General features: G+C 64.2%; 118 protein-coding genes and 4 pseudogenes (2 of these 122 running past the window's edge). 34 read left to right on the plus strand and 88 right to left on the minus strand.

Annotated features, from left to right (window positions below):
- On the plus strand, window positions 1–171 hold the end of the coding sequence (locus tag B4400_RS03555) for a 1,4-dihydroxy-2-naphthoyl-CoA synthase (protein ID WP_078308324.1). Its footprint begins 750 nt before the window's first position; the window shows 171 of its 921 coding nt (coding positions 751–921); the start codon falls outside the window, past its left edge; its stop codon occupies window positions 169–171.
- 68 nt (window positions 172–239) lie between these two features.
- On the opposite strand, the gene B4400_RS03560 is transcribed toward B4400_RS03555, so the two are convergent.
- Complete coding sequence (locus B4400_RS03560; RefSeq protein ID WP_078308321.1) at window positions 240–1,076, minus strand: SDR family oxidoreductase; 837 nt, start codon at window positions 1,074–1,076, stop codon at window positions 240–242.
- A 132-nt stretch (window positions 1,077–1,208) separates the two neighbouring features.
- On the opposite strand from B4400_RS03560, the gene B4400_RS03565 reads away from it, so the two are divergent.
- Together B4400_RS03565 and B4400_RS03570 are read left to right on the plus strand one after the other, a co-directional pair.
- On the plus strand, window positions 1,209–2,093 hold the full coding sequence (locus tag B4400_RS03565) for an SDR family oxidoreductase (protein ID WP_078308318.1): 885 nt from the start codon (window positions 1,209–1,211) through the stop codon (window positions 2,091–2,093).
- 28 nt (window positions 2,094–2,121) lie between these two features.
- Window positions 2,122–2,508 (plus strand): VOC family protein, encoded by a 387-nt coding sequence (locus tag B4400_RS03570; protein WP_078308316.1) that lies wholly within the window; start codon window positions 2,122–2,124, stop codon window positions 2,506–2,508.
- 34 nt (window positions 2,509–2,542) lie between these two features.
- On the opposite strand, the gene B4400_RS03575 is transcribed toward B4400_RS03570, so the two are convergent.
- From B4400_RS03575 to B4400_RS25125, 3 genes and pseudogenes are all read right to left on the minus strand, one after another.
- Window positions 2,543–2,821 (minus strand): hypothetical protein, encoded by a 279-nt coding sequence (locus tag B4400_RS03575; RefSeq protein WP_078308313.1) that lies wholly within the window; start codon window positions 2,819–2,821, stop codon window positions 2,543–2,545.
- A 30-nt stretch (window positions 2,822–2,851) separates the two neighbouring features.
- Entirely contained in the window at window positions 2,852–4,135 is a 1,284-nt protein-coding gene (locus B4400_RS03580; protein WP_078308310.1) for an inorganic phosphate transporter, read from the minus strand.
- Window positions 4,120–4,334, minus strand: a pseudogene (locus tag B4400_RS25125) (hypothetical protein). Before B4400_RS25125 ends, B4400_RS03580 begins: the two are co-directional and overlap by 16 nt.
- A gap of 61 nt (window positions 4,335–4,395) precedes the next feature.
- Between B4400_RS25125 and B4400_RS03590 the strand changes: the two are divergent.
- The 3 genes from B4400_RS03590 to B4400_RS03600 are packed head-to-tail and all read left to right on the plus strand — an operon-like array spanning window position 4,396 to window position 6,435.
- Window positions 4,396–4,737: a DUF3349 domain-containing protein gene (locus B4400_RS03590; protein ID WP_078308307.1), complete on the plus strand. Its 342-nt coding sequence runs from the start codon at window positions 4,396–4,398 to the stop codon at window positions 4,735–4,737.
- Window positions 4,734–5,882 carry an o-succinylbenzoate--CoA ligase gene (gene menE, locus B4400_RS03595; RefSeq protein ID WP_078308304.1) on the plus strand — a complete coding sequence of 383 codons (1,149 nt, stop codon included), beginning with the start codon at window positions 4,734–4,736 and terminating at the stop codon, window positions 5,880–5,882. The genes B4400_RS03590 and menE overlap by 4 nt, the downstream gene beginning before the upstream one ends.
- A 34-nt stretch (window positions 5,883–5,916) precedes the next feature.
- The gene (locus B4400_RS03600) at window positions 5,917–6,435 is read left to right on the plus strand and encodes a cupin domain-containing protein (protein WP_078308301.1); all 519 of its coding nucleotides are present in this window, start codon (window positions 5,917–5,919) and stop codon (window positions 6,433–6,435) included.
- Here B4400_RS03600 and B4400_RS03605 read toward each other — a convergent pair whose 3' ends face one another.
- Window positions 6,436–6,894, minus strand: coding sequence for an SRPBCC family protein (locus tag B4400_RS03605; RefSeq protein ID WP_078308543.1), 459 nt, complete (start codon window positions 6,892–6,894; stop codon window positions 6,436–6,438). It lies immediately after the preceding gene.
- Between the two features lie 52 nt (window positions 6,895–6,946).
- On the opposite strand from B4400_RS03605, the gene B4400_RS03610 reads away from it, so the two are divergent.
- Entirely contained in the window at window positions 6,947–7,444 is a 498-nt protein-coding gene (locus B4400_RS03610) for a pyridoxamine 5'-phosphate oxidase family protein (protein ID WP_078308298.1), read from the plus strand.
- Here the strand turns inward: B4400_RS03610 and B4400_RS03615 are convergent.
- Entirely contained in the window at window positions 7,441–8,214 is a 774-nt protein-coding gene (locus B4400_RS03615) for an S-methyl-5'-thioadenosine phosphorylase (protein ID WP_070952047.1), read from the minus strand. The genes B4400_RS03610 and B4400_RS03615 overlap by 4 nt on opposite strands.
- Window positions 8,215–8,648: 434 nt before the next feature.
- On the opposite strand from B4400_RS03615, the gene B4400_RS03620 reads away from it, so the two are divergent.
- Both B4400_RS03620 and B4400_RS03625 read left to right on the plus strand, forming a co-directional pair.
- Window positions 8,649–9,266: a superoxide dismutase gene (locus B4400_RS03620; RefSeq protein WP_286151069.1), complete on the plus strand. Its 618-nt coding sequence runs from the start codon at window positions 8,649–8,651 to the stop codon at window positions 9,264–9,266.
- Window positions 9,267–9,302: 36 nt separating this feature from the next.
- Window positions 9,303–10,175 (plus strand): 1,4-dihydroxy-2-naphthoate polyprenyltransferase, encoded by an 873-nt coding sequence (locus B4400_RS03625; RefSeq protein ID WP_078308542.1) that lies wholly within the window; start codon window positions 9,303–9,305, stop codon window positions 10,173–10,175.
- Between the two features lie 22 nt (window positions 10,176–10,197).
- Here the strand turns inward: B4400_RS03625 and B4400_RS03630 are convergent, their stop codons facing one another.
- The 4 genes from B4400_RS03630 to B4400_RS03645 all read right to left on the minus strand — a co-directional run bounded on the left by B4400_RS03630 (window position 10,198) and on the right by B4400_RS03645 (window position 12,219).
- Window positions 10,198–10,533 (minus strand): hypothetical protein, encoded by a 336-nt coding sequence (locus tag B4400_RS03630; protein WP_078308289.1) that lies wholly within the window; start codon window positions 10,531–10,533, stop codon window positions 10,198–10,200.
- Window positions 10,534–10,966: 433 nt separating this feature from the next.
- Window positions 10,967–11,548 carry a Clp protease N-terminal domain-containing protein gene (locus tag B4400_RS03635; RefSeq protein WP_078308282.1) on the minus strand — a complete coding sequence of 194 codons (582 nt, stop codon included), beginning with the start codon at window positions 11,546–11,548 and terminating at the stop codon, window positions 10,967–10,969.
- Between the two features lie 6 nt (window positions 11,549–11,554).
- Entirely contained in the window at window positions 11,555–11,776 is a 222-nt protein-coding gene (locus B4400_RS03640; protein WP_078308277.1) for a sigma-70 RNA polymerase sigma factor region 4 domain-containing protein, read from the minus strand.
- A 134-nt stretch (window positions 11,777–11,910) separates the two neighbouring features.
- Complete coding sequence (locus tag B4400_RS03645; RefSeq protein WP_078308269.1) at window positions 11,911–12,219, minus strand: DUF4229 domain-containing protein; 309 nt, start codon at window positions 12,217–12,219, stop codon at window positions 11,911–11,913.
- A gap of 76 nt (window positions 12,220–12,295) precedes the next feature.
- Here B4400_RS03645 and B4400_RS24270 point away from each other — a divergent pair, with 76 nt between their 5' ends.
- The gene (locus B4400_RS24270; protein WP_139361239.1) at window positions 12,296–12,457 is read left to right on the plus strand and encodes a hypothetical protein; all 162 of its coding nucleotides are present in this window, start codon (window positions 12,296–12,298) and stop codon (window positions 12,455–12,457) included.
- A gap of 33 nt (window positions 12,458–12,490) precedes the next feature.
- Here B4400_RS24270 and B4400_RS03650 read toward each other — a convergent pair whose 3' ends face one another.
- From B4400_RS03650 to B4400_RS03685, 8 genes are all read right to left on the minus strand, one after another.
- On the minus strand, window positions 12,491–13,900 hold the full coding sequence (locus B4400_RS03650; RefSeq protein WP_078308541.1) for a MinD/ParA family ATP-binding protein: 1,410 nt from the start codon (window positions 13,898–13,900) through the stop codon (window positions 12,491–12,493).
- A gap of 251 nt (window positions 13,901–14,151) precedes the next feature.
- The gene (ccsB, locus tag B4400_RS03655; protein WP_070952043.1) at window positions 14,152–15,126 is read right to left on the minus strand and encodes a c-type cytochrome biogenesis protein CcsB; all 975 of its coding nucleotides are present in this window, start codon (window positions 15,124–15,126) and stop codon (window positions 14,152–14,154) included.
- Entirely contained in the window at window positions 15,123–16,718 is a 1,596-nt protein-coding gene (resB, locus tag B4400_RS03660) for a cytochrome c biogenesis protein ResB (RefSeq protein ID WP_502688373.1), read from the minus strand. The genes ccsB and resB overlap by 4 nt, the downstream gene beginning before the upstream one ends.
- Window positions 16,719–16,720: 2 nt before the next feature.
- Window positions 16,721–17,512: a cytochrome c biogenesis CcdA family protein gene (locus B4400_RS03665; RefSeq protein ID WP_078308268.1), complete on the minus strand. Its 792-nt coding sequence runs from the start codon at window positions 17,510–17,512 to the stop codon at window positions 16,721–16,723.
- Entirely contained in the window at window positions 17,509–18,120 is a 612-nt protein-coding gene (locus tag B4400_RS03670; RefSeq protein WP_078308266.1) for a TlpA disulfide reductase family protein, read from the minus strand. Before B4400_RS03670 ends, B4400_RS03665 begins: the two co-directional genes overlap by 4 nt.
- Window positions 18,121–18,123: 3 nt before the next feature.
- Complete coding sequence (locus tag B4400_RS03675; protein WP_078308264.1) at window positions 18,124–18,726, minus strand: histidine phosphatase family protein; 603 nt, start codon at window positions 18,724–18,726, stop codon at window positions 18,124–18,126.
- 8 nt (window positions 18,727–18,734) lie between these two features.
- Window positions 18,735–20,039: a glutamate-1-semialdehyde 2,1-aminomutase gene (gene hemL / locus B4400_RS03680; protein WP_078308539.1), complete on the minus strand. Its 1,305-nt coding sequence runs from the start codon at window positions 20,037–20,039 to the stop codon at window positions 18,735–18,737.
- 52 nt (window positions 20,040–20,091) lie between these two features.
- On the minus strand, window positions 20,092–20,481 hold the full coding sequence (locus B4400_RS03685) for a nitroreductase family deazaflavin-dependent oxidoreductase (RefSeq protein WP_070952038.1): 390 nt from the start codon (window positions 20,479–20,481) through the stop codon (window positions 20,092–20,094).
- A gap of 21 nt (window positions 20,482–20,502) precedes the next feature.
- Here B4400_RS03685 and B4400_RS03690 point away from each other — a divergent pair, with 21 nt between their 5' ends.
- Entirely contained in the window at window positions 20,503–20,874 is a 372-nt protein-coding gene (locus B4400_RS03690) for a nitroreductase family deazaflavin-dependent oxidoreductase (protein ID WP_078308262.1), read from the plus strand.
- Here B4400_RS03690 and B4400_RS03695 read toward each other — a convergent pair.
- Window positions 20,865–22,112, minus strand: coding sequence for an oxygenase MpaB family protein (locus tag B4400_RS03695; protein WP_078308259.1), 1,248 nt, complete (start codon window positions 22,110–22,112; stop codon window positions 20,865–20,867). The two genes, B4400_RS03690 and B4400_RS03695, sit on opposite strands and share 10 nt — an antisense overlap.
- A 135-nt stretch (window positions 22,113–22,247) precedes the next feature.
- Here B4400_RS03695 and B4400_RS03700 point away from each other — a divergent pair, with 135 nt between their 5' ends.
- Window positions 22,248–22,841, plus strand: a complete 594-nt coding sequence (locus tag B4400_RS03700) for a TetR/AcrR family transcriptional regulator (protein ID WP_286141946.1) — start codon at window positions 22,248–22,250, stop codon at window positions 22,839–22,841.
- 8 nt (window positions 22,842–22,849) lie between these two features.
- Here the strand turns inward: B4400_RS03700 and B4400_RS03705 are convergent, their stop codons facing one another.
- Window positions 22,850–24,934 (minus strand): M13 family metallopeptidase, encoded by a 2,085-nt coding sequence (locus B4400_RS03705; protein WP_078308538.1) that lies wholly within the window; start codon window positions 24,932–24,934, stop codon window positions 22,850–22,852.
- A 98-nt stretch (window positions 24,935–25,032) separates the two neighbouring features.
- Here B4400_RS03705 and B4400_RS03710 point away from each other — a divergent pair, with 98 nt between their 5' ends.
- Window positions 25,033–25,812: a sulfite exporter TauE/SafE family protein gene (locus tag B4400_RS03710; protein ID WP_139361242.1), complete on the plus strand. Its 780-nt coding sequence runs from the start codon at window positions 25,033–25,035 to the stop codon at window positions 25,810–25,812.
- A gap of 19 nt (window positions 25,813–25,831) precedes the next feature.
- Here the strand turns inward: B4400_RS03710 and B4400_RS03715 are convergent, their stop codons facing one another.
- From B4400_RS03715 to B4400_RS03765, 11 genes and pseudogenes are all read right to left on the minus strand, one after another.
- Window positions 25,832–28,009: a heavy metal translocating P-type ATPase gene (locus tag B4400_RS03715; protein ID WP_078308254.1), complete on the minus strand. Its 2,178-nt coding sequence runs from the start codon at window positions 28,007–28,009 to the stop codon at window positions 25,832–25,834.
- Window positions 28,010–28,056: 47 nt separating this feature from the next.
- Window positions 28,057–28,816: pseudogene (locus B4400_RS03720) on the minus strand (class I SAM-dependent methyltransferase).
- 41 nt (window positions 28,817–28,857) lie between these two features.
- On the minus strand, window positions 28,858–29,100 hold the full coding sequence (locus tag B4400_RS03725; protein WP_078308536.1) for a hypothetical protein: 243 nt from the start codon (window positions 29,098–29,100) through the stop codon (window positions 28,858–28,860).
- A 20-nt stretch (window positions 29,101–29,120) separates the two neighbouring features.
- Window positions 29,121–29,639 (minus strand): transport-regulating membrane protein Mce1N, encoded by a 519-nt coding sequence (gene mce1N / locus B4400_RS03730; protein ID WP_078308251.1) that lies wholly within the window; start codon window positions 29,637–29,639, stop codon window positions 29,121–29,123.
- Complete coding sequence (locus B4400_RS03735) at window positions 29,632–30,069, minus strand: hypothetical protein (RefSeq protein WP_070952031.1); 438 nt, start codon at window positions 30,067–30,069, stop codon at window positions 29,632–29,634. Before B4400_RS03735 ends, mce1N begins: the two co-directional genes overlap by 8 nt.
- 50 nt (window positions 30,070–30,119) lie before the next feature.
- On the minus strand, window positions 30,120–30,596 hold the full coding sequence (locus B4400_RS03740) for a hypothetical protein (protein ID WP_070952030.1): 477 nt from the start codon (window positions 30,594–30,596) through the stop codon (window positions 30,120–30,122).
- 34 nt (window positions 30,597–30,630) lie between these two features.
- Window positions 30,631–31,611, minus strand: coding sequence for a porphobilinogen synthase (hemB, locus tag B4400_RS03745; RefSeq protein WP_078308249.1), 981 nt, complete (start codon window positions 31,609–31,611; stop codon window positions 30,631–30,633).
- A gap of 27 nt (window positions 31,612–31,638) precedes the next feature.
- A complete protein-coding gene (locus tag B4400_RS03750) occupies window positions 31,639–33,288 on the minus strand; it encodes a bifunctional uroporphyrinogen-III C-methyltransferase/uroporphyrinogen-III synthase (RefSeq protein WP_078308247.1) in 1,650 nt (549 codons plus the stop codon).
- A 31-nt stretch (window positions 33,289–33,319) separates the two neighbouring features.
- A complete protein-coding gene (gene hemC, locus B4400_RS03755) occupies window positions 33,320–34,243 on the minus strand; it encodes a hydroxymethylbilane synthase (RefSeq protein WP_078308245.1) in 924 nt (307 codons plus the stop codon).
- A 90-nt stretch (window positions 34,244–34,333) separates the two neighbouring features.
- Complete coding sequence (locus B4400_RS03760) at window positions 34,334–35,677, minus strand: glutamyl-tRNA reductase (RefSeq protein ID WP_078308242.1); 1,344 nt, start codon at window positions 35,675–35,677, stop codon at window positions 34,334–34,336.
- Between the two features lie 111 nt (window positions 35,678–35,788).
- Window positions 35,789–36,043: a glutaredoxin family protein gene (locus tag B4400_RS03765; protein ID WP_078308240.1), complete on the minus strand. Its 255-nt coding sequence runs from the start codon at window positions 36,041–36,043 to the stop codon at window positions 35,789–35,791.
- 98 nt (window positions 36,044–36,141) lie between these two features.
- Here B4400_RS03765 and B4400_RS03770 point away from each other — a divergent pair, with 98 nt between their 5' ends.
- On the plus strand, window positions 36,142–37,062 hold the full coding sequence (locus tag B4400_RS03770; RefSeq protein ID WP_078308238.1) for an HAD family hydrolase: 921 nt from the start codon (window positions 36,142–36,144) through the stop codon (window positions 37,060–37,062).
- Window positions 37,063–37,147: 85 nt separating this feature from the next.
- Window positions 37,148–37,615, plus strand: a complete 468-nt coding sequence (locus tag B4400_RS03775) for an FAS1-like dehydratase domain-containing protein (RefSeq protein WP_078308236.1) — start codon at window positions 37,148–37,150, stop codon at window positions 37,613–37,615.
- On the opposite strand, the gene B4400_RS03780 is transcribed toward B4400_RS03775, so the two are convergent.
- Complete coding sequence (locus B4400_RS03780; protein ID WP_078308233.1) at window positions 37,612–38,616, minus strand: AraC family transcriptional regulator; 1,005 nt, start codon at window positions 38,614–38,616, stop codon at window positions 37,612–37,614. The two genes, B4400_RS03775 and B4400_RS03780, sit on opposite strands and share 4 nt — an antisense overlap.
- A 109-nt stretch (window positions 38,617–38,725) precedes the next feature.
- Between B4400_RS03780 and B4400_RS03785 the strand changes: the two genes are divergently transcribed.
- Genes B4400_RS03785 through B4400_RS03795 form a run of 3 tightly spaced genes read left to right on the plus strand, consistent with a single transcriptional unit; the run spans window position 38,726 to window position 40,792 of the window.
- Window positions 38,726–40,159, plus strand: coding sequence for a DUF1254 domain-containing protein (locus tag B4400_RS03785; RefSeq protein WP_286151057.1), 1,434 nt, complete (start codon window positions 38,726–38,728; stop codon window positions 40,157–40,159).
- 10 nt (window positions 40,160–40,169) lie between these two features.
- Window positions 40,170–40,514: a heme-binding protein gene (locus B4400_RS03790; RefSeq protein ID WP_078308231.1), complete on the plus strand. Its 345-nt coding sequence runs from the start codon at window positions 40,170–40,172 to the stop codon at window positions 40,512–40,514.
- Window positions 40,511–40,792: a hypothetical protein gene (locus tag B4400_RS03795; protein ID WP_078308229.1), complete on the plus strand. Its 282-nt coding sequence runs from the start codon at window positions 40,511–40,513 to the stop codon at window positions 40,790–40,792. The genes B4400_RS03790 and B4400_RS03795 overlap by 4 nt, the downstream gene beginning before the upstream one ends.
- Before the next feature lie 16 nt (window positions 40,793–40,808).
- On the opposite strand, the gene B4400_RS03800 is transcribed toward B4400_RS03795, so the two are convergent.
- From B4400_RS03800 to proC, 8 genes are all read right to left on the minus strand, one after another.
- Window positions 40,809–41,048: a hypothetical protein gene (locus B4400_RS03800; RefSeq protein ID WP_286151056.1), complete on the minus strand. Its 240-nt coding sequence runs from the start codon at window positions 41,046–41,048 to the stop codon at window positions 40,809–40,811.
- A 75-nt stretch (window positions 41,049–41,123) separates the two neighbouring features.
- A complete protein-coding gene (locus B4400_RS03805) occupies window positions 41,124–41,726 on the minus strand; it encodes a DUF4352 domain-containing protein (protein WP_078308227.1) in 603 nt (200 codons plus the stop codon).
- A 343-nt stretch (window positions 41,727–42,069) separates the two neighbouring features.
- Complete coding sequence (locus B4400_RS03810) at window positions 42,070–42,999, minus strand: NAD(P)H-dependent flavin oxidoreductase (RefSeq protein ID WP_078308225.1); 930 nt, start codon at window positions 42,997–42,999, stop codon at window positions 42,070–42,072.
- 217 nt (window positions 43,000–43,216) lie between these two features.
- The gene (locus B4400_RS03815; protein WP_078308223.1) at window positions 43,217–44,290 is read right to left on the minus strand and encodes a lysophospholipid acyltransferase family protein; all 1,074 of its coding nucleotides are present in this window, start codon (window positions 44,288–44,290) and stop codon (window positions 43,217–43,219) included.
- A 22-nt stretch (window positions 44,291–44,312) separates the two neighbouring features.
- Window positions 44,313–45,377, minus strand: a complete 1,065-nt coding sequence (locus tag B4400_RS03820) for an SDR family oxidoreductase (RefSeq protein WP_078308220.1) — start codon at window positions 45,375–45,377, stop codon at window positions 44,313–44,315.
- Window positions 45,378–45,440: 63 nt separating this feature from the next.
- Window positions 45,441–45,542 (minus strand): 30S ribosomal protein bS22, encoded by a 102-nt coding sequence (locus B4400_RS03825; RefSeq protein ID WP_003402602.1) that lies wholly within the window; start codon window positions 45,540–45,542, stop codon window positions 45,441–45,443.
- Window positions 45,543–45,745: 203 nt separating this feature from the next.
- Complete coding sequence (locus tag B4400_RS03830) at window positions 45,746–46,006, minus strand: helix-turn-helix domain-containing protein (protein WP_078294123.1); 261 nt, start codon at window positions 46,004–46,006, stop codon at window positions 45,746–45,748.
- A 142-nt stretch (window positions 46,007–46,148) separates the two neighbouring features.
- Window positions 46,149–47,036, minus strand: a complete 888-nt coding sequence (gene proC, locus B4400_RS03835) for a pyrroline-5-carboxylate reductase (protein WP_176112808.1) — start codon at window positions 47,034–47,036, stop codon at window positions 46,149–46,151.
- Window positions 47,037–47,210: 174 nt separating this feature from the next.
- On the opposite strand from proC, the gene B4400_RS03840 reads away from it, so the two are divergent.
- Window positions 47,211–48,455 carry a serine hydrolase domain-containing protein gene (locus tag B4400_RS03840; RefSeq protein ID WP_078308217.1) on the plus strand — a complete coding sequence of 415 codons (1,245 nt, stop codon included), beginning with the start codon at window positions 47,211–47,213 and terminating at the stop codon, window positions 48,453–48,455.
- Here the strand turns inward: B4400_RS03840 and B4400_RS03845 are convergent.
- The 9 genes from B4400_RS03845 to B4400_RS03885 form a co-directional block, all read right to left on the minus strand.
- The gene (locus B4400_RS03845) at window positions 48,452–49,393 is read right to left on the minus strand and encodes a R2-like ligand-binding oxidase (protein ID WP_078308214.1); all 942 of its coding nucleotides are present in this window, start codon (window positions 49,391–49,393) and stop codon (window positions 48,452–48,454) included. The genes B4400_RS03840 and B4400_RS03845 overlap by 4 nt on opposite strands.
- 203 nt (window positions 49,394–49,596) lie before the next feature.
- Window positions 49,597–50,103 carry a MarR family winged helix-turn-helix transcriptional regulator gene (locus B4400_RS03850; protein WP_502688374.1) on the minus strand — a complete coding sequence of 169 codons (507 nt, stop codon included), beginning with the start codon at window positions 50,101–50,103 and terminating at the stop codon, window positions 49,597–49,599.
- Window positions 50,100–50,720, minus strand: coding sequence for a DJ-1/PfpI family protein (locus B4400_RS03855; RefSeq protein ID WP_078308212.1), 621 nt, complete (start codon window positions 50,718–50,720; stop codon window positions 50,100–50,102). Before B4400_RS03855 ends, B4400_RS03850 begins: the two co-directional genes overlap by 4 nt.
- A 96-nt stretch (window positions 50,721–50,816) precedes the next feature.
- Complete coding sequence (locus B4400_RS03860; RefSeq protein WP_078308208.1) at window positions 50,817–51,260, minus strand: nitroreductase/quinone reductase family protein; 444 nt, start codon at window positions 51,258–51,260, stop codon at window positions 50,817–50,819.
- 10 nt (window positions 51,261–51,270) lie between these two features.
- Window positions 51,271–51,726, minus strand: coding sequence for a nitroreductase/quinone reductase family protein (locus B4400_RS03865; RefSeq protein ID WP_078308204.1), 456 nt, complete (start codon window positions 51,724–51,726; stop codon window positions 51,271–51,273).
- Window positions 51,727–51,755: 29 nt separating this feature from the next.
- On the minus strand, window positions 51,756–52,595 hold the full coding sequence (locus tag B4400_RS03870; protein WP_078308202.1) for a thioesterase family protein: 840 nt from the start codon (window positions 52,593–52,595) through the stop codon (window positions 51,756–51,758).
- Window positions 52,596–52,600: 5 nt separating this feature from the next.
- On the minus strand, window positions 52,601–53,446 hold the full coding sequence (locus B4400_RS03875) for a sugar phosphate isomerase/epimerase family protein (protein ID WP_078308200.1): 846 nt from the start codon (window positions 53,444–53,446) through the stop codon (window positions 52,601–52,603).
- 16 nt (window positions 53,447–53,462) lie between these two features.
- Window positions 53,463–54,716 (minus strand): Rv0497 family membrane protein, encoded by a 1,254-nt coding sequence (locus B4400_RS03880; RefSeq protein ID WP_078308197.1) that lies wholly within the window; start codon window positions 54,714–54,716, stop codon window positions 53,463–53,465.
- A gap of 66 nt (window positions 54,717–54,782) precedes the next feature.
- Window positions 54,783–55,730: a Ppx/GppA family phosphatase gene (locus tag B4400_RS03885; protein ID WP_078308194.1), complete on the minus strand. Its 948-nt coding sequence runs from the start codon at window positions 55,728–55,730 to the stop codon at window positions 54,783–54,785.
- Between the two features lie 34 nt (window positions 55,731–55,764).
- Between B4400_RS03885 and B4400_RS03890 the strand changes: the two genes are divergently transcribed.
- Entirely contained in the window at window positions 55,765–56,580 is an 816-nt protein-coding gene (locus tag B4400_RS03890) for a DUF3109 family protein (protein WP_078308532.1), read from the plus strand.
- 3 nt (window positions 56,581–56,583) lie between these two features.
- On the opposite strand, the gene mca is transcribed toward B4400_RS03890, so the two are convergent.
- Genes mca through B4400_RS03905 form a run of 3 tightly spaced genes read right to left on the minus strand, consistent with a single transcriptional unit; the run spans window position 56,584 to window position 59,604 of the window.
- Window positions 56,584–57,453: a mycothiol conjugate amidase Mca gene (gene mca, locus B4400_RS03895; RefSeq protein WP_078308191.1), complete on the minus strand. Its 870-nt coding sequence runs from the start codon at window positions 57,451–57,453 to the stop codon at window positions 56,584–56,586.
- 47 nt (window positions 57,454–57,500) lie between these two features.
- Window positions 57,501–58,046, minus strand: coding sequence for an SRPBCC family protein (locus B4400_RS03900; protein ID WP_078308188.1), 546 nt, complete (start codon window positions 58,044–58,046; stop codon window positions 57,501–57,503).
- Window positions 58,036–59,604: a flavin-containing monooxygenase gene (locus B4400_RS03905; protein WP_078308531.1), complete on the minus strand. Its 1,569-nt coding sequence runs from the start codon at window positions 59,602–59,604 to the stop codon at window positions 58,036–58,038. The genes B4400_RS03900 and B4400_RS03905 overlap by 11 nt, the downstream gene beginning before the upstream one ends.
- A 244-nt stretch (window positions 59,605–59,848) precedes the next feature.
- Between B4400_RS03905 and B4400_RS03910 the strand changes: the two genes are divergently transcribed.
- Window positions 59,849–60,643 (plus strand): class I SAM-dependent methyltransferase, encoded by a 795-nt coding sequence (locus B4400_RS03910; protein WP_078308185.1) that lies wholly within the window; start codon window positions 59,849–59,851, stop codon window positions 60,641–60,643.
- Window positions 60,644–60,658: 15 nt separating this feature from the next.
- Here the strand turns inward: B4400_RS03910 and B4400_RS03915 are convergent, their stop codons facing one another.
- The 8 genes from B4400_RS03915 to B4400_RS03950 form a co-directional block, all read right to left on the minus strand.
- Window positions 60,659–62,482, minus strand: coding sequence for an SDR family oxidoreductase (locus tag B4400_RS03915; protein ID WP_078308183.1), 1,824 nt, complete (start codon window positions 62,480–62,482; stop codon window positions 60,659–60,661).
- 15 nt (window positions 62,483–62,497) lie between these two features.
- Window positions 62,498–63,568: a PDR/VanB family oxidoreductase gene (locus B4400_RS03920; protein ID WP_078308180.1), complete on the minus strand. Its 1,071-nt coding sequence runs from the start codon at window positions 63,566–63,568 to the stop codon at window positions 62,498–62,500.
- Window positions 63,569–63,621: 53 nt separating this feature from the next.
- Window positions 63,622–64,506: a metal-dependent hydrolase gene (locus B4400_RS03925; protein ID WP_078308177.1), complete on the minus strand. Its 885-nt coding sequence runs from the start codon at window positions 64,504–64,506 to the stop codon at window positions 63,622–63,624.
- A gap of 4 nt (window positions 64,507–64,510) precedes the next feature.
- Entirely contained in the window at window positions 64,511–65,461 is a 951-nt protein-coding gene (locus tag B4400_RS03930; RefSeq protein ID WP_078308174.1) for an SDR family NAD(P)-dependent oxidoreductase, read from the minus strand.
- A 10-nt stretch (window positions 65,462–65,471) separates the two neighbouring features.
- Entirely contained in the window at window positions 65,472–66,392 is a 921-nt protein-coding gene (locus B4400_RS03935; RefSeq protein ID WP_078308171.1) for an SDR family NAD(P)-dependent oxidoreductase, read from the minus strand.
- On the minus strand, window positions 66,389–67,960 hold the full coding sequence (locus tag B4400_RS03940; protein WP_078308168.1) for a flavin-containing monooxygenase: 1,572 nt from the start codon (window positions 67,958–67,960) through the stop codon (window positions 66,389–66,391). Before B4400_RS03940 ends, B4400_RS03935 begins: the two co-directional genes overlap by 4 nt.
- A 29-nt stretch (window positions 67,961–67,989) precedes the next feature.
- A complete protein-coding gene (locus B4400_RS03945; protein WP_078308164.1) occupies window positions 67,990–68,844 on the minus strand; it encodes a metal-dependent hydrolase in 855 nt (284 codons plus the stop codon).
- Window positions 68,845–69,031: 187 nt separating this feature from the next.
- On the minus strand, window positions 69,032–69,727 hold the full coding sequence (locus B4400_RS03950; protein WP_078308160.1) for a TetR/AcrR family transcriptional regulator: 696 nt from the start codon (window positions 69,725–69,727) through the stop codon (window positions 69,032–69,034).
- A 291-nt stretch (window positions 69,728–70,018) separates the two neighbouring features.
- Here B4400_RS03950 and B4400_RS03955 point away from each other — a divergent pair.
- From B4400_RS03955 to B4400_RS04005, 11 genes and pseudogenes are all read left to right on the plus strand, one after another.
- Window positions 70,019–70,677: pseudogene (locus tag B4400_RS03955) on the plus strand (TetR/AcrR family transcriptional regulator).
- A 349-nt stretch (window positions 70,678–71,026) separates the two neighbouring features.
- The gene (locus B4400_RS03960) at window positions 71,027–71,989 is read left to right on the plus strand and encodes an MlaE family ABC transporter permease (protein WP_078308157.1); all 963 of its coding nucleotides are present in this window, start codon (window positions 71,027–71,029) and stop codon (window positions 71,987–71,989) included.
- 2 nt (window positions 71,990–71,991) lie between these two features.
- Window positions 71,992–72,870 (plus strand): ABC transporter permease, encoded by an 879-nt coding sequence (locus B4400_RS03965; protein WP_078308154.1) that lies wholly within the window; start codon window positions 71,992–71,994, stop codon window positions 72,868–72,870.
- Between the two features lie 3 nt (window positions 72,871–72,873).
- Window positions 72,874–73,968, plus strand: a complete 1,095-nt coding sequence (locus tag B4400_RS03970; protein ID WP_078308150.1) for an MlaD family protein — start codon at window positions 72,874–72,876, stop codon at window positions 73,966–73,968.
- On the plus strand, window positions 73,965–74,978 hold the full coding sequence (locus tag B4400_RS03975) for an MlaD family protein (protein WP_078308147.1): 1,014 nt from the start codon (window positions 73,965–73,967) through the stop codon (window positions 74,976–74,978). Before B4400_RS03970 ends, B4400_RS03975 begins: the two co-directional genes overlap by 4 nt.
- 14 nt (window positions 74,979–74,992) lie before the next feature.
- Complete coding sequence (locus B4400_RS03980; protein WP_078308530.1) at window positions 74,993–75,997, plus strand: MCE family protein; 1,005 nt, start codon at window positions 74,993–74,995, stop codon at window positions 75,995–75,997.
- A gap of 8 nt (window positions 75,998–76,005) precedes the next feature.
- Window positions 76,006–77,253, plus strand: a complete 1,248-nt coding sequence (locus B4400_RS03985) for an MlaD family protein (RefSeq protein ID WP_078308145.1) — start codon at window positions 76,006–76,008, stop codon at window positions 77,251–77,253.
- A complete protein-coding gene (locus B4400_RS03990) occupies window positions 77,250–78,284 on the plus strand; it encodes an MlaD family protein (protein ID WP_078308143.1) in 1,035 nt (344 codons plus the stop codon). The genes B4400_RS03985 and B4400_RS03990 overlap by 4 nt, the downstream gene beginning before the upstream one ends.
- Window positions 78,281–79,357 carry an MlaD family protein gene (locus B4400_RS03995; protein WP_078308142.1) on the plus strand — a complete coding sequence of 359 codons (1,077 nt, stop codon included), beginning with the start codon at window positions 78,281–78,283 and terminating at the stop codon, window positions 79,355–79,357. The genes B4400_RS03990 and B4400_RS03995 overlap by 4 nt, the downstream gene beginning before the upstream one ends.
- The gene (locus tag B4400_RS04000) at window positions 79,354–80,166 is read left to right on the plus strand and encodes a hypothetical protein (protein ID WP_078308140.1); all 813 of its coding nucleotides are present in this window, start codon (window positions 79,354–79,356) and stop codon (window positions 80,164–80,166) included. The genes B4400_RS03995 and B4400_RS04000 overlap by 4 nt, the downstream gene beginning before the upstream one ends.
- A 3-nt stretch (window positions 80,167–80,169) precedes the next feature.
- A complete protein-coding gene (locus B4400_RS04005) occupies window positions 80,170–80,979 on the plus strand; it encodes a hypothetical protein (protein ID WP_078308137.1) in 810 nt (269 codons plus the stop codon).
- A gap of 4 nt (window positions 80,980–80,983) precedes the next feature.
- Here the strand turns inward: B4400_RS04005 and B4400_RS04010 are convergent, their stop codons facing one another.
- The 23 genes and pseudogenes from B4400_RS04010 to B4400_RS04120 form a co-directional block, all read right to left on the minus strand.
- The gene (locus B4400_RS04010; protein ID WP_078308529.1) at window positions 80,984–81,508 is read right to left on the minus strand and encodes an SRPBCC family protein; all 525 of its coding nucleotides are present in this window, start codon (window positions 81,506–81,508) and stop codon (window positions 80,984–80,986) included.
- Between the two features lie 14 nt (window positions 81,509–81,522).
- Window positions 81,523–83,094, minus strand: a complete 1,572-nt coding sequence (locus B4400_RS04015; protein ID WP_078308134.1) for a flavin-containing monooxygenase — start codon at window positions 83,092–83,094, stop codon at window positions 81,523–81,525.
- Complete coding sequence (locus tag B4400_RS04020; protein WP_078308131.1) at window positions 83,091–83,834, minus strand: hypothetical protein; 744 nt, start codon at window positions 83,832–83,834, stop codon at window positions 83,091–83,093. The genes B4400_RS04015 and B4400_RS04020 overlap by 4 nt, the downstream gene beginning before the upstream one ends.
- Window positions 83,835–83,911: 77 nt before the next feature.
- Window positions 83,912–85,462 carry a flavin-containing monooxygenase gene (locus B4400_RS04025; RefSeq protein ID WP_078308129.1) on the minus strand — a complete coding sequence of 517 codons (1,551 nt, stop codon included), beginning with the start codon at window positions 85,460–85,462 and terminating at the stop codon, window positions 83,912–83,914.
- Window positions 85,459–86,316, minus strand: coding sequence for an SDR family NAD(P)-dependent oxidoreductase (locus tag B4400_RS04030; RefSeq protein ID WP_078308127.1), 858 nt, complete (start codon window positions 86,314–86,316; stop codon window positions 85,459–85,461). Before B4400_RS04030 ends, B4400_RS04025 begins: the two co-directional genes overlap by 4 nt.
- Window positions 86,313–87,314 (minus strand): alpha/beta hydrolase, encoded by a 1,002-nt coding sequence (locus B4400_RS04035; RefSeq protein WP_078308125.1) that lies wholly within the window; start codon window positions 87,312–87,314, stop codon window positions 86,313–86,315. Before B4400_RS04035 ends, B4400_RS04030 begins: the two co-directional genes overlap by 4 nt.
- 103 nt (window positions 87,315–87,417) lie before the next feature.
- Window positions 87,418–88,767 carry an ABC1 kinase family protein gene (locus tag B4400_RS04040; protein ID WP_078308123.1) on the minus strand — a complete coding sequence of 450 codons (1,350 nt, stop codon included), beginning with the start codon at window positions 88,765–88,767 and terminating at the stop codon, window positions 87,418–87,420.
- A gap of 74 nt (window positions 88,768–88,841) precedes the next feature.
- Window positions 88,842–90,122 carry a TetR/AcrR family transcriptional regulator gene (locus B4400_RS04045; RefSeq protein WP_078308122.1) on the minus strand — a complete coding sequence of 427 codons (1,281 nt, stop codon included), beginning with the start codon at window positions 90,120–90,122 and terminating at the stop codon, window positions 88,842–88,844.
- Between the two features lie 149 nt (window positions 90,123–90,271).
- Window positions 90,272–90,958, minus strand: coding sequence for a winged helix-turn-helix domain-containing protein (locus B4400_RS04050; protein WP_070909207.1), 687 nt, complete (start codon window positions 90,956–90,958; stop codon window positions 90,272–90,274).
- Window positions 90,955–92,268, minus strand: coding sequence for a sensor histidine kinase (locus B4400_RS04055; RefSeq protein ID WP_078308121.1), 1,314 nt, complete (start codon window positions 92,266–92,268; stop codon window positions 90,955–90,957). The genes B4400_RS04050 and B4400_RS04055 overlap by 4 nt, the downstream gene beginning before the upstream one ends.
- Before the next feature lie 150 nt (window positions 92,269–92,418).
- Window positions 92,419–93,189, minus strand: coding sequence for a phosphoglyceromutase (locus B4400_RS04060; protein WP_078308119.1), 771 nt, complete (start codon window positions 93,187–93,189; stop codon window positions 92,419–92,421).
- A 43-nt stretch (window positions 93,190–93,232) separates the two neighbouring features.
- The gene (locus tag B4400_RS04065) at window positions 93,233–93,772 is read right to left on the minus strand and encodes a hypothetical protein (protein WP_139361249.1); all 540 of its coding nucleotides are present in this window, start codon (window positions 93,770–93,772) and stop codon (window positions 93,233–93,235) included.
- Window positions 93,773–93,791: 19 nt separating this feature from the next.
- Window positions 93,792–95,123, minus strand: coding sequence for a phthiocerol/phthiodiolone dimycocerosyl transferase family protein (locus tag B4400_RS04070; protein WP_139361250.1), 1,332 nt, complete (start codon window positions 95,121–95,123; stop codon window positions 93,792–93,794).
- A 168-nt stretch (window positions 95,124–95,291) separates the two neighbouring features.
- The gene (locus B4400_RS04075) at window positions 95,292–96,830 is read right to left on the minus strand and encodes a flavin-containing monooxygenase (RefSeq protein WP_078308116.1); all 1,539 of its coding nucleotides are present in this window, start codon (window positions 96,828–96,830) and stop codon (window positions 95,292–95,294) included.
- On the minus strand, window positions 96,827–97,768 hold the full coding sequence (locus B4400_RS04080; protein WP_078290360.1) for a reductase: 942 nt from the start codon (window positions 97,766–97,768) through the stop codon (window positions 96,827–96,829). Before B4400_RS04080 ends, B4400_RS04075 begins: the two co-directional genes overlap by 4 nt.
- A gap of 12 nt (window positions 97,769–97,780) precedes the next feature.
- Complete coding sequence (locus tag B4400_RS04085) at window positions 97,781–99,820, minus strand: alpha/beta hydrolase fold domain-containing protein (RefSeq protein ID WP_078308114.1); 2,040 nt, start codon at window positions 99,818–99,820, stop codon at window positions 97,781–97,783.
- Complete coding sequence (locus B4400_RS04090; RefSeq protein WP_078308113.1) at window positions 99,817–100,740, minus strand: SDR family NAD(P)-dependent oxidoreductase; 924 nt, start codon at window positions 100,738–100,740, stop codon at window positions 99,817–99,819. The genes B4400_RS04085 and B4400_RS04090 overlap by 4 nt, the downstream gene beginning before the upstream one ends.
- A 123-nt stretch (window positions 100,741–100,863) precedes the next feature.
- Window positions 100,864–101,418 carry a pyridoxamine 5'-phosphate oxidase family protein gene (locus B4400_RS04095; protein ID WP_078308527.1) on the minus strand — a complete coding sequence of 185 codons (555 nt, stop codon included), beginning with the start codon at window positions 101,416–101,418 and terminating at the stop codon, window positions 100,864–100,866.
- 51 nt (window positions 101,419–101,469) lie between these two features.
- A complete protein-coding gene (locus B4400_RS04100) occupies window positions 101,470–103,044 on the minus strand; it encodes an AMP-binding protein (protein WP_078308110.1) in 1,575 nt (524 codons plus the stop codon).
- A gap of 89 nt (window positions 103,045–103,133) precedes the next feature.
- Window positions 103,134–103,637, minus strand: a complete 504-nt coding sequence (locus B4400_RS04105) for a type III secretion system chaperone family protein (protein ID WP_078308108.1) — start codon at window positions 103,635–103,637, stop codon at window positions 103,134–103,136.
- Window positions 103,634–104,923 (minus strand): D-inositol-3-phosphate glycosyltransferase, encoded by a 1,290-nt coding sequence (mshA, locus tag B4400_RS04110; RefSeq protein ID WP_078355998.1) that lies wholly within the window; start codon window positions 104,921–104,923, stop codon window positions 103,634–103,636. The genes B4400_RS04105 and mshA overlap by 4 nt, the downstream gene beginning before the upstream one ends.
- Window positions 104,924–104,939: 16 nt before the next feature.
- Window positions 104,940–105,389: pseudogene (locus B4400_RS04115) on the minus strand (SRPBCC family protein); the annotation flags it as partial.
- A gap of 136 nt (window positions 105,390–105,525) precedes the next feature.
- Window positions 105,526–106,764, minus strand: a complete 1,239-nt coding sequence (locus B4400_RS04120) for an ROK family transcriptional regulator (protein ID WP_078308100.1) — start codon at window positions 106,762–106,764, stop codon at window positions 105,526–105,528.
- 300 nt (window positions 106,765–107,064) lie between these two features.
- Between B4400_RS04120 and B4400_RS04125 the strand changes: the two genes are divergently transcribed.
- Window positions 107,065–107,814, plus strand: coding sequence for an SDR family oxidoreductase (locus B4400_RS04125; protein ID WP_078308098.1), 750 nt, complete (start codon window positions 107,065–107,067; stop codon window positions 107,812–107,814).
- Between the two features lie 100 nt (window positions 107,815–107,914).
- Here B4400_RS04125 and B4400_RS04130 read toward each other — a convergent pair whose 3' ends face one another.
- Both B4400_RS04130 and B4400_RS04135 read right to left on the minus strand, forming a co-directional pair.
- Window positions 107,915–108,892, minus strand: coding sequence for an oxygenase MpaB family protein (locus B4400_RS04130; RefSeq protein WP_078308095.1), 978 nt, complete (start codon window positions 108,890–108,892; stop codon window positions 107,915–107,917).
- Window positions 108,885–109,529: a TetR/AcrR family transcriptional regulator gene (locus tag B4400_RS04135; RefSeq protein WP_170914922.1), complete on the minus strand. Its 645-nt coding sequence runs from the start codon at window positions 109,527–109,529 to the stop codon at window positions 108,885–108,887. Before B4400_RS04135 ends, B4400_RS04130 begins: the two co-directional genes overlap by 8 nt.
- 587 nt (window positions 109,530–110,116) lie before the next feature.
- Here B4400_RS04135 and B4400_RS04140 point away from each other — a divergent pair.
- Window positions 110,117–111,373, plus strand: a complete 1,257-nt coding sequence (locus B4400_RS04140) for a cytochrome P450 (protein ID WP_170914923.1) — start codon at window positions 110,117–110,119, stop codon at window positions 111,371–111,373.
- 20 nt (window positions 111,374–111,393) lie between these two features.
- Here the strand turns inward: B4400_RS04140 and B4400_RS04145 are convergent, their stop codons facing one another.
- The 3 genes from B4400_RS04145 to B4400_RS04155 form a co-directional block, all read right to left on the minus strand.
- Window positions 111,394–112,758 carry a L,D-transpeptidase gene (locus tag B4400_RS04145; protein ID WP_078308088.1) on the minus strand — a complete coding sequence of 455 codons (1,365 nt, stop codon included), beginning with the start codon at window positions 112,756–112,758 and terminating at the stop codon, window positions 111,394–111,396.
- A 99-nt stretch (window positions 112,759–112,857) separates the two neighbouring features.
- Window positions 112,858–113,301, minus strand: coding sequence for a hypothetical protein (locus B4400_RS04150; protein WP_078308086.1), 444 nt, complete (start codon window positions 113,299–113,301; stop codon window positions 112,858–112,860).
- Window positions 113,302–113,388: 87 nt separating this feature from the next.
- Window positions 113,389–113,808, minus strand: partial view of a winged helix-turn-helix transcriptional regulator gene (locus B4400_RS04155; protein WP_078308084.1) — the 3' portion only. Its footprint extends 15 nt past the window's final position; 420 of the gene's 435 nt are visible here — the last part of the coding sequence; its start codon lies beyond the right edge, outside the window; it ends in the stop codon at window positions 113,389–113,391.

The raw sequence follows: 113,808 nt of genomic DNA on the forward strand, positions 1-113,808 counted from the left end.
CGAATGCTGAAGTACGCCTTCAACCTCGCCGATGACGGACTCGTCGGACAGCAGTTGTTCGCCGGGGAGGCAACACGATTGGCCTATATGACCGATGAGGCCGTCGAAGGCCGTGACTCGTTCCTGGAGAAGCGCAAGCCGGACTGGTCGCCCTACCCCTGGCACTACTAAGACCCAAGGGCCCCGCTCAGCACGGGTTGGGCCTGCAGCGGCCGCCGGCTACTCGATTTTCCGTGCGGCTACCGTGCCGCGCGTTCCATCCAGAAGTCGAGCTCGAGGTCCTCTTCTGCGCATTGGCGATACTTCGAGAAGTCGGTGACACCGGCCTCGGTGAGCACCTCGTCGTCGATGAAGCTGTTTCCGGTGACCTCGCGGCTGGGCTTGATCAGGATCTCGTACGCGGCGTCGGCCATGATCTCGGCGGAGCGACAGCGGGCCACGAGTTCCGCGCCCAGGATGTTGCGGATGGCGGCGGTGTCGATGGTGGTGCGCGGCCACAGCGAGTTCGACGCGATGCCGTACTTGCGTAGTTCGGCGGCTAGTCCGATGGCCACCAGGCTCATGGAGAACTTCGAAATCGTGTACGCGGTGGTGGTCTGATCGAACCACTTGGGTTCCAGCGTGATGGGCGGTGACAGCGTCAGGATGTGCGGGTTCTCCGCCTCCTTGAGCGCGCCGAGCGCCGACGTCGAGAGCGAGAAGGCGCCCCGCGCGTTGATGTCCTGCATCAGGTCGTAGGCCTTCATCGAGATCGACTCCGAGGGAGCGAGATTCAACGCGCTCGCATTGTTGACCACGATGTCTATCCCACCGAACCTCTCCACCGTCTGGGCCACAGCCGAGGCCACGACCTCGTCGTCACGGACGTCACCGAGGATGGGGAGCGCATGACCACCGGCGGCCTCGATCTCCTCGGCAGCGGTGTAGATGGTGCCGGGAAGCTTGGGATGCGGCTCTGCCGTCTTGGCCATGATCGCGACATTCGCACCGTCGCGCGCGGCCCGGAGTGCGATCGCCAGTCCGATGCCGCGGCTGCCTCCCGACATGATGATGGTCTTACCTGCCAGCGATCCCATAGCCACGTCCTTGTCGTCATAGGGAATGAGTGAGGCCAGCGTAGGGCACCGCCGGTAAGGCATACCTTCGAGACCTAAGTCACCCAGGCCCGGCATTTCGCACTCATCGCGGTGGGCTTACAGTTCTTACTCGTGAGTAAGAACTCGGTGAGCAAGCGACTCAACACCGCCTTTGCCCGCGCCCTGATGCAGCCTTTCCCCAGCCCATCGCTCTTTCGGGCGAAGCTCGACGCGAACTACGGCGTCTCGGTCAAGGACAAGCGCGTCCTCATCACCGGCGCTTCGTCAGGTATCGGCGAGGAAGCCGCGTACCAATTCGGCAAGCTCGGCGCCAAGGTCATCGTGGTGGCACGGCGTGAAGACCTGCTGAACGAGGTCGCCGCGCGTATCACCGCCGCCGGCGGCACGGCGGATGCCATCGCATGCGATCTGTCGGACCTCGATGCCATCGACAAGCTGGTGGAGACCGTTAATGAGCGCCATGGCGGCGTCGACATCCTGGTCAACAACGCCGGTCGCTCCATCCGGCGCAAGACCTACGAGTCACTGGATCGCTGGCATGACGCCGAGCGAACCATGCAGCTCAACTACTTCTCCCCGTTGCGGCTGATCCGCGGGTTCGCTCCCGGCATGGTCGAACGCCGCAGTGGCCACATCATCAACGTGGCCACCTGGGGAGTGCTCACAGACGTCGTGCCACAGTTCGCGGTGTACAACGCGTCCAAGGCCGCATTGTCGACGGTCAGCAGGATCGTGGATGCCGAGTACGGCAAGTACAACGTGCACACCACCACGCTCTACTTCCCTTTGGTGCGTACCCCGATGATCGCGCCCACCGAGGCGTACACCAACGCGGCGGCGCTGACCTCCGCCGAGGCCGCGGATTGGATGGTGCTGGCGGCACGTACCCGACCGGTGCGCATCGCCCCGCGAATTTCGGTGATGTCGGCTGCCACCAACGCGCTGGCCCCCAGCCTGGTGACAAAGGTGGCAATGTCCGGGCGCGAAACCCTCTAATATCTCCATCCCCGTGATACACACGGGTATGGAGATATTGTCCAGCCGAATACTGTTGCGTCCTAAGGACTATGACGCGACGCTGGCCTTCTATCGGGACACGCTGGGCCTTGCCGTCGCGCGCGACTACGGAGCCGGCGTGGTGTTCTTCGCCGGGCAATCCCTCATCGAGATCGCCGGACACGGCCGCACGGACGGACCTCCCACCGCATTTCCCGGCGCGCTCTGGCTCCAGGTACGCGACGTCTACGCGGCGCAAACCGACCTGGAAAGCCGCGGCGCGTCGATAAGCCGTGCCGCGCAACAGGAGCCGTGGGGACTGCATGAGATGCATGTCGCCGCCCCCGACGGCGTCACGCTGATCTTCGTGCAGATCCCCCCGGACCACCCACTACGCAAAGACACCCGGCGGTAGCTTCCGCCGGGTGTCTGTGGAGTTGGTCGCGTTACTACTTGACGAACGGGAAGAAGTCGATGCCCGTGTGGTGGATGATCGTGGTCCGGGTAATCCACAACAGCGCCAGCACGATGACCGCTCCGACCAGGGTGAAGAGCGCCAGTCCCAGAAACTTCACGGCCGGGTTGGGCGCGGTGACCGTGCCGTCGTCGTTGGCGCCACCGGCACCCGACGAGTAGGCGACCAGGCCCGCCGCGAACACCGCCGGCAGACCCGCACCGAGGACCAAACCAACAACGAGCACCTTGCCGATGGCTTCCACGTAGTTCATTGAGGCTTCCTTACTATTCGCGGGGTTGGGTTAGACCGAAGCCGTGTCGCTGGCAGAGTCCTGCTTCGAGGCGTCCTTGCTCTCGGCGGACACTTCGGCCTTGACCTCGCGGACATCGGCGGGCACCACAGAGTTGGTGGAGTCGTCCCAATCGGCGTTGACGTTGCTGGAGTCGACCTTCTCCTGCTGAGCACGCCACCACATGTAACCGGAGAGCACCACGAGCAGGCCGAAGATGATGAGGTCGCCGACCATCGGCGTGGTGAGATCGCCGACACCCTTGGAGAGCCAGTAGGACAGCGCGCCGACGATGCCGGCTGCGGGCAAGGTGACCAGCCAGGCCAGCACCATGCGACCCGCCACCGCCCAGCGCACCTCGGCACCGGGCTTACCGACACCGCTGCCCAGGATGGAGCCAGTGGCCACGTGCGTGGTGGACAGAGCCATACCGGCGGCACTGGAGCTCAGGATGATCGCGGCCGAGGACGCTTCGGCGGCCAGACCCTGTGGGGACTCGATCTCGACGAGGCCCTTGCCCAGGGTGCGGATGACGCGCCATCCGCCGAGGTAGGTGCCGAGGCCGATGGCGAGCGCGCAGCTGGCGATGATCCAGAACGGGAGCCCGGTCTCCTTGACGTTTCCGGTCAGGTGGCCGGTGGTGATGAGCGCCAGGGCGATGACACCCATGGTCTTCTGTGCGTCATTGGTTCCGTGCGACAGCGCAACCAAGGACGCGGTGGCGATCTGGCCCCAGCGGAAGCCCTCTTCGCGACGCTTCTTCACCACGTTGCGGGTGATGCGGTAGACCAGCCAGGTACCGGCGGCGGCGACCAGGCCGGCGATCAGTGGCGCGGCCAGCGCGGGGATGATGACCTTCTGCAAGATGCCGTCCCACTTCACGCCCGACAGGCCGATGGCGGCGAGTGCGGCGCCGATGAGGCCACCGAAGAGTGCGTGCGACGAGCTGGACGGAATACCGAAGAGCCAGGTCAGCAAGTTCCACAGGATGCCGCCGATGAGGCCCGCGAAGATGATCGTCAGGCCCATCGACGGGGTGATGTTGGGCAGCAGGTGACCGGTCTTGCTGTCTTGCACCTTGATGACCGAGGTGGTCACGGTGACGGCGACCTCGACGGAGAGGAACGCGCCGACGAGGTTCAGGACGCCTGCCAGCAGAACCGCGGTCTTGGGCTTGAGCGCACCCGTTGCGATGGACGTCGCCATGGCGTTACCGGTGTCATGAAACCCGTTGGTGAAGTCGAAGGCCAGTGCCGTTGCGATCAACAGCACCAGAATGATCATGGTTGCGTCCATGGCGCTAATTCTGGGGTAAAGGCCTTGACTTTGACCAGCTGATGGACGAGCAAGTTCGGGCGCTGACCGGCCAGTTTGATATTTCCCGCAAGGAGTTCACATTCCGTTAACCTTCCGGGTGCTGACTGTTCGGACTGGACGCGGGCTTCCTGGCTCATTGCGGCTAGTTTTGCCTGGCGACAACAGCAGCCAACAGCACTACGATCCCTAGCAGTCGACACGAAGAGGACGGCCGCCCGTCCCTACAGGAGTTTGAGGCCGTGAACGCATTTCTGAGCAAGATCGTCACCTGGCTTCGGGCGGGGTACCCCGAAGGCGTCCCGCCACCTGACTATGTCCCCCTGCTGGCGCTGCTGGGGCGCAGGCTGAGTAACGACGAAGTCAAGACCGTGGCGCGTGAACTGATGGCCCGGGGCGACTTCGACAACATCGACATCGCTGTGCTCATCACCCAGGTAACCGATGAGCTGCCGACCGGAGAAGATATCGAGCGGGTCCGCGAGCGACTGGCGAAAAAGGGCTGGCCCCTGGATGATCCGCGTGAGCCCGCGGATCATCGGGAAGAACCGGGCTCCGGTCAGGCCACCGACCACCCGGCGTGACCCGGCTACTGCGCGCCTTGCCCGTACCCAGCGGGCAGACCATGCTGGGCCTGCTCCCCCGCCTGGCGGAGCTGCTGGACGGCCGTGGCGACGCGGTCTTGCCCGTGCCTGTCGACGATGCCGATCGGGCCCACTTACTCGCCTCTGAACTCGCCGCCGACGAACCGATCGCCGAGGATGTCGCGGTGGTGGTCTCAACATCAGGCACAACGGGAAAACCCAAGGGCGCCATGCTCACCCGCGATGCCCTCGCGGCCAGCGGTTCGGCCACGCATGCCCGCCTGGGCGGTACCGGCCAATGGCTACTGGCACTGCCACCCCATCACATCGCCGGAATGCAGGTGCTGCTGCGCAGCATCCAGGCCGGAACCGAACCCGTCGTTGTTGACGTCTCGGCCGGTTTCTCCCTGTCCAATTTCGTGCGGGCGGCCGCCGAGATGACTGGGAATCGCCGGTACATCTCTTTGGTGGCAACACAATTGGTGAAGGCACTAGACAATCCCGCGGCATCGGAGGCACTCGCCTCCTTTGACGCCGTACTCCTGGGCGGTGGTCCGCTACCCGCCGCCGTCGCCATCAGGGCAGCGCAGGCCCGTGTCCCGGTGGTCCGGACCTACGGCATGAGTGAGACCTGTGGCGGGTGCGTGTACGACGGGGTGGCCCTGGCCGGCGTCCAGGTGCGCATCGGCCCGGAGGGCCGGATCAGCCTCGGTGGCGCCACAGTGGCATCGGGCTATCGGAATATGCCAGACCATAAGGCATTTGCGGATCCCCGATGGTTCCATACCGATGACTTCGGCGAGCTCGACGAGGGCCGATTGCGGGTGCTGGGACGGTTGGACGAGGCCATCGGTACCGGCGGGCTCACCGTGGTTCCGCAGGTGGTGGAGGCCGCCCTTGCCACTCACCCGCTGGTCGCCGAATGCGCCGTGTTCGGCGTTCCCGACGACCGGCTCGGCCAGCGCGTCGCCGTCGCGGTAGTGCCGTCCCCAGCGGGCACCCCCACGCTGGAGGATCTCCGGACGCATGTCATCGCGACACTCGAAGACACCGCCGCCCCACGTGAACTACATCTTCTCGACGAACTACCGCGGCACGGAATCGGGAAACTCGACCGCCGCGCTCTCGTCAAACGCTTCTCTTGACCTCAAGCTGACTTGAGTTCATAGCGTTCACACCATGACACGTGAACAGTTTGCGCCGGGTTCCCCGCCGCTGGTTCGGGACGGCGACCGCGAGATCGTCAGCACCGCGGCCGGGAACGAGACCGGATTGGTGATGGACTCCGACGCGACAGGCGGAGCGGTCAGCGTCCTGAGCATCTACCTACCCGAGGGCGCGAATGGCGCGGCCCCGCATTTCCACACTCGATCCACCGAACTGTTCTATCTGGTGTCGGGGCGGCTGGAAATCCTGGCGGGTGATCGTATCGAGATTCTGGAACAGGGCGACACACTGTTGGTTCCCCAGCTGATGCCGCATGCGTTCGGCGCTACCGGCGATAGCGATGCCAATATTTTCACGGTGCTCTCCCCCGGCGTCCAGCGCTTCGACTACTTCCGGCTGCTGGACCGAATTGTCCACGGGCAGGCCGATATCAGCGAGCTACAGGCCGCGCAGGAAAGCTATGACAACCACTTCATCGAGAGTCCGGTGTGGTCCGAGGGGCGAGGGCTGTCGGCGCTGGACGCCCGCTGATCAGCCAGACTCGGCGACCGCTTTGATCCGGTTGAGGGTCTCACGCATGCCGTTACGGTTGGTGCGACCACGCGACCAGCCGAGCAGTGCCCAGTAGATACGCAGCGGCAATGTCGGTGTCAGCTCAAAGGATTCGGTGACATCGGTGCCACCGCCAACGGGCTCGAACCGATAGCGCCAGGTGTTCACCGTCTTGCCGTTGGGCCAGAGCACCGCGAAACCGAAGGAACGGCCGCGGTCGCAATCGACGATTCGGCACACCGTCCAGTAGACGGGCCCCTTCTGATTGCGCTTCACATGACCGCGGAAGCGCACGCCCACCGCAGGGGCGGTGGCGCCGTCGAGCCATTCGGCCTCGAATGTCTCCGGACTGAACTTCCCGGTGTTGGTGATATCGCTGACCAGTTCCCAAATCTTGTCGGCGGGAGCGGCGATGTGGACGGTGACCGAATCACGCATGGCGTTACGGTACCCGCGATGAATCTCGGTGACGGGCCGGGTCTGTATCACCATGACCCTTACCTCCCATTTCGATCAGCGGTTCAGCGAGCCAGGTGCCACCGCCCCCGCATGGCGCGACGTGTCGGCACTGCTGGTCGCCGCCGAGCTGTACTGGATGACCACCGTCCGCGCCGATGGCAGCCCACACATGACTCCCCTGGTCGGACTGTGGCAGGAGGACTTCTTCGTATTCTGCACCGGCCCTACCGAGCAGAAGGCGCGCAACCTCGACGCGAACGCCGCGGTGGCCGTCGCGACCGGCGTCAATACCTGGAACGACGGACACGACGTCGTCGTCGAAGGAACAGCCGAACGCGTCCTCGAGCCCTCAGCCCTGCACATCCTGGCGGACGCCTACATCCAAAAATACGGCGAAGAATGGAGATTCACGCCGAGCGAGGGCGGATTCGGCGAGGGCGATCAGTTCGCCGCCGTATACAAGGTGGTGCCGTCGAAGGTGCTGTCCTTTACCAAGAATCCGCACGGACAGACGCGATACGCCCCCTAAGGAAGCTCGATCGGCAGTGTGACGCCGTCATGTGCGCGGCAGTGTCCGCAGGTGTCGACGGATTCGGTCGCGGTCACCGCGGTGCGCACCAGCTCCTTGAATCCGCCGATATTCCGCTCGAACTCGGCGAACACGTCAACCGCCCGGACGCCCTGGCCGTGTTCGATTCCGGCATCCAGGTCGGTGACCAAAGCGATTGCGGCGTAGCAGATTTCAAGCTCACGGGCCAGCACCGCCTCGGGGTATCCGGTCATGTTGACCAGAGTGAAACCCTGCGATGCGTACCACCGGCTTTCGGCCCGCGTCGAAAACCGCGGACCCTGCACCACCACCATCGTGCCGCCGTCGACGGTCTCAGGTTGCAGCGATACGGCCCGTAACCCGGGGCAGTACGGGTCGGCGAATTCCACGTGGATACCGCCACTGTCGAAGAATGTCTGCTCGCGCCCGCTGGTGCGATCCACCAGCTGATCGGGTACCACGATGGTTCCGGGGCCCAGATCAGCGGTGAGGCTGCCCACGGCGCACGGCGCGAAGACCCGGCGCACACCCAGCGCACGGAGCGCCCACATGTTGGCGCGATAAGGCACGGTGTGCGGCGAGAACTCGTGGCGACTTCCATGCCGTGGCAGAAACGCCACCTCGCGCTCCCCTACCAGCCCAATCGTGATGGGTGCACTGGGCTGACCGTACGGCGTCGTCGGGGTGACGGTCCGCACCGGTTTGTCGAAGAACGAGTAGAAACCGCTACCACCGATCACCGCGAGCATGCCGATATTGTCGTTCAAGGCTTCGACTTACGACCAGTTGGGGTGTACGGCCGCACCGCACAGATAATTAGTCGCCCGAATGCCTGCAATAGTTCCCAACAAATTTCGGCCGCAATTTTCTCAATTTCATGAAGCAATACACACATAGTTGCCGCAACTGAATAGCGGAGCGGACACTCCCGCTCTGAGCTATCGCACGGCAGGTGCATGAATTGCTGACGGAAATTCATAGTCACCCACAGATAATGCCGCCGGCGCTCCGGCCTTGACGCGCCCCGGGCCGGGGCTACGGTAGAGAGATGAATTCGATTGGGCCTCAACTACATCGAAGACACTTCCTGATAGCCACCGCAGCATCGGCCGGAGCCCTGGCACTCGCGTCATGTGCCGATCGGCCCGGTGAAGAAGCGGCCCTCACGAAGGAGACGACCGGCGTGTACGAATTGCCGAATCTCGACTGGGATTACTCAGCCCTGGAGCCACATATTTCCGGCGAGATCAACCAGCTGCACCACGACAAGCATCATGCCGCATACGTCAAAGGCGCCAACGACGCCGTGGAGCAACTCGCCGAAGCTCGGGCGAAGGGTGACAACGCAACGATCGTGCTGCTGGAAAAGAACCTCGCGTTCAATCTCGGCGGCCACGTGAACCACTCGATCTGGTGGAAGAACCTCTCCCCCCATGGCGGTGACAAACCCCAGGACGACCTGGCTGCCGCGCTCGACGAGCAGTTCGGGAGCTTCGACAAATTCCGCGGGCAGTTTTCCGCGGCAGCCAACGGTGTTCAGGGCTCGGGCTGGGCATGGCTCGGGTACGACACCCTCGGCAAGAAACTGCTGACTTTCCAGATGTACGACCAGCAGTCCAACGTGCCGTTCGGGATCGTGCCGCTCCTCGGCGTGGACGTCTTTGAGCACGCGTACTACCTGCAGTACAAGAACGTGAAGGCCGACTACGTCAAGGCGTTCTGGAACGTGGTGAATTGGCCCGATGTCCAGGCACGTTTTGCCTCGGCACTATCGAAAACGCCTGGCTTGATCTTCCCGTAGCGAATGTTCGGACGTGGTCATGGCAGGATCGGCCACATGGCCAGCATCGCGCAATGGATCGAAGGTTCCCGCCCCCGCACCTGGCCCAACGCCCTCGCCCCGGTGATCGCCGGCACAGGTGCCGCAGCGGCGGCCGGCAGCCCCGTCTGGTGGAAAGCACTTCTAGCACTGGCCGTATCGGTGAGCATGATCATCGGCGTCAACTTCGCCAACGACTATTCGGACGGGATCCGCGGGACCGATGACGACCGAGTGGGACCGCTGCGGCTGGTCGGCTCCCGTCTGGCATCACCCGCGGCGGTCAAGGCCGTCGCCATCGCATTCCTGGCCCTGGGCGCGGCCGCGGGATTGGCACTGGCCATCACCACCGCCTGGTGGCTAGTGGCCGTCGGCGCGGTATGCGTCGCCGGGGCCTGGTTCTATACCGGCGGGTCGAAACCCTACGGATACAGCGGTTTTGGTGAAATCGCCGTCTTCATATTCTTCGGCCTGGTGGCCGTGCTGGGCACTGAATATGTGCAGACCTTGACGGTCAGTCCCATCGGCCTGGCGCTGGCGGTGGCAATCGGCAGCTTCTCCAGCGCGGTGCTGGTCGCCAACAATCTGCGTGATATCCCCACCGATCGAGAGTCCGGCAAAATCACACTGGCCGTGCGGTTGGGCGACGCACGGACCCGAATCCTGTTTCCGGCGCTGTTGACGGTTCCGGTTCTGATCAGCCTCGGACTGGGCTTCGGGCACCCGTGGCGCCTGTTCGGGCTGGTGATGTTGCCGTTGATGGTCAAGGCTGCCCGCCCGGTTGTCACCAAAGCGCAAGGGCCAGCGTTGATCCCGACGCTGCGCGATACCGGACTCGCCATGCTCGGCTGGGCGATTCTCACCGCCTCAGCTCTGGCCTGGTTGAGCTAAATCCCTTGGGGCCGCGACGGGCTCAGGAGAAGTTCTTACAGACGACACCCGTGTTTTGGCACGTAACACCGGTGTGGTCCGGTGCGCTCACCCATCCGCCCCCCTGGTTGTAGCCCGGAGGAAGATCTGACCGATTCGGGTTACCGGTGGCGTCGCAAAATATCCAGCTGTTCTGGCAGGCGTGTCCCTGGCCCTGAGGAAGCGTTCCCCAGCCGCTATTGCCGTCCCTGCCGGGCTGCTGATTGGTGAACGACTGACGCGAACCATCTCCGACGCCCGGTCCGGGTATCGGCGGCTCAATGGGGCCGGCCAATGTCTGCCCAACCGCCGGCTCGCGCAGAACATCGACGCCTTGCATCCCCAGTCCAAAGAGGGGAACAGCTAACAGCGCCGTACAACAAAGAACGTTTCTTGCCTTCGTGAATGCATACATAGTGACTCCGTTAAGTCCGCATATTCAGGTGCGGCCCCCGGGAAACCACTGACAACGAAAACGTTAGGCGCCGCTTGTATGTCACCCACAGTACACCTGTCGTTCACTTTTGCTCAATCTGAAGTTAAGAAATGGATAAACCCTTACCCCGGAGGGGGTATGCGAGTCACGATGTGGTTACAACCGTCCACTACCTGGGCAAAAGCTGCAGCGAAAAGACGGCGGCGCGGGAGGTTCGCTGTCATCCGCAGATTCCGGCGCGGACCGCGGCCAGCGAGCCATTGACCATGTGGCGCCCGAGTGATAATGGGCGAGTCGAGCGCCCTCAGGCCGTCACACCAGCCGACGGCCGAAGCTGCTAGGCGGCCCGATCTAGCAAACCAACCACGGCCTGGCGCAGTTCCTCGGCGGGCACCCGCTCGGTGATCACGGCCAGCGCCACCGGATCGCCGCCACGCAGGATGCCCAACACCATGTGCTCGCACCCGATCCAATTGTCCTTGTGCGCGATGGCCTCACGCAGTGCCAGTTCCAGGCATTTCTTAGCCGAGGAATTGAAGGGGATCATCCCGAACGGGCGCCAGCCGCGCATCCGGCCCTGACGGCGCCCCGATTTTTCGAAGGCTTTGTCAAAGGCCTGTGGCCCAAAGACTTTCGACACGCTGTCCCGTACCTGGGACAGATCAATGCCAATGGCCTTGAGCGCCTGCGCGTCCTCATCGTCCAGCGGCGGCTCGTGGGTTCCGGTCCGGAGCCGGTCGCGCACAGTGTCGGCGGTCAGCCCGTATCCGGCCAGCAGCTCCGCGAGTGGTCCGCTCGCACTATCCAGGACACCAACCAGAACGTGCTCGGCTCCGATCCGCGATTCGTCCATCTCGCGGGCTTCTTCCTGCGACAGCACCACAGCGACCTTGGCCGACTTCTGGAACTTCTCGAACATGGCTGCTCACTTCCTCGCGCGGTTGTATTTCTGATGCACTGCCTGACGGCTGACTTCGAGCGCTTCGGCGATGGCCTGCCAGCTCCAACCCTGGCCGCGGGCGTTGGCCACGTGGATCGCTTCCAATCGTTCACACAGGCGCCGCAGCGCCTGCACGGCCCGCAACCCCACGGCCGGATCGGTACTGCTCACGGCGTCGTCCAGATCGGCCGTCGGGAGATCGCTCATGACTGTCAACATAGATTGACAGCCGTGAGTTGTCAATCTATGTTGACAGCTGAGGGCGCGCGTCGGCACGTCCGCTTATGGCGAAAACATGGGATACGAACCCGCCACCGGGCGGCGTGCCGGCGGGAAGCGGGTTAGGAGTCTTGTGGCTTTTCGCCGCGCAGCCGCGCCTGCAGATCCGCACGCTCCGCACGGCGCCGCTCGTCGACGACGGCGATGCTGGCGGTCACCCGGCGACGCAACGGTGCGAACACCGCCATGCCCAAGGGCAGCGCGATGATCAAGGCGAACAGAATGGCGATCGCCAAGGGAAAGTCCTGGTACCCGATGAGCCGGGCCACCCAGAAGATGACGAGCGTCAAGACGACCGCGAGACCCAACCGCGCCAGCGTGTACAACGCGATGTCGATAGCGAGCCGGCTCCCCGGCGACCGTTCAGCCACGTCACCACCCTATCGCTGCGCCGAACACCAGCCTTGGCCGCGCGTATATTTGCAGTTAGTTGTTCAGGAGGCTCTTGTGTACTACGTGCTCATCGCGGTCGTGCTCGGCGCGCTGGTCTATGCCGGATGGCGGATCAGTCAGTCGGTCCCGACCCGTCCGCAGACCCGCGTGACCGGCCCCGACGACGACCCCGAATTCCTGTGGCGCATCAGTAGAGACGATCCCTCCGAACGCTGAGGGTTGTGTGGCCAGCAGCCGCACAACCGACGGCTAGCCCTGGAACGTCTGCTGCTGCTGACGCTGTGTACCGGTGAACCCCTGCGCGACGACGGCGGCCAGCTCGATGAGCGAGCGACGCGTCGCGGGCCGGAGCCGGTCCAGGCTGATCTCGGCGCCCTCTTCCAGGTGCGGATCGAACGGCACCAAACGCACCGCACGGCACCGGCGCGAAAAGTGATCGACGACCTTTTGCATGTCAACCTTGCCCGAACGCGGACGCACCGCGTTGATGACCGCAACCGAGCGGCGCACTAGCTCGCGATGCCCGTGCGCATCGAGCCAGTCGAGAGTGGCGGAGGCACTGCGCGCACCGTCCACCGAACCGGAGCTGATCACCACGAGGGTGTCGGCCTGCTCCAGCACCGACGACATCGCCGAGTGCATGAGTCCGGTACCGCAGTCCGTGAGCACCACGCTGTAGAAGCGCTCCAGAATCTCCAGTGTGCGCGAGTAGTCCTCGGCGCTGAACGCCTCGGACACCGCCGGATCGCTTTCCGAAGCCAGCACCTCCAGACGGCTCGGCCCCTGTGAGGTGTAGCTGCGGACATCGCTATAACGCTGAATCGAGTTGGCGTCGCGCAGCAGGTGACGGACCGTTGCCGGCGTCTCCAGCGGGACCTTCTGGCTCAGCGTTCCGCGGTCCGGATTGGCGTCGACCGCGATGACCCGGTCGCCGCGGATGGACGCGAACGTCGCACCGAGGGTTGCGGTGACGGTGGTCTTGCCGACGCCTCCCTTGAGGCTCAGCAGAGCGATCTTGTAGCAACCTTGCAACGGCTGATTCACCTGGGCGACGAGGTCGTTTTCCTCCGTCTTCTTGGTGCCCTCCCCGAGGTTGATCGTCCCGAACGACGCACGGTAGACGGTCTTGCGCCAACCCGCTGACGGTGCCGGCTTGTGCGGGCGCAACAACGCCGACGTAGACAGGTCACGCGAGGAGGGCGGCAGCTCGGGCCGAATCTGGGATCCGATACCGGTTTGCTGACCGCCGACCGGCGTGTAGTACCGGGAAGCACCGACGGGAGGCTGCTGGGCCTGTTGGGGAATGCCCGACGCCGGGGTGTCGTTGGCCCAGCGATCCGCCGTGAAGGGCGTCAACTGTGCGGGCCGCTCGGCCGAGTCGCTGAATCGGTTGTCGGCCCTAAAACCTCCGGGACCGCCCTGGCTGCCGGATGACCCGGCCGCACCGATCGCGGTGGGATCGGTGCTCTCCTGCCCACCGGAAGGCGTGAAATCGAGCGGCGCGAACGAGCCGCCGAGCGTATTGAGCGACGGCACCGAGGGATCGTGCCCACCCAGGCCCGCGATGTCCTGCTGTGGCGCGAACGGGTCCTGGAACGGGATCGCTTGGAACTGTTGGGTCATCTCGTGGGGCTGCTGCGGCGCGCTCTGGCCATACATCACCGGCTGCGCTGGCTCCTGTGCTGCCCACGGAGGGGCCGTTGGTCCACCCTGCGCCTCGTCGGCGTACGGCGACGGTCCATCCGGCGCGCGGTGCGCGGGATAGTCAGACATCGATCCCCCAATGCATTGGTTGGATGTGCAGTTCGGACACGGAGAGCCCGGAACGACTGTTCAGAAGGACTCAGCATCGCACCCTATCGCAGGTGTGATGAACCGATCTGGCGGAACAGTTCCCCCAGACCTCCCGCCTAGCTCACCCCAGCGTACGAGTGAAGACCGACCGTCACCAGATTGACGAAGAACAGGTTGAACACCATGGCCACGAATCCCGCCACATTGATCCACGCCGCCTTCTTGTCCCGCCACCCGGCAGTGGATCGTGCGTGCAGGTAGGCGGCATAGATAACCCAGGCAACAAAGGAAACGGTCTCCTTAGGATCCCAAGCCCAGAACCGCCCCCATGCCTCCTCGGCCCAGATGGCACCGAAGATCACACCGAACCCGAAGATGGGGAAACCGAAAATGGTGGTCCGGTACGCCAACCGGTCCAATGACTGGGCATCGGGCAGGCGCTGCACCACGGTGTTGTCCGGGAAGTACATCTTGACCAGGAACAGGATGCTGGCCACTCCGGCCACCAGGAACACGCCTGATCCGAGACTCACCACCGACACGTGGATGGGCAACCAGTAGGACTGCAGGGCCGGCATCACCGGGGCCGCATAGGTGTAGAGGTACCGGCCGGAGACCGTCAGCAGGATCAACACGGGAATGAGCACGAAGACCCAGAGCGCCCGGCGTCCCTCCGCGCTGTTGGCGCGCGGGCGCAGCACCACGGCCGCAGTGACCAGACCACAGGCACACGTCAGATTGATGAACTCGTACATGTTGCCCCAGGGCACCCGGGTGGTGGCCACACCGCGCAGCACGATGCACGCCAACAGCAGTCCGATGCCCAGGTACACAAGCGCCAACCCGGCGCCACCGACCCGCTCGCCGAGGGGGCGCTTACCCTGCGGCACCACCAGCCCCGGCTGATTCTCGCCGGCGGACACCACCTCACCACCGGAGCTGACGAGCTCTCGCTGGGCGGTCTTGTTGCTCTGCCGGTAGGCCAGCTCGATGGCCAAGAGCACCAGCGCACCGACCATCACCACAATCGCCGAGGTGAAGGCGTAGTCGGAGAACCTGGCCAGATTCACATCGATATTGGTCGAATTCATTCGGCATCCTCATCTTTGTGGCCGTTCCCGGCCCTTACGACGGGCAGATTCTCAAGGCATCGGTCGCATAACCGCTCGAACTCATCGCCCCAGCCGGAGCTGTCGGTGCGTGCCAGCCCTCCCAGCTCGACGTTTACGGTACCTGCGGCCGCGCCCGGGGTCAGCCGCGCCCAGACTCGACGGCGCTTGATGATGAGCGATACCACCAGGCCCGCCATCATGGTCAGCGCGAAGACGAGCACCCACAGTTGGGCGGGGTCGCGTGACACCTGCAGATTGACGAAGTTGACGGCGCTGTCGAACCTGACGATGGTGCCGTCATTGAGCTTGACCGACTGTCCGGGCAGCAGGTTGGCGCGCGCCACCTGATTGAGCCGCTTCTGCTCGATCATGCGGGGGTCGAGCTCGAAGATCGACTGGGCACGACCCGAGTCCAGCCCGGTGTCTCCGCGGTAGATGTTGATGGCGACCGCGGGCTTGCGCATCTCCGGGAAGCTCGACGAGAGCAGGGTGCCGTGCAGTTGTTCGGTGGGCGCGAACAGACCCTGGATGGCGATCTGATTCTTGCGACGCACATTGGGATCCGGATAACTGCCGGCCGGAGGATCGATACGCACGGCCCCTGAAGACAGCAGGGTGGTCGGGTCGTCCGGTCGCCACTGAATGGTCTCGCTGCGCTGACGCCCGTCCGGGAAGGTCACCGTGAAGGTGGGGGCATATCCATAGCCGAGCAGATACACGCGGTTGCCGTTGACACGCAGCGGATGGTTCATGGCCAGCCGCTCCGGTCTCCAGATGTTGTTCTGGAGGTCGTCGCCCGCCTGGTACTCAATGTTCGATTCGAACGAATGCGCCTGTCCCGAGGCAAGATAGGTGGCCTTGAAATCCTGGACCTTGACGCAGATCGGGTCCAGGTTGGTGCCATCGACGGTGTTGCCGGCCCGGAACGAGTCGAAGGCCGCGGGCGACGACGAGCAGAATCCCGGGCCATTGTTGGCGATGACGATCACATTGCCCTCGTACCCGAAGAGCTTGCCCGCCGCGAACGCGACCAACAGACCAACGAGGGAAAGGTGGAAGACCAGGTTCCCGAACTCTCGCAGATAGCCCTTCTCCGCGGAAATCTCAGTGATCTCGTCCTTTTCGCGGGTGGTTCTGCGCCAGCCCTTCAGCTGCCCCTCGATGGTCGACGCGAGATCGGCCTGATCGCCCCGCACCACCTTTTCCTGGTGTTTGGGCAGTCGTGCCAGATTCCGGGGCACCGGAACCGGCTGCGCACGAAGGGCCCTGGCATGCTCGACGGTCCGGGGAATGATGCATCCCACTAGCGAGACGAAGAGCAGAACGTAGATCGCCGTGAACCAGAAGCTTGAGAACACGTCGAAGGCCTGCACCCGGTCCAGCCAGGGACCGATGGTGGAATGTTCGGCCAAGTACTCGTCGACCTTGGCCTGGTTGAGCGCGCGCTGCGGCAGCATCGCGCCCGGTATCGCGCCGAGCGCGAGCAGCACCAGCAGCGCCAGTGCGGTGCCCATGGACGTCAGGCCGCGCCAGGTGTTGCGCGAGTAAGCAAGGAGACGCTTGGCGATCATCACTAGATGGGTAACCTCGCGTCCGAAACGAATGAATCGCGAACCCAGGCAACAAAATCGGCCCACACGCCGGTAACCAGCGCGACCCCCACCGCCAATAGCGCGATACCACCGATGACCTGGATGGTCCGGCCGTGCCGTCGCAACCAGTCCATACCCCGCACCGCGCGCGCCGAACCGAAGGCCAGCAGCAGGAACGGGATTCCCAGCCCAAGGCAGTAGGCGATCACCAGCGTGATCCCGCGAGCCACGTCGGCCCCCTCGGTGGCCGATGCCACCGCGACCACACCGGTGAGGGTAGGCCCCAGACAAGGCGTCCACCCGAGCGCGAACACCGCGCCGAGCAGCGGCGCTCCGGCCACCGTCGAAACGCGGCGCGGCGTAAACCGGAAATCGCGCTGCAGGGCCGGCACCAGCCCGATGAACACCAGCCCCATCGCGATGGTGATCACTCCGCCGATGCGTTGCAGCAGCACCTGATTGGTGATCAGTGTGGTCGTCATGCCCATCACAGCCACGGTGCCCAACAGGAACACCGCGGTGAACCCGGCGACGAACAGCAAGGCCGATCCGGTGACCCGTAACCGCGCCGCGCGGGCACCGGCGCCGTCATCATCGCGGCCATCGGCCCCCACCACGGCGGCGAGGTAGGACAGATAGCCGGGCACGAGTGGGATCACACACGGCGAGGCGAACGACACCAGCCCGGCCAGCGCACAGGCACCCAGGGCCAGCAGCAGCGGCCCGCTGGTCGCGGCGTCCTGGAACGCGGAGCCGGCATCGGCGAGGGTCACTTCTTTACTCCCGCCGGCTCTTTCGCCGATTCTTGGGCGACGCGCTCAACCACTGGTTGCAGATCCTGGGTCAACAACTCGCGCAGGAATACCGCCGCCACCCGATGCTGCCGGTCCAGCACCAGGGTCGCGGGAATGGCCCCCGTCGGGAACTTCCTGCCGAACGCGATGAGCGTGCGCATCGACGGGTCATAGATGGATGGGTACGGCACCTTGCGGTCGGCCACAAAGTCCTGCGCCTTGGTGATCTCGTTGTCCCGGACGTTGATGCCGAGAAATTCGACGCCTTGAGCGTGGGTGGCCTTGTAAACGTCTTCCAGTGCCGAGAACTCGGAGCGGCAGGGCCCGCACCATTGCCCCCATACGTTGATGACGACGACCTTCTCGGTGAAATCGTTGAGCGACAGTGTTTTTGTGGGGTCCAGCAGGTTGGGCCCCTCGATCAGACCGGGGGTCTGACGGGACTCGGGCGGATCGTAGAAGATGTCGGTCTTGCCGCCGGGTGAGACGAACTGGAACTGCCCGCCGCGCGCCACCGCGTCATCACCGGTAGAGCACCCGGTGATGAGCAGAGCCAGCGCGGCCATCGCCGCGACCACACGTCGCACTAGCTACCCTGCCGGTTCCGAGTACACGACGTCGACGAACTCGTCCCCGTCGAATACCAGCGAGGTGAGTGAGGCGACGTTGCACTGGCGTTTGCGTGGGTCGTGCCACAGTCGCTTGCCCAGCAGGTACTGGCGCGCCGTCCACACCGGCAGCTGATGACTCACGCACACGACCTCGGAGCCCTCGGCACGACCGCGCGCCCGGTCGATCGCCGACGTCATCCGGGATGCGATGTCGCGGTACGACTCTCCCCAGGACGGGGTGAACGGGTCGCGCAGCTTCCACCAGTTCCGGGGGTCGCGCAAGGCCCCGTCACCCACCGACACCTTCATGCCCTCGAAAGAGTTGTCGGCCTCGATCAGGTCATCGTCAGAGATAATGGTGAGGCCATGAGCCTCGGCGATGGGCGTAGCAGTCTGCTGGGCGCGCAACAGCGGTGAGGCCACTACCGCGGCAATCTCATTGCCCCGCAGCGACTCTGCCACCTTGACCGCCTGTGCCTGCCCCTTGTCCGACAACCGGAAATTTGGCAGTCGGCCGTACAGAATGCCCTCGGGATTGTGTACTTCGCCATGGCGCATCAAATGAACGATGGTGCGGGTCATGAAATTCCTTACCTCTCCTCGACAGAGGCCGCGGCGCGGGCAGCGGCGGGCAAAGCGTCGGCAATACGGTCGAACGCCTCGTCATCGAGGGCGGTGGAAACAAACCAGGTCTCGAACGCGCTCGGCGGCGCGTACACGTCGCGGCTCAGCAGCGCGTGGAAAAACGCGGGATAACGCCAGGTGTCGGTCGCCTTGGCGCTCTCGAAATCGTGCACCGGCTCAGCACCGAAGAAGAGGCTGAACATGTTGCCAGCCCGGCCGATCTGGTGCGCCACCCCCTCGGCATCCAGAGCCGCGGTGATCAGTGCGATGAGCGCATCGGCGTTACGATCAAGCGTCTCATAGGCTTTCGCATCTGCCGCACGCAAAGAGGCCAGCCCTGCGGCAACAGCGATCGGATTGCCGGACAACGTGCCTGCCTGATACACCGGCCCCAACGGCGCGAGGCGCTCCATGACGTCGGCGCGACCACCGAATGCGGCGGCGGGCATGCCACCGCTCATCACCTTGCCGAACGTGACCAGATCTCCGGCCACCTGCTCGATGCCGAACCAGCCCGAGCGGCTGACCCGAAAACCCGTCATGACCTCGTCCATGATGAGTAGCGCGCCATGGTTTTCCGTGATGCGCCGCAGCCCGGTGTTGAAATCCGGTGCGGGCGCGACGGTGCCCATGTTGCCGGCGGCGGCCTCGGTGATGACAGCGGCGATCTGATCGCCCTGTTCGGCGAAGGTGCGGGCCACGGCACCGATGTCGTTGTACGGCAACACGATGGTGTCGGCCGCGGAGGCGCCGGTGACACCGGGCGAGGAAGGCAGGCCCAGGGTGGCCACGCCGGAACCGGCATCGGCCAGCAGGGCGTCCACATGCCCGTGGTAGCAACCGGCGAACTTGACGATCTTGGGCCGCCCGGTGAACCCGCGCGCCAGGCGCACCGCACTCATGGTGGCTTCGGTTCCGGAGTTGACCAGGCGCACCTTTTCCACTGGCTGCACGCGATCGATGAGCTCGCGCGCGAGCTCGATCTCCCCCTCGACGGGCGCGCCGAAGGACAGCCCATCCTTGGCGGCCCGTTGCACGGCCTCCACCACGGCGGGGTGTGCGTGGCCGAGGATCAGCGGACCCCAGGAGCAGACCAGGTCCACGTACCGGTTGTCGTCGACATCGGTGAGCCAGCATCCGGCGCCGGATTTGATGAACCGCGGGACACCGCCGACCGCCGCGAAGGCGCGCACCGGCGAGTTCACTCCACCTGGGATGACGGCCGAGGCGTCGGCGAACAAACGTGCGGAGTTGGCTGTCTCGTCAGGCACGGCATCCAGTGTCTCAGCTGGTGCCAAATCGTCCACTACAGGGTGTAGTGGATCAGGCAGGTCTCAACGCAAAAGTGGGGTGATCGGCATCGTCGGGCAGCTGGGCGAAGTAGCCGTCCACGACCTTCCCGGCCTTGGGCTTGTAGGCGGCGATGATGGGCGCGCGGTCGGCGACCGGGACCTCGGTGGCCGTGTATGCCGTGGTGGCGCCCTTGACGGTGAGTGTCACCTGCGGGTTAGCCCTGATGTTTTTGACCCATTGACTCTCGCCACGGGTGGACACCAGGTACTTGACGCCATCGACGTCCACGGTCGCGACCGGGATCTGCTGGGGCTCGCCGCTGACCCGCTTGGTGATCGTGAGGGTCTCGCCGATATTGGCGGCCATCGCCACCCTGTTGAAGACCTTGCGCACGAACCAAGGGGGCTTGAGGTATGCCATGGATCACAGTTTGATGGTGGTATGCAGATACCGCAATCGGTCGCGCGCTTCAACAAGTACGTCACCAACCCCGTCCAGCGGCTGTGGGCGGGCTGGGCCCCGAGCTTCGCCATCATCGAACACAAGGGCCGCAAGTCGGGCAAGGAGTTCCGGACGCCCGTCACCGCATTCAAGACACCCGACGGCCTGGCCATCCTGCTGACCTACGGCCCGGACCGGGACTGGCTGAAGAACCTGCAGGCGGCCGGTGGCGGGAGGATCGTGCGCAGGGGGAAGACCCACGACGTCGTCAATCCGCGCGTGGTCAGCCGCGACGAGGCGGCGGCGCTGGTGAAGAGCCGCGCCTTCGGACGTCTGCCGTTCGAACAGGCCGTGCTGCTGACCTACGCCTGAGCGGCCGGTACCGGTGCCCGTTGCGATACCTCGCGGCGGGCCGTGCTGACGGTGCGGCTGGTCCGTTTCACCGCGTCCTCGAGGATCCGCTGCTGGCGGCCTTCGAACCTGGTGCGCAGGCGTGGGCTCATCATGCGTGCCACACGTGAGGTCAGATTGCAGACGGTGATGACGGGCGTGATCAACAGCAGCGGGCTGGGCGCGGGCAGACCGAACTTCTTCCGTTGCGGCCCATAGGCAATGCCGGCGATCTCGGCATGGAACCGGCGAACCGCCCATTGCACGGCGGCGGCGACGGGTCCACCGGTGGGCAATCCGTATACGCCGGTGACGGCGTCGAGGGTGGCCTGGGTGAGCGCGCGCGTGTGCTGGTCACTGCCCGCATCGGTGAGCATGATCAGGTACGCGAGTCTGCCGAGCCCGGTCAAGGTATCCATCTGTAACTCCGGGGCCAGTCCCATGAGATGGCTCTGGTAGCGCCAGAGATGCAGAATCGCCCTGAGATCGGCCGGGGTACCGATGGCGCCGAACGCCACCAGGCTGATCGAACCGGCGAAGATGGGGACCCAGCCCGCGGCGGTCTGCGCCTGCCCGGCCGGACAGTCGAACTTGTCCTCGTCCCAGCCGCCCATCGCGCGTGCCCCGGACCGGGCGTACGCGTGGATGAGCCGCACCCGCACCGTCGCCTTGAATCCGTTGCCATAGCGGTTCATTCCGCCGGGCTCCCCGGACGAATACATCCACTTCGCCGCTTCTATCAACCGTCCTGCGGAGGCATCCTCGATGCCGCCCGCTCGGGTCAGCAGTTCGTTACCGCCACGCTCGTTGAGGAAGCTCGCCGGCAAGGTCACCGCCAGCGCACCGAGGAAGGCCAGCCGGATCGGGGTGTTCCTCAGCATTCGTTGGGCGCGCCGGATCTTGCGGAAGTCCACCCAATACGGCGTGGCTTCCGCGTCCTCGATAAAAGCCACCAGCTCGGGCAGTGGATCCTCAACACTGATGAGCCCGTGTTCCAGGGCATCTTCGAATTGCTTGCGGCCCAATCCCTTCGGTAGGCGTGACATGGCCTCCACCAGATGGTCGGCCAACGGATCACCCATCAGGGTGTACTTGCGGAACGTTGCCAGCTGAGCTTCCGTGGGGCGCGCGCCGACGGCATCCAAGAGCGCCATGAGCGGCTCGGACGGCATCCGCCGCCGGTTTCCGACGGGTGTTTCCAATGCGGTGACGTCTGACATGACCTGTCCTTTCGGGCCGATTGCCCACAAACCAGATCAGTTGATCTGTTTTATTGAACATATGCTCTACCCGACAGTCCGTTCACGCAAGAGCCGGAGGCGAAGTCGCAGATGAAAGCGGGTGACGTGACCCATATGTCGCAGGCTGAGCGGCGACGGAGCACCACCGCGAAACTGCTGGAAGCCACCATCGAGTCCATCCTCGATATCGGCTACGCCGCCACCACCGTGCGCGGCGTGGCCGAACGCGCTGGGGTCTCCCTGGGTGCGCGCAGTCATTTCTTTCCGCGCCGGATCGACATGGTGATGGCCGCACTCGACTATCTCTGCGCCGATCGGCTGGCGGCCGCACGCGCCAGCGTGGACCAGATGCCCACGGGCGCCGACGGCAGACTGCGACACCTCCTGAACCTCATGTGGCAGGACTACACGGGCCGGAGCTTCATCGCAGGAATGAAGCTGTGGGTTGCGGCGGCCGACGACCCCGAACTGCGCACACACCTGGCCACCAGCACGCAGGCGCTGAATACATCGCTACAAGAGCTCTACGCACACGCCATCGACGATGACTTGGCCCAAACCCCCAACCTGTTACCGCGGATCGTGATGGTTCATCACCTGCTCAGTGGATACGCGTTCAACCACGCCTTCGCACCCGATGGTCAAGAGCCAGGAAGTCTCGACTGGCCGCAGCTACGCGACGAACTTGAGCGATTGATTCGCGGGTAGCGGCACACCTACCAGATCTTCACAAACTTTTCCGGCGAGTTCACCATGGGATCGCCTGCCAGACAACCAAATTCGGCGGCATACGGCGCAACATTGGGCACCACGCCGTTGATGCGCAACGCCGGCGGCGAATGCGGATCGCTGGCCAGCTGGGTAATCGCGGCCTCGGGGCGCTGTTTGTCTCGCCAGATCCGCGCGTAGTTCAGGAAGAACCGCTGCGTGTCGTTGAACCCGACAATGCCGCTGATCTTGTCGCCATCTTTCTTCTTGGCCAACTCCGCGACCAGCGCGTCATAGGCGGTGTTGACGCCGCCGAGATCCGCGATGTTCTCGCCCAACGTGAGCTTGCCGTCGACATGTAGCTCGGGGTGGCCCGGAATAGGCGTATAGGCATTGAACTGCTCCACCAGCCGGTTGGCGCGCTTCTCGAACTCCTCGCGATCGTTCGGAGTCCACCAATTGACCCGGTTGCCCTCACCGTCGAACTGGCTGCCCTCATCGTCGAACGCATGGGTGAATTCGTGACCGATCACCGCACCGATACCGCCGTAGTTGAACGCCGGATCACCCTTGGGGTCATAGAACGGCGCCTGCAGGATCGCCGCGGGAATGGTGATGCTGTTCTCGGTGGGGTCGTACTGAGCGTTGACCGTCTGCGGCGTCATCCCCCACAGCGACCGATCGGTGGGGTGCCCGATCTTGCCCATCTCGAAGTCGTGATTGAACTTCAACGCGGCGGCCCTGTCCGCGTAGAAGTTGTCGCCGGTCAACTTCAGCTTGGAGAAATCCCGATTCTTGTCGGGGAAGCCCACCTTGAGGATCAGCTTGTCCCACTTGCCCTTTGCGGCGAGTTTGGTCTGCGGGCTCATCCAGTCGACGGCCTCAATGCGCTTACGGAGAGCCTCCTTGACATTGCCCACCACCTCGGTGGCCGAGCGCTTGGCGCGATCGCTGAACATGCGGTCGACGTACAACTGTCCCAGCGCCGGGCCCACCAGCGTGTTGACGATCTCAAGGCCCTGCTCCCAGCGCTGCTTCTGCGCCGTGGTTCCGGTAAGCGCCGAATCGTATGTAAAGGCATTGTCGCGGAAGGCTTTCGACAACGCGTCGGCAGACCTGTGCACCGCGTGGAAGGTCAGATACGACTTCCAGGTGTCCAGATCGGTGGTGGCGAGCAACCGATCGAATGTCGTGAAGAACTCGGTCTCGGCAAGGGAAAACGACCTGGCGAGCGGGGCCCCGTGCGCCTTCAAGTAGGCACCCCATTCGAAATGTGGTGTCACCGCGTCTGCCTGAGCGACGGTCACGAGCTTGTACTGGTTGGCCGGATCACGTTGCTGCACAGGACTCAACGTCGAGGCGGCCAGCGCTGATTCGAGCGCGGCCACCTGTTCGGTACGGGCCTTGGCAACCTCCTGGTTCGCTCCGATCAATCCGAATGTCGATGCGATGTAGGTGCGATACGCGTTGAAGACCGACGCGTACTTGGGGTCGGTGTAGTAGTCCTTGGCGGGCATGCCCAGCGCGTCGGCCCTGGCGTAGCCGATCTGCTCGGTGGCGTTGGCGTAGTCGGCGCCGGCCGCGAAACCGAACACCAGATGCTGCCCGGTGGCGGCATCGGCAGCCAGAAAGGCCGCGAGCTCCTGGGGCGAGTTGATCTGATCGATCGCGGCAAGCGTTGGACGAATGGGGTCATACCCGGCCGCGTCGAGCTTCGCGTCGTCGGTGGCGGCACGGTATAGGAGACCGACTTGGTAGTTGACCGACTCATGATCGGCGGTTCCGAGCCCGGAGACCGCACCGTCGACGATCTCGTGCTGAACGTCACGGGACTGGTCGGCCAACATGTCGAAGCTGCCATAGCTGGACTTGTCCGCAGGGATGGTGGCCTGCTCAATCCATTTGGCATTCACAAACCCATTGAGATCGGTGCACGCGGCGAAACGCATGCTCAGCTGCGCGTTATCGAACGTTGGAAGGGGCACATTCGACGCCACCGGGGCGGTGGGCTGGTCCCGGGTACACCCGGAAATGGACATGGCCAGCACTAGCGCCGCCATACCGGCGGATCGACTCAAAGGCATGCCCACCATTTTGCCCATCTGAACCGTTACGTCGAGCCTCACGCTGTGGCGGGTTTCACTGAGAGCAGGAATTGGTTCGGCTGGCTAACGGTCGTAGGCTGGCACGGGTGCCGGTGCAGGAGATGATCTTCGTCGCGCTTGCGGCGTTCGGGGCCGGCGCGATCAACGTGGTTGCCGGGTCCGGCACCCTCATCACCTTCCCCACCCTCATCGCCTTTGGCTACCCGCCCGTGGTGGCGACGATGTCGAATGCCGTCGGACTGACCGTCGGCAGCATGACGGGCGTATGGGGCTATCGCCGCGAACTATCCGGACAGTGGCCGCGGCTCAAGTGGCAGATACCCGCGGTGCTGGTCGGTGCGCTCATCGGATCGTTCCTGCTGCTGCATCTGCCCGAGAAGACATTCGTCACCATCGTGCCGGTGCTGCTCATCCTCGCGCTGGTTCTCGTGGTAGTCGGCCCCAAGATTCAGGCCTGGGCGCGCCGGCGTTCCGAAGCGCAGGGCCTAGATGCCGATCATGTCCCTCCGGGCCGGATGGCGGCGCTCACCGGAGGCAACTTCCTCGTCGGGATTTATGGCGGGTATTTCACTGCGGCCCAAGGGATCATGCAGATCGCGGTGATGGGCGCACTACTCCCCGAATCCATGCAGCGGATGAACGCGGCCAAGAACGTACTGGCCATGATCACCAATATCGTTGCAGCTCTTGCATATACGATCGTCGCCTTCGACCGGGTGAGCTGGACGGCGGCCGGGATCATCGCGGCGGGCTCGTTCGTGGGCGGGCTGGCCGGTGCACGCTGGGGGCGCAAGCTGTCGCCCGGCGCCTTGCGTGTGGTCATCGTGGCGGTGGGTCTGATCGGCCTGTGGCGCCTGCTCTTCTGAGTGTCGGCGCCAGCGGAATCTAGCGGAAGGTTCGCAGCCGCAGGCTGTTCAGTACCACGAAGACCGATGACATCGCCATCGCCGCGCCCGCGATCATCGGGTTGAGCAAGCCCAGAGCCGCGAGCGGAATGGCAGCGGTGTTGTAGGCGAAGGCCCAGAACAGGTTGGCCTTGATGGTGCCGAGTGTCTTGCGCGACAACCGCAGTGCCGTCGGCACCGTGGTCAGGTCACCGCGCACCAGGGTCACATCACTGGCCTCGATCGCGGCATCGGTACCGGTGCCCATGGCCATCCCGATATCGGCCGTGGCCAGTGCGGCGGAATCGTTGACCCCGTCGCCCACCATCGCGACCTTCTTGCCCTCGGCCTGCAGACGCTTGACGACATCCGCCTTCTCGGCGGGTTTGACTCCCGCGATGACATCGCTCGCGGCGATACCGACTTCCTCCGCGACACGTGCGGCCACCTCAGCGTTGTCGCCCGTCAGCAGCACCGGGGTGATGCCCATGGCCCTCAGTTCGTCGATGGCCTGCCGGCTCGACGGCTTTACCGTGTCCGCCACCTCGATCTCACCCCGGCGCAGGCCACCCCAGGTGATCGCCGCGGTGGTGTTCTGACCCGCGATGGCCTCGATCGAAACCTCTTGACCGTCAACGACACCGGTGACACCGATGCCGGGTTCGTTACGGAATCCGGTCACCGGGGACAGCGTCAGCCCACGCGTCCGGGCCGAATCCACGATGGCCCTGGCCACCGGATGCTCGGAGGCGGACTCCACCGAGGCGGCGATACGCAGGATCTCATCGGCGTCGGGGACACCTGACCCAATGTTGCGGCGCACGGCCACAACGCTCATCACACCCGTGGTCACGGTGCCCGTCTTGTCGAGTACAACGGTGTCGATGCTCTTGACGTTCTCCAGCACCTCCGGGCCCTTGATCAGCACGCCCAGCTGAGCTCCACGCCCGGTGCCTACCAGAATCGCTGTGGGGGTAGCCAACCCGAGCGCGCATGGGCACGCGATGATCAGCACCGCGACGGCCGCGGTGAATGCCGATGACAGCGGGTAGCCCTGCGCCACCCAGCCGACGAACGTCAACGCGGCGATACCGAGTACGACGGGCACGAACACCGACGACACCCGATCGGCGAGCCGCTGCACCTGCGCCTTACCGGTTTGCGCCTCCGACACCAGCTGCGCCATCCGGGCCAGCTGGGTATCGGCGCCCACCGTGTTGGCGCGTACGACAATCCGCCCGTGCGTGTTGACGTAACCGCCGACCACCAGGTCTCCCGCGCCGACCTCCACAGGTACGGACTCACCCGTCATGGTGGCGGTGTCCAATGCCGAGTGGCCGTCGACAACTACGCCGTCTGTCGCGACACGCTCCCCCGGCCGCACGACGAATTCGTCGCCCACCGCCAATTGCCCGACGGGGATGCGCGTCTCGTGCCCGCCACGCAACACCGCGACATCCTTGGCCCCCAGGGACAGCAGCGCCCGCAGCGCCGAGCCTGCCGAGCGCTTGGCGCGCGACTCGGCGAACCTGCCCGCGAGCAAGAACACGGTGACCGCCGCAACGACCTCGAAGTAGACGTGGACATCCCCGTGGGTGTGCCCGGCGCTCGCGAACAACACCCACAGCGACCACACGTACGCCGCGATGGTGCCCAGTGACACCAGCGTGTCCATGGTCGAGGCACCGTGGCGTGCGTTGACGAACGCGGCACGGTGGAACGGGTAGCCACCCCACAGCAGGATCGGTGTAGTCAGTGCCGCGACCACAATCTCCCAGCCGGAGAAATGCCAGGGCATCACCATGGAGATGGCCACCACCGGGATGGCCAGGAGCAGCGAGCCGAGCAGCCGCGTCTTGAGCTGATTGTCGGGCACGTCGTGATTCATGTGGTCGTGCGGATCGGCACCGTCGTGCTCATGGCCGCTCTGCGGAGCACCGTTCCGTGAGCCGCCGACCACCTGGGCCTTGTAGCCCACCGACTCGACGGCCTTGACCAAGTCCTGATCGGAGATCGAGCCGTCGTGCTCGACCCGGGCGCTTTCCAGCGCCAGGTTTACGCGCGCCGTCACGCCCTCGAGCTTGTTGAGTCCCCTCTCCACACGGGACGCACATGAGGCGCACGTCATGCCCTGAAGGCGCAGATCAGTGGTCTCCATGCCCGTGTCAGTGAACTCCATGCCTAAATCATACCCCTAGGGGGTACCAAATGATAGGGTGACCTGCACTACAAGTCGCACCGCGCCACCACGATCTGCAGTGGCGTCGGCAGCTGAACTCTGGCGCGGAGTTCGACAACGATCGACGGATCCGCATGTGCAGCCAGGCTACGCAACGCCCTCGGGCCATAGGCGCGCAGCTGGCTGATCGCACCGTCATGCAGGACCGGGCGCACCCATCCCGCGGCCGCCGCGAGGAGATACGACGGCGCCAGCAGCGGTGCCGGCAGGCGCAGCAAGTCGATGATCAAGAGCGTGCGTCCCACCCGGGTGCCCTCGGCGAAGACCTTGGCAGCAAGCGACGGCTTCAGATGATGAAACGACAGTGCGAACACCACCAGATCGAATGATCCGTCGCCTGCGTCGATGGCCGTGGCATCCATGGCCCGGACCGTGACCCGGGAATCCGAAACCCAGATCGGACGCCGCGATACCCGCGACAGAGGTGGGCTCGATGTCCGTCACCATGATCGAAGCATCAGGACGTAGCTTCAGCAGTTCACGAGACAGACCGCCGTGGGCGGCACCGAGCTCCAGCACCCGAGGGTTGTCAATGCCGGCAAGAAACCCGGCCGCCTGCTCCGCATTCCACCTGTGCAGACCCTTCTTCTCGCCCATGAGGTCAAGGGACGCGACGACGGCCCGTTTCTTTGCGGGAACATCGTCGCGGTCCAGATACTCGAGTCGGCCCGTCTGCAATGCGCGGTCAAGCACGCAGGCACCGAATCCAGCGCGCGGCATCACGTCGATATCAGCGGTGTTCGTCATCACCCCAGCGTATGTTCATGTCAGTTATCTTGACATAATAATTAGCTGTGAATTGATCGCCCTACATCGCGACGATCACGAACACCGCGCGATACCGCCATGACCAGGAATATCCCCGCCAGAGCGGTGAGCGCGAGCGCCCGGGCTACACATGCGCCATCCAACGCGGTGAAGTACAACGTTGGCTCACCCTTGGCAATGGGCGCGACCTCCGTGGGTATGCGCGCAGCCACTGCCGCCCAGCCGGCGAGCGCGATCGCCACTACTGCGATGGCCAGATCCACCGCTACTCGCTTACCAAACTTCACCACTGCTCACTTTCGGTATCGATCTCCGGGTCGTCGCCCAGATCCATGCCTGCCGGCGGCGCGGGCACCAACGCGGTGAGCGCCGTCCGCAGCGCCTCATGCCTCCTGGCCCACGCCTGCGCGCGACGCCCCCCGGTCAGGCGCAGACCGACGGATTTACGTCCCTTGGGCACCCCGTTCAGCTCTCCGAGCGGACGGGACTCCTCCCAGATGTGACGGTCGGCGTCGGGGTACAGCCACTTGATCTGGCTGATCTCCAGCGTCTCGCCGCCCTGGCGGAGCTCGGTGGGTGTCAGCTCTACGGTGGCGTGCACCCGCGCCGCGTAGATCTGCAGCGCGAGAAAGAAGGCGACGATGGCTGCCGTGATCAACGGCATGACGGGACTGAAGCCCCCCTGGCCCCAAATCTGCAGGCCTAACATGATCAGCCCGGCGAGCGGACCAAGCAGGAGCCACCGCCACCGGCCACCGGGCTCATAGAACAGACGCGGTTCGGTATCCGAGACGTCAGCCATGCTCACCCCCGTCAAACCAGTTTTGCGCGGTCGGCCTGATGATCAGCACATTGGCCACGATCAACGACAGCGCGGCGATGAGCAGTAGCGGGCCCACCGAACCGGAGCTGGCCATCGCGATCGCCCCGAGCACCGAGACCAACGAGAGGGCGATCAAGGCCCGGCGGTAGCGCTTGTCCCCCTGCCGCGTCCGCCCGGCGAGAAATGCGATACCGGCCGCCAGCACGATGCATAACACGCCCCAGGCCCGGAAGTAGGTGACGAGATTTCTTATCTCCGCGTCGGTCAGCTCGGGCTTCGCGGCGGCCCGCACCGCGTCGAAGCGCTGGGTCACCCCGGCCAGACCGTTGAGGAACAGGGCGGCCGATGAGACCACCCAGAACCAGAACGCCACGTCGACGATGCGCGGGCGCGGTTGTTCGGGTGTCATGCGGGCCCCTATCGTCATTTCGGGCATCATTCCGGCAGCGTATCGGGGTACTAGCGCTGCCTCGTCAGGTACGCGGTGGAGTCCTCGCGATGCAACAGGAACAGCCCGCCGCAGATCAAGACGGACGCGGTGATCCCCGAGAGCGCCTGCACAATCGCCGGCACCCCCTCCAGGTCGACCAACCGCGTCGCGGTGAACACCACCGAACCCACCGCGCCACCGGTCAGGAAGGTGCGAGCCAGGCGGTATCCCGCGCGCATCAGGAAGATCCCGGTGACGACGAGGGCCCCCACCACGACGACGATGAACCCGTTGAAGGCATACACCGTCCACAGCGGGGCGGCCTTGCGCACCTCCGGGTCCTGCTGCCATTGACCGACGTTCGCGGCCATGTAGCTCACGATCATCAGCGGGAGCGCGGCCAGCCACAGCCAACAACCGGTGTCGATATCGTCGGGTCGCGGCTTGGCCGGACCTGCCGAGGGTTGTCCAGCCAATCCACTCTGATTGTGCGGATCGGGATACATCACGCGACCACGGTAGTGGAAGGGGACAAACCGCCTACTCCAGCCAGCCCGCGACGTCCGCGGCCCAATATGTCAGCACGATATCGGCCCCCGCACGCCGGATCGAGGTCAGCGTCTCCAGCGCCATGGCCTGCAAATCGATCCAATTGTTCTGCGCCGCAGCACAGATCATCGAATACTCCCCCGACACCTGGTATGCCGCGACCGGCACCGGAGAGACATCGGCAACCTGCCGGAGCACGTCGAGGTAGGCCATCGCCGGTTTCACCATCAGGATGTCGGCGCCCTCCTCGACGTCAAGCTCGGCCTCGCGTAAAGCTTCCCGGCCGTTCGCCACGTCCTGCTGGTAGGTGCGCCGATCTCCGCGCAGCGATGATCCCACCGCCTCGCGGAAGGGCCCATAGAAGGCCGAGGCGTACTTGGCGGCATACGCCAGGATGATCACGTCGGTGTGCCCGGCAGCATCCAGGCCCTCGCGAATGGCCGCCACCTGGCCGTCCATCATGCCGCTGGGACCCACCACACGAGCACCCGAATTCGCCTGCGCCACCGCCATGTCCACGTACTGCGTCAGCGTCGCATCGTTATCCACCCGGCCCGAGGCGTCCAGCACCCCGCAGTGGCCGTGATCGGTGAATTCGTCGAGACAGGTGTCGGCCATCAGCACCGTGGAGTCACCCAGGTCCGCCGACAGGACCGACAGCGCACGGTTCAGAATGCCTTCCGGAGCCAGCCCGGCACTCCCGGAGGCGTCCTTGTCCTTCTCCTCGGGAACCCCGAACAGCATGAGCCCGCCGACACCGGCCTTTACCGCGTCCTCGGCGGCCCCACGCAGGGATTCAACGCTGTGTTGCACCACACCCGGCATAGACGCGATGGGGCGCGATTCGGCCACACCATCGGCCACGAACATCGGCAACACCAACTGCCGTGGCGCCAGCGTGGTCTCGGCCACCAGCCGGCGGATCGCCGGGGTGGCTCTCAGCCGACGCGGACGCTGGTATGGAAATGGCACGGCAATGGCCTTCCGCTGAATCTCCGCTTAACGCCGTCGGCTCTTCTTACGGGGCGGCGGCAGTGCGCCCTCGGTGCGCAACCGGGCGGCGTGCTCGGCAAGAGCCTCCACCAGTGGACCGACAGCGGCAGTCTCCGGCTGCACGTCCACGCGCAGCCCGAATTCGATGGCGGTCTCAGCGGTTTTCGGTCCGATGCAGGCCACGATGGTGCGTGCGTGCGGCTTCCCGGCGATACCCACCAGGTTGCGGACCGTCGAGCTCGAGGTGAAGCACACGGCGTCAAATCCGCCGGTCTTGATCATCTCGCGCGTCTGCGCCGCCGGCGGCGCCGCCCGCACAGTGCGGTAGGCGGTCACGTCGTCGATTTCCCAGCCACGCTCCCGCAGGCCCTCGGCGAGGGTCTCGGTGGCGATGTCGGCGCGGGGCAGCAGCACCCGGTTCACCGGATCGAAAACGTCGTCATAGGGCGGGAACTCGTCGAGCAGTCCGAGCGAGGACTGCTCACCCGCGGGTACCAGCTCCGGATTGATACCGAAGGCACGCACCTTCTCGGCGGTGGCCTGACCCACGCATGCGATCTTCACACCCGAGAAGGCGCGAGCGTCCAGGCCGAATTCGGCGAACTTCTCCCACACCGCACGGACCGCGTTGGTGGAGGTGAAGACCACCCACTGGTAGCGGCCGTCGACCAAACCCTTCACGGCCCTTTCCATCTGTGCGGGGCTACGCGGGGGCTCGACGGCGATGGTGGGCACCTCGACCGGCAGGGCTCCGTATCCGACAAGCTTCTCGCTCATCTCGCCGGCCTGATCCTTGGTGCGCGGCACCAGCACAGTCCAGCCGTACAGCGCGCGGCTCTCCCACCAGTTCAGCTTGGAGCGACCAGCAACCACACGGCCGATCGTCAACACCAGGGCGCCGGTCATCGGCCCGTGCGGATCATTGGCGTCCACCGGGACACCGTCGATCAGCGAGGCCAGCGTGGTCTCCACGGTCCGCTGCGCGCAGGTGGTGCCCTGCGCGGTCACCGCGACCAGAGTCTGATCGGACAAACCGTGCTCGATGAGCGCCTTAGCGGCGTCCGGTACATGCGTCGGGGTGGCGTGCAGGATCAGCGGGCCGGGGGCGGCGGCCAGCGCCGCCCAGTCCACATCGCCGCGCACATCGGCGACGGTGTGCGCCGATCCCGGCGGCAGGCCAGCGTACGCGGGCACCGCTGTGCTCGACGACAGACCGGGCAGAATCTCAAAGGCCACCTGGGTACGCGTAACCGCGATGACCTCGGCGAGCACCGAATCGATCGAGAGCGGATCTCCGGCGACCAGCCGCACCACGTCCACGCCGTTCTTGGCCTCGGCGACCAGAGTCTTGGCGACATCGGCGGGATCGCCCAGAGCCGGGCGAATGTCGATGGTGAGTGGCGGTTCGGCAGCGGCCTCAGCGTCACCCGACGCGGGCGCTTCCTCACCACCGGTCGCAGGTTTGACGGGCGCCGGTTCAGGAAGTTCGACCGCGGACCCGACGAGATCGAGTACCGCTTGCGGCACATCGGGGTCGGTGAACGCGACCGTAGCGCTGGTGAGCACCGCGCGCGCCCGGACGGTCAACAGGCCAGGGTCTCCCGGCCCGGAACCAACGAACAGGATGCGCCCTGGCTTCTTGCGCCCTCGGGTCACTACTGCCTCCCATATCGGCGGTTTGCGCCGCCTATTCAGCTGTCATCAGTGCTCGCGCACCGAGATCGAGCAGTTCCCTCGCGACCGCGAGCCCAAGCTCTGCGGCCCGTTCGGGGGTGCCAATCCCGGAGGCCCGAATCACGTCAGATCCGTCCAGCGCCGCCGCACATCCGCGCAACGACAGTTCGTCGAAGACACGGCCATCCTCATCAATCGACTCGACCACCTCGGCGATCGCGCCAACTGGTGCGGTACAGCCCGCCTCCAGCTCGGCAAGCAGGGCCCTTTCGGCAGTCACCGCGGCGCGCGTGTCGGCGTGATCGAGTTCCGCCAGTACAGCCACCAGATCGGTGACCTCACTGCGGCACTCCACCGCCAGCGCTCCCTGAGCCGGCGCGGGCAATACCTGCACCGGTTCCAGTGTCTCGGTGATGCGGTCCAAACGTCCGATACGGGCCAAACCCGCCCGGGCGACTACCACAGCATCAAGATCACCATTGGAGACCCTGCTCAACCTGGTATCCAGGTTGCCTCTTAGGGGGCGAATTTCCAAACCGAGACCCAGTGCTCTAAGCTGCGCGGCGCGTCGCGGGGAGGAGGTACCGATCACCGAGCCCGTGGGCAACTCCCCCAACACCAATCCGTCCCGGGCCACGAGGGCGTCCCGATAGTCTTCACGAGGCGGAATGGCGGCTATGACGAACCGCGGATCGGCCGCCGTTGGCAAATCCTTGTAAGAGTGCACGGCAACATCGACGACGTTATCGGCGATGGCCTCGCGCAGAGCGGCCGTGAAGACCCCCACACCGATTTGCTCGACGGGTGCAGACGACTGGTCCCCGGCTGTGGTCACGATTACCAGCTCCGCCTCGTGCCCTTTGGCGCGCAGAGCATCCCTGATTCCCCCGGCTTGCGTCGTCGCCAACAGACTGCCGCGGGTACCAATTCGGATCATGGATGAGCCTCTCGGGCGAAGACGGTCAGGATCGATGAGCCGCTTACGCGAAGACCATGAGGAATCGGCGAGCCACTCGGGTGAGGACCATCAACCACGGCTCTCTTCGTGCAATTCCGTTGTGGCAAGCGGTAGTTCACCCGCCGTCGCCACCGCCTCGACGGTGTGCGGATCGAGCTCGAACAACTCACGCAATGCCTCGGCGTAGCTGTCACCGCCGGGTGCGGACGCCAGCTGCTTCACCCGCACCGTGGGGGCGTGCAGCAGCTTGTCGACGACTCGGCGAACAGTCTTGGCGACCTCGTCCCGCTCGGCCCCCGCCAGACTCGGCAGACGGCCGTCCAGGCGCAGCAGCTCGGCCTCCACCACCTCGGCGGCCCGTTGGCGCAGGGCGGTAACCGTCGGGGTGACCTCCGCCATCCGCTCACCGGTCAGGTACCGGGCGACCTCGTCGTTGACGATCTGGCGGGCCGCGCCGGCATCGTTGGCCGCCGCACGCGCGGTGGGCTCACGCTGGATGCGCTCCATGTCCACCACGACGACGCCGGGCAGACCGGCCACCGTGGGGTCCACGTCACGCGGCATGCCCAGGTCACAGAAGACGAGTTGGCGGCCACCACCCAGAGCACGGTGCACGTCGGCCAGCGAGATCACCGGCCGGACCGCCCCGGTACACGACACCACCACATCGGACTGCGCCAGCGCCTGGTCCAGGTTGTCGAGGGTGATCGCCTGCGCGTTCACACCCGCCTCGCGCGCCGTCGCCGCGAGGCGTTGCGCACGCTCCGCGCTGCGGTTGACCACCCAGAGGTTGTCGATACCCGCGCGGATCAATTGCGCGGTCGCCAAGGAGCCCATCGAGCCGGCGCCGACAACGGCAGCGGTGCGTCCGGGCAGACCGTTGAGCTTGCCGTCGGCCAGATCGAGGGCCACCGACACCACCGAGGCCCCGGCCGCGTCGATACCGGTCTCCGAATGCACTCGTTTACCCACGCGCAGGGCGCTCTGGGACAGCTCGTGCAGCACCCGGCCCACCGCTTGATGCGTTTCGGCGGTGGCATAGGCGTTGCGCACCTGGCCCAACACCTGCTGCTCGCCAACCACCATGGAATCCAGGCCGCTGGCCACCGCGAACAGGTGCTCGACGGCGGCCTCGCTGTATCGGACGTAGGCGTATTTGGTGAGCTCGTTCATGCCCATACCGGCATGCCGGGCAATGGCCTCACCGATGACAGTCAGGCCACCATGGAAGGCCTCGACCACGGCATATACCTCGACCCGGTTGCAGGTCGAGAGCACCATGACCTCGCTGACCAGGGGCGATTGCAGAATGTGTTCAATGATCTTGGGCTGATCGGCCTCGCCAATCGCCAGCTTCTCCAGCACCGGCACAGGCGCGCTACGGTGCGAGGCTCCGAACAGCAGGACGCTCACCGCAGGTCACTCCGCTGACATCTCACTGTCCAGCTCCCTTGCTTTTGGTGAGGCTCGAACTTCATGCACGGTAGCCCGAAAATGGCCACTGGGCAAAATCCAAACAGCCTGTTATCGGTCACGTTTCAGGTCCGCCCGGAGCCGGGGCTCATCCACTTCCCAATAGCTGTGCTCCTGACCGTCCAACAGCACCACCGGAAGCCGGTCACCAAACTCCGCACGCAAAGACGAATCTGTGATCGCGGCCTCATCCACATCGGTGACGGTGAGCGGGACCCCGAACTCGCCGGCCAGGGCCGCCAATTCACGCTGCGCTCGTTCGCAGGCAGAGCAGCCCGGGCGCGTCAGCAGCGTTAGAGATGTCATATACCAATTCTGCCACCGGGTCCCCCGAGCTCCCGCCACCCTCAGTAGGGTTAAACGGCATTCGGAAACGGCGGACAGGAAGGGCGGTTAAGCCGGTTATGACCAGCCCCCAGATCAACGGCGCCCCCCCTGCCGAAGGCTCCGCGGAGGAGCAGCTGCTCGCCGAGGCGTTCGCCGAAGACGTCGCACGCGCCGCCTCCTTCGCCGAGGCCGACTCCGCGGCGGCCGAAGTGCCCTCGGGCCCTCCGCCCGCGGATCTGACCGCCGCCGCGTTTTTCGATGTCGACAACACGCTGGTACATGGCTCCTCGCTGGTTCACTTCGGCCGCGGCCTGGCCGAACGCGACTACTTCAAGTACTCGGACATGCTTCAGTTCGTCTGGGCGCAGGCGAAGTTCCGGCTGACCGGCCGGGAGAACTCCGATGACGTCGCCGCGGGCCGGCAGAAGGCGCTCTCGTTCATCGAGGGTCGCAGTGTCGATGAACTCGTCAACCTCAGTGAGGACATCTACGACGAGACGATCGCCGACAAGATCTGGCCCGGCACCCGGGCGCTGACCCAGATGCACCTCGACGCCGGCCAGCAGGTGTGGCTCGTCACGGCCACACCCAAGGAACTCGCCGAGACCATCGCCCGACGGCTGGGCCTCACCGGAGCGCTGGGCACCGTCGCGGAATCGGTGGACGGGGTGTTCACCGGACGCCTGGTTGGCGACATCCTGCACGGACCGGGCAAGGCGCGTGCCGTGCGCAACCTTGCCATCCGTAACGGACTGAATCTCAAGCGCTGCACCGCCTATAGCGACAGCGTCAACGATGTGCCGATGTTGTCACTGGTGGGCACCGCCGTGGCCATCAATCCCGACGCGGAGCTGCGCGACGTGGCACGACGCCGGGGCTGGGAGGTCCGCGACTTCCGCACGGCGCGCAAGGCCGCCCGCATCGGCGTGCCGTCGGCGGTGCTGCTCGGTGCCGCGGGCGGAGCGTTGGCGGCCGCGCTGGCCCGACGCGAGACGTAACAATCACCATTACCGCTGCTGATAGGCTCAGCGCCGCTCGAACTGTCTAGATTCGTACCTGACCTGCAGCGAAATGGGTTAATGCATGGCCATCCGCCAAGACATCATCGGAACGCACTACCGCTACCCCGATTACTTCGAGGTCGGTCGCGAGAAGATGCGTGAATTCGCGGCGGCCATCAAGGACGGCTGCGAGGAGAACTCCGGTGTCGTCGCGCCTATCACGTTCCTCGCCGTCGCGGGCCGGCGTGTGCAGCACAAGATCTTCACCGAGATGGATCTGCCCATCAACGTGGCACGTGTGCTGCACCGCGACCAGAAGCTGAAATTCCACCGCCCCGTCAAGGCGGGAGACCGGCTGTACTTCGACAGCTACCTGGACAGCGTGCTGGAGTCGCACGGCATGGTGACCGCCGAGGTGCGCGCCGAGGTCACCGATGCCGACGGGCAACCCGTGGCCACGAGCATCGTCACCATGATCGGCGAGGCCGAGGGACACGAGACCGACGCGAACTCCATGGCGGCCAACATCGCCTCACATCGCAAGGGCTAGCGGCCTCTGCGGTTCGTTCGGTAAGCACTCGGGGTAGTACCGAACCAGCGCTTACAACTTCGGGTGAACACACTCTGTTCGGCGTAGCCGAGTTGCCTGCTGACATGGTCCAGGTTCAGCTCGGTATCGGAAAGCAATCGCTCGGCGGTTTCACGGCGGATGTGGTCGACGAGTTCGGCGAAGGTCGTGCCCTCGGAACGGAGACGCCGTTGCAGCGCTTTTGGGTGTACTCCGAGGTGTAATGCGATGTCCCCCAGACCGATCGCCCCAGTGGGAAGCAGCTGCCGGATGAGGATCCGGGCCAGTCGGCTCGAATCCGGCCGACGGTCGGCGAGGGTCCCCGTCAGGTAATCGACGGCGGTCTGATGCGCGAGCCGGTCTTTGGGTAGCGACCTCTGCATATCGGTGGCGCGCAGTGTGAACCCCGCAACGGGTTCGCGGAACAACGTCGGACAGCCGAAGTAACGCCGATACTCCGACGGTGCCGTCAAGGCCGCGTGGGGCAGGTGCACCGCCACTGGTCGATAACCGCGGCCCAGGAAGTGGTGCAGCACCCGCAACGTCACGCCGAGGGACAGCTCGAGCGCCTGTGCCTGCGGGGGCGCCGGGGTGAGCAGGAACTCGAACTCGCACCGGCAGTGCACCGGATCGGGCAGATCGATAACCCGCACGCCGATGGCGGGACAGTATGCGGCCATGAACTTTTCAAGAATGTCGAACGCATCGGCAACGGTTGCCGCGCTACGCGCGGCTAGGCCCACGGGCCCCAGGATCTCGATCCCCTGCCGTCGCGCAAGCCGCAGGCCGAAGTCGGGCACGCCGAGCGCAGTCGCGGTCTCCTCCAGCACGGCCATCCCGCTCGGCAGCGAGATGAACCGGTCGTAGACCCCGACATCGTCCGGTGAAATCCTCGCTGCGGCAAGCAGCTTGCCGCAGTCACCGCCGAGCTCCGACACCAGGGGGTGATAGTTGGTCAACGCCGAGCCGCGGATGACTGACATGTCCTGAACTGTCAAATATCTGTCCGTCAAAGTCAAGACAACCCTGTGAAAATGCTGCACGATCGACGGTGATCGACCAAGATCATCACAACTGGAAAGGGTGTCGCCCGTGAGCGGTAGGCGTTGGCAGTGGAGCAGATGGCTGGCCGTCACGAGCGCCGTCTTGTTGGCGACCGGGATGACTAGCTGCTCGAAAGATTCTGAACCCCAGAAGCTTTCCGCCGATGAGGCGAAGGCGATTGCGCTGGATGCCTACGTGTACGGCTACCCGCTGGTGACCATGGAGATGACGCGGCGGGTGATGACCAATGTCGCCAAAGTCGAAGCGCCGCGGGCTCCCATGGGCCAGCTCGCGCGGATGCGTGAATACCCGACGGCGGCGTTCCGGGATGTCACCACACCCAACGCAGACACCCTCTACACCAACGGATTCGTCGACGTAAGCAAGGAACCGTATGTGCTGAGCCTGCCCGAGGCGGATGATCGCTACTACCTGTTCCCGATGCTGGACGGGTACACCAATGTCTTCGAGGTACCCGGCAAGCGCACCACCGGTACAGGGCCGCAGACCTACGCCATCACCGGCCCCAACTGGAAGGGCACCCTGCCCGCGGGCGTCAAGGAGTACAAGTCCCCGACCGCCATCGTGTGGCTCATCGGTCGCATCTACTGCTCCGGCACGCCCGAAGATTTGGCAGCCGTCCACACGATGCAGGACGCGATCTCGCTGGTTCCGTTGAGCTCCTACGGCAAGCCCTACACCCCACCGGCCGGCACGGTCGATCCGAGTGTCGATATGAAGACTCCCGCGCGCGATCAGGTCAACAACCTGAGCGCCAAGGACTACTTCGGCCTGCTCGCCACCCTGATGAGAGACAACCCGCCCACCGAGGCCGATAAGCCGATGGTCGACAAGATGGCCAAGATCGGCATCGAGGCCGGTAAGCCCTTCAATATCGACGGGCTCGGCGCCGCGGCCGTGAACGCCTTGCAGACGGTGCCCAAGGAGGGCGTCGACAAGATCACGGCACACTTCAAAGATCTCGGTAAAGACATCAATGGCTGGCAATTCAGCACCCAGATGGGGCTTTACGAAACCAACTATCTGCAACGCGCCACCGTCACCTACTTCGGCCTCGGAGCCAACCGGCCAGAGGATGCCGTGTACCCCACCTCCGAAGCCGACGCCACCGGTCAGCTCTACAACGGAGCCAACAAGTACACGCTGCACTTCGGCAAGGACCAACTGCCACCCGTCGAGGGGTTCTGGTCGCTGACCATGTACGACGGGGATTTCTACTTCGTCGACAACCCGCTGAGCCGCTATACCCTGAGCCAGCGCGATAACTTCACCCTCAATCCCGACGGCTCCGTGGATCTGTATCTGCAGCATGAGACCCCAGGACCCGAGAAGGAAGCCAACTGGCTCCCCGCACCCGCGGGCAGATTCAATCTGACGATGCGCCTGTACTGGCCCACGCAGACACCGCCGTCGATCATTGACGGCACCTGGAAACCACCCGCTGTGCAACAAATCCCGTAAGGAGCGGTCCATGAAACTCATTGCCACAAGCCTGTTTACGGCCCTGGGCGCCGCCGCGCTCATCGCCGCGGCGGCCGCGAATGCGGAGCCCGAGCGTCCGACGAACTGCACGGCGGCCGACCTGGCCGGAGTCTCGGCGGGCGTCGCCGCATCGACATCGAGCTACCTGTTCACCCACCCGGACGTCAACGAGTTCTTCACCGGCCAGGCGGGTAAGCCGCACAGCGAGATGCAGAGCGCGGTGAAGGCCTACTTCAGCACCAACCCCGAGGCCGAAAACGATCTGCGCTCCATCCGGCAGCCCGTCGTCGACTTCCGTGAGCGCTGCCAGCTGCCACAGGAGCGCCAGCCGTGAGGCGCGCGACAGCAATGGTGACCGTTGCGGTGGCGTTCGCCGGACTGCTACCGATTGCGCAACCAGTAGCCAACGCCGACGTCTGCGTAGGGGGCGGCCGCCGAATCTCGGTGAGCGGCTGCGCAAACATCGCCGACACCGTGCAGCGATACGCGCCGCCACCCGAGGACTATGCACCCTTGCCGGACGATCCTCCGCCCCCTCCCCCCGCACCGAACGTTCACGCGTGCGTGGGCTACAACGGCCGCTGGGTCAACGCCGGGACGTGCAGCCCGTAACGGCGCAATGGGCGAGCTAGCCGCCCTTATTGAGGCTGGCGATGTACTCGACGAGTGCCGGATGCAGTCGGTGCCGGCCGAAACCGGCGTCCGGGTCCGGCCGCCAGAAGATCGGCAGGTCGTTCTTTTCGGCTGCGCGATGACACTTGATCAGCAGCTCATCATTCAGGGGTTCGGAGGCCCGCCCGATCAGTGCTGATGTGAGCTCGCCGGGCAGTGCCTTCCAGATTGCTTCCGGGTTCAGTTCCGTGGTCACACAGCGCCTCTCACTCGTACCCCGGGCGCCGACCAGCACCCGGGAGTCGCCTTTCCCGACCAGAAACTGGGTTGATCACTGCGCCACGCCGCTATCGCCCACGTCAGCCAAACTCACCTGAGTGCCGGCGGCTGTCACCGAGTCACGCAGGATGATCGCCGAAGGCTCGGCACCCTCGGGAACGTCGAACGCAATAGACGCAACGATGCTCTCGCCGGGACCGAGATCTGCGCCGAGCACGGGCTGCGAGACCGTCGGGTTCGCGCCGAAGGTTTGATCGCCCACAACAAGTTGCTGAATCGCAGGCTCGAACCTCTGCGGGGCGTCACCGTCATTGATCACACGCACACCGACCAGAACATGGCCGCTCTGTTCGGTCTGGGTCAGCGAGAGATCGCCTGCCACCGGGGATGCCGTGACATCGGTCACGGCCAGAGCTAACTGACCAGCATGCGCCTGGCCGCCAGGTCCCTCACCCTCGGGTGTCACAGAAGCAACTTCGTGAACTAGCGTCGGCCGAGAAGCACTGAAGTTTCTGCCGTCCTCGATCCCCACCAACGTGGCAACCACGATGAAGGTCGCGATAACACCCCCGAACATCATGGGAGCTGCGGGAAAATTGCCGCTGCCGTAGTACAGAGCGGTGCCGGTCTCACCTTCCAGCGAAGGTTGAGTCACAATACTGATCCTCAATTCAGGGTAGCGGTGTAACAGCCGAGCGCCCCCCGCAATGAGTGAAAGGCTAACATCAATAGTGCCTATCGGCACGTCAGCATATTCGTTACAGGCGACCACCAGCTGTTTGCGAGGAACTACCGATAACCCCTGGTGTCAGGACCGAATACCTTTGCTGATCCGCAGGTATAGCGGTCCTGTACCACCGAGACCAGCGACGACTACAGCGGGCGGCAGACGCGGACACTCTTGCGGGCGTCCTGTTTGCCGTTGGATATCCCCTGCACTCGGGCCAGCCGACGACCGCGATGCGGTACGCACGGCCGTTACCGGGCTCTATTCGTGGTCAGCTGTATTGGGCGGCGAGCTTGCCGATCACGGCGGTGAACTCGTCCATGGTGGTGTCGAGGATGTCTTTCACCGACTCCACCGCGCCGATGCGCCCGGCGACTTGACCGCCGAGCGGTACGAAGGTGTCCATATTGCCTCCGAAGTAGAGGTCCAACGGATTCCCGGTCTCCAGCAGTGACACCAGATCTCGCCGTTCCATCTCCTCGGTGCGCTCGCTGCGTAGCGCACGCAGGCCTGGCTTGGTCAGCCGGTTGAGCAGTACGGTGTCGGTCTCGCGGGCGGCGACGACCGCAGCCTTCCAATTTCCGTGGATGGGCGATTCGGCGGCCGACATCATCCGGGTGCCCATCTGTACCCCCTCGGCGCCGAGCGCGAACGCGGCAGCCATCGAGGCGCCGTCGCAGATGCCTCCGGCAGCGATGATGGGGACGTCCACATGCGAGCGCACCAGCGGCAGCAGCACCATGGTGGATGCACCCTTGGGGTCCTTGAAACCACCGCCTTCGACGCCTTCGACCACCAATCCGTCCACTCCCGCGTCGACGGCCTTGAGGGCTGCCGCAAGTGTGGGAACAACATGAAAGACGGTGAGCCCATTGTCTTTCAGGATCCGGGTGTACTTATTGGGGTCGCCCGCGCTGGTGGTCACGAACGTCACGCCCTGGTCCACGACGAACTGCGCGATGGACGGGTCTCGCACGAATGCCTGCGCGATGTTCACCCCGAACGGTCTATCGGTGAGCTCACGCATGGCGCGGATCTCGCCCTTGATGGCATCGAGTTCACCAGAGCTGGTTTCGATGATCCCGAGTCCACCGGCATTGCAGACCGCGCTCGCCAGCTGGGAGCGCGCGATCCACCCCATCGGGGCCTGCACTATCGGCCGCTGCACGCCCAGCATCTCGGTAACCCGGTTTGTGACCACCCGTCGAACCTACGCCGATCACTCGGGCGCCACTACAGCAGATCCGCGAGCGCGCCCGGCAGGTTGGGGTATTGAAACTGAAAGTTAGCTTCTTCCGGCACTTTTGAGGTCGCGTACCGGTGCTGATCACGCCATCGCGGTAGCGAGACTACGGTTTTCGACACATCGGCCGGGTAGAACGCGCAGAACGCGGCGTGTCGGCGCAGAAGAAACCCGCTCAGCCGAAGAACATGTTGCGCCGCCCGGCAAGCAGCCGGTACAGCGTCTGTTGAATCGTCTCGCGCACCTGGTCGGTGACGTCGAAGGTGACCATCGGGTCGTCGGCGGCCGCGTCGTCATACCCGTCCGTGGGGATGGGCGTGCCGAACTCGATGTGCCACTTGGACGGCAGCGGCACCAAGCCGACGGGTCCAGCCGCCGGGAACAGCGGGGTCACCGGGAAGTACGGCAGCCCAAATAGCCGGGCGATGACCTTCAGGTCGGCGATCATCGGGTAAATCTCCTCGGATCCGACGATCGAGCAGGGGATGATCGGCGCTCCGGTCCGAATGGCTGCCGCGACGAATCCCCCGCGACCGAACCGCTGCAGCTTGTAGCGATCCTTGAACGGCTTGCCCAGACCCTTGTATCCCTCGGGGAACACGGCGGTCAGCTCGCCCGCGGACAGTAGCCGGTGCGCATCGGCGGTGCAGGCCAGCGTATGACCGGCTTTTCGCGCCAACTGCCCCAGGAACGGTGCGTCGAACACCATATCGGCGGCCAGGTTGCGCAGGGTCCGGTTGCCGGGACAGCGGTCGTGTACCGCCACCGACAGCATCAGACCATCGAGCGGCAGCACACCCGCGTGGTTAGCCACAACCAGGGCTCCACCGGTCGCTGGAATGTTCTCTACACCGGTCACGTCCACTCTGAACCATCGGTTGAACAATGGCCTCAGCAAAGGAAGTAAGAGTGATTCGTTGAGATGCTCGTCGAACCCGAAATCATCAACGCTGTAGTCGCCGCCCACCCGGCGGCGAATGAACTCAGCGACGGCGGCAATGTTGGCCGCGAGCGCGGTCAGCGACTCCTCGTCGCCCACGTGCGCGTTGCCCTGCGCCGCACGGATCTCGTTGAGGTCATGGATCACCGCGGCAGTGTCCGTGGAGTTTTCGGCCGGCGTACCGCTTGCCAACGATGACGGGTGCCGCCTTCCGGCGTCGGCACGAGCCTCTGCCCGGCGAGCGCGTGCAGCATGGCGCTCCGAATTAGCCTGCAGTTGAATGACTTTGGCTTTTGTTTCACCGGCCATGCTTTTCACCTCCACCCTATTTCTACGAACTGATCTTCTGCGCGAGAGCCACCGCACGATCTCCTAAAGAGCGTACCCACTCTGGCTCGATAACTGGAGTGATCCCGCGGCCCCGAACGTAATCTCCAAAGGCGCCCATGGTCGTCCACTTGGGCTGATACCCGAGCTCGGTCTTCATGCGGGTGTTGTCCATCGCGCGCCCATACGCCAGCCAGTCACGCTGTTCGGAACTCAGCTCGGTGTACCTGGTGCCCTTGGTGAAGGACGCGATCGCTGCTACCGCAAACGAGGGGACGGGGATGCCGAGTTGTCCGGAACGACGGACCGCCTGCGACATCATCATCATGCCGTCGGCCGCGATGTTGAACGTGCCCGCCTTACCGGCCATGGTGGCGCGCTCGAGTGCGCCCAGCGCATCCTGCTCATGCAGCAGCTGCAGGCGGGCGTCGCGTCCGAGCATGGTCGGGACCACCGGCCCCGCCAGATAACGAGCCAGCGCGGTATCCATACCGGGGCCGATCAGGTTGGCCAACCGCAGAATCGTCACCGCGACATCGGGCCGGCGACGGCCCAGACCGCGGGCATAGCTCTCGATGTCGATGCTGTCCCGCGCGAATCCGTCGGATGGTGGGCGGCGAGCACCCATCTCTTCGGTGAACATCACCGGATCGCGACCGCTGGACCCGTACACCTGCGCCGTCGATTTGACGACGACGCGTTGCACGGTGGGCGCTTTCTGGCAGGCCGCGAACAGCTGCATCGCACCCATCACGTTCAGTTCCTTGAGCGCAGCGCGCCCACCCGAACGCGGGGAGTACGAGGCCGAGGCGGTGTGCACCACCGTATCGACCTCACCGTTGCGGATGACCTTCGCGATGAACGGGTTGCGAATATCGGCCCGCACAAACTCGGCCCGGCCCATCCTGCGCAGCAGGTCCTTGCTGGGAGCGACGGCGTCCACCGCGATGACGCGGTTGATCATCGGGTTCTGCACCAGGCGTGCAGCCAGGTAGCCCCCGAGGAATCGGCTGGCCCCGGTGACCAGCACCACCCGCGGGTAATGCAGATTGGTCTCACCGGTGCTCACGGACGAAGCCTATCCATCACAGCACCAATGGGCATCCCGAGCGGATACCCACTAACGCAAGGTTTACTTACCGAGTTTTCTGCGCTGAACCCGGGTGCGGCGAAGCAGCTTGCGGTGCTTCTTCTTGGACATACGCTTGCGCCGCTTCTTGATAACTGAACCCATGAACTCCTGCTAACTACTTTGAAATCGTCTTTTCCGTGGGCGGTGCACAGCGGCTTATGCCAGCCGTACACGAGCGCCCTAACCCCTCAAGGCTTAAAACCAGGGTGCCGCATGACTCTACCCGTTACGGTCCCCCGTCAGGAAACCGGCCGAATCGGGGGGTACCCCCCACGAGTGAGAGGTACCCATCCGCTTGCGGGGGCCTATCCAGCGTCGAAGTACGAGGCCTGCAGCAGATCGTTGACGGCCTTGGCGTGCACACGGAACGATCGGCCGACCCGCACCGCGGGCAGCTCTCCGTTGTGCACCAGCCGGTAAACAGTCATCTTGCTGACGCGCATCAGCGCGGCGACCTCGGCGACTGTGAGGAACTGAGCTTTTCCAGATTGGCCAGTAGCCGCCGCATCACGGCCCGGCTTGGCGCCGGCCCCGTCGCGCGCGGATGGCCCGTTCATTGAAGTCATCGCATACCCATTTCCCTTGGCACATGTCGTGCCGCCGATCTTCCCCATCGGCGGTACGGACACGCACGTGCTAGAAGGAGAATAGCGGGACCAGTGGGGTTACTGATACCCGTGTGGGCTAATTGATCAAGATTTGGTTAAATTACTCTGATGTGATTCCGAGCTGCTCGGAGCGGGTTTTTGCGGCTTCGACGGCCGCGTAGACGCTTGCCCGCAAACCTCCACGTTCCAATTCACGCAGCGCAGCGGCGGTAGTGCCACCCGGCGAGGTAATCGTCGCGCGAAGCTCGGCAGCGGTCGTATCCACCTCGGTGCGGGTCTGCAGTCCGGGGGCACGATTTTCGTCGGTTTCCGCCCGTTCGAGGAGCATCGCAGCGGATCCGGCCATGGTTTGGATGACCAGGTCGGTTGCGACGGGGCGAGTGAGACCCGAAGCGACCCCCGCATCGACGAGCGCCTCCACAAGCAAAAAGAAGTAGGCCGGGCCCGATCCCGACAGCGCGGTGACGGTATCCATCTGGGATTCGGCCACCTTGATGACGCTGCCCACCGACTCCAGCAGCTCGGCGACGGCGCTCAGCTGCTCGTCGGTCGCGAACCGGCCCTTGGCGATGGCGCTGACCCCGGCGCCGACGAGCATCGGCGCGTTTGGCATCACCCGTACTACCGGCGCCCCGGCGGCCAGCTTGGACTCGAAGAAGCCCGCGGAAACTCCTGCCGCCACCGAGACCAACACCTGTTCGGTCTCGCGTTCATCACCCTCCGCGTCCAGTTTCGCCAGCGCGGCGGCGATCTCGCTGGTCGCGCTCTCGACATCGGATGGTTTGACCGCCACCACAATGAAGTCGGCGCCCTCGACGGCGTCGGCCACCTCGCTGACCCGGATGGAGTACGCCTCGGCCAGGGCCTTCGCCCGAGCGGGGACCTTCTCGGAAACGACGATGTCCTTGGCTTGCCGCCCCGCTCGCAGCAGCCCGGAGATAAGTGCTTCGCCGATATTGCCGCCACCGATAATTGCGATTCTGGACATGGCGACCAGCATGGCAGACCAGCTAGCGCGCCCGGAAACGGCTTTCTGGCCGGGCGTCGGGTGTCCCGCGCCCTATGTGCACGCAGATAGGCACATTCGCCTCGGTTTGTGACTCTTCGCAGACCTGGCGCCAAGTGGTGGCGCACAGCGGGGTATCCGGACTACAAGTTACATATGTCACAACCGCAGCGTCGCGTGGAGACGGACCCAGTTTCCGCACCTGAATCCGTCGGCACCGGCCTGCCTGACGGGGTACGTGGGTGGGCACAGCCCGAGTTCGACCGGGTGGTCCGGCGGTTCGCGTCCATGTATGTCGGCCACCCCGGCGGCGGCGCGCTCTGCGTCTACGTCGACGGCGAACCGGTTCTCGATATCTGGGCCGGTGAAGCACGGCCTGGCTTGTCATGGACCCGCGACACCGCCCCGATCGTCTATTCGGCATCGAAGGGTCTGACCGCCACGGTGATTCATCGCCTGGCCGACCGGGGATTACTGAGCTACGACGCTCCCGTCGCCCGCTACTGGCCGGAGTTCGCCGCCAACGGCAAGGAAGCGGTTACCGTGCGCGATGTGCTGGCGCACAAGTCCGGTTTGGCGGCGCTGGCCGCGATCGCCTCGACCCCCGAGGAGCTTCTCGACCACGAACTCATGGAGCAGCGACTCGCCGCCATACCGGTCGGGCGCTACTACGGCAAGGCCGCCTATCACGCGATGAGCTACGGCTGGCTACTGGCCGGGCTGGCGCGAGCGATCACCGGCACCGATATGCGCACGCTGTATCGCACCGAGCTCGCGGACGTTCTCGGGGTCGACGGCATTCACCTGGGCCGCCCGCCTGCCGATTCGCCGACGGTCCCTGCGGGTATCTACGCGCAGCTCGACAAGGCCGTGAAGCTGCCGTTTCTCTCGCGCGGTCTGTCCATCGGCGCACGTGTCGTCGACTTCATGCCCGGTGCGCGGGGCGCCGCCGGAGCGATCCACCTGCCGGGAGCCGAGCGCATCGTCGCCGACGACGGACACACCAGCGCTCCTGTGTTCGACACCCAGATGGGTGCGGGCAACGCCATCTGCACCGCCCCCGCGCTGGCCAAGCTCTACGGCGCGCTGAGCAATCGGGGAAGCGTGGACGGCAGGCAGCTGCTTTCGGCCGAGAAGACCGCCGAACTCGCTCACGGCCGCGGGGGCAGGCCCAACCTTCCCGTCACTCGCGATCTTTGGGAACTCGGCTATCACTGCATCCCCGCGCCGGGTTTGGCGGGCGGTTTCGGACATATGGGCGCGGGCGGTTCCACCGGATGGGCGGACCCGAAGCGCCGCATTGCCGTTGGGCTGGCACACAACCATCTGATCCTGCGCAACCCGCTGCACAACGTGGCCTTTCCCCGGTTATGGGCGGCGACCGTGCGGAGCGCGCGCTAGGCCGTGGCCGCGAGCGCCCGCCGATCCTCGGCAGCAAAGGTGTCTTCCAGCTGGAGCGGTGAGTAGTCGAGATCGATCTCACCGAGTGGGCGCCCACGCGCGCTGCTGATGGTTCCGAACCGGCGCATTCCCTTGTCGGCGGAGTACTGCATGAACTCGTCCAGCACGAGCCCAAACGGGGTGTCGTCGCCGTACAGTCCGAAGCCTTCCTCGGTGAGACGCAACGCGATGGGGATGAGTTCGTTCATGCGGGCCTCGAACACCGGCCAGTTGGCGTCGTCGGCGGCGACATGCCGCCGGCAGGTGAAGGTGCCCCAGGCCATGTGGCGCCGCTCGTCGTCGCCGATCCGCCGGATCAGTTCCTGCATACCGGGCAGAATCCCTCGGTCCACACAAATCTTGTGCCATGCAAAGTATCCCGTGAGCGCCAGCATCCCCTCGACGACGTGGTTATACGTCACCGATGCACGAATCTGGGCGGCCGGTGACGGGTCCGTGGCCAGCGTTGCCAACGCGTCGGGAAGCTCATCGAAAAAGATCTCGCGGTATGCCGGAAGGTCGTCGAGGTAGCCGTGCAGATCGTCGATGATCCCCACGGCGTCGAGCCAGAGCCTAAACACCTGGGTGTGCTTGGCCTCCTCAAAGGCGAACTGCGTCAAGTACATTTCGTCACCGAGCCGCCCCTCGGCGCGCATCGCCGCCATGAACGGCTGAATATCCTGCGTCACCGATTCCTCACCGGCGATGAACTGCGCGCACAGGCGCGTCGCGTAGTCGCGCTCTCGATCGCTGAGTGACTCCCAGTCCGCCCGGTCGCGCGAGAAGTCGATATCGGCAGGATCCCAGAACTTCGCATTGCCGCCGGCGAAAAGCTTGAGCGGCAAAGAATCCCAGTTGAGCCCTCCCTTGCGTAACGATCCGTAGTGTGTCCGCGTCATGAGGGCCTCCTAGTGTCGACATTGACCTAGTAACCATCCTGAGTATGAGGCAGCTCACAATCAAGAGCTCAGTTCACCCACACCTAACGCAATCCGCGCGTGATGCAGTCGGCAGCCTCCGGAGCGATGCGGCCGGGAATCTCCGTGCACTCCTACGCTTCCCGTATGCAGGGAGACCAGAGCCGTGATCTACCCGCAGGGCGTCACCGCGAGTCAGCCCCGAGACGCGCGATCAGCTGCCGCATGGTCCCCAGCGCATCCTCAAGTTGTTGGTCGTCGATCGAATCAGCAATCCGGTCAGCCCAGGGGCGTTGAGCCACGGCTATCCGGTGAACAGCCCAATTCCCCGCTTGCGTACAGGCCAGCATTTTGGCTCGACGGTGAGCCGGATTCGGCAGGTACTCGGCAAGACCCTTCTCGACGAGCAGGTCAGCCACACGAAGTACTCCCTGGCGGGTCATCCCCATGCGACGGGCGATGTCTGGCACAGCGCGCGGGCTGTCGAGAATGGCGCCGAGAACCTGCCACCATGCGGCGGTAATGTCGCCGTTCGCGGCGAGTTGTTGAGCCGCATCCAGGAACCGGGCATTGAGCCGGAAGGTCGCCAGGACAATCTCGCTCAGCAAGTCCCCGCCGTGCGTTCGCGCGGGCAGTTCAGGCCAATCTGGCGCAGGTACCCCTTCCGGAGGATGGCCGCGTATCTCGGTCACGACGCCTGCTGCACTCCGGCGAGCGTCGCGAAGGCCGCCAATTCTGCGCGGTCGAACAAGGCCTCGTAGGCGGCGAGTGTGGCTTCCGATGCCAATCCCAGGCGCCGCAAGACGGCGCACGCAAATTGGACGGGCGACTGGGGGCCAGCGGTGATTAGGTCTCCGTCCAGCACGGCACGCTCGTCGAGGTAGCGGGACCCACCGCGGTAACCGGTCGCTACGAGGTAGTCCGGCGCGGCGCTGGTGTGGTCGCGTTCGTCGAGTAAGCCGGCCCGAGCAAGCCCCGCAGTAGCCCCACAAATCGCGGCGACCGGTACCCCCGCCTCTAGGAAATGCTCTGCCGTAGTTATGAACTCGGCCCCGCCTCCGTCATCCCACATGTGCGCACCGCCGAGTATCAAGAGGTCGCTGGCCGCGACGTCGAGCTCAGACAACACTAGATCGGGAAGCACACGCAGGCCCCCCATCGTCGTCACGGGCAGGCGAGAAGCTGCGACGGTCACGACTCTCACCTTCGCCCGGGTGAAGCGGCCGGTTCTCAATTCGACAAGAAGGTGCCCGATCTCGGAGTCGGCCAGCCCGTCGTAGATGGCCACGTGAGCGACAGAAGGTGTCATTGACATGATGTTGTCAATACGACAGCATGCTGTCAATTTGGGATACCGTGGCGGCGCGACCAGCCACCACGAAACTCGCGGGCAGGCCCGCGGCGGTTACGCAGGTACGCAGATGATGACCGGGATCTCCCGGTCGGTGTTCTTCTGGTATCCCGCATACCCGGGGTTGGCCTTGACGATCGCCGGCCACAGCGCGGCCTTCTCCTCGGCAGAGGCGGTGTGCGCCGTGAAGGGACGCGCTACGTCGTCCACGGCGATCTCGACGGCCGGGTTCTTGACGAGGTTCTTGTACCAGGCCGGGTTCTCGGTGCCCCCACCGTAGGAGGCCACCAGCACCACCTTGTCGGGCTCATAGATCGGCGCGGTCAGCAGAGTGCCGCGGCGCTGTCCCGTCTTGCTACCGATGGTGTAGAGCTCCACCGGCTGCATGCCGAGCACCTTCTTGGGATACCGGCCGCCGGTGAGCGCGAGCACCGCCCGGTGTCCGTTCTCCAGGAACCATGCGCCGGTCCGGATTGCCCAATCAGGTTGTGTGCTCACAGAAATCTCCTTAAACCGGTTCACAGATGACGACGGGGATGTCCCGGGTGGTGCTGCGCTGATATCCCGCGTACGGGTTGCCGAATCCCCGGGTGATCTCCGGCCAGAGCGCAGCCTTCTCCTCGGGCGAGGCGGTGCGCGCCGTGTACGGCTTGGTCTGTCCGCGCACCGTGATCTCGACATTCGGATTGGCCACGAGATTCAGGTACCAGGCCGGGTGGTGCGAGGCGCCGCCGAGCGACGCGATCACGACAATCCGCTCCGGTGTGAAGATGGGCGAGCTCAACAAGGACGACCGGCGTTCACCGGATTTGCGCCCTATGGTGTGCAGCTCCAGCGTTGGCATGAACCCGAGCTTGTGCGGCCAGCGGCCGCCGGTCAGCTTCAACAAGGCGCGGTGCCCGTTCTCGAGCACCCAGGCGCCCCGCTCGGCGGCCCAGTCAGGCGTCTTCTGCTTGTCACCCATGGTCGGCACCCTCCAGTCGAGTAGCCCGATCAGTTTACCGGCACCATGGCGAGCTGGCGAGACTGCACCACCAGAGCACCCTCGGAGTCAATGACCGTGTGTTCGGAATCAAACCAGTGTTGGCCGATCTGGTTGGTACTGCACAACACTCGCAGCCAACCGTCCGAAGGCAGCGTACGAAGATACGTGGTCAGCTGCACGGTGGGCGCCCAGCCGAAGCGCCCCAGCGGGAAGGTCACCGGTACCGAGATATCGCCACAGACCAAGGCGAACAACCCGTCAGGCGCCATATCGCGCGGGCGTGCCCACAGCACGATCTCGGGCTTGCCCCGCTCGCTCAGGTCGCTCATCGAGCGCAGGGAGGGGCGCACGTCGATCCCGCCGAACAGATGGAAGATGTCCCCCATCGGATGGCCGGCGGCAATCGGGGCCACCCCGGGTGGCGGCTCGGCGGGCAGCTGAGTGAGCGCGGGCGGCAGGGCCGTCAGCAGGGGGCCCACATGCAGTTCAGGTGTGCCCAGCGTGACAACGGCGTGTACCGCGGTGCGTCCACCCTGGACGAGCTCCGCATCCACGAGGGAGATCTGCCTGCCCTGCTTACGGACGGACGTACGCACCTGCATGTCACCGGGAGAAGGGGCGAACAGGTAGCTCGCGCTGACGGCGATGGGCTCGCTCTCGCCCGCGGATGAGCCGCTTGCGCGAAGACCCTCAGCCAGCGTCTCTCGTGCAGCTCCCGCGAGCAGCGCGAGCATGACGCCGCCGTGCAGCTTGGGTCCGATGGTCCAGATGTCGTTTAGGTGCGCGTCAAACAGCCCGTCGCCCGCGGGCGTGAGAGACATTGCTTGCGCGAAGGGAGCATTAACCACGCCACCTATCGCACCAGATGGGTTCTGGCGAACTCCAGCGACTCCCTCAGAATCGTCTCGCGCTGGTCTTCGGTGCGCGCCGTCGAGGTGTGCACCTCCAGCACCACCTGTCCGGTGAAGTCGCCGGACGCCAGCTCCCGGCATACCTGCGCGACCGGCTGAGTTCCCTTGCCCGGCACCAGATGTTCATCGACGGACGCACCCGTGCCGTCGGTGAGATGCAGGTGCGTCAGCCCCGATCCCATCCGGCGCATCATCTCCACCGCGTCGGTCCCGGCGGTGGCGGTATGCGATAGATCGAGGGTGTAGTGGGCATGGTTGGCGTCGGTGGGGTCGAACGACGGCGCGAAGGCGGAGACTCCGATTCCGGGCCTGCCGCCGCGGCGCTTCATCCGTTCCACCGATGACTGCCCGGCACCGAACAGACGGTCGGCCCGCAGCGGGAACATGTTCTCCACCGCGACGTGTACGTCACTCGAATCCTCCAGCGAAGCAACCTGTTCGGCGAACCCTTCGGCGTACCGCCGCTGCCACCGAAATGGTGGGTGCACGACAACGGTCTTCGCACCCAATTTTTCGGCGGCCCGGACGCTGCGTTCCAGCTTCGGAATCGGGTTGGCACCCCAGACGCGCTGTGACACCAGTAGGCACGGGGCATGCACGGATAACACCGGCATGTCGTACTTGCGGGAGAGCTTCGCGACGGCGGCGACGTCCTGACTCACCGCCTCGGCCCACACCATGAGCTCGACACCGTCGTACCCGAGCCGGGCCGCGTACTCGAAAGCCGCTTCGGTTTTGAGTGGATATACCGAGGCCGTGGACAGACCAACCTTGATCGCAGGGCGCACGGTTGGATAACGCTACCTAATCCACCGACTGCAGCATGAGGACAAGCGGGCCGAACGCGATCAGAGCTCCCACCACGATCGCGATCAGAATGCTGGCCAGGTCGACTGTCTTGCGAATCACCCACAGCGAGGCGACCAGGATTGCGATGAACAACACACCCAGGATCAACGCGATGCCCTGGTTCCAGCTCCACAATTCCCGGAAGCCGAAGAAGAGGCCCGCGCCTACGGCCGCGGCCAGCAGGTACTGCGCGGCGATCCAGCTGCCCTGTAGATAGGTCTTGATCTTTTCCCGGCGGTCGGCCTTGGCTTCGGCGTCGGACTCGCCGGTGTCGGCCTCACCATCGGCGAACTGACTGGCCTCGGGTTCGGCCGGACCCCCGTGCGCGCCGACGAGCTCCTGCAGCTCGCGCTCCAGCTGGTAGTCGTTTTCTTCGCCCTCGAACTCGTCGTCCTCGACATCCTGCTCGGCGTCGTGTGAGGTCCATTCGACGGCGGGTGCGTGGGCGTACTGCTCGTACTCGTCGTCTTCTTCGTACTCCGCGTGGTCCGAAGACTGCACAGCCTCCACGGCCTCCACGTGCTCGTCTTCGTGAGTCTCCGGCTCGGCGACGACGGCCTGCGGCTGGGCGACAGGCTCGGGCTCTGGCTCCGGTGTGACGGGCTCGGGGCGAGACACCGGAGGGACGGGCACCACGGGCGCAGGCTGCGCCGTGGGTGGGGCGGGAGCGACCGCGGCGGGCTTCGGCGCGGGCGCCGGCTCAGCCGCGGGCGGTTCCTTGGGAATCGGGGAGATGACACCGGTGGCGTCGTTGAAGTCGATCGACTTGCGCGGTTCGCCGGGCCGGGCGACGGGCGTGGGGGTCGGCGGGAAGATGCTGCGAAGCGGCGACGCCATCGAGGAAGGCTGAGCCGGCGTCGCCGAAGCAGTGGTACCGCGACGCGCGGCCTCGTCGGCCATGCTGTCGCCGCCGAACAACGCATCCTCGTTGGAGCGCAGGTAGGAACGTGCTCCCGTTTCGGGCGTCTTGGGTATCTCGGGCGTCGTCGAGGTTTCCGCAGTAGGCGACGGCGCCGGATTGGGGCGCGCCCGTCCACCCTTCTTGTCACGGATGACGGGGATCTCGCCGGTCAGCTCGGCCACCGGGATCGCGTCGGCATTGCCCCGCATCCTGCGGCGGTGGCCGCTGATCTTGCCATCAGCGGCACCATTGCGTGCCAGCAGCTCGGCAACCGATACCGGCCGCTGCGTGTCGTCTGAGTCGGTCATGTCCTCTCCTACCGTCCGAGGCTGAATGTCGCCGGCGTCGCGGCTCCGAGGCCGTGTCGGACGGGTTCAGTCAACGAGTGCGGTGCCATCGGCTTCGCTATCCAGCTTGCGCAGAATTAGCCCTTCGCGCAGAGCCCACGGACAGATGTCGACCGCCTCTAGCGACAGAGCACGCATGCTTGCCTCCGCAACGAGTGCTCCGGCGACGATCTGAGGCGCCCTGTCGACACTGACTCCCTCCAACTCCGCACGGTCTGCGGTCGTCATTCGCGAGATGAACGCGATCAACTGGCGCAGTCCGCTTGCTGTAAGTGTCCTCTTAACTCGTGGTCCTGCGCCGGAAGGCGCCGCACCGGTGAGTCGCGCGAGCGACCGGAACGTTTTCGAGGACGCTACGGCCAGGTCGGGCACTCCGGCCGCCGCCATCTGTTTGGCGGCGTCCACCAGTTCCGATTCCAGCCAGTCACGCAGCATAGCGACGCGGCGTCGTCCCGGCGGATCTTCGGCCAACCACTCTCGGGTCAATCGTCCCGCGCCCAGGGGCAGGGACAACGCGATATCGGGTTCCTCGTCGACACCGCAGGACAGCTCCAGCGAGCCGCCGCCGATATCGAGGTTGATGATGCGTCCAGCGCTCCAGCCGTACCAGCGCCGCACCGCCAGGAAGGTCAGCCGCGACTCGTTGACACCGGAAAGCACGGCGAGATCCACGCCGGTTTCCTTCTTGACACGTGTCAGCACCTCATCGGAGTTGGTGGCGTCCCGAACGGCCGACGTGGCGAACGCCATGATCTCCGCGCAGCCGGAGCTGTGGGCAATCTTGGAGAACTCCTGGATGGTGTGCACCAGGCTGTCGGAGCCCTTGCGGGTGAGCTTGCCGGACTCATCGATGGCCTCCGCCAGACGCAGTGCCGCCTTGGTGGAACTCATGGGTGTGGGGTGTCCACCCCGTCGGGCATCGACCACCAACAGGTGCACTGTGTTGCTGCCGACATCCAGCACGCCTAATCGCACGCAGCACACGTTAGTGGGTCTACCGTTTACATCTGTGACGACGCTGCCAAAACAGCCCTTTGGACGTGACGCCTCCCTCGACGGCCAGGAGGTGGAGCTCGACTTCGCCCGCGAATGGGTGGAGTTCTACGACCCGGAGAATCCTGAGCATTTGATCAAGGCCGACATGACCTGGCTGCTATCACATTGGACCTGTGTGTTCGGCACTCCCGCCTGCCAGGGCACGGTTGCCGGACGGCCCGACGACGGTTGCTGCTCACACGGGGCGTTTCTCTCCGATGCCGACGATCGGGCGAAGCTCGACGACTCGGCGAAACAGCTCACCGATGAGGACTGGCAATTCCGGGAGAAGGGGCTGGGCCGCAAGGGCTACCTGGAGAAGGACGAGCTCGACGGGGAAAAGCAGTGGCGCACACGCAAGTACAAGGGTGCGTGCATCTTTCTGAACCGTCCCGGCTTCGCGGGCGGCATCGGCTGTGCCCTGCATTCCAAGGCCATCAAGCTGGGTGTCGAGCCGCTGACGATGAAGCCCGAGGTGTGCTGGCAGCTGCCGATTCGGCGGACGCAGGCATGGGTGGACCGGCCGGACGGTTCGCAGATCCTCAAGACGACGATTACCGAGTATGACCGTCGCGGCTGGGGTGAGGGCGGCGCCGACCTGCACTGGTACTGCACGGGAGACCCGGCCGCACACGTCGGCAAGAAGCAGGTGTGGCAGTCCTATGGCCCCGAGTTGACGGAACTTCTGGGCGAGAAGGCCTACGCAGAGCTCGCGGCGATGTGCAAGCGCCGCCGGGGGCTGGGACTGATCGCGGTGCATCCGGCGACTGTTGCCGCGGCACCCCACTAACGGTCAGAAACCGGCGAAGAGGTCGGTCTCGGGCGCGGTCGTCGCGATGCGGGTGCGTGCGAGTTCGAATTTCTCCGTGGGCCACAGCTGCTGTTGCCAGGTCCATGGCACCAGGAAGAACGGCCCGTTGGGATCGACTTGCGACGCATGCGCCCGCAAGGCCCTGTCACGTACAGAGAAGTAGTCGGCGCAGGGGACTTCGGTGGTCACCCGGCGTCCTCGCAGCCGCCGGGTCAGCAGGCTCACCCGCCGCACCCAACCGGGGACCGCGACATCGCCCGCTCGGGGATCCGCTGGGCCTGCGCTAGTTCTCCGGCGTGGGATACGGCCGATGATCCGCTCCATCCTTCCGGCGAGCTTCACCATTCCCGGTGTCACCCTGACAATTTCGTGGAAGTAATAGAGCTTGCCCACCTCTTCACACGCCTCGTACGCGGCGACCGCCAGCTGGTGGCAGCGAAGGTGATCGGGGTGTGGGTAGCCACCGCATTCGTTGTAGGTGATCATCACGTGCGGCCGGAAATGCCTGATCACCTCGACGAGGCGAGCCAGGGATTCGGCGAGCGGCACGCGGGCGAACCCGTCCTCGGGCAACAGACTGGAGTCGAGCTGCAGACCGGAGTCCATAAAACCCAGCCAGTGATGTTCAACCCCAAGAGTTTTCGCCGCGAGCGCCATCTCCTCACGACGCACATCCGTCAGATTTTCGTGAGTGCCCGGCAGATTCATTGCCGGGTTGAGGATGTCACCACGCTCCCCGCCGGTGGCCGTGACGACAAGAACCTCATGCCCCTCGGCCGCGTACTTGGCCAGGGTCGCCGCACCGCGGCTCGACTCGTCGTCGGGGTGGGCATGCACCGCCATCAACCGCATGTTTTCAGTGGAACACAACGCGAACGCGGGGGCACCCCCGGCCGGGATCAGCCGGTGCGCTGCGGACCGCGGACCGGCAGCTCACGCGCGAGACCACCCAGGCCGAACCAGAAGACGGGCTTGAGGATGGCGGCGACCGGGCGAATCACATACTGCGATCCCGGGATGTTCGTCAGGTATCGCGGCGCGCAGGCCAGTGTCCAGTCCACGGTGGACTTGCCGGGATCAGACTCCGGCACAACCCGATACTCCTCACACCACGACCCGAATACCGGCAGGGTGGCATCCAGCGCCGTGTACCGCATGACACGGGGGGCGTCGAAGTGAATGATCTGCTCGTGCTGGGCGAACACCATCCAGGAATGGATGTACATCTGGAAATCCCGCACGGTGCCTGCGGTCGGCGTGATGTCCTGCGGATACCGGCAACCCCAGACCGAGGGCAGCCACGACCACATACGGTCGCCCGACACCACCCGCCATACCTCCTCGGGAGGTGCGTCGAAAGTGCGCCGAACACGAGTCACGAACGGCGCGGTGGCGAAGAACTCCTCGACCCCGTCGAGCTCGACGGGGACTGCGTCAAATCGCATGTTCGATCTCCTTCACTGGGCTGTTGATGGACCTGAAATCGTAAGCACCCGAAGGGAATGCGACACTGCGCCGATATGACTGCAACACCGTCCACGGCCGCACATAGGGTGTGTCGCCCTGCGAGTTGATGAAGTAACTGTTCGACCCCGCGCAGTTCACCGTGAAGTACCGATTCAGGTTGGCGCCGCTGCGGGCGATGTTCGCCTGGAAGTCGTCCAGCGCCTCCTGCGTGACCTCGACCCAGGTGGCCCGTTTGGCACGGGCGAGCTTGAGGACGGCCTCGATGTGACGCATCGAGTTCTCCAGGATGTAGTGGAAGCTGGTTCCGGTCCACGAGTACGGACCGACCAGCATGAACCTGTTGGGAAGGCCCGGGACCGAGGTGCTTTGGTAGGCCTGCAGCCCGTTGTCGCGATAAAACTCTGCAAGGTCGAATCCCTTGGTCCCCAGCACAGTTCCCAGCCGATAGGTTTCCGGGTCCGAGAACATCTCGTACCCGGTGGCCAGCACCAGGACATCGACAGGACGTTCGGTACCCGTCTTGTCCACGATGCCCGTCGGGGTGATCCGCTCGATACCGTTCGACACCAGCGTCACGTTCGGCCGGTTAAAGGTCGGCAGGTAGTCCGCGCCCAGCGTGCCGCGCGTGCAGCCCGCCCCGAATCTCGGCCGCAGCTGCTCCCGAACCTCCGGATCATCCACCTTGTGCCGGAGCCAGCCCAGATACGCCCACAGCGCCACCTTGTCGAAGACCGCCGCACCCGCCCGGAACAACGGCTTGGGCGTGTAGATCAGAACGCGCAAGCCAAGTTCGATGCCCGCCAAGGCAATACCATTGACCGCGTTGGCGAACCTGCGCCCCGCCAATAGCCGCTGCAGCAGTTTCGGCAGCCGGAAATCCGGCTTCGGGAAGTACCACTGCGGGGTCCGCTGGTACACGTCGAGATGTTCCACCTCACCGGCAATGGCCGGAGCGATCTGCACGGTGGAACTTCCCACACCGACGATTCCGACGCGCTTTCCGCGCAGGTCCACGTCGTGTTGCCACCGAGACGGCACCTGGATCGGGCCGGTGAACGTGTCCAGTCCCGGGATATCGGGGGCCGTTCGCGGGTTGATGTACGCCCCGATCGCGCTGATCAGGAAACGCGACGAGATCACCCCACCGTCGGCGGTATGCACCTGCCACAGATGGTTGCCTTCATCGAACACCTCACGCTCAACACGTGTTCCGAATTTCGCATGCGCACGCAATCCGTGCTCGGCAACCAAATCCAGTGCGTACTGCTGTATTTCGGCGCCAGTGGCGAAGAAGCGCTGCCAGTCACCCTTCGGCGCGAAGGTGAACTGATAGGCGACAACCGGTATGTCGGCGCCGACCCCGGGGTACGTGTTGCGCAACCACGTGCCACCGAAGTCCTCGTCCCGATCGATGATGACGAAGTTCTCGACACCGATCTCAAGCAACTTGATGGCCGCGCAGATGCCACCCAGCCCGGCACCGATGATCGCGACCTCATAGTCGGGTTCGTCATACAGACCCATGGCGGGTTCCATGGTTCGTTTCACGGCACGTTCCTTCCCTTTGCCTGCGGCATTTCCGTCCGAGCGATCGCGGCGGGATATGCCCGCCACACACGAGACGCCCACCCGGCCGCCCAAATATTTAATAGACTGACATGCCATTCACTAAATGACAAGGGCAGCCCACGCCCCCGTGCTGCACAAACTCGCACATCGCAGGCCTATGCGTGACATTAAGTATCCAGTACTATCCGTTTCACTAATCTGGAATCAACCGATGTGCACTGGAGGGACCGTGGTCAACCTGCCGGATCCGAAGCTCGCCGAGACGTTCGTGGATCCCACCCGGATCGAGCACCCACCCGAGCGCAAGCACGGCTATCTCGATGTCCTCGGCCCCGAAAGCGACGAGCCGGTTTCCCTGGCCAACCGATTCATGCAGAGCCCCCTGCTGGCCGCGATCTACGAGCGTGCCTGGCGGCCGATGTTCACTCGAGGATTCAGCTACGGCGGTAAGAGCACCCTCAAGGCCCACACCGCACTGATGGAGGAGATCGCCGGGCGTGGTGATCTCAAAATCCTCGACGTCGCCTGCGGTCCCGGCCTTTACACCCGTGAGCTGGCCGCGCAGCTCGGCCGCGACGGTGCGTGTATCGGTCTGGATCTGTCCGGCCCCATGCTGCGGCGGGCGGTGCGCGACAACTCCGCAGAACATGTGGATTACATACGCGGGAGCGCGCACGCACTGCCCTTCGCCGATGCTGCATTCGACACGGTGGTGTGCCTCGCTGCGCTGTACCTGATCCCCGATCCCGAACAGGCCGTACGAGAACTGTGCCGAGTGGCCGGGCCAAGCGGACAGATCGTGATCTTCACGTCGCTGCGGACCCCAGCGGCATCGCTACCGGGGGTCACCGGGGCGATGCGTATCGGCGGCTTCCGCGCGTTCGGGCGCGAAGAAGTCACCGGCTGGCTGCGCGCCCAGGGATGGACCAGCATCGACCAAACCCTCACCGGACAAGGGCAATTCATCCGCGCCCGCCGCGAGGCCGCCCTCCGAGTCGCGACCTAGCGGCGGACCGGTCCCCTACTTCTTGCTGGGTACCAGCTTGATCAGGTCGGTCATGCCCGCCTTCGATGCGAAGTAGCGCGTGAGCCCGGGCGCCAATCGGTTGTTGAGGTACTGCAGCCGCGCCTCGGGTGTCACGGGTACAACCTGCTTGTTCTTGCGCACCGCGGAGACGATCTGGCGCGCCACCTTGTCGGGGCCGTAGCGACGCATCGCGTACGCCTTGTCGCCTGCCTGTTGCATACGCGCCTCTTCCGCCGCATCCACACCCGAAATCTTGGTATTAGCAACAATATTGGTGTGTACCACGCCCGGGCAGATGGTGGTGACACCGATGTTGTGCGCCGCAAGGTCGGCGCGCAGGCAATCGGAGAACATAAACACCGCGGACTTACTTGTCGAGTACGCGGTAAAGGCCTTCTGCGGGCTGTAGGCAGCCATGCTGGAGAGGTTGACAATATGGCCGCCGAGCCCGCGCTCGGCCATCTTCGCACCAAAGGCCCTGCTGCCGTTGACCACTCCGAACAGGTTGATCTCGATGACGCGGCGGAATTCTTCCGAAGGCGTGTCCAGGAATCCGCCCGCGGCGCCGACGCCGGCGTTGTTCACCAGGATGTCGGGCACGCCATGGAGCGCGACGACCTCCTCGGCATGCGCGTTGACGGCTTCCTCGTCTGCGACATTGAGCCGGTATGCGTGTGCCACACCGCCTGCCTGCTCGATAAGCGCGACAGTCTCATTGGCGCCGTCGAGGTTCACGTCGGAGAGCACCACCTCGGCGCCCTGCCGGGCGAACTCGAGGGCGGTCTCCCTGCCGATACCGCTGCCCCCTCCGGTAATGACCACCAGCTGATCCTCAAACGGCTTGCGACTCTTGCCCATTTCTGCCCTCCGTAGTGCACGGTTGGGCTCCTTGCCCGATACCGCGTCGATGAGTTCGGTAGCCGCGGCCGCGAGCACATGCGGGTGGGAGAAGGGCAACCAGTGGCCACCGTCGAGCACCCGCCGCCACGTCTGCTGGTTCCATTTCAGCTCGTCGTCGTAGTTCGATTGACGCACCGCCGGGTCACGGGTGCCGACGATGACCTGTACGGGTACGCCGGTGTGCCGGTCCTGTGGATGCAGCATCGCCGGCAGCGCGTTGGCGCGGTACACCCGCAATGTCTTGGTGATATCGCTCATGAAGGTCGGCCCCAGGTGAATCTGCTCCACGGGTGCACCCTCTGCGAGGGATAAACCAGCGCGCCAACGGTTTTCATTCATGGTGAGCTTGAGTAGAACGTTCGGGATGACGGGAGTCATGGATCCGAACATGTACAGCAAGGAGCCGATCTGCCCCAGTGCCAGTGCGACGTTCTTCGGTGTTGGATTGCCGAGCCGAGATCGCACCCACCGGCTCATGTGATGCGCCGAGGGCCCGGACACGGAGGTGAATGAGGAAAATCGGTGTTCCAGGCCGGGATCGCAGATGGCCTCCCACATCGCGACACTGCCCCAGTCGTGGCCGAGGACGTGTACGGGCTTATCCGGGCTCACCGCGTCGGCCACGGCTACGTAGTCGCTGGCCATCTCGGCGAGCCGGAAGCCGCGGAAGCTCTTGGGGTTGGAACTCTTTCCCGCACCACGATTGTCAATCGCGACCAATCGGAAACGGTCTCTGAGCAACGACGCGACTCCGTCCCAGAGATGATGCGAATCCGGCCACCCGTGCACCAGCAGAATGGTTTCCCCGTCGGGGTTGCCCTGAACGAAGTAGGCGACGTCGATATCGCCGTTGCGCACCACATGCTCGGTGACACCGTCGTTCGTCACTCCATCTTCACGCTCTGTCGTGAGAGTCATCCCATATCTCCATTCTCAGATGTCCAGTACCAAGCGCCCGCCGTCGGCACGAGAGACGCATAGGAGCATCTGGCCTTCGGCGCGCTGTGTTTCGGTCAAGAGGGTGTCGCGGTGATCGGGGTTTCCCGCGAGCACCTTGACCTTGCAGGTGCCGCAGAAGCCCTGCCGGCACGAGTGCTGCGTACCAGGTCTGGCCGCGAGAACCGCCTCGAGCGCACTGCGCTCCGCACCCACATCCAGCACCGGGCCGCCCGCACCCAGCTGTACCTGGAAAGGCACCCCGTTTTCGATCGGCGGTGCCGAGAATCGCTCGAAATGCAGTTCTATGCCTGGGTATTCGGCGACCGCGTCGCGAATCACCCTCAACATCGGCCCCGGTCCACAGCAGTACACCGCGAGATCGGGGTGCAACGGCGGCAGCAGATCGCCGGGTGTGGGCAGCCCGTCCTCATCGTCGGTACGGATGGTGATCCGTTCGCCATAGCGGGCCAGCTCATCGCGGAACGGGATGGACTCCCTACTGCGCCCGGTGTACGTCATCGTCCACGGCAGCCCCAGATCCGTAGCGACCGCCAGCATGGGCAGGATCGGTGTGATGCCGATTCCCCCCGCGACAAAATGGAACTGGCGGGTCCCGGCGTTCAGATGTCCGGTGGCCGCGAAAGGGAAGGCGTTCCGCGGCCCCGTGACCCCCAGGGTGTCACCGATACGCACGCCGTCGTGCAGTTCGATTGATCCCCCGTTGCCACTGGGTATGCGTCGCACCGCAATCCGGTACCGGTACCGGTCACGCGGGTCACCGCACAACGAGTACTGACGCACCGCCCCCGAAGGCAACGTGACATCCAGATGCGCACCCGGCCGCCACCTCGGCAGCTCGCCTCCACCCGCGGCGACGAGCGTGAAGGCCACGACATCCTGGTCGGCGGCGACCACGGAGCGGTCCCGTACCACCAGATTCAGCGACCGGTTCACCCATCGGGGTTGACGGACGGGACCCAGCAGGGGGCTCAGCCGCAGCACGGCAGGCAGCGTTTTGCCCAACGCCGCGACGGCCGTCGGACCCACGACGTCCAGAACCTTCATGCCCCAGCCGAGAGGGTGGCGGCCCATCGGGGCCGCCACCGGAAGGGCTCGCGTCATGCCGCGGCCGCGGCTTTGGCCGCCGGAGACTTGGCCAGATAGGCAACCGCCTGCGCGGTGTCCCCGATGGATTCCGGAGTGAATCCGGGCCGCAGGAAGCTCCTGAAACCCTCCCCCAGGACGCTCCATCTCAACGTGGCACCGCGCTTCATCGCCCTGTTGGTCTCACGCAGCCATTGCGCCAGACTCATCTTCGGCAGATCCGGGTCGGCACGGGCGAGCAGCCAGCTGAGAAAGACCAGACCCACCGGGATGGTCGCGCAGGAGCCGATAAAGTACGCCATCATCCGGGGGCGCCCAACCCCGAGGTGACGAGCAAGATCCCAAGCGACGCTGCGGTGTTCGACTTCCTCCGCTCCGTGCCAGCGGAACATGTCGGTGATCACGGGGTCGGCGCCATACTTCTCGAAGTCGTGGTTGAGCAGCCAGTCGCCCGCAGTCGCGGTCAGGTGCTCGATGCCCGCGATAATGGCGATACCTTCCACCATCACCCGGTAGCGCACCTTGGGCGGGAGCCGGTCCGTCTGCTGCCTGAAGGTCGCGAGCATACGGTCGGTCAGGTCGTGCAGCGGCTGTGCGTCGATACCATGCTGACCGAAGTACTCCAGCAGCGCTTTGTCGTGCGTATCGGAATGCAACTGCTCCTGGCCGATAAAGCCGATGACCGCCTCGCGTAACGTCGCATCCTTGATGTGCGGCAGTGCCCTGCCGAACACGTCGACGAAGAACAACTCGCCGGCAGGCAGCATGAAGTTCAGCGCCGATAGTGCGTGCGAGGCCACCGGCTCATCCGGTATCCATTGCAGGGGCGAGCCAGAGAAGTCGAACGTGACGTTGCGGGCGTGCAGCGCAACGTCACCGATATCTGCCGTGTCGTTCATCTGCCTACCTCCTTGCTGCCGTGGGCTTTCGGTCCACCTCGACGCCACCTTGACGCGGAAGCAGATTCAGATCATCCAGCTTGCCGAGCGCCCAGGCACCCCACCGTTCGGCCCGCTCGATCGAGAACGCCTGTGTGGTACGGCGGTTGATTCCCGGAGCGACTCGGCCCAGCACATATCCGAGCCATGCCTCGGTGCGCACCGGCACCACCGCAAGGTCGTACTTCACCGCGCGTGTCACGGCGCGTGCCACCAAGTCCGGGCTCATCGGGGAGAAGGGCAGACCGGCCGCGAACTCCTGTACCCGGAGCATGATCTCCTTGCCCCGATCGACCATCTCCTGGTCGACGCCCACGGTTATTCCGTTAAGCCCAATATTGGTGTTGATGAATCCGGGACAAATCGCACTGACTCCAACCCCTTTCGGCCCCAACTCCAACCGCAGACATTCGGTGAGCATCTTCACACCGGCCTTGGATACCGAGTACGGCGCCATCACCGGAGTCGGTGTGAAGGCCGCTGCCGAGGCGATGTTGACGATATGCCCACTGCCCCGTTCGACCATCTGCTCACCGAACACCCGGCACCCATGCACCACCCCCATGAGGTTCACCGACAGCAATCTGTCCCAGTCGGCCGGGCTGAGCTTCAGAAACGGCCCGCCTAAGGCGATTCCCGCGTTGTTGACCAGCACATCCGCCACGCCATGATCGGCGAGCACGTCCCGCGCGAAGATTTCCCACTGGTCCGGATCGGTGACATCCAGCTGCACCGCGGATGCGGTGTGGCCGTCGGCGCGGATCATTGCCGTCGTGGCCCGTGCGGAGTCAAGGTCCATATCCGAGACGACTACGTGGGCACCGTTTTTTGCGAACCGAATGGCGGTGGCCCGGCCGATGCCGCTGCCGGCCCCGGTCACCACCACCAGCTGGGGCTCGAGGTTATTGAGTTTCACCGTGATCTCCCTACCGCACGCTATCGACAAGAACCGGAGCCTGAGGCTCGCTGCGTTTGGCCACCGCACGCCCGCCCAGACGCTCGAATCTGTCGAGACCGAAGGGAGCCATGAGTCGTCTGTTCACCGCCGGGAACGCCCGCGACAGGAAATACCCCAGCCATGACTCGAACTTCACCGGAACCACCACAAGATCCAGACGAACCGCGCGGGTGACGGCCCTTGCGACCAGATTGGGGCTCATCGGTGTCCAGGGCAGCTTCTCCGTGATCTCACGTACCCGCCGCATACTCCGCTGGCTTGCATCGATGATTTCCTGGTCGATCCCCACCATGGTGCCGTGAATACCGATGTTGGTATTGATGAATCCGGGGCACACCGCACTCACCCCAACGCCCTTGGGCCCCAATTCGAGACGCAGACACTCCGTCAGCATCTTCACACCGGCCTTGGATACCGAGTACGGCGCCATCACCGCTGTCGGCGTATATGCCGCTGCCGAGGCGATGTTGACGATATGGCCTCCGCCGCGGGCGACCATCTGTTCACCGAACACCCGGCACCCGTGCACCACACCCATCAAGTTCACCGACAGCTGTTTGTCCCAGTCCGCGGCGCTCAGTTTGAGGAACGGACCGCTGACCACCATCCCGGCGTTGTTCACCAGCACATCCGGGACGCCGTATTCGATGGACACGTAGCGGGCGACGTCGGCCCAATGGTCGGGATCGGTGACGTCAAGCTGCACCGCCGATGCGTTACGCCCCTCGGCGTGGATCAAGTCCACCGTTTCATTGGCCGTGTCCAGATCCAGGTCGGTAACCACCACGTAGGCACCGCGTTGGGCGAACCGGATCGCGGTCGCCCGGCCGATGCCGCTACCCGCACCGGTCACCACCACCAGGCGAGGCTCCAGCGAGTTGTTTCTCATGCGCTCTCCCCGGCGATCGATGCCACGGTCTCGGGAACCACCGAGCCCGATGAGTATCGGTACACATCGAGGTTGTAATGACGGTTCTGCCAATACATCTCGCCATGTGTCGTCGGCCGGAACGGCGAGTCACCATGCTGATCCAGGTAGTACGTGTTAGACCCGGCGCACACATCGGTGAACAGGAAGTTCTTCTCCTGGCGCTTCAAGCATTTCTGGAAGTATTCGTCGTGGACATCCTGCCGGATCTCGCAGACCGTGGCCCCACGACGCTTGGTCTCGGCGATGGCTCGCGCCAGGTGAGCGGATGTCGCCTCGATCATCCACAGATAGGACCCCAACACGAATCCATACGGTCCGGTGATGGAGAACATGTTCGGGTAGCCGGGCACCGAAACCCCTTGGTAGGACTGGAATCGGTGCTTGTCCCAGAACTCGCCGAGATCCCGCCCGCCGCGCCCGAGCACAGGAAACGGTGGCACCGAGCCCTTATCCCACAGCTTGAATCCCGTCGCACAGATCAGCACATCAACCTCATGCTCGACGCCGTCAACAGTGCGCACGCCGTGGGGCGTCACGCACTCGATCGATTCGGTGATCAAGCTGACGTCATCCCGGTTGAACGTCTTGAGGTACTCGTTCGACATCGATGGACGCTTGCAGCCCAATCCGTATTGGGGGATCAACTTCTCCCGAATCACAGGATCGTCGACCTGTTTGCGCATCCACCGACGCATCGGCGCCTCGCCGGCGCGGCGCGCCGCGTTGATCAGCCACGCCGGACCTGCCACCTGACCGCTCATGGCGAGCTCGATGCCGACCGTCGCAACCGAGCGGATGACGGAGCGAATCCGCCTATTTCCCAGAATCATCCGGCCCAGCGGACTTATTTCGAGGTCGAATTTTGGACCCACCCAGATTGGTGTGCGCTGAAACACCGTGAGGTGGCGAGTGTCGTCGACGATAGCGGGAACCAGCTGCAGTGACGTTGCCCCGGTTCCAATCACCGCGACGCGCCTACCCGCAAGCGCCACATCGTGGTCCCATAGCGCGGTATGCAGAAGTGTTCCACCGAAGTCGTCGACGCCCGGAATGTCGGGCATCTTCGGGCGTTCCAGGCCGCCGACCGCCATCACGCAGTATCGCGCGGTAATCTCCCTGCCGCCATCGGTGATTAACCGCCACAGACTGTTTCGCTCGTCGAACTCCGCGCGAACAATGCTGGTGCCCAACCGCAGCTTCTCGCGCAGCCCGTACTTGTCCACCATGAAATCGGCATAATGCTGCAACTCATCGCCCGGCGCGAACAGACGCGACCAGTCACCGCGCTGCTCATAGGAAAAGCTGTACACCACCGACGGGATGTCGACCGCCACCCCGGGATAGGTGTTAGCGTGCCAGGTGCCCCCCACCTGGTCCCATTTGTCGATGATGACGAAATCGTGGATACCTTTGCGTTGCAGCGCAATACCGGTTCCGATTCCGCCGAAGCCGGCGCCGATCACCGCCACCTCGTGATCGGGTTGTTCCAGCTCAGCCGTCGTTGAATGCCGTGCGGCAGTGCTCACGGTTCGCGTCTCCTTTGACGTGTCGCGGGCTATTTGAGGTGATCGACGAGAATGCCCTTGCTACCGAAAAGCTCTTGCTGCCAACGGTCCAGCAGCTCCTCGGTATCGATGTCATCCGGATGGAAGCCGGGCCGCAGATACTTGCGTACATCGCCCACGATTCCCTTGAACAGTGGTCCGGCAAAAAGCCCCCGGGCTTCGCGCAGCAGCCGAAGTGGCTGGCGCCGCGCAACCGGGTCGGAGAGCAGGGAACCGGCGAGAACGCCCAGCGTCAGCGGAGGGACGACAGTCATCGCGACGAGCATCAGACCGATCCGCATCGTCTCGGTACCGCCGACCGCCCGATACACGTCGAATGCCACCGACTTGTGCTCGAGTTCCTCCAGGGCGTGCCAGTTGAGCAGATGCCACACTTCCGGATCGCCCGGGATGGCCTGCACTTCCTCGCTCCCGAGAGTCCGCTCGGCAAGGATCGCGGTCATGTGCTCAGCCATTGCCGTGAAGGCCAGGTGCGCACGGGCGGGAAGCATGTTCTCGAACCGGATCAACCGGTCAACCTGCTTCGGCGAATCCCACCACGCGATGGGGTAACCCAATTCGATCAGCTTCTCGTTGACCCGGCGATGCTCTTGTCCGTGTACCGACTCCTGTCCAATGAATCCCGCGACACGCTTCTTGAGCACCGGATCAGTGATCTGCTCGGAGAACCTACGCACCGAACGGATGAATCCCTCTTCGCCGGGCGGGAAGCCGCCGGAGAGTCCAGCGACGAAATGGCTGTAGACGATGTCGTTTTCCACGAAGTACTTGTTCGCGTTGCCGTCATCACCGAAACGGAATCGGATCCGCCGGGTCTTGGGGTACGCCGCAGCTGGACTTGCCATTTCACCACTCCCTTGTGACGGAAAGTTACTAGTACTTGAAGTACTACCTTCAGTACACCATAAGACGACGGCAGCGCGAGGCGCAATACACCGCGGCGGGTGACATGGATCGAAGAGATCACCGGGTGGCCGGCGAGCGACCTAGGACGACGACAAAAGAAGGCACCCCACCAGGCAGGGCCTGAAGTTAGTCGGTGGGCAAGACGATGGGGTCGTCCGGATGCAGCTCGACACCACGAGCCTTGGCGGATGCCGCCAGCCCGCCCCACACATAGACCACCAGCTCATCGACAAGCATTTCCTTGCTGATGACCGGCTCATCGAACCAGCGCAGGACGGCAATACCGGTGGAGGCCAGCATCGCGTCGATCACATACTCGATGTGATCGGCATTGCCACCGCGAGAACTGAAAATCGAGCCCACCAGCTGCGCAATGGCGTCAGACAGCGGCCGCCCACTCTCGATGAGCGATGTCGCATTCGCGTACTGGACACTCAGGAGAAAGCGCACCAGGTTGGGCTGCTCATCGACGAGGTCGACGTAACCGGCCATCCCCGAGCGGAAAAGCTCAAGCAGGCTCAGGGACAGGTCGATGTTCGACACCACCCGCTCGACAACCAACTCCTGAACGCGCATCGCCACCGCGGCGAAGAGGGCTTCCTTGTCGGCGAAGAAGCGGTACAGCTTGGGCCGGGAGATACCCGCGGACTTGAGGACGTCGTCGATCGAGAGATCCGGACCGAGCTCGTCGATGGCCTTCAGGGTGGCTTCCACGAGTTCCGCGCGAACCTTCGCACGATGCTCACGCCACCGGTCGACGCGCGCATCACCGGTCAGCTCAGGAAGGCCGCGATCGGGATACACCTGCGTTGACACGCCCACATCGTAGACCGACTACCTGGGCTTCCGGTGCGCATAGCGACACGTAGAAGAACCGAGAGCCAATAGGGCCGACCACACTGAGCAGCCTCCGCGAGGCGCGCAGCAAACAATGCTGCCACGCGGCCGACATCGGCCACTCTAGAGGGAGGTATCGACCATCACCGCCCCACCACGCTATATTTATCCGGCCTGCAGTTCAGCTAATGAAATGGTTGTGACTGCGCCCGAATGATGCAGCAGCAAGTTAGTGCATTTACCAACATATTTGCCAACGATGGTTACTGTGTTCGCGTGGCCAGCACCAACGGCGGCCGGCGAGGACCGGGCCGCCCGCCGAATCCGACCCGCGCACGCGAGCGTCAGCGCACCCTGACCGAGGCGGCAGCGCTGGAATTCGCCGAGAAGGGCTACCACAAAGCGAGCATTACCGACATCACCCAGCGCGCCAGTGTGGGCCGAGGCACGTTCTACCTGTATTTCGACACCAAACGCGATGCCCTGGACGCGGTGATCGACAGTTACTTTCAGAAAACGCTCGCGGCGGTGAACGACACCAGCGACCTGTTGGGCCATGCGGGCGACTTTGACCAGCATCTGCGCACGGTGCTCACCCGAATGTTCTACATGGTGGACAACAGCCCGGAGATCATGCAGGTCATCCTGCGTGAGGGATTGCTCGACTCGGCGATGACCAGACGGATGTTCGGGATCCTCGACCTCATCGAATCCATCAACATCACGATCATCGAGCAGGCCCGCGGGACGGCGCCATTACCTCGGCCGTCGACACCGAATTCCTGGCGCACGCCATCACCGGACTATCGATGGCAGCCACGCTCAAGGCCATCCGGGGTGAGCTCGCCGGGGATGCGCGCGAGGCGTACATCGCGTCATTTATCGAGCTGGTGCGGTCGGTGACAACCGCTCCACCCACGCTCGCAAATTCTTGACAATTCGCGTCCCAAGATCGTGAACCTCCGCTAGCCTCGGCCCTAGCCAATAAACTGACCACTGAACCAGTGAATTGCTAGACGGCCGGGTCGGGGGACCTCCGACAGCCTCGTCATGACGGCGCCCCAACCGGGACGCGTCACATATCTACCTGCGTGGGCACATGCTGCAACCTGATCAACGCGGTAACCCCGCGCTTGACACGGACCATGACCTACACCACACTAAGCCACCGACTGTGATGTGGGGTACTAGTTACCCACTGTTACACAGATGTCCAGTAGACGGTCTGTCCATCGAGGTCAAACTCGAAATGAGAAGGCAAAGGAGCCGCTGTTGAGCTCAGCCATGAGTCAAGTAGCGGCCGAGGCGCGCGCAGAGTCCGTCATCGATGATTGGGCCGAGTACCCGGATACAGGTTCCGACAGCAAATCCGGCGTCGACAGTCCGAGCGCTCCGGTCTCGGGAGGAGGCTCACAGCTACTCGATCGGGCCCCTCGAATTGTCAGGCGCCCCGTTGAATACGCGGTCTCCCAAACCGATTCGATGCTGAAAACACTCGGGCGTTATGTCGATCTGGTGGCGCAGTCCTTCGCGTTTCTGCTGAGCGACATCGTCCGCCTGCGGCATCCTTGGAAAGACACCGTCATTCAGTCCTGGTTCATCCTGACGGTGACGGTTGTCCCGGCGATCCTGGTGTCGATCCCCTTCGGGGTGATCGTCGCCGTACAGGCGGGCAGCATCATCTCGCAGGTCGGGGCATCTTCCATCTCCGGCGCCGCCGGTGGTCTGGGCGTCATCCAGCAGGGCGCCCCCATCGTCGCCGCCTTGCTCCTCGGTGGCGCAGCGGGTTCGGCGGTCGCCACCGATCTTGGTGCCCGCAGCATCCGCGAAGAAGTGGACGCCATGCGGGTGATGGGCGTCAATCCCATCCAGCGGCTGGTGACGCCCCGGCTGGCGGCGATTCTGTTCGTCTCACCACTGCTGTGCATCTTCATCATCTTCGTCGGAATCTTCGCCGGTTACCTGGTCAACGTCGGTTTCCAAGGCGGTACCCCCGGCAGTTACCTGTCCTCGTTCGCCGCATTCGCAAACGTCAATGACGTCACCGTTGCGGTTCTCAAAACCTGGCTGTTCGGCGTGGTGGTCATCCTCGTCGCCTGTCAGCGCGGCCTGGAGGCCAAAGGTGGCGCGCGGGGAGTCGCCGACGCGGTGAACGCCACCGTGGTGATCGGTGTGGTCACCGTCATGGTGCTCAACACCGTGATCACTCAAATCGTCGCGATGTTCATGCCGTCGAAGGTGGGCTGAGAATGACCACCTCCCGCCCCTCCCGGTACTTCCCCGACGAACTACCCGCAGCCGCGCGGTCGATCTGGAACTTCACCAAGGGTGCGGGTGGCTCCGCCGAGTATCTCGGCCACCAGATCACCTTCGTCGGCCTGGTGCTGGCCGCCATACCGCAGACCATCAAACGGTATCGGCGTCAAACCGGCGTCCTACTCGTCGACATGACCTGGGGCAACGGCTCGATCATCGTCGGCGGCGGGGTGATCGGCGTCCTGGTCTTCATGGGGATCGCGGTCGGCGCGTCCGTCGGCATCGTGGGCTTCTCGACCCTCGACATGGTGGGAATGGGCTCGCTCACCGGATTCATATCCGCCTACGTGAACACCCGGGAAATGGCGCCGATGATCGCCGCCATCGGGTTCGCCGCCCAGGCGGGATGCCGCATGACCGCCGAAATCGGCGCGATGCGTATTTCCGAAGAGATCGACGCACTGGAGGCTCAGGGCATCCGGTCCATCCCGTTCGTGGTCACTACCCGCGTGATCGCCGGAATCATCATCATCGTTCCGCTGTACGTGCTGACACTGCTGCTCGCCTACGGTTCCTGCGCGTTCATGGTGTTCTTCGTCCATAACCAGTCGCAGGGTGTGTACAAGCACTACTTCGACTCATTCGTGCACCCGATCGACGTGCTCTATTCGGTGATCAAAGCCGTGGTGTTCGTCGTCATCATCATCGCCATCCAGTGCTACCAGGGCTACTACGCGGGCGGCGGACCCGAGGGCGTGGGCATGGCCTCGGGGCGCGCCATCCGGGCCTCGCTGGTCGCGATCGTCCTCTTCGACATGCTCCTCACGTTGCTCTTCTGGGGCAACAATCCTGGAATTCAGATATCGGGGTAACGGATGGCCACATACAAAGATCCGAGTGGACGGTCCGCCGGTCCGGGCGCTCTCAAGGTGCGCGGGCTTGCCCTGGCGCTTGTTATCGCCGCCGGCGGCTACTCGCTCTACCAATCCGGCATCGGTAGTTATGGCGAACCCTTCGAGCTCACCCTGATCACCAACACCATCGGCGAGGGCATGGGTCCCGGTGGCGAGGTGAAATACCGTGGCTACAACATCGGGCAGGTCAAATCCCTGCAGACCACGGGGTACAACAAACAGCGGATGACGGTGGTCCTCGATGGCCGCCAAGCCAAGGCACTCCGGTCCGATACCAAGGCGCAATTCACCTCGTCGAACATCTTCGGCACTGCTGCGGTCGAATTAGTCAGTAGCGGCGTCGGCGAGTCGCTGAAATCCGGTGGGGTGCTGGAGATCAGCAGCGATGTCCAGGCGGCGTCCATCACCGGATTCCTCCGAATGGGTCAGCGGCTGGGCGCGATCCTGGACACCCGCGAATTCAACGCGATCATCGCGACATTCGAGCGGCACGCCGACCTGACCGGTCCGGTCATGAAGTCCTTCTGGGACTTGTTCGCCATGATCGCCGATTCCCAGACAGTGCCCTTCTCCAAAACGTTGGCGGTGATGGCCTCGTTGATCGAGGGCACCAATGACTTTGTCCCCGTCATCGGGTCTACCAACAAGCTGCTGGACAGCCTCGATTTCATGGTGGGGTCGGGCAATACCGAGCGGGCCACCGCCGCGCTTGGTTCGTTGTCGGATCTATTGAGCGCGGCGGGCGACGGGTTGCGCGACAACAACGACTGGGTGGTTCCGTTGATTCGGTCGGTCATGGATATCGCCGTTCCGTCCACCTACTTCCTGGGCAGCCTCGCCCCCGCATACGACAGGCTCAACGGTCTACTCGATCGCACCACCGCCGCATTCCCCGTCGACAACGGCAAGGTGCGCCTCAACGTCCAGCTGATCATGGATACCGCTCCCGGGCTTGGCGCGGCATTGCCGATGGCGCCCGAGGGCCACGCCGATTCGGCGGCCGCACCCGTCCCCGTCGGCCCCGCCCCCGGGCCTACCGCTGGAGGACAGCGATGAAGCGGATTGCACTTCTGATGGCAGGCCTCACCGCGATCGTCGCGGTGGCGGTGGTGCTCACCCTGATCATCGTCAACGCCCTGCGCACACCGGTCAACGGTCCGGTCCGGCGCTACGATGCGCTGTTCACCGACGCCTCGGGGTTGATCATCGGCAATGACGTACGCATCTCGGGAGTGCAGGTCGGCAAGGTCGAAAGGATTCATCTCGACGGCAAGAACGCCCGGGTGACGTTCAACGTGCTGACGGATCATCCGCTGTACCAGAACACCACCGTCGCGATCCGGTACCAGTCGCTGGTCGGTCAGCGGTATGTCGAGATCGCGCAGGCGCCGACACCCAGCGCCCCCCTGGCGGCGGGCACGACCATACCGCTCGGGCAGACCGTCCCCTCATTCGATATCGCCAAGCTGTTCAACGGTTTCCGGCCCATATTCCAAACATTGGACCCCGCCCAGTTCAACAGGCTGACCGAAAACATCCTGCAGCTCATCCAGGGCGACGAGCGCGGAATAGGGCCGATTCTGCGTGATATCGACGCCGTCCTCAAACTCTCGGTCGACCGCCAGGCCGCACTCCAGACCATCATCACGAACCTCGGTGATATCTCGAAGGATCTCGGTGGCACCTCCGATCAGTTGTTCTTTCTGATCAACGACCTCAACGATGTGTTGGAGCCGTTCGAGAAGCAGGCCGACGAATTCAACAGGGCAGGTAGGGATGCACTGCCTATATTGCGCAGATCGGTCAGCCTACTGCGTTATATCGAGAACACGGTTGACGGCGCCCAGCTACCCATGTACGACGTGATGAGCCGCACCACACCGGGAACGCCGACCATCATGGCGGGTCTGTCGTTGATCCCCGATCTCGTGCAGGGCATGCGCGATGCACTGATCGAGGAAAAGACGGCACCCCCCACTTCCTTCGAATGCAAGAACGGAGTGGTGACAATGCCCGGAATCGGCGAGGTGTCCTTCGCCAATCAGGACCTGGTGGTGTGTAAGTGAACGCGCTCCAGCGAATTTTCGCGAACAACCGTCCCATTCTCGATGAACACGAGGCGGCCAAGCGCAATCGCCGCAATGGGCTTATCGGCGTCCTCCTCATTGTCGCGATACTCGCCGTCACCGGCGTGGCGTTCGTCAATACAAGCGGTATGAAGACCTACGCACTGCACCTTCGGGCCTCGGGAGGGCTGCGCGCCGGCGACGACGTCCGAATCGCGGGTATCTCGGTGGGAAAGGTGTCGAACGTCAGCATCGATAAATCCTTGGTAAAAGCCACCTTTACGGTGGACCACTCGGTGCCGGTAGGGTCCGAGTCGCGTGCCGATATCCGGATGCTTACCCCGTTGGGTGGGCACTATGTGGCCCTGTACCCCGAAGGCTCTACTCCACTGGGAAACACTCCCATTCCACCCGAGCGCACCAGCGTCCCTTTCGAGATCAACGAGTTGTTCCAGAAGTTCACACCCGTGGTCAAGAAGGTGGACGCCAAGGTCATCCATGACAGCCTGATGGAAGTCGCGAATGCAGTCGAGAAGTACCCCAACGGTTTACGTGATTTCTTCACCTCATCTCAATCACTCATCAGCGCACTTGCGCCGACCACCGAAGATTTCCATGCCACGCTGAACTACGCGAACGAGTACCTCCGGGCCTTCAAGACGGGCAAGGAACAGCTCGCCAAAATCGTCACCATGATGTCCAAACTCGGTGCCAAATACAGCAAGTCCACGACCGATCTGATCGAGGTCTTCGTGCTGCTGCGCGATCTCGCCCGGCTTTTCGACCGATTCTTCAAGGCGTACGCGCGCGATTACGAACCCATGCTCAACGGCCTCGACGACATCGTCGACACGCTCACCAAATATCCCGAGAAACTCGGCAAGGCCTCCGAACAGTGGGGCCAACTTGTCGGGATCGTGCTACCCATGCTCAGCGGCAACGGCATCACCATCAACGAGAACGACCGAGTGATCCCCGGACAAGACGTCTGCCTACCCCACTTCTTCAGGTTCTGTTGAGGCCCTTGATGACACAGCCAGCATTTGTCCAGAACATCCTGACTCGCATCGCCAGCATGCGCGGCGGCGCGCGCGCGGGCCTATTGAGCGCAGTCGGTGTGGTGCTTGTCGCGGTGGTTGCCATCGCCGGAATTTTCGGCGCGCGCACGGTCTTCCCCGCCGTCAAGAACATGGTGATGCCGTACCTGGGAAACGCCCATATCCCCTTCCTCGATAACACCAAATCGGTCTGCGCGGACTTCCGTGACGGGTCCGGACTCTACAAGGGGAACAAGGTCCTGCTCCTCGGCGTCGAGATCGGGACCGTGACAGCGGTTACCAACAAACCCGATCACGTCGAGGTCGACTTCGAGATCCCCGACGACATGGACCTGCCTGCCGACGTAGGCGCAGCGAGCTACTCACAATCGGTGATCACCAATCGCAGTATCGAACTCACCCGGTCGTGGAGCGAGGGCCCCAAATTTGCCGGAAACCAGTGCATCTCGATCGAAAATACTAGGACACCGGTGACCGTCACCGAGTCGTTCTCTGCCATCGGCGAGCTGGCCGACACGCTGATGCAGGCGGCGCCCGGTCAGGATCCCGCGAACTCACCGGGCGCGCAGGCACTCAACAAGACTCTCAAGGGAGCGGCCAGATCACTCGACGGTGTGGGCCCCGGATTCAAGGAGATGCTCAACAGTCTCACCACGATGGTGGGGGATCCGTACAAGGCCGATGCCGACTACCGTCAGCTCTTCGAAAACAGCGCAATCGTGACATCGAACTGGCTGCAGTACTGGAACGAGTTCGCGGGCGTGGTCAGCTCACTCCCCGAAGTCGGCCGGTTGATCGCGGGAATATCCGAGAACTTCGCCAGTGCACTTGACAATGTGATGTCCCTTCTGCCGACGCTGAACGGCATGGTGCAACGTGCGGCCGGTCGGTTGTACAAGAACGTGTTCGACAAGCTCGTGCCCTGGATACGCGACATCCTCAATGCCTACACCCCGCATATCCTCACGTTCTTCAACACCCTGCCACCGGTCATCAATTGGCTGGCCGATGACATCTATTTGCCGAACACGAAAACCCACAACGTCACCTATGTTCCTCCGCGCGTGGCCATCTCGCCGGATCAGGCCAGTGCCATCTGCCAGAATCTGCGCAACCGGAACACCCCCGGATCCCAGGCGGCATGTGCGCCCGGGACCGCCTCGGACCCGGTGACCCTCGGCTTGACCAACCTGATCATGGGTGCGGCACTGTCATGATGCGACGCATATTGACCGTTCTGCTCACCACTACAGTCGCGGTGGTCCCGGCCTGTTCGACCGAGGCCCTCGACCCCACCAAGATGCCCATGCCCGGCGCCTACATCCCGAAGAACACGTACCACGTGAAGATCGAGTTCTCTAGCGTGCTCAATCTGCCCGGACGAGCGAAGGTCGACTCGGGCGGCGTACAAGTGGGCCTGCTGGACCGGGTGGAGCTCAAGGGCACCACACCTGTCGCGTCTGTCGAGATCGACGGCGGCGCCACGTTCCCGCAGAACGTCAGGGCCGAACTGCGCCAGGCCACCGTGCTCGGGGACATCTACATCGCCATGATCTCCCCTACCGATCCCGCCCCCACCCATCTCAAGGACGGCGACACCATCGCACTGGCCGACACCGTCCCGGCCGCGAATGTAGAGGACCTCATGCGGTCCATGTCGAACCTGATCGGCGGCGGCAGCCTCAACACCATGCAGACCACGGTGGCCAACATGAATAGCGCCTTCCCCCCACCAGAGGAACTCGACCGCATCCATCGCTCGCTGGCAGGGATCATCAACGATCTGTCCAATAACCAGGACACCCTCAACAAGATCCTGACCAACATGCAGACGGTCAGCGAGAGCTTCCGGGCCAACAAAGGTACGTATCGCCGGCTGCTGACCGAGGGGCCATCCAAATTGCCCTCACTGGCCAAAGTGGTACTGAGCCTGAGTGATCTGATCATCAACACCGCCGAGTTCGGGCGGCAGATCGGACAGATCTTGGACTACCCCAACCTCATGCAGATCCTGTCCTACCTCACCCCGTTCATTCACAGTGCCTCGACCGCCGACACCACCATCCCGGTGCTCGGCGACAAGATGGTCCGGACCATCCGCGACAGAATCATTCCGTTCTTCAAGGATGGTGGTCCCAAGTACACCGTCACCGATATCCAAACCCCCGATGGCACATTGGGTGTCAGCCCCGGAGAGCGCGCCGATTCGGTCATCCGGAACATGCAGACCATGGGGTTGGTGCGATGAAGCTCAACGTCATAGTCACCCTCGCCGTGCTCTCCATCATCTCCCTCGTCGGCGCTGTCTATATGGCATTCGGTGTCCTCGACATCGCCTCCACCAACAAGACCCACCACATGACGCTCATGCTGGAAAGGTCAGGCGGACTCATGTCCACCTCTCAGGTCACCCTGCGGGGAATCAAGGTGGGCCGGGTCACCAATGTTCAGGCCACCCCATCGGGTTTGGCGGTATCGATGGCCCTCGACAGTGGCTACCCCATCCCCGTCGAGAGCCAGGTGAGCGTCCAGAACCTCTCGGCCGCAGGCGAACAATATGTGGAGTTCCGGCCCGCCCGTATCGAGCCCCCCTACTACAGCGACGGAGCCGTGATCCCGTCGTCAAAGGCCGCGCCGGTCTACACCGTCAGCGATCTGCTGCAGAAGGGTAACGCGCTCATGCAGGCCATGAACGCCGACGATCTGGAGATCACGCTCAACAACGTGGCCGCGGGATTCGTGGACAACACCAAGACCATCGACGAGCTGGCCACGACCGCCCGGTTGTTCGCCCAGATGGTGAAGGACGACAAGCACTACCTGGCCCAGGTGATCGGCAACATGTCGACCCTGACCAACGGTCTCGGCGATATCCGGGCCGGTGAGATCTTGAAGCAATCCGCCAAGACCATCCCGAGCAGCCTGGACGGCCTGGCCTCCCTGGTGAAGGTGATCGAGAAGCTCGAACCAGTCATCGAGGTCAGCATGGGCGACGGGAAGTCGCTGACCGATCTCGTAGACAAGCTCTTCGACTACCTCAACGCCTTGTCTGAGCCGCTCTCGGAGTTTGTGACGGTCCTTGAGCCCATCGTGGCCCCGCTGCGCGATATCAAGCTGGACGCCGGGCACTGGCTGGATTTCTGGGACTCGACATTCAACAACCAAGGAGGAGTGCGAGTCCACCTCGGCGTACCCGAATGGCCCCAGCCCGACGCATCCCAACCCGCCCAGGGCCAGCCATCGCACACGAGGGCGACACCGTCCCCACCCAAACCAACACCAGCACCACAAATGGCAACGGCAGGAAGGCCCGGATCATGACCGACATCGACGAGCGCACGCTCACCCTGGATGACGCGGATCCTGAAGAGCTCGCGGAGCTGGCGGAGCAGTCAACCGCCAACCCGGCCGGGCCCGCGAAGGCAAAAGCGAATGCGGCGAAACAAGGCAAGGCTGTTAAAGCGAAGCCGGATGCGGGCGAAGGAGAGAGCGTCAGTGGCCCCAACGTCTGGAAATGGATCGCCATCGGTCTGCTCGCCTTGGGAATCGTGGGAGCCGTTCTCGGAGTCTGGCAGTACCAGAAGTTGTCCGACACCCTCGCCACCGTCCGCGCGGGCGATACCGAACGCACAGCGGCCACCGACGCGGCGTCCGCATACGCGATGAAGTCACTCACCTATAGCTACGAAGATCCCGAGGGCTTCTTCAAGAGTGTCAAAGAGGGTGCCGCCGAACCACTGAAGAACAAGTACAGCGATGCCGAGAAGCTCCTCAAGGCCATCATGCTGCAGGCGCAGGTGACCTCCAAGGGTGAGGTCATCGCCTCGGATGCGGTGGCGCAGCAGAATGGCATCTACCAGATCGTGGTCACCACCCGGCAGACCACCCGGAACGTGCAGAACCCGGAGCCGCGAGCGACCACCCTCGTCCTGCAGATCACCGTCAAAAAGGACGGCGACGGATGGCAGGTGACCGATATCGGACCCAAGAACGCCAGCTCCACCGGCACCATCATGCATCCCGGTGATCAAAAGCTGATCCCCGAAGGTCCGGCCCCGGCGCCCGGTAAGGCCCCGGTCCCGAATCTCCCGCCGCTGCCTGCGCTTCCCGCGCTTCCCGGTCAGAGGTAGGCAATGGCCCGGCGCATGCCTCACCTGGGCGCGGGTGTCACAGCGGCTGTCCTGCTGGCTTCGGTGCAGGCGATCCACCCGGTAGCTGTGGCGCGAGCGGCATTGCCCCCCTGCCCCAGCCGGACCACCATGATCGTCCCGGAACGCTCTATGGCACACACGGATTGCCGCCTGTCGGCCGCCGACGGCACCGGGATCACCTTCGATGTCGAGTACTGGCAACCGCATCCCGACAACAACGACGCCCCCGACTACCCACCGCTGTCGGCCCGGGTCACCATCAAGGATGCCGCCGGCAAAAAGCTGCAAGAGGTCAACGAACTGCTCGAGCCGTCCAGCCCCGCGCCGGTCGGCTTACAGGACATCGACGGGGACGGCCGGGACGAGATGATCATTCCGATCGCGACCCGCGTCATGAATGGCGCTGTGAACAGCCGATTTTCGGTGTGGCGTGCCGAAAAACAGACGACCCATTTCGAGCGGGTTCAGATGTTCGGACAGGCCATATACCCCAGCGGCGACGGCTATGTCGTGGTCAACAGCGGCGCGTTCTCCAGCCGCGATCTCGACTTCTACCTACCGACAGCGGCCGGATACACCCACATCATCACGTTGACCATGACCACCGAAGAGGTCGATCCGGACACCCGCAAGGTCCTCACCGCGAGCTGCATGGTGCACAAGCAGTCCGGGCTGGGGGCTATCGACATGGACTGGCAGGATGCGCCCGTATTCTGTGATTCGCCTGCGGCCAAGTCGATTTGGCCCGATGCCGCACGGGTGGAGACCAACCGGCGCGTCCAGGGCCGGTAACGTCTTAGGACGGGCCCGGACTGTCCAGAAGGGCGATAAGCGACCGCATACCCGGCCGGAAACCCCATGTGAACACCACCCGGAGCAGGGGCTGGAGCCAGCGCAACGGCAACGCGGACACGAATCGTGGGGTTATCGCGACGGTCCAGTCGAGCCTGCAGCCTCCGGGAACACTGGTGAGCACGTAGTCCTCGGCCCACAACTTCAGCAGCGGCCAGGTGCCCGCCACCGCGGAGTAGGTGATGCGATGACGCGGCTCGTACCGCCAAAATCTCTCCCGCTGGATCCACAGGAACCGCCAGGGCGCCGATACCGTGCCCATCTCACGTTCCATGCCCACCGCGCGGCGCGGTTCGTCGTACCGCACACCACACCCAAACGGCAGCCACGACCAGGCCTGGTCGCTGTCCAGCGCCGCCCAGACCTGTCCCCGGGTTACGTCGAAGGTGTGGGAGGTGCGCAGCACGATGGCCGCCGACTCGAACGCGGAATCGTCCGACATCGGTACCCGGCACGCAGGGGCGAGCATCGGCCACCCCACTCTCAGACCACGGCCTGCGAATCGTCCAGGACCACGGTGGCGTCGATGACCCGAGCCTGTTGTGCATATTGGTAATCGCCGGCCGGGAAGTTCCTCGCCGCACGACGCGCCTGCAGAGTCGTGGTGGGCCGCAGCAGCGGGACGTCGTCGTCGGCGTTCTTCCAGTACGACCGCACACCCCGATTGAGTTCGGTGAAGTAGTACTTCAGATTGCGCCCGTTGCGCAGCATGCTTTGGTGGAACCTGTCCAGTGCTTCCTGCCGTACCTCCATGCGCGTGGCACCGTGTTCACTCGCCAGCTCGATGGCCCGGACGATGTGGGTGACCGCGGTATCGGCGAGCCCGTGCCATCCGCCGTTGCCGGTCCAGGAGTACGGCCCCACGATGATCCAGCGGTTCGGGAATCCGGTGATCGAGACGCTCTCGTACGCCTGCATGCCGCGGGTATTGAAGAAGTCGCCGAGGTCACGCCCGTCGGCGCCGGTCACTCGCCCCCGCTTGTAGGAAGCCGGTTCCGAGAACAGGTCGAATCCCGTTGCCGTGATGAGGAAATCAGCCTCATGGACGGAGCCATCCGTCGTCCTCACGCCCTCGGGAACCACCTCGGCGATCGGTGTGGTGACCAGCGAGCAGTGCGACTTGTTGAAGACCCGCGGAAAGTCGGAGTTCAGCGTCGGCCGGTTGCCGAACGGCCCGAAGGACGGCAGCAGGTCGCGAGCCACCTTCGGATCGCGGACCACCGCGCGCAAATACGCGCCGTACAGGGCCCGGCCCGCACGGTCGAAGGCCCGCATCAGCGGCCGCATGACGGCACCCGGGGTGTGAATCATGAACCACAGTCCCAGGCTTCCCCCGAGTAGAGCTCCCCATTCGATGACCGAGAACAACCCTGGGATACGAAGTGCCCATTGAGCAATCACGGGGATCCGGAAGTCCGGTTTAGGGATGCAGTACACGGGCGTCCGCTGAAACACCACAAGCGATTCGGTCTCATCGGCGATGGCACCACACAGCTGGACGCCGGTTGCCCCGGTGCCGATGACGGCCACGCGCTTGCCCCGCACGTCATGTTCCGGCAGCCACTGCACCGGGGTCACGCGGGTACCGGCGAAGCTCTCAAGCCCCTTGATGCCGGGCTGCTTCGCATCGAAGAAGGGGCCTATCGCCGAGATCACGAACCGCGCGGTGATCACCGCGCCGTCGGCGAGATTCAGGCGCCAGCAGTGACTCGCCTCGTCCCACTCTTCGTTGCGTACCTCGACTCCGAAACGGAAGTGCGGCCGCAGGTTGAATCTTTCCGCGACCTGTTGGTGATAGGCCTGCACCTCGGCACCGGGTGCGAATACGCGAGACCACTGCGGGTTGCGGAAGAAGGGGAACTGATAGATCACCGACGGGATATCGACCGCGATCCCCGGGTACACGTTGTCACGCCACGTACCGCCCAGGTCCTCGGCCCGATCGAGGATCACGAAATCCTCCACGCCCGCTTGCTGCAAACGCACGCCGGCACACAGGCCCCCGATACCCGCACCGATGACGACGACGTGATGATCGGGAATTGATGTGGTCATGGGGACTCCTCACTCGGTGTCCGGGACGGACAGCTCATTGATAACTCCGGTGTTGACAGCGAGGGGCCTCCGGCCACCCACCTGTGCATGTAGAAAGTTGTGGTCCGCCACCGGCGCCCGAAGGGAATCCGCACCGGGATCCGGGCCAGGATGACGCGCCCGCCGGCCAGCGCAACCAACTCGCTCCGGGTCAGATCCCACACGAACCATCGCGCGAGGGGCCGTACAGCCGCGGTGACGACGCGGTTCATCTTTCCCGGCGGAAGATGCCAGTCCAGCAAGGTAACCCGGTGCCCGGGCGTCTTCGAGTCCTCGATAGTCACGGTGCGGAAATCGAATACCTCTTCCCCTCGGCACCCCCCGGGGCGCGGATAGCCGGGGAACATCAGGCGCCACACCCAGCGGAACTCGCGGTGGGTGTTCGAGATCCCGCACCGTCCGCCATCTGAGAACCGATGTCCTTGCCACCAGCGTCCGAGACCCCACCGCAACAGCGAATCAACCAGCCGGCCATACGGGCTGGCCAAATACCTGGCCTGCGTCAGGCCGTCTGTGCCATCCAGCGGGGTTCCCATAAGGAAGATCGCTTCGAGCGCCGCGAGGTCCCCCGCCTTGCCCAGTTCATCGAGCCATTGCCACGTCAACTCTTCGGCATGGCCCGGGTCGGACTGGGCCAATCGCGCCAGTCCGGCCCGGACCCCCTCCGAAGCCGCCGTGGCACGACGCTGGTGTCCCCTCAACGGATCGCCGTATTGAGCGCTGCGGCAACCCTGATCAAGAGCGGCATAGACAACGAGTCTCCTTCTCGAATGCTTGGCTAGTTCGCCGGTATGGCGGCGGCTTTCGCCCGGGCGGTGCGCTCACCCGGGACCGGCAGCTTCTCGAACCGGAAGTCGTCGAGCGGAAAGCGCTTACTGGCTCGCGTCGACTGGTACGCCGTGGTGGGGCGCAAGAACGAGAAGTCGCCGTGGCGGTCGATGTAGTAGGAGTTGGCGTTGACACACGCACGCCCGTGCATAAGCGTCGACTCCGCTTTGGGCGCGATAAAATCGAAGAACCGATCGTTGGCCTCTTCGGTCACCGCGAAGGCCGTCGCGCCACGCTTACGGGCCTCGGTGATCACCCGCACGGCGATGCGCGTGGCGTTCTCCACCATCACGTGCCACGAGCTGCCACTCCACGCGAACGGCCCGAAAACCATGAAGGTGTTGGGCAGCTGGGGCATCGTCACGCCTTCGTATGCCCGGGCGCGGTTGTTCTCGTAGTAGTCGGCCAGATCAAAACCGTTGCGCCCCTTAACAGGGCGCGCGCGGTAAACCTCGGGACTTTGGGACATCTCGAACCCGGTGGCGAGCACCAGGACGTCGATATCGCGGTGTACGCCGTCCTTGGTGACAACCCCCGCAGGAGTGATCTTGGCGATTGGATCGGTCACCAGCTCCACATGGGGCTGGGTGAAGGTGCGGTAGTAGATGTTCGAGACGCTCGGGCGTTTACACCCGAATCCGTACTCGGGCGTGAGTTTCTTGCGCAGCTCTTGGTCGCGAACCTGGCTGAAAAGGAACGCGCGGCAGGCCCATTTCGGAATCAATGTGATGGGCGCGATCTGCTTGCCGTACACCGTGATCGCCACCAGACCGACCTCTACGGCGGCAGCGGCGATCCCCCGGATCAGCGACTGCAGGCCGGGCACGTACTTCAGGGCCAACCGGGCGATGCGCGGTATCGGAAAGTCCGGTTTCGCGAACACCCAGATGGCCCGGCGCTGGTACACATCCACATGCGAGGCCACCCGGGCCATCTGCGGGATCAGCTGAACCGAGGTGGCTCCGGTGCCGATGACCGCCACCCGCTTGCCCTTGAGGTCAAAACCATGGTCCCAGTTCTGGGTCTGAATCACCTTGCCGCCGAACGAGTCCAGGCCCGGGATATCCGGCACCTTCGGCTCGACGAAAGCGCCGACCGCGGTGATGACGTATCTGGATGTCATCACCCGGTCATCGGCGAGAGTCAGGCGCCATAGATGGTTGTCCTCGTCCCACTCCCGCCTCATGACCTCGTGCCCCAACCGAAGGTGGTCGTTCAGGCGGTACTCGTCGACCAGGCCCGCGATGTACTGCTGCACCTCCCGCCCCTTGGGAAAGGTGCGGGACCAGTTGGGGTTTTTGGCGAAGGAAAACTGGTACACGATCCCCGGGACATCCACCGCCACATCGGGATAGTGATTGTTGTACCAGGTGCCGCCTATCCCCGCCGACCTCTCGAGGATGACGAAATCGGTCAGCCCCGCGCGCTTCAACCCGATGGCGGCACCCAGCCCGCCTATCCCGGCACCGATAATGACGGTTTCATGCTCAGGGGTGCTCATAGGGTCGCCTCGACCTGCTGTTCGATACGGCCGTCGTACTCACTGCGTGCTCGCCGGTCCACCGGTCCCACAGTTCTGTCGGCATTGACAACTCGCCTACCCAGCAGCCACAACCATTCGGGAACGAGGTGCTGTAAGCGCAGCGCAAGGACCGTGCCCCTCGGGGAACCGACCACCGCGGGCCGGTTGCGGACGGTCCGCACCGCATCGCGTGCCACCCACTCGGGAGGAATGATCCCCAGCTTCTCCCACCATTTGAACGGAATTCCGTCCACAAGCTGGGTGCGGACGGCCGCCGGCATGACCGTCGAGATCGTCACGCCGGTACCGGCCAGCTCCTCGCGGGCGCTGCGCGCGAACCCGGTGGCAGCATGCTTCGACGCGACATAGCTGGCCAGGCCCGGCGAGTGGATGGCACCGGCTGCCGAGGTCACGTTGATGAAATGCCCTCTGCCCCGGGCGATCATCCGCGGAGCGAGTACCTGGTAGGAGATGTAGTGGCTCCAGAAGTTGACGCGCATCGTCGCCTCTGCCACCCCGCGCGACTCTTCCAGCAGCGGGCCCACGGGCATGATCCCCGCGTTGTTCACCACGATGTCAATGGGTCCGAGGGTCTCTTCGACCTCGGTCACCACGCGCAGGTACTCGTCAAATTCGGTCACGTCCAGCGCAAATCCTTGCGCACCCGAACCGATTTCACCTGCGGACCGGACAGCAGCCTCGCCGTCGAGATCAGCGATGACCACGCGTACACCCTCGCGTGCCAGCCGTTGTGCGATGGACAGCCCGATACCGCGAGCGCCGCCCGTCACCAACGCGATGGCGCCTTCCATCTGAATCTCTGTGAACTTCATGCGGCCGGCCGGCCCACGTGAGCCCTGACGAACGCCGAGATCTCGCCAACGGCGGCCCGCGCATCGACAAGCACGTCCGCGGCAATCTGGAAGTCGTGCACCTGATTTCTCCATATCTGCAGTTCGACAGGAACTCCGGCCTCGGCTAGCCGCGCAGCCGCGAATTCGGCATCGGGGCGCAAGATTTCGTCACTACCCACCTGAATGAGCGTCGCCGGCAAGCAGGCCAGCACGCCGCGGTGACCCTCGACAAAACTGTCCAGGACCGCAAAGCCCGCCGTGGACCTTTCCGCGGAGAGCATGAGGCGCTCCATGGCGATCAGCGCCGCCCGCGGGAACAACGAGTCGTTGGATTGGCCGGCCAGCACCAGCTTGCCCGCGGGGTCCCGCTGCACCAGAGGCGACATGCACACCAGAGCACCCGGCGAGCCGAGCCCGCGACGCTGTGCGATCAGGCTCGTGACCAAGGCCAGGAAACCACCCGCGGAATCCCCGGCAACGGCGATCTCCTCGGGCTGATAGCCGAGGTCGATGAGATACCGGTATCCGTCGAGGGCATCCTCGACCGCTGCCGACACCGGGTGCCCCGGCAGCTTGCGGTAATTGACAGCAAGGGACGTGACACCCGCGCCCACGGCGATGCGCGAGACCAGCCTGCGGTGCGTGTTCAGCCCGCCGACGACGAACGCCCCGCCGTGCAGATAAAGCACCGCGCCACTGGGCAACTCGCCCGTGGGCGTCATCAGTTCGGCCTCGCAGTGTGCCAGCTGCACACGCGAACGACGAACTCCCCGCACGGGCCGCAGCACGACGGCCGCCAGATCGACGACTCGGTAGGGCCACGACAGATGCGGGAATCGTGCCCACAGCGCAATCACCGGATACGCGAACAGCCGGATGCCCAGCCGACCCAAGCGCAGCAGAACGGTCAGCGAGCCTCGCTCGACACGCGTGAGCTGTACACGCTCCGCATGCAGCGGCACCACATCGGCCGTCATTGGCACTCCCTCGGTGATCTCGTAGGTAAGCAACTGTTTAACAGACTGACATGCCATTCATAAAAATACAAGAGGAGGGTGCCCGCACCCGCCAGATTGGCCGTCAGCGCTGGTGAGACCAGCTTTCTATGGCTTCGCCCAGCGGGGTGGCGATACCGGCAAGGCCGAGATACTCGCGGGCGATCGCCGACCAGGGCGCCGCGGCGCCGAGCTTGCCGAGCAATGCCGCCACACACATCTCGGTACGCCGCGCCATCGTGTGCGTCTCCACCAAACGCTGGTTGCGGATGCCGTCGTAGAACTTGGAGGAGGGCAGCACAGCATCGGCGACCGAGCGCCGAGCGATATCCGGCGTCATCCGCAGGCTCCCGTCGCCCAGATGCCAGCTACTGACCGCACGGATGTACTCGGTAGCCGCACTTCGCTCCATGGCCTCCGGATCTGCCAGGAATCCCGCCGCCACGGCGATATCGAACGCCTCGTCGTCATTCCCGGTGAGCAACGCCCGGAACACCTTGCGCTGAACCTCGGCGTCCTCGGGCTCCATGTCCATGCACAGCCCGAAGTCCAGAAAACCGACCCTCCCGTCGGGCAGCAGCATGATGTTGCCCGGATGAGGGTCGGCGCAGAAGAATCCGGTTCGGTACATCTCACCGCAGTAGAAGCGATAGATCGCCTCCCCCACGCGGTCCCGGATCGGCTGATCCTCTCCGATAAGGCCGTCGAAGGACACACCGTCGAGGTACTCGGTCACCAGGACGTGTTCGGTGCACAGTTCCGCAATCGGTTCGGGGATACGCCACCCGGGATGTCCGCGGAAGGCATCGAAGATCCGCTGGTGATGGGCCAGTTCGGTGCGGTAGTCCACTTCCTTGATCATCTGCCGCTGCACCTCCGCGACGATGGCTTGGCTATTGCTGGCCGGCATCTTCTTGGACGCCAGCTTGGCGACCAGCTGCAGGTTCTTCAGGTCCGCTCGGACCTTTGACGCGATATCCGGGTACTGAATCTTGACCGCGACCATCCGCCCGTCGTCCAGGCGGGCGCGGTACACCTGCCCGATGGAGGCCGAGGCAATGGCCCCGGCCTCGATGCTCACGATCCGGGCACGCAGGCCGCCCAGCTCGCGGTCCAGCGCCCGGTGCATCGTCTCGTCGGGAACCCTTGGCGCATTGTCGAATAGGGGCGCGAGCCGTGCGGTGAACTCATCCCTGACCGAGCTGGAGGTGATACCCACATCCACGACGGAGAGCAGCTGGCCCAGCTTCTGCGCGGCCCCTTTCATCGAGCCCGCGACGGCCACGAGATCGTCGGCGAACCGCAGAATATCGGCGTCCCGCCGGGCGGCCACGTCCGCGGCGACAGGCTTGATCGCCGTCGTGATCGCCGAGCGTACGGCGTGACCGGCAACAACCTTTCCCAGCGCCGCGGCCCTCTTCGCGCGCAGCGGCACGCCGGCCCGAGTTGTGTTGACCTCGTTGTCAACTGGTTCGCCGATGGGAGTGCTCCTTCGTTTCCCGCGCCGGTCTACGGCGCTGGGTTCAGACCATAGAGCAAAAACTGCGTGATGGCTCGCGCGTACTCGTCAATATGGTCCGTCTGCCCCTCGTCGTCAACGATCAGGGTGACGGCGCCGACCAGCAACGACACAAAGGCCTGGCCAAGGAACTCGGTGTCGATCGACGGGTTGATCCGGTCGGCGCCGATCATCGAGTACACAGACTGCTCGCTACGCACCGACGCAAAGCGGAAGAACTGAATGATGGACTGAAATGCTTCCGGATCCACTCCAGCAGCCTCCGTGCACACGAAGATCAGCGCGGGTAACCGGCCGGCCACCGCTTCCAGCGCGTTTCTAAATCCTTGCGCCAGAGCGTGTTCAATGTCCTGACGGGCATCGAGACGGCCAACCGGTCGGGACAGGACCGGCTCCATCGCGGAAAACTCACGGACCATCAGCGCATCGAGCAGGTCGCGCTTGTTCTGGTAGTAGTTGTAGAACGTGCCGTGGCTGACCCCGAGCCGCTCGACGATCTCGTTCACTCCCACGCCGTGATAGCCATCGGACAGGAAGCAACCCAGCGCGGCATCGAGAAGTTCATTACGGCGGTCGGCGGCCACCGGCACCGGAATATGCCCGGAATCAATGGTTTCCGCAGCGGTATCCCCGGCACCGGGTTCCAGAACCACGCCGTCACGCAAGATGCCCGTCTCCGCGATCTGCGAAGCGGTACTCACAAATCGCTCTCGGGTACTGGGGTTATCGTGCCGACTTTGGGCGAGCAGAAAACCGGGGAGCACCAGCGCCGGCAACAGCCGCGCGAGCACGGCGTGGTTCTGGGCGTCCTCCGGAACCCACCCGGCGCGGCGGCCGCTATCCAAACCCCGCTGAACGTACGAATCGAGCATCCCCTGAATACCCAGGACACGCTGTTTGAGTTCCTTATCGGCGGCGGCCGACTGGACGGTCAGGAGTTTCAGTAGCGCGGGCTCCTGGTCCACCAACGCGTAGAGGCGGCGGCCGCCCTCCATGATGATGTCGTTTCGTTCTTCGATACCGGCCGTTCCACCGACCACGTCGAGAAAATCGTCGAGCGCCAGAGTGTCGACAAGGCGCTCCACGCCATAGTCGAAGACCAGGTCCAAAACCTCGCGCTTGCTGTCGACATACCGGTAGACGGTGCCTTGCCCCATGCCCGCGCGGGTGGCGATATCGGACATGCTGGTCTGCTCATAACCGTTCTCGGTGAATGCCGCGAAAGCCGCGTCGACAATCTGCTGCCGCCGTCTGTCGGCAAGTCCGGACACCGGGGGCCGTCCTCGGCGAGGCCGATCCTGCGCCACTAGCTGCTCCATCGACGTGTCTGACCGAACCGATCCGAGGCACGCGCGGATACGCGTGCTTCATTGCCGTCAGAGTCTAAACACGTGCGCGCCGGGCCATGCGCGGTGAGAGGTCAGCCCTCCAGCTTGTAGCCCAGACCACGCACCGTCACCAGGTGCACCGGATTGGCGGGATCCGACTCGATTTTGGAGCGCAGCCGCTTGACGTGCACGTCAAGGGTCTTGGTGTCACCCACGTAGTCGGCGCCCCACACCCGGTCGATCAGTTGCCCGCGGGTGAGCACCCGGCCACTGTTGCGGATCAGGTATTCGAGGAGATCAAATTCCTTGAGCGGCAAGGTGATCGCTTCCCCATTCACCGACACTGTGTGCCGATCGACGTCCATGCGGACCGGGCCGGCCTCCAAGACGCCGTCACCCGCGGCGGTCTCTTCGGAATCCGAGCCGCGGCGCAGCACCGCCCGAATACGGGCGATGAGCTCGCGCGCCGAATACGGCTTGGTCACGTAATCATCGGCGCCCAGCTCCAGCCCGACGACCTTGTCGATCTCACTGTCGCGTGCGGTCACCATGATCACCGGCACACTGGACTTGGCGCGCAGCTGCTTGCACACGTCGGTGCCACTCATTCCGGGCAACATGAGATCCAGCAGCACGATATCGGCACCGGCGCGCTCGAATTCGGCGAGCGCGGAAGGACCGTCGTTGACGATGGTCGCCTCGAAGCCCTCCTTACGCAGTAAGAAGGCCAGTGGATCGGCCAGCGAGTCCTCGTCCTCAACAATCAAGACACTGGTCATCGACGTACATGTTCCTCTCGTGTAGTCGCTTGGCGATCCTCGCGTAAGCGGCTGGTTGGTGCGTGCGGCGGGGCGTGGTTGATCGCGTCTTTGCGAGGCATGGATTGGTCTGATTGCGGGTGATCTGCGGTTTCCTCGACCGCGTCATCCTCGTCTTCGTAGACCGGGAGGGACAGGGTGAAGGTTGACCCCGTGCCCGGCTGACTCCACAGCTTGATGGCGCCATTGTGATTGGCGGCCACGTGCTTGACGATTGCCAGCCCCAGACCCGTGCCCCCGGTATCGCGGGAGCGCGCTTTGTCCACCCGGAAGAAGCGTTCGAAGACGCGCTCCTGGTGTTCCTTAGCGATCCCGATGCCCCGGTCGGTGACGGCGATCTCGATCTTGTCGCCGCGGCGCCGGCGGCTGATCGAGACCGGCGATCCGTGCGACGAGTAGGCAATGGCGTTCGCCACGAGATTGCTGATGGCGGTGATGAGCAGCGTGGGGTCACCCCGCACTTCGAAACCGCTGGGTGCATCGGTGGTGACCGCGATGTCGGCATTCTCGGCGGCTACCTTGGAGCGGCTCAGCGCCTCGGACACCACGAAGTCGACGTCGACGACCTCCAGGTCAGGCAGTTTTTCGGCCCCCTGTAGCCGGGAGAGCGCAATGAGTTCGGTGACCATATTGCCCAGGCGGCGGGATTCCGCGAGCACCTGCTCGCCGAAATGCTGCACGGTCTCGGGCTCGTCGGAGGATTCCAGCAGCGCCTCGGCGAGCACGCCCATGGCGCCGACAGGGGTCTTGAGCTCGTGGCTGACGTTGGCCACGAAATCGCGGCGCGTGGCTTCCATGCGGACATGCTCGGAGTCGTCGTCGACATAGATGACCGCCCAGCGCGGATCGGCATCGGAGAGCCTGCGCACATGTCCACGCAGGCTGAAACCCACGCGACCGGGCGCCTTCGGTTTGGTGGTCAGATCCACTTCGACAGCCTCACCGGTGACCAGCGTCCGCTGGGCGGCGTTCCACGCCTGCTCGTCGAGCTGGCGGTCGCGTACCAGGCCCAGCTCCCGGGCGCGAGCATTGACCAGGACGACGTCCTGATGCTTGTCGACGACGACAATTCCGGTCGGCGAGATGGCGACAATGCGCTCGAGCATCTGGGAAACGGTCAGACCGGTCTGGGCTATCTGCGAACCCTTCCGGGCCGTGCGGTGCGTCGAAGAGCGACGCGAGTACCACGCGCCCAGCGCTACACCCGCAGCAAGCGCCGCGAGGGCTGCGATCGTCACGATCACAACCAGAGAGCCCGATGCGGCGGTCACGCGAAAAGCGTACGCATTCGGTGAACGTCACCCCAGCAGCGTGCGGCTAAATGCCGAGCAAGTCACACATTCCCGCACAGGTGTTAGGCGCGAGTTCACCGAATATTCGCCGATTGGCGAACTTCTGGTGGGTCCAGACCCGCGGTGAGGTTATTTCGCGCCCTGGTTGGCTACCGCCGCGGCACCCGCGGCCGCAGCCTCCGGGTCCAGGTACACACCACCTGCGGTGACCGGTTTGAGGTTCTCGTCGAGGTCGTACCGCAATGGAATACCGGTGGGGATGTTGAGACCGACGATCTCCTCGTCCGAGATCCCGTCGAGGTACTTCACCAAGGCCCGCAGCGAATTGCCGTGGGCGGCAACCAGAACTGTCTTGCCCGCACGAAGCTCCGGCACGATGGCCTCTTCGTAATACGGCACGAACCGCGCCACCACGTCGGCCAGGCATTCGGTGAGCGGTCCACCGCCGATGTCGGCGTAGCGAGGATCCTGGTCCTGGCTGTAGTGGCTGCCCCGCTCGATGGGCGGCGGCGGGGTGTCGTAGCTGCGCCGCCAGGCCATGAACTGGTCCTCGCCGTACTTGGCCTTCGTTTCGGCCTTGTCGAGGCCCTGCAGGGCGCCGTAGTGGCGCTCGTTGAGGCGCCAGTCCCGTACCACCGGGATCCACAGCCGGTCGGCCGTATCGAGGGCCAGGTGCGCGGTGTTGATCGCGCGGCGCAGCAGCGAGGTGAACAAAATATCGGGCAGCAGCCCCTGCTGAGCGAGCAGCTCACCACCGCGCTGCGCCTCTGACCTGCCCTTTTCGGTCAGGTCGACATCGACCCAGCCAGTGAACAGGTTCTTCGCGTTCCACTGGCTCTCGCCATGGCGCAGCAGGATCAGGGTGGCTCCGTTTGCCTGACTGGAGGTCTCGCCGCTCATGGGCGCCAGTCTCTCATGTGGCTGCACGGCTGCTCCAGACGTATCAACGCAGCTCCCTGTTCAGCTCGGCGCAGCACATATCCCGAACGACGACGGACGCATTCGCCACGAGTTCGCCGAGGGAGTATCGGCATGCGACCGGGTCGCGCACCACGCCCACGCTGATCCGGAGCACGTTGAGCGCATTCGCGATATGCAGTGCCACCACTGCGCCAGACCATCGGGTCGTCGGGGGCGCCGGAACCTTCATCACGGCCGACAACATGTTCACGTTCCGCGCGGCGGGGTCGTCCACAAGTCTGGGCTGCGCCGCACCAGGGGCAGATAGCTCCTGCACAACCATGTCCAGGAGGACCCCTTCGGCGATCGCCGCTTCAAAGAACTGGACATGCTGGATGTAGACGGGGTCGCCCCCTGCCGCTGCGGCACCATGCGCGAAGAAGACGGCGGTGACCGCCCGGGGCGACAGACCCGCGGACGCTGCGATGCCCAGGGCCGCCGCGGCGACGTCGAACACCCCGGCGTCGTCGGTGAATCCCATCTGTTCCCGGCCCCAGCCAGATGTGTCAAATAGCGACGTCACGTCGGCGCCTCCTGCCGATTCATTCGAAAACCTTTGCAGGAATCAATTTCTCGATCTCGTCCCGCAATATCTGCTCAACGCTCCGCGCGCTGTTCGTACTGGCCACGAGTTCGGTGAAATCAATACTCAGCCGCCCCTGGTAGCTGGTGACGAAGTAGATGCGACCCTCCACCATCGCGATGCCCCGTGTCGCGACGAATGCGCTCACGGGGTGAAGCTCGACACCACAACGGAAATCGTGGATATCCATGCCGTCGGGCGTTGTGAACTCCGATACCCGCCCCCAGTTGGTGATCTGGATGGCCGTAAAGGTGGGCACCAAACCTCCCATCGGCACAAGTAGGAAATACCGCCTCATCAGAGACAACGCCCGCCGGATGTCGCCGCGGACAAACGCGGTGTGGTGAATGCGGGCGGTTCGTAACCCGTCGTGGATGTCCGCGACAACGCGGCGGGCGAGGTCGAGCGCATCACTGCCCCGGCTCACCTCAAGGATCATCTCGGCAATGCCCAGCACGTTGGTGCCCTCGGTCGGAGCAACCGGCGGATCAATCCGGGAACGCAAGTTCACAAATGATGAAAGCGCCACGGGCAGTTCACTTTTTCCGGATATCTCGCGCTCGGCGAGCACCAGTGCCGCACTGACGAGACCATTGAGGGTGACCCCGTGTGCGCGCCCCACATCAAGGAGTCGATCGGTCTGCTCCACCGACAGGTGAACACGTGCCCGCTGCGCGCGACGTGGACGCAGTGCGGTCCAGACCCATTCGGGCCCTCGGTATGCCGGACGCAGGTCCATCATCTGCCTGGACGCCGGCTCGCTGTAGCCACGCGCACGGAGCAGCGTCTCAGCGCTGACCGGAATGGGATGCGGCGGTGGCGCACTAACCAGCCTGACCACGCCGTTTACCCGTCGCGTTCGCTCCGTGTAGAGCTTCCACACATCGTGCAGATACGCCAGGGCCGCGTCGGCATCCGCGATGGCGTGGTGCAAGAGAAACGTCACCCGGAACTTCCCGCCGGACCGATACACCCACAGGGCACACACCTGCCCCAGGGGCAAGGCCGACTTCCCGGCCACCACATAGTCCTCAACATCGGCGTCACCGACATCCCGGAACACGGCCCCAGGGCGTTCACGAGGGTCGAATCGCAGCTCAAACCCCTTCCGCGACATATGAATCCGGCCACCCAACAGCGGGTACAGGTCCACCAATCCGGCGAGCGCATCCGCCAGCGCAGCATCGTCCAGCGTTCCCGTGCCATAGCAATGTTGCGCCACGGTGGCACCCGAGACGACGAACACAGACTCCGAAGGCGACAGGACGCGCGGCGGCAGCAGCTCGGGCATGAAGCTCCTTAGGCAAGCCAGGTATTCGATACATACAGTTATCGATACTGAAAGTACCCGATACTTGCCATATTGCCATGCACTACGGGATCGGCGCAGGCAGCGGGCTTAGCCGACGCGCGGCGCAGGACCTGATCACCCCGTCGAGCTGCGGATAGGGCGTGATGCCTATTCGGCCATCGCCGGCGCCGCGACCGGCCGGACCGCTTCGCGACCTTCGAAAACGTAGTCGTGGAGAGGGAAGGTGCGCGACGAGCGGCGCGCTGCCTGCGTCGACAGCGGCCGGATGTACGCGGACTCGCCGTTGTGGTCGAAGTAGTAGCTGTTGGCGGTGACGCAGTTGCCGGTCTGAAACAGCGAGTAGGTGTACCGCGACCGCGCATCCTCGGTCCAGGCATCGGCGGCGTCCACCCGCACCTCGACATCGGCGGCCCCGAGTCGTTGCGCCTCGCCGATGACCCGCCCGATGTGGATGGCCGCGGTGTCCACCACGCTGTGGTAGGTGCCGCCGGTCCACCCGTATTGGCCAAAGACGTTGAAGGTGTTGGGCAGTCCCGGTATCGAGAAGCCGTGATAGCTCTGCGGTACGTGGCTCTGATAGAAGTCGGCCAGATCGAAGCCGTCCCGGCCGATCACCGGCCGGTCCCGGTACACCTGCGGATCGAAGAACAACCGGAAACCGGTGGCGAGGACCAAGACATCGACCTCTCGTTCCACACCTGCGGCGGTTCGGATGCCCTTCTCGGTGACGGTCTCGATCGGGTCGGTCACGAGCTCCACGTTGGCCCGGTTGAAGGTCGGCAGGTAGGTGTTGGACGTGGCAGGGCGTTTGCACCCGAAGTCGTAGTCGGGCGTGAGCCTGGCCCGCAGCTCCTTATCGGACACCTGCAACCGATAGGAGACATTGCCCAGTAGCCAACGCAGGGCCCCCGGGGTGTTGCCGAGACGACCGGCATACAGCACCCCGTAGACGAGCGCACCGCCGACGATGAACTCCAGGCTTTCCTGAAGCAACCGTTGCGCGGTGGGCACCCGGCGGAACAACGCGCGCAAGGGTGCCGGCATGCTCGGGTCGATCTTGGGGAAGACCCAGATCGGGGTGCGCTGGTAGACGTCGAGATGGTCTACTTCGCCTGCGATCTCAGGAATGATCTGCACGGCGCTGGCCCCGGTACCGATGACGGCGACTCGCTTACCCTTCAGCTCGACGCTGTGGTCCCAGGCGGCCGAACGCAGGATGGTGCCCCGGAAGTCGTCCAGCCCCTTCAGTTCAGCCGGTTTGGGTTCGGGAAACGGCCCGGCCGCGGCGACGACGAATCTGGCCGTCACCTCCTGCCCGTTGACCCGGAGCCGCCACAACTTCGCATCCTCGTCCCACGTACGCGCACCCACATCGCTGCCGAATCTGACAAAACGCTGCACATCGTTTTCGCGGTACAGCCGCTCGATGTAGCTGAGCACCTCCCCGCCCTTGGCGTAAAACCTGGTCCACTCCGGGTTCAGAGCATGGCGGAACTGGTAGGCCTGTGCCGGGATGTCCACGCCGATACCGGGATAGACGTTCTGACGCCAGGTGCCACCAACACCATCCATGCGCTCAAAAATGACGAAGTCTTCGATGCCCCGTCGGCGCAACTCCAATCCGATACCGAATCCGGCCAGCCCCGCACCGATGACGGCCACGTAATGATCAGGTTGGCCGGTCATGCAATGGCCTCGTAGGTGAGTTCCTTGGACCAGCTCGGCTGTTCGGCAAGCCAGCGCTTCGGGTAGTAGTCGGACAGCTTGACCATGGTGTTGGCCACAGCGTGATACGGACCGTGAAGCGGGTTCTGCTCATTGGTGATCATCGCCGCACCGAGCCGCAGTACCTGGTACACCAGCAATCGAGTGCCCTTGCCGCGGCTGCCGACATTGACGAACCGCTCCATGGCGTCGTACAAACGCTGTTCACGCAGTCCCATGCCGATCAGATTGCCCTTGATTCTGTTGATGAGCGGGATGCCCGTGCCGAGCCCCAGCAGCAATCCCATCAACAACGAGGGGTTGAGCACCGTGGCAACATTCTCGATGATGACGCGGCGCAGATTGCCCTGCCCCATCATGTCTAGTACATGGAAATCCACTGCCAGATGGCGTGATTCGTCGGAGTTGATATGCCGGAAAGCCTGGTGACAAACGGGGTCATGAACCTCCTCCAGCAGGAACTTCAGCAACGCGCCATCCAGGGCCACTTCCAGCAGCGGGATGATGGTGCCCAACACGGTGAGTGACAACCCGTCCGAGTATCGGTCCAGCCATTCAATGGCCAAGCGCACGTTCACATTCGGTACAGGAACTTCATCCTTCTCGAGCATGCCCCAGCGCCGCATCAACGCCAGTTCGGCGTTGGCGTGCTTTTGTTCCTCGGCATGGAAGTACCGGTAGATCTCCGCGAGCGTCTCATTGGGGGCCTTTTTGGCCAACGCCGAAAACCCACGCGCGCCGATATTTTCAATCCACACCAGATCGGCCATGAAGGCCTTCAACTTGGGCCGCTGCTCGTCGGTGATCTGCTCGGCGCCAGGAGCTTCCCAGTCCACATCGGCCAGGGCCCACTGCTTGTCCTTGATGGTCTGCAGCATGTCTTCCAGAACAATGGCCATCTCTTCGCCTTCCTATGCGGTCCGGGCCGTACGCAGGGGCTGTTGGGCCAGCACCCCGGTGATGAATCTGGCGGCCTCGCCAAGCGCCGCGTTGGCCTCCGGAATCAACCGGGGCAGGGCCTGGAACACGTGGATCTGCTCGGGCCAAATCTGCAGATCGCATTGCCCGCCGGCCTGAACGATCATTCGCGTGAGCTCCTCCGCGTCGGCGGCCAGGAACTCGGCCCCACCGGCCTGAATCAGAGTGGGCGGCAGGGAGATTCCGGCGGGAAAGCTCAGACGTAGGCGTGGCGAGTCCGCAGGCTCACAGCGGGTGTACTTGTCCACCAGATGTTTAGCGGCGGCCGCGGTGATGGCCGGGTCTGGCCGCATCGTCTCGCGTTCGGCGGCCAAACCGAGCGTCACGTCCAGCAGCGGCGAGAATAACGCCACCGCACCGGGTTGCGGCACGTTCAGCCGGTGGTTCTCGATGAGCAGGTCCACCGCGAGATGCCCGCCCGCCGAATCACCGGCAACCACAATGTCCTGGGCAGCATGACCGCGTTCCAGCAGCCAGTCATAGGCGGCCCGGACGTCGTCGGCGGCCGCCGGAAAGACGTGTTCGGGTGCCAGCCGGTAGTCGACAGTGAAGGCAGGCAGGCCGGTCGCCTCCGACAGGCGAGCGACCATCGAGCGGTGAGTTTTCGCCGAGCAGATGACATAGCCACTGCCATGGACGTACAGGATGATCGGCCCCTGAACATCGGCACTGAGCGCAGCCCCCGCCCGAACCCATTCCCCCCGTAGCGGATCCTTCAACCGCGCCACTTCGGTGCCGCGGGGCATCGCTCCGCCGACCGCCATGATGGCCGCGACGATCCGGCGCGCCAGCAGCACACCGGGCTTGCCCGTTTTGTCCAGGCGGGCGCGAGACAGCACTGGCCGCAACCCGATGGCGGTCAGCGCCGCGGTGGCCCTGGTGCGCCGCGAGGCCTCGGAGACCGCTGTCCCGGCGACATCCGCCGTGCGCAGTGCCAAGGACACACCACCGACGACGGCATTGATTCGCGCCTGTGTCTTGCGAGCACTGTCGCGACTCGGTTCGGTGGCAGGCAGGTCGGCGAGGAACAAGTTCGGGAATCCCGCCACGGTGGCCGAAACGCGGCCCGCCGGCTTGAGCTTTCGACGCTGGGCCCCCACCACCGGCACCACCGCGATGGTCGATCCCGCATCCGGGCTGGATGCGAAAACCACGACATCGCACTGATGATCGATGCCTTCGGCGGTGCGGATGCCTCCACTGCTGAACCGGGCAATGGGCCAGGTAACCAGCTTGCAGTTGGGTGCTTGCAGTGCGGTAAGGAACTCATCGGTCACCACGACGTTGGGGCGACCGGTGAGCCTCAGCGGCGTCAGTTGACGCCGGATCCAGGGGTCCGGCACACGCCGGCGCAGGTTGCGCTGGGCCACTACTTCGAGCAGGCCGAGCGTCGTGGGACGCCTACCCGCGAACCAGGCCTGGCGCGTCTCACGGCGTAGCGTGCGATCCACCAGCTGACCGACGCGGCCACTGGTCCGAGGCAGCACCCAATCGGGTGAACTCTGGAAAAGCTTGACGCTGGCAGCATTTCGAACCACTACGGGCAGCACCGACGCGGCGGCGGCACTATTGCCGACGACGGCGACACGCAGCCCGGCGAGCTCTGTACCGTCACCGATCCGGGCGGCGTCGAGGATCTTTCCGGTGTACCCCTCGATACCCCGAATGTCGGGACTGCCGTCCACCGACCCGGTGGCCAGCACGACCGCGCGTGCGGTGAAGCGCTGTCCTGCTTCCGTGTCCACGATCCACAGGTCACCGTCGAGCGCGATCCGGGTGACGTCATGACCGAACTTCACGTGCGGATCGAGCGTGAACAGGGCGATGGTGTCGTCACGCCAGCTTCCTGGCGCCGGGCGGGCACGATCGAGCACGGTGAAGTCGGTGATCCCGGCCTCCTGTAAACCCACCGCGGTACCCAGACCGGTGTATCCGGCGCCTACGACGACGACCGGCAGTGTGGGGCCCGTCACCGGGGCACCACCTTGACCGGGGATTCCTTTTCGTAGGCGGTATCCCACAATTTACGCGGATCGGTGTCCGCGGGCAGCAGCCGGCCCAACCGTGAGATGATTCCCGAGCCCCACGAATAGGGCACGGGCGCATGCCGTTTCATCGCCCAGATGAGTTTTGCATCGGGCTGCGGGACCACATACAGCCGCCCCCGATCGTGCGCGTTGAGGGTGGTCTTCGCGATCCATTCCGGCGACACCCCAACCCATTTGAACGCGGTACTCGCGAGGTTGGTCAGCGGCCCGGGGATGCGTGCACCGTCCAGGATGTTGGTCTTGACGGCCGTGGGACACAGCACCGTTACCCGCACCCCGCTGCCCGCGAGCTCGGCACGTAGCGTCTCCGAGAGCGCAAGCACGGCAGCCTTGCTCACGTTGTACGGGCCCATCAACGGCGCGGCCGCGAAACTGGCGGCGGACGATACGTTGATGATGCCGCCGAATCCCTGTTCACGCAGCCGGGGGGTGAAAACCTGGCAACCGTAGATCATTCCCCACATGTTGATGCCGATGGTGGCGTTCCAGTCGTCCATCGACACCTCACCGATGGGTTTGCCGCCCGTTCCGATACCCGCGTTGTTGATCACCAAATCGGGAGCCTGCCCCAGCCAGTCGGTCGCGGTGTCGGCGAGCATGACGATCTCGTCATACGAACTGACGTCGCACACGACAGGATGTGCGTTGTCACGCCCAAGTTTGTCGGCGGTCTCCTGCGCGCTGGCCAGGTTGATATCGGCACACACCACCCGGCCGCCACGGGCGACGATGGCCTCCGCGAAGGCGCGTCCGATGCCGCTGCCCGCGCCCGTCACCACCGCGCTCGCCCCGTAACTGACCTTCGGACGTCGGCGCGGGTAGGCTCCCGCGTCGGGTGCCGTCATTGGCATCACCCTTCGCTTGTCGCTTACGCATCAGTCGTAAACGTAAACCAAGCGTGTGGCACACCCGCCCACTTGTCAAGGGTCCGGCGAGATTAATGTCGGGTTAGTCGTACCGCGCGAAGACTACTGCAGCGCAGGCAGGCCATCAATCGAGCTGCCGTTGTCTTCCAGCGCGCTCTCCAGGGTCATCTTCTCCTGCGGCACCTTCTCGACATGCTTCTCGTACACGTCTCGATGACCCAAAAAATCCATGAGCGGAACCGAGTAGCCACACGAGTCGGCCACGCGGGTGACCTCAACCAAAATGATTGAGCGCGCTCCCTTTTCGAGCTTCTTGGCGAAGTGGCTGCGCAGCTTCGGGTACTCGGGTTCGTTGAACTGCACCACGCGAGCGCGGCCATGCAGCCGGATGATGCGGCAACGCTTGTCGAATGAACAGAACATGAGCACGATGCGCCCGTTGTCGCGCACGTGCGCGATGGTCTCCGCACCGCTGCCGAAGTAGTCCAGGTAGCCCACGTGGTGCGGCCCGAGCACCGCGAATGTCCCGGCCATCCCCTTAGGAGAGACGTTGACGTGCCCTTCCGGGCCGCTCGGCGCGGTGCCGACGAAGAACACCGGCTGCTCGGTCAGCCAGCGGGCGAGCTTGTCGTCGATCTCCTCGTACACGTGACTCATGCGGTCCAGGGTGCCACCCGAGTCCGACAACCCGCCACTGGATTTCGCAGGTCAGATGCGTGCGCGCAGGTCCTTGCGCAGGATCTTGCCCGCGGCACTCTTGGGGATGGCGTCGATAAACTCCACCTGACGAATCCGCTTGTGCGGAGCCACCTTCTGTTGGACGAAGGTCATAACCTCTTCATCGGTAAGGTCCTGATCGGTGCGGACCACGAAAGCCTTGGGAATCTCGCCGCTGGACGGATCGGGAACACCGATGACGGCAGCGTCGCCAATGCCCGGGTGCGTCAGCAGCAGCGCCTCCAACTCGGCGGGAGGCACCTGGTAGCCCTTGTACTTGATCAGCTCCTTGAGCCGGTCGACGATCGTCACCACGCCGTCGGCGCGCACCACCGCGATATCTCCGGTGTGCAGGAACCCGTCGGGTTCGATCGTCGCGGCGGTGGCCTCCTCGTTGCCGAGGTAGCCGGCCATCACATTGGGGCCACGCACCAGCAGCTCCCCAGGCGCACTCTCGCCCTCGGCCGGAATCTCGATCTCCGCACCGGTCTCGGTGTCGATGAGCTTGTTCTCTGAATTCGGTACCGGGATACCCACAGAGTTCAGCGGGATATCGGGCCGGCCCGGCGGAATGAGGTGGCTGACGGGACTCAGCTCGGTCATTCCGTAGCCCTGGCTGACACGGCAATTCAGACGTGCGGCAACGGCATTGCCCAACTGCTCGTCCAGCGGGGCGGCACCCGAGAAGACCGAGCGCAGGCAGGAGACGTCGTACTTGTCGACATCGGGGTGCTTGGCCAGCACCACCGCCACCGGCGGGGCGACGAAGACGTGGTCCACGCGGTAGTTGGCAATGGAGCCCAGGAAGGTGTCGAGCTCGAACCGGGGCAGGATGACCAGCTCGGCGCCCAGCTTGAGTTGCACGTTGAGCAGCACGACCAGACCGTAGATGTGGAAGAACGGGAGGACGGCCAGCACCCGGTCTCCTCGGTCCACCCCGTAAAGGTGTTTGGCCTGCGCAATGTTGGCGACCAGGTTGTGGTGGGTCAGCATGACGCCCTTGGCCTTGCCGGTGGTTCCCGACGAGTACGGCAGCACCGCCAAATGTGTTGCCGGGTCAAAGGAAACCTCCGGCGGCGCCAGATCAGGCCGCGCGATATCGGCCAGGGAGAGGCGTCCCTCGACGGGATCGATGGTGATCACGTTGACGGCATCAAGACCCGCGATCTCCGCGGCCTCCAGCGCACGCGACAGCAGCGGCGACACCGTGAAGACGAGCTGTGCCTTGGAGTCGATGAGCTGCTTGGCCAGCTCCTCGGCGGTGTACAACACGTTGACAGTGCTCGCGGTGCCGCCCGCGCGCAGGATGCCGTGCAACACCACGGCGAAGGCCGAGCAGTTCGGCAGGAAGACCGCCGCGACGTCGCCGAGACCGAATCCTCGGTCGGCCAGACCCGCCGCCGCCGCGTCAATCTGCGAACGCAGCTCGCCAAAGGTGGTCTGTGCCCCGGAAAGCCCGTCGATGAGCGCGACGCGGTCGTCGTCTCCGCTCGTGTCGCCGAACACGTACTCGTAGACAGAGCAGTCGGGAATGGAAACGTCGGGCAGAGGGCTACGAAACGTCACGCCGGACAGTCTTGCACGCCGCGTCTAGTCCGTGTCGATGGTCCTGGCCTCTTCCGGGCCTCGTCTGGGCATCTCCTGGCCGACGAGGGTCAATCCTCGATGAGGTGCTCGAAGGCCTCAAGGTTCTTCAGCGACTCGCCCCGCGAGGTACGCCACGCCCACTCCTTCTGGATCGACGTCTTGAACCCCAACTCCAGCAGGATGTTGAAGTCGTTGTCCGCGGCCTCCAGCACCTGTCCGAGCAACCTGTCGATCTCATCCGGGGTGATCGCCGGCAGCGGCAGGCGACCCACCAGGTAGATGTCGCCCATGTTGTCGATCGTGTACGCGACGGCGTACAAGCGGCGGTTGCGTTTGAGCAGGTAGCGGTAGACACCCTCGGTGTTCTCGTCGGGGCGCCGGCAGACGAACACCTCGACGCGCACGGCGTGCTCACCCGGGCTGAGCATCGTGGTGATCTTTTGCTTGCGTTCACCGGGCAGCTCCACGATCAGCGCCGACTTGCCGTCCGGACCGTGATGCTCGGTGAAGGTGATCTCCCGCTCCACGAGCGTCCGCACGATAGTGGCGTAGGCGTCCCCGGCGGTGCTCATCGCCGCAGCCCCGACAGCCGACGCGACCGAAACCGCGAACGCGGCGGACGCTGTGTCGAGGGTCTTTGTGGCGCACGGTAATCGGAGATGGCACGGCTGTAACTGGCAAGCAGGGCATCGGCGGTGCTGGACCAGGAAAAGCCGGCGGCATGCGCGACAGCCGCACTGCTGAACTCGGTCCCGGTGCGCGCCAACAGGTCCGCGATGGCATCCGCCCAATCCTCGGTGCGGTGCGTCGGGACCAGTAGGCCGGTCCGTTGGTCGGAAACTGCGACCGGAAGACCCCCCACCTCGGCCGCCACCACCGGGGTCCCGCAGGCCTGGGCCTCGATGGCCACCAGCCCAAAGGACTCCGAATAGCTGGGCACCGCAACGATATCGGCTGCCCGATACACCTGGGCCAGCCGTTCTCGAGACTGTGGCGGCAGGAAGGTGACCCGGTCGGCGATCCCGAGGTCCGCAGCGAGATCCTGCAGTGCCGTCGGCTCATCGAGACCGCTGCCGGACGGCCCGCCGACGATGAGAACGCGAACCCCCGGCAGCTTGGCGGCAGCGCGTACCAGCAGATCGGGGGCCTTCAGGGGCTGGATGCGTCCGACGAAGGCGACGATCTGCTCATCGGCCCGCAGGCCGAATTCGGCGCGGGCGGCCGCCTTGTCGCCGGGTGTGAATACATCCAGGTCGACGCCGGGGTGCACGATATCGATGCGACCTGGGTCGGCATTGTGTATCGACATCAGTTGTTCAGCTTCGTCCTTGGTGTTGACGATGAGCCTGTCGGCCTCGTCCACGACCTGCTGCTCCCCCACCGCGCGCAGTGCGGGCTCCGGGCGGTCGCCCTCGGCGAGCGTTTGATTCTTGACCGCGGCGAGCGTGTGCGCGGTGTGGACCAGCGGGACGCCCCAGCGGTCGCGGGCCAGCCAGCCCGCTTGACCGGAGAGCCAGTAGTGCGAGTGAACCAGGTTGTAGTAGCCGGGCTCGTGGATCGCCTCGGCGCGCAGCACCCCGGCGGTGAACGCGCACAGCTGAGTGGGCAGGTCGTACTTGTCCAGGCCCTCGAACGGGCCGGCGACAATATTGCGCACCGTTACCCCATCCGCGACGGCCACCGCCGGCTCGTCGGAGGACGCGGTGGCGCGGGTGAAGATGTCGACGGCAACACCCCGGCGCGCCAGCTGAAGAGCCGTTTGCAGCACGTAGACGTTCATGCCGCCGGCGTCGCCGGTACCCGGCTGGGCCAGTGGCGAGGTGTGTACGGATAGGACGGCGATGCGGCGCGGCTTCAGCGCCGAAACCGCCCGTGATCTTCTGGTGGTATCCCTCTTCCAGGATCTTGCGCAGCTTCTCGTCCGAATGCGTGATGGCCAGCGAGATGAACGGCGAGATGACCTTGCCCAGCGCGCGTCCGGCAAGCCCGCCGGGCAGCCGGTAGTCGATGTTGATCTCCAGCTCGGTCTCACCATCGGAAATGGGCCGGAACCGGCATTCGACCTGGTTGTCGATCCCCGACCGCGACGCGGTGGTGAACAGCGTGTCGGGATCCCACTGCGTCACCTCGATCGTCGACCGGAGGGTGGCACCGAGGTTGATGGCGATGTCGTACTTGGCCCCGAGCCCCCGTGGCACGTCGTTCACAAAACGAACATGCTCGATCCCGAACATCCAGTCCGCCAGATGGTGCGCATCACTGATGTAGTCGAAGGCGTATGCCATCGGCACCTTCGCGGAGGACACGTGGTGGATATGCGTCATGCGCACATGCCTATCACTTTTTGGCCCCGAGTCGTAGATTCGCGGCCAAAACGCCAGCAACCACCTTGCTCGGCGTGAGGCTACGGCGGAACTCGCAGGAAGTCCCGCCATAGCGTCACACTCGACATGCCCAGGGCTAGGCCAGCGCGGACGTCTCCGACCGCCGGGCCGATGCCCGCCGCATGGCACCCAACGGGTCGGCGAACAACCCACCGAGGGAGACCACACCGGCGCCGGCCTCCTGCACGCGGTTGCCGAACGCCGTCACACGAATATCGCGCTTGGACAACGTCGATCGGTCCAGGAATGCGGTCTCGACGTCGTTCATCACCTCGGGGTACTCGGTAAAGGCCTGCCCACCCACGATCACCTCGTCGGGGTTGAGGATGTCGCGCAGCAGCGCCACCGACTGGCCCAGCACTCGGCCACGTTCGGAAAGCAGTTGGCGCGCAGAATCATTGCCGCCGCGCGCGGCCTTGTACACCGCGCTCACCGAGATCCCGTCTCCCGCCGGCACGATGCGCAGCCTGCGTGCCGCGGCCAGCACCGCCTCGTCACTGACGGTGGTCTCCAACTTGCCTGTACCGCCGAGCAATTCGGAATCAACCGGCAGTGCCGCAATTGTTCCCGGGCCGCTCGACGGGCTGTGCACCCGCCCGTCGATCGCCAGCGCGAAACCGACTGTCTCACGGGTGTATACGTACAGGCTCGTCAGGGAGCGGGCCGCGAAGCGCCGCAGCCCCAGTAGCAGCTCGGCGCCGGCCATCGCGTCCACGTGCGAGGCCACCGATACCGGCAGACCTAGCGTGTCGGCGAAGACTCGGCCAACGGGTGCCTCGGTCCAGCCCAACCGCGGATGATCCACCGTCCCGGCCGGTCCGTCGACCACACCACCGGTGGCCACGCCGATCCACAGCGGCCGGCGCCGGTGCCAGCGGGCCAGGTACCGCTGCGCGCTCCCGGCCAGCGAGGCCAGTGCGGCGCCCTGCGGACCGTTTGGCGTGGGGGTTTCCACCACGTCGAGGGTTCGTCCAAACAAGTCGGTCGCCACAATGCTGGTGGCTCGGGCACCGATGTGGATACCCAGGGTGAGGAATGGCTCATGGTTGAGCTCCACCGGCACCCGCGGTCGGCCGATGGCGCCAGAGACGGCCAGATCAGCACGTTCGCGAAGTAGTCCGGCGTCCAGCAGCGCGGTGACCTGCCGGTTGACGGTGGCGATGGAAAGGCCTGTGACCTGGGCAATTGCATCGCGGGCCACGGGTCCGCGCACACGTGCGGCGCGGAATACCGAGGATGCGGCGCTATCGCCGATGTACAGGGCAGGGGGATGAATCTGGTGACGGGAAACAGGTCGGCGAACCGGAGAAGTCATGAGAAGGGTCCTTTGGCGGAAGGCCGGATTCAGACGAAGGCTGAAGCGCGGGCTACAGATGGCTAATGGTGTTGTGAACTGGGGCGATACCGCGCCCGAGACGTCAGGAAAGACGTGCAGAAACTAGGCGCAGCGACAGACGCAGCGACAACACAGCTCGCGAGCCAGCGGCAGCCGAGAACCAATACCCGCGATCACGAAAGTGACCCGGGGTTCGGCGGCGCGCTTGATGGACACAGGCGCAATTTAGCATCCCTACGAGCCGATGTCCTAGTAGGCCTTCTGACTACAGTGGCCTGCATGACCAATCCCTCGTTCGACGGCCGGGTCGCGGTCGTCACCGGCGCCAGCTCAGGAATCGGCGCGGCAACCGCTAAATCCCTTGCAGCCCTTGGATTTCACGTTGTGGTTGCGGCTCGGCGCGAGGACCGCGTCAACGCTCTGGCCGCAGAGATCGGTGGCACAGCGGTTGTGCTCGACGTCACCGACGCCGATTCGGTTGCCGCCCTTGCGCAGAGCCTGGATCGGGTGGACGTGCTGGTCAACAACGCCGGCGGCGCGTGGGGCCTGGAACCGGTGCTCGAAGCGGATCTGGAGCACTGGCGCTGGATGTGGGAAACCAATGTGGTGGGCACTCTGCAGGTGACCCGCACCTTGCTGCCCAAACTGATTGCCTCCGGTGACGGACTCATCGTCACCATCACCTCCATCGCCGCGCTTGATGTGTACGACGGCGGCAGCGGATACACGTCGGCCAAGCATGCCCAGGCGGCGTTACACCGCACGCTGCGCGGCGAGCTTCTCGGAAAGCCCGTGCGGCTCACCGAGGTCGCACCGGGTGCGGTGGAAACCGAGTTCTCGGTGGTGCGCTTCGACGGTGACCAGGACCGGGCGGACGCGGTCTACCGGGGCATCACCCCGCTGGTCGCCGAGGACGTCGCCGAGATCATCGCGTTCGTCGCGTCACGGCCTCCGCACGTCAACCTGGACCAGATCGTCGTCAAACCGCGAGATCAGGCCTCCTCTACTCGTAGGGCAACCCGCGACTGAGCCTTGGAGTGTCCCAAAATTCGGCGCACCGGCCGTATTGATACCATCACCGAATGATTGAGTCCCTTTGTTGCACAGTGCGATACGACTCCCCGGCAGCCTAGTTCGGTGAGATCGCCGATGGCCTAACAGGTTCTGGCGAGGCTGACCTGCGGGCGTTGCGCATCTGGTTTCGGTAGTGCTGCAGTGATTCTGGAGAGTAGTGCGTACGCCATGGCATTTTTCCGAAACGGATTCGGCCAGCCATGTACCACCCAACCCATCCGCGTGTGATGGCGACAGGAAGCACCTTCCAGACACGTCGGTGGATCTTCATACTCAGCTTGTCCCTCCTGCTCAGTTCGATACGAATGGCATCGTTGAGGGCATCGGTAGTAGCAATGAGCAATCCGACACGGGCAAGGTGGCGGATCGGCCAACTGACCACGCGCAGTACCGAGCCGGGTAGCCAAGGCATGGCACGAAATGACGAGGGCCTGCGCAACTGGGCAAGCAGGAAGCTGGCGGCTTGCGCGGCATGCGGGTCGACGCTATCCATCCAGGCGCCGTCTCGATACGCGATGAGATCTTCGTATTGCTCTGGAAGTTGGTCGGCGCCGAACAATTGCCCAATCGCCCAGAGTCCTTCGTATGCCTTCTGCTGCACCAGGGGCGACGGCCAGCCGCGCAATTGACCATGAACCTCCATCAACGGCAGCACAATCGCCGCCCACGTCCAATTCCACAGGTCGCGCTCCCAGGCGTGATAGAGAGTTCCGTCGTCCAACTCGCCGTGGATGAACCGGTGAATCTCGCGGATAGCGTTGGCCACCTCGACTCGCTCATCGTCCGCGAACACCACGCCCAGGACGAGGTCGACTGTGTCGCGGGCACGTCCGATGACATCCTCAAGCCGGACTTGGGCACGAACGCTGACCTTGCCGATCCGGTCATGGTCGTCGACACCTTTCCCCCCCTTTGCGCTGAGAACCGGATAGATGAACGACGGGAACGCAGAGTAAAGCGTGCTCAGATCCGCCAGCATGTCGCGAGTGGCGCTACCCGGCCCCAACAGCGCATTCAGTTCGACGCTATCCACTGTGCCGCCCCTTCGTACCGACGAGATCCATCAACCGGGACTGCAGCTCGACCGGCACCATGCCCCGGTAGAAGGCGGCCAGGGCAACCAGAACATCGACAACCACTGTGTGAGGGTCACTCGAAGCCGCGACCAAAGTGTTTCCGGCGCACGCCGCCTTGAGTAAGAGCGCCGCCACCGTTTCCAAAGGCAGCCCCGGCATCAGTTCACCTCGAGTATCCATCGCACGAAGTAACGACACCAGCGGCGATAGCACGTGCTCTTCGTCGATCGCGGCGAGCAACTCGGCGCCCAGAACCTCGGGTGCCTGGCGGAGGAGTTCCCGGTGCACCGCATCCGTCACTGACAACATCGAGAACTGTGCCGCGGCGCCGGCCATGATCTCGACACCTTCACCGTGCGGCCGGCCTGCGAGACGGCGTTCAGCGTCGCGAAGCAATTGCGCAGCGACCTGAAGGCGCTGCACGAAGCATTCTATGAACACTGATCGCTTGTCCGGGAAATGCTTGTAAAATGAACCTTTGCTTAAACTTGCATCATTTGTTAGCTGCGAGACCGAAGTCGCCTCGTATCCGCGCGTTGAGAAGCAGGCGACCGCGCTGTCCACGAGGGAAGCCCGGGTTCCTGCGGCGGTCACCTCACGTCGCGTTGGCGACACACTTTCATCCTTTCCCGCCGGCCCGAACTCGATGTTATGACCCGAAGTCACTCGGCGACCCGTGGTCACCATAGATAGTCATCCCACGTCAGTCAAGGTTTGATCACAGCCAGCCCTAAGTATCTGTTATTTATAGTTGATAGTACTTCTCGTAACCAGTACTGTCGGGCAGTATGGTCATCTCAACGGTTTCCGCACAGGAATCTGAGTCCGCGCAGAACGCTCCGCTCTTCCCCATGCTGCCGTCGTGGCGCAACTGGGGTGTGTTGCGCATATATCTAAAATTTGTTGCTGGAGTGCAGAATAGATTCTCAATAACCGATTCGGATCAGATCAGCGCGGAGCTGCGCACGCACGGTGAAGGATTCCGTGTGGCAAATCCACACCTCCCTCAGCGACTGAGGTTCCTACTCAAATGGGTGATCCCGGGACACAACCTTGAGTTCCTCACGTTGAACACCCCCGGGTTGTGCCGCGAGCTGTACGGATTGTCGCCAGATCAAGTTGACTTTGAAGTCGGCAAGGACCCATTTCTACGGTTTTTTTTAGGCCCTAACAGCCCATTCTTGCTACACGGCCCAGAGCACGCGGCGGTACGGCGTGCCCTGACTCCCGAGCTCACACTGGCGGCAGTGGAGCGGTACCGGGAGATCAGCATCGAGGTACTGGACCGATACATCGACGAGATGCCGCTCAACGATCCTGTGTCTCTTCAGGAAATGTTCTATCGCTTCACGCAAGAGGTCATATTGCGTGTTGCGTTCGGGCTGGAGGATCAGGATGAGATCGACGAGGGAGTCAGTGCACTCTCTGATCTACTCAGCAGCCGGAACGCATCGCTCAGGACATTGGTTACCCTCTGGCCCGCGGCGCTGTTCTATCAGTTCGTCCGTGGGACGAAGGAGCATCTGCCGCGCTGGCCTGGGCGGCGGATTCAAGAACCCCTTGCGCGAATGGACGCGCTGATCGCCCGACAGATCTCGCGATTCCGGGCCAATCCAGAGATGGACTGCTTTGGCGCCCGGATGGTGGAAAAGGCAGACACCAACCCGAGAATATGGTCCGGGGAGATGTTGCGCGACGCGTTCCGAACCCTCCTCATCGCTGGACACGAGACGTCGGTTACTGGTTACAGCTTCACTATCGACCTGCTGCTCAGGAACCCGGACAAGCTTGCCAAACTTCGCGAAGAGGCACGCGCCGCCCAGTCCGACCGCTACGCGATCGCTGCCAACAATGAGGGACTCCGATTACACCCACCGGTATGGGGTGTACCAGTGATTGCCCGTGAGGACGTCTTGATTGGCGGCCACCGCGTTCGCCGTGGGACATGGATACAGGCAATGCCTGCCGCGATTCACCATGACCCCGATGCGTACGCCAATCCCACACAATTCCAGCCCGAGCGATTCCTGGACAAGGCGCCAGATCGATACGGCTTCATGGCCTTTGGAACCGGCAAGCACCGCTGTCCGGGCATCAATTTCTACCAGCTGGAAGCCAGCATCGTGCTCCACCGAATCTTCGGTCGTCTCGAGCTAGAACCGCACGGCAGGCCCGAGCGCGCCTACTTGGCATTCGCGGCGTTCAGCCGCCCCGCTCTCGGCATGATGGTCATAGTCCGGGATCGCAAGCAGGCAAGTCAGGTCCCCTGCTATCGAGCAAGCACCCAGCACGAAAGAGAGCGCTCAGCGCTGATGCGTGCGCCAGAAGCAGAAGACTTTCCGGCCGACACTTCGCCTCGGGTGACCGAACCTTCGTTGCCCAACGGCGCTCCCGACGAGATTCAGGTATGCCCGTTCACCGGCGCCGCGCACGACTAGACCTCTCGCGCCCGGTAGCGCTATCGGGACGTGGTTGTCGGGGTGCCCGACAGCGACGGTGCGCCCGACGGCGTCAACGGAGCTGACGTCGGCGTCCCCGACAACGTCGGTGCACCCGACGGGGTGAGCGGGACGGTGGTCGGGATGGACGAGGTCGACGGCGTCGAGGTGATCGTCCGCTCCTTCGGATTGGGAGGAAGCGCCGACATCGATTGCCAGGTCGGCCAGTCCACCACCCAATCCCACAGGTCGCCGTCGGCGTACGACAGCTCGATCGAGGTGCCGGTCACCTCGACGGGATCACCGTAGATGGCCGTACGGAAGTACGACTCGGCATCACCCAACGACAAATTGATACAACCGTTCGTGACATTGGTACTGCCTTGCTGACCAACGGTATTGGGGTTCGCGTGAATGAACTCGCCGTTGTTGGAGATCCGGACCGCGAAACGTTCGTGAACGTTGGTATACCCGGCTGCCGGATTGGACATCCAGAAATCCTCGTACTTCTCGGTGACAACATGAATCCCACTGCGGGTGACGTTGCGCGGCAGGTCTGCCTCGCCGTAGCTGCAGGGCAAGTCCAGGATGGTGCCCTCGTCCGTGGTCACCCGGATACGGTGACTCGGCGCATCGGCATAGACGATCTGGCGGCGCCCCACGCTGAAATCCAGGGACATGTCTTCGTTCCCAAACGCCCCGTCCCCCAGGGGAATCCCATAGAGATTGGCTTTCACCCCGACCTTGGTGCCGGCCTTGAAGTACTCACGTGATCGCCAATGCACTCGGGAACCCTGCTGTTCGTCGGGCAGCCAGGCCCAACCACCTTCGGTGGGCGGGTCACACACGATGCTCAACGATTTCTCCGCCGCGGCCTTGTCGGCGATATGCGCATCGAACTGGATGATCACGGGAGCCGCGATCCCCACCGTCTGCCCATCGGCGAGCTGGAACTGACCGTTGACCTTCGCAGTCGGCACCAGGGTGGTGAATGTGCCGGACACCGCAACGGCCTTGCCGTCCAGCCCCACGGCCGAACCCTTCCAGGTGTACGTCACATCGAATCCGAGGGGCTCGGTGGTGCGGAACCTCGTTTGGTCGCGACTGAGCGCTCCGGCGACGACCTTGCCGTCGGCGTTGACCAACTTCACGTCCCGGAACCACCCGTTGGCCACGGTCACGCTGACCGGCGCGGTCGGGTTGACCTCCTTGGCCTTGTCGTCGGGCAAGAAGGTCAGGACGGCGCCCGGCGACGGGACATCTTGCGGCGCATTCGAGCCGACGGTCGTGCAGGCGGCAGCAACAGCGGGCACGGTCAGACCCAGCATCGTGAGCGCGCGCCGTCGCGTCAGCGCATCACCGAAATTTGGTCTGGGGTACTTCACGACACCCCACGATACGGCCCACCGCGGACAGCTTCGCCCGGCCCGACCAGGATCACACCCCAGATCGTGCGGGACCTGCGGTTTTGCCGGGCCCCGCGACTAGTAGACCGGGATATCGAAGATCGCCGCAGGCGCACCGTACTGCGCACCCCAGCCCGCCCAGGCGACATCGCTCGGTCCCACCCGCTTGTCGACGAGCGCCCAACCCTGCTCGCCCTGATGCAGCAGGGCTATGTATTTCTTCGACAGGATGCCATTGGCGGAGGCTTCGGCAAAGGGCGTGCCGGCGTAGTCAATGGGGCCGCCGTCGGGCTCCTGCATGGCCGACCAGAGGAAGACCCATCCGTCGGCGGACTTGAGGCTGCGCACATCCAGGCGCACCGGCTTGCCGAGCTGGGCCGTCACGTCCGCGAGCGCCGGCGCCAGGATCGAGGCCGCTTCCGGGGACGCCGGGTCCACCGGCGTCGCGCCGGGGTCGGCCGTCGCGAGCGGCGGCGCGAGCAGGGCGACGCACACCAACAGCACCAGGAATCCGATCCGCATGGGTCCTCCTTCGTTCCGCGACATGGGAACGGTAGACGACCGCAACCCGCATATATGCGGAAGGCGCGGATTCCGGCTCGACCAGAACTAGACGCCGATCACGGCCGTATCTTCCGGAGCCAGTGCGTGGCCGTCTGCCGCACGCAGCTCGAAGCGCTGCACCGGACGGGACGTCTCGCGATCGACCAGGGCGACGCGCCGTTCTCCAGGGGCGAAACAGAACTCGTCGCTCCACTGTCTCAGGGCCACCAAGACGGGAAACAGCCCACGCCCTTTCTGTGTCAGTTGGTACTCATGCCGCGCCCCGGCGGGAACGACCTCGAGGATGCCGTTGTCCACCAATGTCGCCAGACGAGAAGCCAGGATGTTCTTCGCGAGCCCAAGACTCTTCTGAAACTCCCCGAACCTCCGTAAACCGTCAAACGCGTCACGAACGATCAGCAGTGACCAGCCGTCCCCGATCTCACCCAGCGGCCTGGCCAGGGTGCAGCTCGAATCCGCGTGACT

It is taken from the genome of Mycobacterium sp. D16Q13, from assembly GCF_002013375.1.
Classification (GTDB): domain Bacteria; phylum Actinomycetota; class Actinomycetes; order Mycobacteriales; family Mycobacteriaceae; genus Mycobacterium.

What these genes read in the sequence shown, in the direction of transcription:
- B4400_RS03960 (WP_078308157.1), top strand. Translation starts at nt 71,027, where the DNA reads ATGAGTCAAGTAGCGGCCGAGGCGCGCGCAGAGTCCGTCATCGATGAT.
- B4400_RS04120 (WP_078308100.1), bottom strand. Translation starts at nt 106,764, where the DNA reads ATGACTTCTCCGGTTCGCCGACCTGTTTCCCGTCACCAGATTCATCCC.
- B4400_RS03615 (WP_070952047.1), bottom strand. Translation starts at nt 8,214, where the DNA reads ATGCTCGCGGTGATCGGTGGTAGCGGTTTCTACTCGTTCTTCGACAAA.
- B4400_RS03995 (WP_078308142.1), top strand. Translation starts at nt 78,281, where the DNA reads ATGAAGCTCAACGTCATAGTCACCCTCGCCGTGCTCTCCATCATCTCC.
- B4400_RS03685 (WP_070952038.1), bottom strand. Translation starts at nt 20,481, where the DNA reads ATGGCATACCTCAAGCCCCCTTGGTTCGTGCGCAAGGTCTTCAACAGG.
- B4400_RS03915 (WP_078308183.1), bottom strand. Translation starts at nt 62,482, where the DNA reads ATGACTCTCACGACAGAGCGTGAAGATGGAGTGACGAACGACGGTGTC.
- B4400_RS03775 (WP_078308236.1), top strand. Translation starts at nt 37,148, where the DNA reads ATGGCCATCCGCCAAGACATCATCGGAACGCACTACCGCTACCCCGAT.
- B4400_RS04035 (WP_078308125.1), bottom strand. Translation starts at nt 87,314, where the DNA reads ATGACGGCCGATGTGGTGCCGCTGCATGCGGAGCGTGTACAGCTCACG.
- B4400_RS04150 (WP_078308086.1), bottom strand. Translation starts at nt 113,301, where the DNA reads ATGCGGATCGGATTCCTGGTGCTGTTGGTGTGCGTCGCCCTGCTCGCG.
- B4400_RS04125 (WP_078308098.1), top strand. Translation starts at nt 107,065, where the DNA reads ATGACCAATCCCTCGTTCGACGGCCGGGTCGCGGTCGTCACCGGCGCC.
- B4400_RS03570 (WP_078308316.1), top strand. Translation starts at nt 2,122, where the DNA reads ATGGAGATATTGTCCAGCCGAATACTGTTGCGTCCTAAGGACTATGAC.
- B4400_RS04070 (WP_139361250.1), bottom strand. Translation starts at nt 95,123, where the DNA reads ATGCCCGAGCTGCTGCCGCCGCGCGTCCTGTCGCCTTCGGAGTCTGTG.
- B4400_RS03640 (WP_078308277.1), bottom strand. Translation starts at nt 11,776, where the DNA reads ATGAGCGATCTCCCGACGGCCGATCTGGACGACGCCGTGAGCAGTACC.
- B4400_RS03625 (WP_078308542.1), top strand. Translation starts at nt 9,303, where the DNA reads ATGGCCAGCATCGCGCAATGGATCGAAGGTTCCCGCCCCCGCACCTGG.
- B4400_RS03900 (WP_078308188.1), bottom strand. Translation starts at nt 58,046, where the DNA reads ATGCGATTTGACGCAGTCCCCGTCGAGCTCGACGGGGTCGAGGAGTTC.
- B4400_RS03985 (WP_078308145.1), top strand. Translation starts at nt 76,006, where the DNA reads ATGACACAGCCAGCATTTGTCCAGAACATCCTGACTCGCATCGCCAGC.
- B4400_RS03965 (WP_078308154.1), top strand. Translation starts at nt 71,992, where the DNA reads ATGACCACCTCCCGCCCCTCCCGGTACTTCCCCGACGAACTACCCGCA.
- B4400_RS03765 (WP_078308240.1), bottom strand. Translation starts at nt 36,043, where the DNA reads ATGACATCTCTAACGCTGCTGACGCGCCCGGGCTGCTCTGCCTGCGAA.
- B4400_RS03580 (WP_078308310.1), bottom strand. Translation starts at nt 4,135, where the DNA reads ATGGACGCAACCATGATCATTCTGGTGCTGTTGATCGCAACGGCACTG.
- B4400_RS03650 (WP_078308541.1), bottom strand. Translation starts at nt 13,900, where the DNA reads ATGTATGGCCAGAGCGCGCCGCAGCAGCCCCACGAGATGACCCAACAG.
- B4400_RS03600 (WP_078308301.1), top strand. Translation starts at nt 5,917, where the DNA reads ATGACACGTGAACAGTTTGCGCCGGGTTCCCCGCCGCTGGTTCGGGAC.
- mce1N (WP_078308251.1), bottom strand. Translation starts at nt 29,639, where the DNA reads ATGGCTGACGTCTCGGATACCGAACCGCGTCTGTTCTATGAGCCCGGT.
- B4400_RS04060 (WP_078308119.1), bottom strand. Translation starts at nt 93,189, where the DNA reads ATGAGCGGCGAGACCTCCAGTCAGGCAAACGGAGCCACCCTGATCCTG.
- resB (WP_502688373.1), bottom strand. Translation starts at nt 16,718, where the DNA reads ATGATCGCCAAGCGTCTCCTTGCTTACTCGCGCAACACCTGGCGCGGC.
- B4400_RS03705 (WP_078308538.1), bottom strand. Translation starts at nt 24,934, where the DNA reads ATGGTGGGCATGCCTTTGAGTCGATCCGCCGGTATGGCGGCGCTAGTG.
- hemC (WP_078308245.1), bottom strand. Translation starts at nt 34,243, where the DNA reads ATGATCCGAATTGGTACCCGCGGCAGTCTGTTGGCGACGACGCAAGCC.
- B4400_RS03630 (WP_078308289.1), bottom strand. Translation starts at nt 10,533, where the DNA reads ATGCAAGGCGTCGATGTTCTGCGCGAGCCGGCGGTTGGGCAGACATTG.
- B4400_RS04025 (WP_078308129.1), bottom strand. Translation starts at nt 85,462, where the DNA reads ATGAGCACCCCTGAGCATGAAACCGTCATTATCGGTGCCGGGATAGGC.
- B4400_RS03970 (WP_078308150.1), top strand. Translation starts at nt 72,874, where the DNA reads ATGGCCACATACAAAGATCCGAGTGGACGGTCCGCCGGTCCGGGCGCT.
- B4400_RS04080 (WP_078290360.1), bottom strand. Translation starts at nt 97,768, where the DNA reads ATGGCCATTGTTCTGGAAGACATGCTGCAGACCATCAAGGACAAGCAG.
- B4400_RS03700 (WP_286141946.1), top strand. Translation starts at nt 22,248, where the DNA reads ATGTCGCAGGCTGAGCGGCGACGGAGCACCACCGCGAAACTGCTGGAA.
- B4400_RS03945 (WP_078308164.1), bottom strand. Translation starts at nt 68,844, where the DNA reads ATGGCAAGTCCAGCTGCGGCGTACCCCAAGACCCGGCGGATCCGATTC.
- B4400_RS03825 (WP_003402602.1), bottom strand. Translation starts at nt 45,542, where the DNA reads ATGGGTTCAGTTATCAAGAAGCGGCGCAAGCGTATGTCCAAGAAGAAG.
- B4400_RS04050 (WP_070909207.1), bottom strand. Translation starts at nt 90,958, where the DNA reads ATGACCAGTGTCTTGATTGTTGAGGACGAGGACTCGCTGGCCGATCCA.
- B4400_RS03695 (WP_078308259.1), bottom strand. Translation starts at nt 22,112, where the DNA reads ATGTCAGACGTCACCGCATTGGAAACACCCGTCGGAAACCGGCGGCGG.
- B4400_RS03740 (WP_070952030.1), bottom strand. Translation starts at nt 30,596, where the DNA reads ATGTATCCCGATCCGCACAATCAGAGTGGATTGGCTGGACAACCCTCG.
- proC (WP_176112808.1), bottom strand. Translation starts at nt 47,036, where the DNA reads ATGTCCAGAATCGCAATTATCGGTGGCGGCAATATCGGCGAAGCACTT.
- B4400_RS04075 (WP_078308116.1), bottom strand. Translation starts at nt 96,830, where the DNA reads ATGACCGGCCAACCTGATCATTACGTGGCCGTCATCGGTGCGGGGCTG.
- B4400_RS03690 (WP_078308262.1), top strand. Translation starts at nt 20,503, where the DNA reads ATGCAGATACCGCAATCGGTCGCGCGCTTCAACAAGTACGTCACCAAC.
- B4400_RS03770 (WP_078308238.1), top strand. Translation starts at nt 36,142, where the DNA reads ATGACCAGCCCCCAGATCAACGGCGCCCCCCCTGCCGAAGGCTCCGCG.
- B4400_RS04015 (WP_078308134.1), bottom strand. Translation starts at nt 83,094, where the DNA reads ATGACCACATCAATTCCCGATCATCACGTCGTCGTCATCGGTGCGGGT.
- B4400_RS03905 (WP_078308531.1), bottom strand. Translation starts at nt 59,604, where the DNA reads ATGGAACCCGCCATGGGTCTGTATGACGAACCCGACTATGAGGTCGCG.
- B4400_RS03675 (WP_078308264.1), bottom strand. Translation starts at nt 18,726, where the DNA reads ATGACCCGCACCATCGTTCATTTGATGCGCCATGGCGAAGTACACAAT.
- B4400_RS03845 (WP_078308214.1), bottom strand. Translation starts at nt 49,393, where the DNA reads ATGACGCGGACACACTACGGATCGTTACGCAAGGGAGGGCTCAACTGG.
- mca (WP_078308191.1), bottom strand. Translation starts at nt 57,453, where the DNA reads ATGCGGTTGATGGCGGTGCATGCCCACCCCGACGACGAGTCGAGCCGC.
- B4400_RS03910 (WP_078308185.1), top strand. Translation starts at nt 59,849, where the DNA reads ATGTGCACTGGAGGGACCGTGGTCAACCTGCCGGATCCGAAGCTCGCC.
- ccsB (WP_070952043.1), bottom strand. Translation starts at nt 15,126, where the DNA reads ATGAATTCGACCAATATCGATGTGAATCTGGCCAGGTTCTCCGACTAC.
- B4400_RS04010 (WP_078308529.1), bottom strand. Translation starts at nt 81,508, where the DNA reads ATGCTCGCCCCTGCGTGCCGGGTACCGATGTCGGACGATTCCGCGTTC.
- B4400_RS03715 (WP_078308254.1), bottom strand. Translation starts at nt 28,009, where the DNA reads ATGGAGTTCACTGACACGGGCATGGAGACCACTGATCTGCGCCTTCAG.
- B4400_RS03880 (WP_078308197.1), bottom strand. Translation starts at nt 54,716, where the DNA reads ATGACCGACTCAGACGACACGCAGCGGCCGGTATCGGTTGCCGAGCTG.
- B4400_RS03790 (WP_078308231.1), top strand. Translation starts at nt 40,170, where the DNA reads ATGAAACTCATTGCCACAAGCCTGTTTACGGCCCTGGGCGCCGCCGCG.
- B4400_RS03855 (WP_078308212.1), bottom strand. Translation starts at nt 50,720, where the DNA reads ATGACACCTTCTGTCGCTCACGTGGCCATCTACGACGGGCTGGCCGAC.
- B4400_RS03975 (WP_078308147.1), top strand. Translation starts at nt 73,965, where the DNA reads ATGAAGCGGATTGCACTTCTGATGGCAGGCCTCACCGCGATCGTCGCG.
- B4400_RS03780 (WP_078308233.1), bottom strand. Translation starts at nt 38,616, where the DNA reads ATGTCAGTCATCCGCGGCTCGGCGTTGACCAACTATCACCCCCTGGTG.
- B4400_RS03990 (WP_078308143.1), top strand. Translation starts at nt 77,250, where the DNA reads ATGATGCGACGCATATTGACCGTTCTGCTCACCACTACAGTCGCGGTG.
- B4400_RS04000 (WP_078308140.1), top strand. Translation starts at nt 79,354, where the DNA reads ATGACCGACATCGACGAGCGCACGCTCACCCTGGATGACGCGGATCCT.
- B4400_RS04030 (WP_078308127.1), bottom strand. Translation starts at nt 86,316, where the DNA reads ATGAAGTTCACAGAGATTCAGATGGAAGGCGCCATCGCGTTGGTGACG.
- B4400_RS03840 (WP_078308217.1), top strand. Translation starts at nt 47,211, where the DNA reads ATGTCACAACCGCAGCGTCGCGTGGAGACGGACCCAGTTTCCGCACCT.
- B4400_RS03865 (WP_078308204.1), bottom strand. Translation starts at nt 51,726, where the DNA reads ATGGGTGACAAGCAGAAGACGCCTGACTGGGCCGCCGAGCGGGGCGCC.
- B4400_RS04105 (WP_078308108.1), bottom strand. Translation starts at nt 103,637, where the DNA reads ATGAGCACCGCCGGGGACGCCTACGCCACTATCGTGCGGACGCTCGTG.
- B4400_RS03560 (WP_078308321.1), bottom strand. Translation starts at nt 1,076, where the DNA reads ATGGGATCGCTGGCAGGTAAGACCATCATCATGTCGGGAGGCAGCCGC.
- B4400_RS03920 (WP_078308180.1), bottom strand. Translation starts at nt 63,568, where the DNA reads ATGAAGGTTCTGGACGTCGTGGGTCCGACGGCCGTCGCGGCGTTGGGC.
- B4400_RS03735 (WP_070952031.1), bottom strand. Translation starts at nt 30,069, where the DNA reads ATGACACCCGAACAACCGCGCCCGCGCATCGTCGACGTGGCGTTCTGG.
- B4400_RS03635 (WP_078308282.1), bottom strand. Translation starts at nt 11,548, where the DNA reads ATGTTCGAGAAGTTCCAGAAGTCGGCCAAGGTCGCTGTGGTGCTGTCG.
- B4400_RS04005 (WP_078308137.1), top strand. Translation starts at nt 80,170, where the DNA reads ATGGCCCGGCGCATGCCTCACCTGGGCGCGGGTGTCACAGCGGCTGTC.
- B4400_RS03815 (WP_078308223.1), bottom strand. Translation starts at nt 44,290, where the DNA reads ATGGCCGGTGAAACAAAAGCCAAAGTCATTCAACTGCAGGCTAATTCG.
- B4400_RS03610 (WP_078308298.1), top strand. Translation starts at nt 6,947, where the DNA reads ATGACCCTTACCTCCCATTTCGATCAGCGGTTCAGCGAGCCAGGTGCC.
- B4400_RS04090 (WP_078308113.1), bottom strand. Translation starts at nt 100,740, where the DNA reads ATGACGGCACCCGACGCGGGAGCCTACCCGCGCCGACGTCCGAAGGTC.
- B4400_RS04095 (WP_078308527.1), bottom strand. Translation starts at nt 101,418, where the DNA reads ATGAGTCACGTGTACGAGGAGATCGACGACAAGCTCGCCCGCTGGCTG.
- B4400_RS03830 (WP_078294123.1), bottom strand. Translation starts at nt 46,006, where the DNA reads ATGACTTCAATGAACGGGCCATCCGCGCGCGACGGGGCCGGCGCCAAG.
- B4400_RS03605 (WP_078308543.1), bottom strand. Translation starts at nt 6,894, where the DNA reads ATGCGTGATTCGGTCACCGTCCACATCGCCGCTCCCGCCGACAAGATT.
- B4400_RS03935 (WP_078308171.1), bottom strand. Translation starts at nt 66,392, where the DNA reads ATGAGAAACAACTCGCTGGAGCCTCGCCTGGTGGTGGTGACCGGTGCG.
- B4400_RS03575 (WP_078308313.1), bottom strand. Translation starts at nt 2,821, where the DNA reads ATGAACTACGTGGAAGCCATCGGCAAGGTGCTCGTTGTTGGTTTGGTC.
- B4400_RS03925 (WP_078308177.1), bottom strand. Translation starts at nt 64,506, where the DNA reads ATGAACGACACGGCAGATATCGGTGACGTTGCGCTGCACGCCCGCAAC.